The sequence below is a fragment of the Amycolatopsis sp. cg9 genome (genome assembly GCF_041346945.1).
GTDB lineage: Bacteria > Actinomycetota > Actinomycetes > Mycobacteriales > Pseudonocardiaceae > Amycolatopsis.
Genome location: NZ_CP166850.1, coordinates 9,074,803 through 9,190,145 on the forward strand (window position 1 = coordinate 9,074,803; position 115,343 = coordinate 9,190,145).

General features: G+C 71.1%; 103 protein-coding genes (2 of these 103 only partly in view). 48 read left to right on the forward strand and 55 right to left on the reverse strand.

All coding sequences use genetic code 11. From position 1 onward, the window contains the following. Positions 1 to 283, reverse strand: the 5' end (the start) of a protein-coding gene (locus tag AB5J73_RS41620) for a beta-ketoacyl synthase (RefSeq protein ID WP_370964507.1). The gene continues 983 nt to the left of window position 1, outside the view; 283 of the gene's 1,266 nt are visible here — the first part of the coding sequence; it begins with the start codon at positions 281 to 283; its stop codon lies off the left edge, out of view. Positions 284 to 404: 121 nt separating this feature from the next. Continuing rightward, positions 405 to 1,322: an MBL fold metallo-hydrolase gene (locus AB5J73_RS41625; RefSeq protein ID WP_370964509.1), complete on the reverse strand. Its 918-nt coding sequence runs from the start codon at positions 1,320 to 1,322 to the stop codon at positions 405 to 407. 137 nt (positions 1,323 to 1,459) lie between these two features. Here AB5J73_RS41625 and AB5J73_RS41630 point away from each other — a divergent pair, with 137 nt between their 5' ends. After that, positions 1,460 to 1,882, forward strand: coding sequence for a nuclear transport factor 2 family protein (locus AB5J73_RS41630; RefSeq protein ID WP_370964511.1), 423 nt, complete (start codon positions 1,460 to 1,462; stop codon positions 1,880 to 1,882). Between the two features lie 35 nt (positions 1,883 to 1,917). Here AB5J73_RS41630 and AB5J73_RS41635 read toward each other — a convergent pair whose 3' ends face one another. Together AB5J73_RS41635 and AB5J73_RS41640 are read right to left on the reverse strand one after the other, a co-directional pair. Beyond that, entirely contained in the window at positions 1,918 to 3,282 is a 1,365-nt protein-coding gene (locus AB5J73_RS41635) for an FAD-binding oxidoreductase (protein ID WP_370964513.1), read from the reverse strand. A 115-nt stretch (positions 3,283 to 3,397) separates the two neighbouring features. Beyond that, entirely contained in the window at positions 3,398 to 4,909 is a 1,512-nt protein-coding gene (locus tag AB5J73_RS41640; protein WP_370964515.1) for an MFS transporter, read from the reverse strand. Between the two features lie 241 nt (positions 4,910 to 5,150). Here AB5J73_RS41640 and AB5J73_RS41645 point away from each other — a divergent pair, with 241 nt between their 5' ends. Continuing rightward, on the forward strand, positions 5,151 to 6,293 hold the full coding sequence (locus tag AB5J73_RS41645; protein ID WP_370964517.1) for a nucleotide disphospho-sugar-binding domain-containing protein: 1,143 nt from the start codon (positions 5,151 to 5,153) through the stop codon (positions 6,291 to 6,293). Between the two features lie 16 nt (positions 6,294 to 6,309). Here the strand turns inward: AB5J73_RS41645 and AB5J73_RS41650 are convergent, their stop codons facing one another. Next, positions 6,310 to 7,170, reverse strand: coding sequence for a sugar phosphate isomerase/epimerase family protein (locus AB5J73_RS41650; RefSeq protein WP_370964519.1), 861 nt, complete (start codon positions 7,168 to 7,170; stop codon positions 6,310 to 6,312). Positions 7,171 to 7,233: 63 nt separating this feature from the next. On the opposite strand from AB5J73_RS41650, the gene AB5J73_RS41655 reads away from it, so the two are divergent. Next, a complete protein-coding gene (locus AB5J73_RS41655; protein WP_370964521.1) occupies positions 7,234 to 7,803 on the forward strand; it encodes a TetR/AcrR family transcriptional regulator in 570 nt (189 codons plus the stop codon). Here AB5J73_RS41655 and AB5J73_RS41660 read toward each other — a convergent pair. The 19 genes from AB5J73_RS41660 to AB5J73_RS41750 form a co-directional block, all read right to left on the reverse strand. Further along, positions 7,735 to 8,700, reverse strand: a complete 966-nt coding sequence (locus AB5J73_RS41660) for an NAD-dependent epimerase/dehydratase family protein (protein ID WP_370964523.1) — start codon at positions 8,698 to 8,700, stop codon at positions 7,735 to 7,737. The two genes, AB5J73_RS41655 and AB5J73_RS41660, sit on opposite strands and share 69 nt — an antisense overlap. A gap of 20 nt (positions 8,701 to 8,720) precedes the next feature. After that, positions 8,721 to 9,584 (reverse strand): glucose-1-phosphate thymidylyltransferase RfbA, encoded by an 864-nt coding sequence (gene rfbA / locus AB5J73_RS41665; RefSeq protein ID WP_370964525.1) that lies wholly within the window; start codon positions 9,582 to 9,584, stop codon positions 8,721 to 8,723. Positions 9,585 to 9,618: 34 nt separating this feature from the next. Further along, positions 9,619 to 9,939: a hypothetical protein gene (locus tag AB5J73_RS41670; RefSeq protein ID WP_370964527.1), complete on the reverse strand. Its 321-nt coding sequence runs from the start codon at positions 9,937 to 9,939 to the stop codon at positions 9,619 to 9,621. Positions 9,940 to 9,966: 27 nt separating this feature from the next. Then, positions 9,967 to 10,371 carry an alkyl sulfatase C-terminal domain-containing protein gene (locus tag AB5J73_RS41675; protein ID WP_370964529.1) on the reverse strand — a complete coding sequence of 135 codons (405 nt, stop codon included), beginning with the start codon at positions 10,369 to 10,371 and terminating at the stop codon, positions 9,967 to 9,969. Further along, the gene (locus AB5J73_RS41680; protein WP_370964531.1) at positions 10,368 to 11,615 is read right to left on the reverse strand and encodes a cytochrome P450; all 1,248 of its coding nucleotides are present in this window, start codon (positions 11,613 to 11,615) and stop codon (positions 10,368 to 10,370) included. Before AB5J73_RS41680 ends, AB5J73_RS41675 begins: the two co-directional genes overlap by 4 nt. Then, a complete protein-coding gene (locus AB5J73_RS41685) occupies positions 11,612 to 12,664 on the reverse strand; it encodes a methyltransferase (RefSeq protein ID WP_370964533.1) in 1,053 nt (350 codons plus the stop codon). The genes AB5J73_RS41680 and AB5J73_RS41685 overlap by 4 nt, the downstream gene beginning before the upstream one ends. Before the next feature lie 185 nt (positions 12,665 to 12,849). Further along, complete coding sequence (locus AB5J73_RS41690; RefSeq protein ID WP_370964536.1) at positions 12,850 to 14,100, reverse strand: cation:proton antiporter; 1,251 nt, start codon at positions 14,098 to 14,100, stop codon at positions 12,850 to 12,852. Between the two features lie 103 nt (positions 14,101 to 14,203). Next, entirely contained in the window at positions 14,204 to 15,721 is a 1,518-nt protein-coding gene (locus AB5J73_RS41695) for a tryptophan 7-halogenase (protein ID WP_370964538.1), read from the reverse strand. A gap of 23 nt (positions 15,722 to 15,744) precedes the next feature. Further along, positions 15,745 to 17,517 (reverse strand): non-ribosomal peptide synthetase, encoded by a 1,773-nt coding sequence (locus tag AB5J73_RS41700; protein WP_370964540.1) that lies wholly within the window; start codon positions 17,515 to 17,517, stop codon positions 15,745 to 15,747. A gap of 25 nt (positions 17,518 to 17,542) precedes the next feature. Further along, positions 17,543 to 18,403: an alpha/beta hydrolase gene (locus tag AB5J73_RS41705; RefSeq protein WP_370964542.1), complete on the reverse strand. Its 861-nt coding sequence runs from the start codon at positions 18,401 to 18,403 to the stop codon at positions 17,543 to 17,545. Position 18,404: 1 nt separating this feature from the next. Further along, positions 18,405 to 20,015 carry an amino acid adenylation domain-containing protein gene (locus tag AB5J73_RS41710; RefSeq protein ID WP_370964544.1) on the reverse strand — a complete coding sequence of 537 codons (1,611 nt, stop codon included), beginning with the start codon at positions 20,013 to 20,015 and terminating at the stop codon, positions 18,405 to 18,407. Continuing rightward, entirely contained in the window at positions 20,012 to 21,157 is a 1,146-nt protein-coding gene (locus AB5J73_RS41715; RefSeq protein ID WP_370964546.1) for an acyl-CoA dehydrogenase family protein, read from the reverse strand. The genes AB5J73_RS41710 and AB5J73_RS41715 overlap by 4 nt, the downstream gene beginning before the upstream one ends. A 1-nt stretch (position 21,158) precedes the next feature. Next, positions 21,159 to 22,502, reverse strand: a complete 1,344-nt coding sequence (locus tag AB5J73_RS41720; RefSeq protein ID WP_370964548.1) for a TrpB-like pyridoxal phosphate-dependent enzyme — start codon at positions 22,500 to 22,502, stop codon at positions 21,159 to 21,161. Between the two features lie 28 nt (positions 22,503 to 22,530). Then, entirely contained in the window at positions 22,531 to 22,824 is a 294-nt protein-coding gene (locus AB5J73_RS41725; RefSeq protein ID WP_370964550.1) for a phosphopantetheine-binding protein, read from the reverse strand. 18 nt (positions 22,825 to 22,842) lie between these two features. Next, the gene (locus AB5J73_RS41730) at positions 22,843 to 23,703 is read right to left on the reverse strand and encodes a thioesterase II family protein (RefSeq protein ID WP_370964551.1); all 861 of its coding nucleotides are present in this window, start codon (positions 23,701 to 23,703) and stop codon (positions 22,843 to 22,845) included. Continuing rightward, a complete protein-coding gene (locus AB5J73_RS41735; RefSeq protein WP_370964552.1) occupies positions 23,693 to 26,740 on the reverse strand; it encodes an AMP-binding protein in 3,048 nt (1,015 codons plus the stop codon). Before AB5J73_RS41735 ends, AB5J73_RS41730 begins: the two co-directional genes overlap by 11 nt. Beyond that, positions 26,737 to 27,882, reverse strand: a complete 1,146-nt coding sequence (locus AB5J73_RS41740; RefSeq protein WP_370964554.1) for an acyl-CoA dehydrogenase family protein — start codon at positions 27,880 to 27,882, stop codon at positions 26,737 to 26,739. Before AB5J73_RS41740 ends, AB5J73_RS41735 begins: the two co-directional genes overlap by 4 nt. Further along, the gene (locus AB5J73_RS41745; protein WP_370964556.1) at positions 27,879 to 29,402 is read right to left on the reverse strand and encodes an acyl-CoA dehydrogenase family protein; all 1,524 of its coding nucleotides are present in this window, start codon (positions 29,400 to 29,402) and stop codon (positions 27,879 to 27,881) included. The genes AB5J73_RS41740 and AB5J73_RS41745 overlap by 4 nt, the downstream gene beginning before the upstream one ends. Then, complete coding sequence (locus tag AB5J73_RS41750) at positions 29,399 to 30,814, reverse strand: amidase family protein (RefSeq protein WP_370964558.1); 1,416 nt, start codon at positions 30,812 to 30,814, stop codon at positions 29,399 to 29,401. Before AB5J73_RS41750 ends, AB5J73_RS41745 begins: the two co-directional genes overlap by 4 nt. Positions 30,815 to 31,154: 340 nt before the next feature. On the opposite strand from AB5J73_RS41750, the gene AB5J73_RS41755 reads away from it, so the two are divergent. The 10 genes from AB5J73_RS41755 (at position 31,155) to AB5J73_RS41800 (ending at position 41,676) form a co-directional block, all read left to right on the forward strand. Next, positions 31,155 to 34,241 carry an amino acid adenylation domain-containing protein gene (locus AB5J73_RS41755; RefSeq protein ID WP_370964560.1) on the forward strand — a complete coding sequence of 1,029 codons (3,087 nt, stop codon included), beginning with the start codon at positions 31,155 to 31,157 and terminating at the stop codon, positions 34,239 to 34,241. A 46-nt stretch (positions 34,242 to 34,287) separates the two neighbouring features. Next, positions 34,288 to 34,530 (forward strand): phosphopantetheine-binding protein, encoded by a 243-nt coding sequence (locus AB5J73_RS41760; protein ID WP_370964562.1) that lies wholly within the window; start codon positions 34,288 to 34,290, stop codon positions 34,528 to 34,530. Positions 34,531 to 34,646: 116 nt separating this feature from the next. Next, a complete protein-coding gene (locus AB5J73_RS41765) occupies positions 34,647 to 34,841 on the forward strand; it encodes an MbtH family protein (RefSeq protein ID WP_370964564.1) in 195 nt (64 codons plus the stop codon). After that, entirely contained in the window at positions 34,841 to 36,127 is a 1,287-nt protein-coding gene (locus AB5J73_RS41770) for an MFS transporter (protein WP_370964566.1), read from the forward strand. The genes AB5J73_RS41765 and AB5J73_RS41770 overlap by 1 nt, the downstream gene beginning before the upstream one ends. Before the next feature lie 2 nt (positions 36,128 to 36,129). Continuing rightward, positions 36,130 to 37,269 carry an aromatic ring-hydroxylating dioxygenase subunit alpha gene (locus AB5J73_RS41775; protein ID WP_370964568.1) on the forward strand — a complete coding sequence of 380 codons (1,140 nt, stop codon included), beginning with the start codon at positions 36,130 to 36,132 and terminating at the stop codon, positions 37,267 to 37,269. Further along, positions 37,266 to 38,744 (forward strand): amino acid adenylation domain-containing protein, encoded by a 1,479-nt coding sequence (locus AB5J73_RS41780; RefSeq protein WP_370964570.1) that lies wholly within the window; start codon positions 37,266 to 37,268, stop codon positions 38,742 to 38,744. The genes AB5J73_RS41775 and AB5J73_RS41780 overlap by 4 nt, the downstream gene beginning before the upstream one ends. Positions 38,745 to 38,795: 51 nt before the next feature. Then, positions 38,796 to 39,083 carry a phosphopantetheine-binding protein gene (locus tag AB5J73_RS41785; RefSeq protein WP_370964572.1) on the forward strand — a complete coding sequence of 96 codons (288 nt, stop codon included), beginning with the start codon at positions 38,796 to 38,798 and terminating at the stop codon, positions 39,081 to 39,083. A gap of 9 nt (positions 39,084 to 39,092) precedes the next feature. Beyond that, positions 39,093 to 40,202: an acyl-CoA dehydrogenase family protein gene (locus tag AB5J73_RS41790; protein WP_370964574.1), complete on the forward strand. Its 1,110-nt coding sequence runs from the start codon at positions 39,093 to 39,095 to the stop codon at positions 40,200 to 40,202. After that, complete coding sequence (locus AB5J73_RS41795; RefSeq protein ID WP_370964576.1) at positions 40,199 to 40,963, forward strand: acyl-CoA dehydrogenase family protein; 765 nt, start codon at positions 40,199 to 40,201, stop codon at positions 40,961 to 40,963. The genes AB5J73_RS41790 and AB5J73_RS41795 overlap by 4 nt, the downstream gene beginning before the upstream one ends. Positions 40,964 to 40,965: 2 nt before the next feature. Further along, positions 40,966 to 41,676, forward strand: a complete 711-nt coding sequence (locus tag AB5J73_RS41800; RefSeq protein ID WP_370964578.1) for a hypothetical protein — start codon at positions 40,966 to 40,968, stop codon at positions 41,674 to 41,676. Between the two features lie 18 nt (positions 41,677 to 41,694). On the opposite strand, the gene AB5J73_RS41805 is transcribed toward AB5J73_RS41800, so the two are convergent. The 3 genes from AB5J73_RS41805 to AB5J73_RS41815 form a co-directional block, all read right to left on the reverse strand. Further along, positions 41,695 to 44,373: a BTAD domain-containing putative transcriptional regulator gene (locus AB5J73_RS41805; protein WP_370964580.1), complete on the reverse strand. Its 2,679-nt coding sequence runs from the start codon at positions 44,371 to 44,373 to the stop codon at positions 41,695 to 41,697. 338 nt (positions 44,374 to 44,711) lie between these two features. Continuing rightward, positions 44,712 to 46,202 (reverse strand): condensation domain-containing protein, encoded by a 1,491-nt coding sequence (locus AB5J73_RS41810; RefSeq protein ID WP_370964582.1) that lies wholly within the window; start codon positions 46,200 to 46,202, stop codon positions 44,712 to 44,714. Positions 46,203 to 47,068: 866 nt separating this feature from the next. After that, complete coding sequence (locus tag AB5J73_RS41815; RefSeq protein ID WP_370964584.1) at positions 47,069 to 47,929, reverse strand: hypothetical protein; 861 nt, start codon at positions 47,927 to 47,929, stop codon at positions 47,069 to 47,071. 240 nt (positions 47,930 to 48,169) lie between these two features. On the opposite strand from AB5J73_RS41815, the gene AB5J73_RS41820 reads away from it, so the two are divergent. After that, positions 48,170 to 48,427: a hypothetical protein gene (locus tag AB5J73_RS41820; protein ID WP_370964586.1), complete on the forward strand. Its 258-nt coding sequence runs from the start codon at positions 48,170 to 48,172 to the stop codon at positions 48,425 to 48,427. 72 nt (positions 48,428 to 48,499) lie between these two features. On the opposite strand, the gene AB5J73_RS41825 is transcribed toward AB5J73_RS41820, so the two are convergent. Further along, a complete protein-coding gene (locus tag AB5J73_RS41825; protein ID WP_370964588.1) occupies positions 48,500 to 49,180 on the reverse strand; it encodes a TetR/AcrR family transcriptional regulator in 681 nt (226 codons plus the stop codon). A 59-nt stretch (positions 49,181 to 49,239) separates the two neighbouring features. Between AB5J73_RS41825 and AB5J73_RS41830 the strand changes: the two genes are divergently transcribed. Genes AB5J73_RS41830 through AB5J73_RS41850 form a run of 5 tightly spaced genes read left to right on the forward strand, consistent with a single transcriptional unit; the run spans position 49,240 to position 54,236 of the window. After that, positions 49,240 to 50,028 carry an alpha/beta fold hydrolase gene (locus AB5J73_RS41830; protein ID WP_370964590.1) on the forward strand — a complete coding sequence of 263 codons (789 nt, stop codon included), beginning with the start codon at positions 49,240 to 49,242 and terminating at the stop codon, positions 50,026 to 50,028. Next, a complete protein-coding gene (locus tag AB5J73_RS41835; protein ID WP_370964592.1) occupies positions 50,025 to 50,921 on the forward strand; it encodes an alpha/beta fold hydrolase in 897 nt (298 codons plus the stop codon). The genes AB5J73_RS41830 and AB5J73_RS41835 overlap by 4 nt, the downstream gene beginning before the upstream one ends. Further along, the gene (locus tag AB5J73_RS41840) at positions 50,918 to 52,399 is read left to right on the forward strand and encodes an FAD-dependent oxidoreductase (protein WP_370964594.1); all 1,482 of its coding nucleotides are present in this window, start codon (positions 50,918 to 50,920) and stop codon (positions 52,397 to 52,399) included. Before AB5J73_RS41835 ends, AB5J73_RS41840 begins: the two co-directional genes overlap by 4 nt. Next, positions 52,396 to 53,652, forward strand: a complete 1,257-nt coding sequence (locus tag AB5J73_RS41845) for an amidohydrolase family protein (RefSeq protein WP_370964596.1) — start codon at positions 52,396 to 52,398, stop codon at positions 53,650 to 53,652. The genes AB5J73_RS41840 and AB5J73_RS41845 overlap by 4 nt, the downstream gene beginning before the upstream one ends. Then, positions 53,649 to 54,236, forward strand: coding sequence for a TetR/AcrR family transcriptional regulator (locus tag AB5J73_RS41850; protein ID WP_370964598.1), 588 nt, complete (start codon positions 53,649 to 53,651; stop codon positions 54,234 to 54,236). The genes AB5J73_RS41845 and AB5J73_RS41850 overlap by 4 nt, the downstream gene beginning before the upstream one ends. A gap of 107 nt (positions 54,237 to 54,343) precedes the next feature. Here AB5J73_RS41850 and AB5J73_RS41855 read toward each other — a convergent pair whose 3' ends face one another. Both AB5J73_RS41855 and AB5J73_RS41860 read right to left on the reverse strand, forming a co-directional pair. Continuing rightward, positions 54,344 to 54,814 (reverse strand): cupin domain-containing protein, encoded by a 471-nt coding sequence (locus AB5J73_RS41855; RefSeq protein WP_370964600.1) that lies wholly within the window; start codon positions 54,812 to 54,814, stop codon positions 54,344 to 54,346. A gap of 66 nt (positions 54,815 to 54,880) precedes the next feature. Next, the gene (locus tag AB5J73_RS41860; protein ID WP_370964602.1) at positions 54,881 to 55,171 is read right to left on the reverse strand and encodes a muconolactone Delta-isomerase family protein; all 291 of its coding nucleotides are present in this window, start codon (positions 55,169 to 55,171) and stop codon (positions 54,881 to 54,883) included. A 133-nt stretch (positions 55,172 to 55,304) separates the two neighbouring features. Between AB5J73_RS41860 and AB5J73_RS41865 the strand changes: the two genes are divergently transcribed. From AB5J73_RS41865 to AB5J73_RS41940, 16 genes are all read left to right on the forward strand, one after another. Then, positions 55,305 to 55,919, forward strand: coding sequence for a TetR/AcrR family transcriptional regulator (locus AB5J73_RS41865; protein WP_370964604.1), 615 nt, complete (start codon positions 55,305 to 55,307; stop codon positions 55,917 to 55,919). A gap of 327 nt (positions 55,920 to 56,246) precedes the next feature. Beyond that, positions 56,247 to 56,954: an STAS domain-containing protein gene (locus AB5J73_RS41870; protein WP_370964606.1), complete on the forward strand. Its 708-nt coding sequence runs from the start codon at positions 56,247 to 56,249 to the stop codon at positions 56,952 to 56,954. A gap of 5 nt (positions 56,955 to 56,959) precedes the next feature. Next, positions 56,960 to 57,451 (forward strand): hypothetical protein, encoded by a 492-nt coding sequence (locus AB5J73_RS41875; protein WP_370964608.1) that lies wholly within the window; start codon positions 56,960 to 56,962, stop codon positions 57,449 to 57,451. Positions 57,452 to 57,564: 113 nt separating this feature from the next. Next, positions 57,565 to 58,605 carry a fatty acid desaturase gene (locus AB5J73_RS41880; protein WP_370964610.1) on the forward strand — a complete coding sequence of 347 codons (1,041 nt, stop codon included), beginning with the start codon at positions 57,565 to 57,567 and terminating at the stop codon, positions 58,603 to 58,605. A 58-nt stretch (positions 58,606 to 58,663) separates the two neighbouring features. Next, positions 58,664 to 58,789: a hypothetical protein gene (locus tag AB5J73_RS41885; protein WP_370964612.1), complete on the forward strand. Its 126-nt coding sequence runs from the start codon at positions 58,664 to 58,666 to the stop codon at positions 58,787 to 58,789. 166 nt (positions 58,790 to 58,955) lie between these two features. After that, positions 58,956 to 60,047 carry a transaldolase gene (gene tal / locus AB5J73_RS41890; protein ID WP_370964614.1) on the forward strand — a complete coding sequence of 364 codons (1,092 nt, stop codon included), beginning with the start codon at positions 58,956 to 58,958 and terminating at the stop codon, positions 60,045 to 60,047. 92 nt (positions 60,048 to 60,139) lie between these two features. Continuing rightward, a complete protein-coding gene (locus AB5J73_RS41895) occupies positions 60,140 to 60,619 on the forward strand; it encodes a DUF4383 domain-containing protein (protein ID WP_370964616.1) in 480 nt (159 codons plus the stop codon). Beyond that, positions 60,616 to 61,185: a hypothetical protein gene (locus AB5J73_RS41900; RefSeq protein ID WP_370964618.1), complete on the forward strand. Its 570-nt coding sequence runs from the start codon at positions 60,616 to 60,618 to the stop codon at positions 61,183 to 61,185. Before AB5J73_RS41895 ends, AB5J73_RS41900 begins: the two co-directional genes overlap by 4 nt. A gap of 89 nt (positions 61,186 to 61,274) precedes the next feature. Then, positions 61,275 to 61,742, forward strand: a complete 468-nt coding sequence (locus AB5J73_RS41905; protein WP_370964620.1) for an Asp23/Gls24 family envelope stress response protein — start codon at positions 61,275 to 61,277, stop codon at positions 61,740 to 61,742. Beyond that, positions 61,739 to 62,101: a hypothetical protein gene (locus AB5J73_RS41910; protein WP_370964622.1), complete on the forward strand. Its 363-nt coding sequence runs from the start codon at positions 61,739 to 61,741 to the stop codon at positions 62,099 to 62,101. The genes AB5J73_RS41905 and AB5J73_RS41910 overlap by 4 nt, the downstream gene beginning before the upstream one ends. Next, entirely contained in the window at positions 62,098 to 62,274 is a 177-nt protein-coding gene (locus tag AB5J73_RS41915; protein ID WP_370964624.1) for a hypothetical protein, read from the forward strand. Before AB5J73_RS41910 ends, AB5J73_RS41915 begins: the two co-directional genes overlap by 4 nt. A 6-nt stretch (positions 62,275 to 62,280) precedes the next feature. Next, positions 62,281 to 62,658 (forward strand): Asp23/Gls24 family envelope stress response protein, encoded by a 378-nt coding sequence (locus AB5J73_RS41920; protein ID WP_370964626.1) that lies wholly within the window; start codon positions 62,281 to 62,283, stop codon positions 62,656 to 62,658. Next, on the forward strand, positions 62,655 to 63,182 hold the full coding sequence (locus AB5J73_RS41925; RefSeq protein ID WP_370964628.1) for a DUF6286 domain-containing protein: 528 nt from the start codon (positions 62,655 to 62,657) through the stop codon (positions 63,180 to 63,182). The genes AB5J73_RS41920 and AB5J73_RS41925 overlap by 4 nt, the downstream gene beginning before the upstream one ends. After that, a complete protein-coding gene (locus AB5J73_RS41930; protein ID WP_370964630.1) occupies positions 63,179 to 63,745 on the forward strand; it encodes an alkaline shock response membrane anchor protein AmaP in 567 nt (188 codons plus the stop codon). The genes AB5J73_RS41925 and AB5J73_RS41930 overlap by 4 nt, the downstream gene beginning before the upstream one ends. 188 nt (positions 63,746 to 63,933) lie before the next feature. After that, positions 63,934 to 64,113 carry a hypothetical protein gene (locus AB5J73_RS41935; protein ID WP_370964632.1) on the forward strand — a complete coding sequence of 60 codons (180 nt, stop codon included), beginning with the start codon at positions 63,934 to 63,936 and terminating at the stop codon, positions 64,111 to 64,113. A 136-nt stretch (positions 64,114 to 64,249) separates the two neighbouring features. Continuing rightward, entirely contained in the window at positions 64,250 to 65,011 is a 762-nt protein-coding gene (locus tag AB5J73_RS41940) for a GAF domain-containing protein (protein ID WP_370964634.1), read from the forward strand. A gap of 153 nt (positions 65,012 to 65,164) precedes the next feature. On the opposite strand, the gene AB5J73_RS41945 is transcribed toward AB5J73_RS41940, so the two are convergent. Together AB5J73_RS41945 and AB5J73_RS41950 are read right to left on the reverse strand one after the other, a co-directional pair. Further along, positions 65,165 to 66,010, reverse strand: a complete 846-nt coding sequence (locus tag AB5J73_RS41945) for a hypothetical protein (protein WP_370964636.1) — start codon at positions 66,008 to 66,010, stop codon at positions 65,165 to 65,167. A gap of 137 nt (positions 66,011 to 66,147) precedes the next feature. Further along, positions 66,148 to 66,675 (reverse strand): DUF2269 family protein, encoded by a 528-nt coding sequence (locus AB5J73_RS41950; protein ID WP_370964638.1) that lies wholly within the window; start codon positions 66,673 to 66,675, stop codon positions 66,148 to 66,150. 316 nt (positions 66,676 to 66,991) lie between these two features. On the opposite strand from AB5J73_RS41950, the gene AB5J73_RS41955 reads away from it, so the two are divergent. Continuing rightward, on the forward strand, positions 66,992 to 68,251 hold the full coding sequence (locus tag AB5J73_RS41955) for an esterase/lipase family protein (RefSeq protein WP_370964640.1): 1,260 nt from the start codon (positions 66,992 to 66,994) through the stop codon (positions 68,249 to 68,251). Between the two features lie 11 nt (positions 68,252 to 68,262). After that, positions 68,263 to 69,318 carry an alpha/beta fold hydrolase gene (locus tag AB5J73_RS41960; RefSeq protein ID WP_370964642.1) on the forward strand — a complete coding sequence of 352 codons (1,056 nt, stop codon included), beginning with the start codon at positions 68,263 to 68,265 and terminating at the stop codon, positions 69,316 to 69,318. 67 nt (positions 69,319 to 69,385) lie between these two features. Here the strand turns inward: AB5J73_RS41960 and AB5J73_RS41965 are convergent, their stop codons facing one another. Next, positions 69,386 to 70,681 (reverse strand): GNAT family N-acetyltransferase, encoded by a 1,296-nt coding sequence (locus tag AB5J73_RS41965; protein ID WP_370964644.1) that lies wholly within the window; start codon positions 70,679 to 70,681, stop codon positions 69,386 to 69,388. A 191-nt stretch (positions 70,682 to 70,872) separates the two neighbouring features. After that, on the reverse strand, positions 70,873 to 71,580 hold the full coding sequence (locus AB5J73_RS41970) for an alpha/beta fold hydrolase (protein ID WP_370964646.1): 708 nt from the start codon (positions 71,578 to 71,580) through the stop codon (positions 70,873 to 70,875). A 97-nt stretch (positions 71,581 to 71,677) separates the two neighbouring features. Between AB5J73_RS41970 and AB5J73_RS41975 the strand changes: the two genes are divergently transcribed. The 3 genes from AB5J73_RS41975 (at position 71,678) to AB5J73_RS41985 (ending at position 76,949) form a co-directional block, all read left to right on the forward strand. Beyond that, positions 71,678 to 72,670 (forward strand): helix-turn-helix transcriptional regulator, encoded by a 993-nt coding sequence (locus tag AB5J73_RS41975; RefSeq protein WP_370964648.1) that lies wholly within the window; start codon positions 71,678 to 71,680, stop codon positions 72,668 to 72,670. A 48-nt stretch (positions 72,671 to 72,718) separates the two neighbouring features. Continuing rightward, a complete protein-coding gene (locus AB5J73_RS41980) occupies positions 72,719 to 73,906 on the forward strand; it encodes a hypothetical protein (RefSeq protein WP_370964650.1) in 1,188 nt (395 codons plus the stop codon). Between the two features lie 253 nt (positions 73,907 to 74,159). Beyond that, positions 74,160 to 76,949, forward strand: coding sequence for a LuxR C-terminal-related transcriptional regulator (locus AB5J73_RS41985; RefSeq protein ID WP_370964652.1), 2,790 nt, complete (start codon positions 74,160 to 74,162; stop codon positions 76,947 to 76,949). A 21-nt stretch (positions 76,950 to 76,970) separates the two neighbouring features. On the opposite strand, the gene AB5J73_RS41990 is transcribed toward AB5J73_RS41985, so the two are convergent. The 5 genes from AB5J73_RS41990 to AB5J73_RS42010 form a co-directional block, all read right to left on the reverse strand. Continuing rightward, on the reverse strand, positions 76,971 to 78,023 hold the full coding sequence (locus tag AB5J73_RS41990) for a hypothetical protein (RefSeq protein WP_370964654.1): 1,053 nt from the start codon (positions 78,021 to 78,023) through the stop codon (positions 76,971 to 76,973). Between the two features lie 250 nt (positions 78,024 to 78,273). Continuing rightward, on the reverse strand, positions 78,274 to 78,831 hold the full coding sequence (locus tag AB5J73_RS41995; protein ID WP_370964656.1) for a hypothetical protein: 558 nt from the start codon (positions 78,829 to 78,831) through the stop codon (positions 78,274 to 78,276). A gap of 562 nt (positions 78,832 to 79,393) precedes the next feature. Continuing rightward, positions 79,394 to 79,723, reverse strand: a complete 330-nt coding sequence (locus AB5J73_RS42000; protein ID WP_370964658.1) for a DUF3253 domain-containing protein — start codon at positions 79,721 to 79,723, stop codon at positions 79,394 to 79,396. Between the two features lie 61 nt (positions 79,724 to 79,784). Then, a complete protein-coding gene (locus tag AB5J73_RS42005) occupies positions 79,785 to 80,507 on the reverse strand; it encodes an anti-sigma factor domain-containing protein (RefSeq protein ID WP_370964660.1) in 723 nt (240 codons plus the stop codon). After that, positions 80,464 to 81,132 (reverse strand): RNA polymerase sigma factor, encoded by a 669-nt coding sequence (locus AB5J73_RS42010; RefSeq protein WP_370964662.1) that lies wholly within the window; start codon positions 81,130 to 81,132, stop codon positions 80,464 to 80,466. Before AB5J73_RS42010 ends, AB5J73_RS42005 begins: the two co-directional genes overlap by 44 nt. A 167-nt stretch (positions 81,133 to 81,299) precedes the next feature. On the opposite strand from AB5J73_RS42010, the gene AB5J73_RS42015 reads away from it, so the two are divergent. Together AB5J73_RS42015 and AB5J73_RS42020 are read left to right on the forward strand one after the other, a co-directional pair. Next, a complete protein-coding gene (locus AB5J73_RS42015; protein WP_370964664.1) occupies positions 81,300 to 82,130 on the forward strand; it encodes a DUF4397 domain-containing protein in 831 nt (276 codons plus the stop codon). Then, positions 82,127 to 82,795, forward strand: coding sequence for a class F sortase (locus tag AB5J73_RS42020; protein ID WP_370964666.1), 669 nt, complete (start codon positions 82,127 to 82,129; stop codon positions 82,793 to 82,795). The genes AB5J73_RS42015 and AB5J73_RS42020 overlap by 4 nt, the downstream gene beginning before the upstream one ends. Here AB5J73_RS42020 and AB5J73_RS42025 read toward each other — a convergent pair. The 5 genes from AB5J73_RS42025 to AB5J73_RS42045 all read right to left on the reverse strand — a co-directional run bounded on the left by AB5J73_RS42025 (position 82,756) and on the right by AB5J73_RS42045 (position 91,886). Beyond that, positions 82,756 to 83,283 (reverse strand): hypothetical protein, encoded by a 528-nt coding sequence (locus AB5J73_RS42025; protein WP_370964668.1) that lies wholly within the window; start codon positions 83,281 to 83,283, stop codon positions 82,756 to 82,758. The two genes, AB5J73_RS42020 and AB5J73_RS42025, sit on opposite strands and share 40 nt — an antisense overlap. Before the next feature lie 29 nt (positions 83,284 to 83,312). Beyond that, positions 83,313 to 84,785 (reverse strand): MFS transporter, encoded by a 1,473-nt coding sequence (locus AB5J73_RS42030; RefSeq protein WP_370964670.1) that lies wholly within the window; start codon positions 84,783 to 84,785, stop codon positions 83,313 to 83,315. Between the two features lie 114 nt (positions 84,786 to 84,899). Further along, complete coding sequence (locus AB5J73_RS42035; protein WP_370964672.1) at positions 84,900 to 85,376, reverse strand: MarR family winged helix-turn-helix transcriptional regulator; 477 nt, start codon at positions 85,374 to 85,376, stop codon at positions 84,900 to 84,902. Between the two features lie 88 nt (positions 85,377 to 85,464). After that, complete coding sequence (locus AB5J73_RS42040) at positions 85,465 to 86,256, reverse strand: hypothetical protein (RefSeq protein WP_370964674.1); 792 nt, start codon at positions 86,254 to 86,256, stop codon at positions 85,465 to 85,467. A gap of 215 nt (positions 86,257 to 86,471) precedes the next feature. Continuing rightward, positions 86,472 to 91,886 (reverse strand): DUF6531 domain-containing protein, encoded by a 5,415-nt coding sequence (locus AB5J73_RS42045; protein WP_370964676.1) that lies wholly within the window; start codon positions 91,884 to 91,886, stop codon positions 86,472 to 86,474. Positions 91,887 to 92,421: 535 nt separating this feature from the next. Here AB5J73_RS42045 and AB5J73_RS42050 point away from each other — a divergent pair. Further along, positions 92,422 to 93,240 carry a recombinase family protein gene (locus AB5J73_RS42050; RefSeq protein ID WP_370964678.1) on the forward strand — a complete coding sequence of 273 codons (819 nt, stop codon included), beginning with the start codon at positions 92,422 to 92,424 and terminating at the stop codon, positions 93,238 to 93,240. A 490-nt stretch (positions 93,241 to 93,730) separates the two neighbouring features. Here AB5J73_RS42050 and AB5J73_RS42055 read toward each other — a convergent pair whose 3' ends face one another. From AB5J73_RS42055 to AB5J73_RS42075, 5 genes are all read right to left on the reverse strand, one after another. Then, on the reverse strand, positions 93,731 to 94,780 hold the full coding sequence (locus AB5J73_RS42055; protein WP_370964680.1) for a Wadjet anti-phage system protein JetD domain-containing protein: 1,050 nt from the start codon (positions 94,778 to 94,780) through the stop codon (positions 93,731 to 93,733). Beyond that, positions 94,777 to 99,171, reverse strand: coding sequence for a hypothetical protein (locus tag AB5J73_RS42060; RefSeq protein WP_370964682.1), 4,395 nt, complete (start codon positions 99,169 to 99,171; stop codon positions 94,777 to 94,779). The genes AB5J73_RS42055 and AB5J73_RS42060 overlap by 4 nt, the downstream gene beginning before the upstream one ends. Continuing rightward, positions 99,168 to 99,908, reverse strand: a complete 741-nt coding sequence (locus tag AB5J73_RS42065) for a hypothetical protein (RefSeq protein WP_370964684.1) — start codon at positions 99,906 to 99,908, stop codon at positions 99,168 to 99,170. Before AB5J73_RS42065 ends, AB5J73_RS42060 begins: the two co-directional genes overlap by 4 nt. Then, complete coding sequence (locus tag AB5J73_RS42070) at positions 99,905 to 101,419, reverse strand: hypothetical protein (protein ID WP_370964686.1); 1,515 nt, start codon at positions 101,417 to 101,419, stop codon at positions 99,905 to 99,907. The genes AB5J73_RS42065 and AB5J73_RS42070 overlap by 4 nt, the downstream gene beginning before the upstream one ends. A 71-nt stretch (positions 101,420 to 101,490) precedes the next feature. Beyond that, on the reverse strand, positions 101,491 to 102,198 hold the full coding sequence (locus AB5J73_RS42075; protein WP_370964688.1) for a DUF2397 family protein: 708 nt from the start codon (positions 102,196 to 102,198) through the stop codon (positions 101,491 to 101,493). A gap of 522 nt (positions 102,199 to 102,720) precedes the next feature. Between AB5J73_RS42075 and AB5J73_RS42080 the strand changes: the two genes are divergently transcribed. From AB5J73_RS42080 to AB5J73_RS42090, 3 genes are all read left to right on the forward strand, one after another. After that, positions 102,721 to 103,161, forward strand: a complete 441-nt coding sequence (locus tag AB5J73_RS42080; protein WP_370964690.1) for a hypothetical protein — start codon at positions 102,721 to 102,723, stop codon at positions 103,159 to 103,161. After that, the gene (locus AB5J73_RS42085; protein ID WP_370964692.1) at positions 103,161 to 103,469 is read left to right on the forward strand and encodes a hypothetical protein; all 309 of its coding nucleotides are present in this window, start codon (positions 103,161 to 103,163) and stop codon (positions 103,467 to 103,469) included. Before AB5J73_RS42080 ends, AB5J73_RS42085 begins: the two co-directional genes overlap by 1 nt. A 542-nt stretch (positions 103,470 to 104,011) precedes the next feature. After that, complete coding sequence (locus AB5J73_RS42090; protein ID WP_370964694.1) at positions 104,012 to 104,437, forward strand: YkvA family protein; 426 nt, start codon at positions 104,012 to 104,014, stop codon at positions 104,435 to 104,437. Positions 104,438 to 104,764: 327 nt separating this feature from the next. Here AB5J73_RS42090 and AB5J73_RS42095 read toward each other — a convergent pair whose 3' ends face one another. The 5 genes from AB5J73_RS42095 to AB5J73_RS42115 form a co-directional block, all read right to left on the reverse strand. Next, positions 104,765 to 105,088: a hypothetical protein gene (locus tag AB5J73_RS42095; protein ID WP_370964696.1), complete on the reverse strand. Its 324-nt coding sequence runs from the start codon at positions 105,086 to 105,088 to the stop codon at positions 104,765 to 104,767. 61 nt (positions 105,089 to 105,149) lie between these two features. Next, positions 105,150 to 105,434 carry a hypothetical protein gene (locus tag AB5J73_RS42100; RefSeq protein ID WP_370964698.1) on the reverse strand — a complete coding sequence of 95 codons (285 nt, stop codon included), beginning with the start codon at positions 105,432 to 105,434 and terminating at the stop codon, positions 105,150 to 105,152. A 645-nt stretch (positions 105,435 to 106,079) separates the two neighbouring features. Next, positions 106,080 to 106,322, reverse strand: a complete 243-nt coding sequence (locus tag AB5J73_RS42105; RefSeq protein ID WP_370964700.1) for a hypothetical protein — start codon at positions 106,320 to 106,322, stop codon at positions 106,080 to 106,082. 286 nt (positions 106,323 to 106,608) lie between these two features. After that, positions 106,609 to 109,176 (reverse strand): tetratricopeptide repeat protein, encoded by a 2,568-nt coding sequence (locus tag AB5J73_RS42110; protein WP_370964702.1) that lies wholly within the window; start codon positions 109,174 to 109,176, stop codon positions 106,609 to 106,611. Positions 109,177 to 109,921: 745 nt separating this feature from the next. Beyond that, complete coding sequence (locus AB5J73_RS42115) at positions 109,922 to 110,083, reverse strand: hypothetical protein (protein WP_370964704.1); 162 nt, start codon at positions 110,081 to 110,083, stop codon at positions 109,922 to 109,924. A 378-nt stretch (positions 110,084 to 110,461) separates the two neighbouring features. Here AB5J73_RS42115 and AB5J73_RS42120 point away from each other — a divergent pair, with 378 nt between their 5' ends. Beyond that, positions 110,462 to 110,731 (forward strand): hypothetical protein, encoded by a 270-nt coding sequence (locus AB5J73_RS42120; protein ID WP_370964706.1) that lies wholly within the window; start codon positions 110,462 to 110,464, stop codon positions 110,729 to 110,731. A gap of 164 nt (positions 110,732 to 110,895) precedes the next feature. Beyond that, a complete protein-coding gene (locus tag AB5J73_RS42125) occupies positions 110,896 to 112,395 on the forward strand; it encodes a recombinase family protein (RefSeq protein ID WP_370964708.1) in 1,500 nt (499 codons plus the stop codon). 1,418 nt (positions 112,396 to 113,813) lie between these two features. Here the strand turns inward: AB5J73_RS42125 and AB5J73_RS42130 are convergent. Then, positions 113,814 to 115,343, reverse strand: the 3' portion of a protein-coding gene (locus AB5J73_RS42130) for a tetratricopeptide repeat protein (RefSeq protein ID WP_370964710.1). Its footprint extends 255 nt past the window's final position; 1,530 of the gene's 1,785 nt are visible here — the last part of the coding sequence; its start codon lies beyond the right edge, outside the window; it ends in the stop codon at positions 113,814 to 113,816.

Here is a 115,343-nt window from a genome sequence, read left to right on the forward strand (position 1 = left end):
AGGCCGCCGGCTCCAGCCCGCTGTCGGCGACCGCGTCCCGCGCGCACACCACCGCGAACTGCGTCGCGCGGTCCATCCGCCGGACCTCGCGCGGGGTCAGGCCCTCCGCCGCGGCGTCGAAGTCGACTTCGGCGGCGACCTGCGAACGGTACGGGGCGGGGTCGAAGAACGAGATGCGCCGGGTGGCGGTCCGGCCGTCCGAGAGCAGTTCCCAGAAAGCGTCGCGGCCCAGTGCCCCGGGTGCGCGGACGCCGACTCCTGTGATGACGACCCGGCGGTTCACGAGTCCGTACCGAATTCGTCGTTCATGTCCATCCCTTTCTCACGGGTCACCGCTCTTTCCTGCTGTTCGGAGAAATTAGGGCCGATTCCTCGATCGGCGCTCTACCCGGGCTGGACGCCGATCACGCGTGGCAGGCGGGGACACCGCCGTGCAGCGCGACCAGGTCGGCGAACATCCGATCGACCTCGGCGAACGCACCCTGGCCGCCGCCGCGCAATTCCGCGAAGGCCCGGTGCAGGTTCGGGGCCAGCCGTTCGCGGTCGAGCAGATCCCCGAACTCCCCGAGATCCGCGTCCCGGGCCGCCTCCAGGGGCGACCTGCCCGCGTCGGACGCCGTCCGCGCGAGGTCGACGAGCCAGGACAGGTACCGCTCGCCCTGGTCGAGCAGTTCCGGGCCGCCGACCGGCCCGTGGCCCGGCACGATGGTCGCGGCGTCGAACTCCCGCAGCCGCGCGAGCGCGGCGCGCAGGCCGGCCACCGAGCCGGTGAGCACGAACGGGGTCACCCCGGACATGACCAGGTCACCGGCGAACAGGACCCGCTCGTCCGGGAGCCACACCACGGTGTCGCAGCCGCTGTGCGCCGGCCCGAACGAATGCAGCTCGACGCGTTTTCCCCCGGCTCGCAGGGTCAGCGGCCCGGTGAACGTCAAGTGCGGCAGGACGAGTGCGAGTTCGCCCCACCCGACGTCCGGCCACAGGCCGGTCAGGTGCAGGCCCGCCTCCTCGGCCTCCTGGCGAGTGCGTTCGTGGCCGAGGACGAGGGCTTCGGGGAAGACGAAATTGCCGAACGTGTGGTCACCGTGCGAATGGGTGTTGACGACGGTGCCCGGCGGGCCGCCTGCCACCCGGACCACGGCGTGGCGCAGTGCCCGGGCGCGGGCTTCGGTGGCCGCGGTGTCGACGAGCACCGAGTGGTCGCCGGCGACGATCAGCCCGGCGTTGTTCAGGCACCAGCCGCCGTCCGGCTGCAGGTGGGCGTGGACGCCGTCGGCAACCTCGACGAGGCCCGAGGCGGCGGGGTCGGAAACAGCAGACATACCCGCACCGTCGCCGAGGCCGCTCGATCGCCGCTCGACCGGTCCTCACCGCGCGCCCGGGCCACCGGCGTTCGACCGCCGGTAGAGCGCGCGGTGGAACTCTCGGCGCGACACCCACGTGCGATCAGGGAGAAGCCATGATCACTGCCGCGACGCTCGACCCGGACACCTTGCACACCCGCGCGCAGCGGTTCTACGCCGCGCAGATGCAGCGGCTCGACGAGCGCGACATCGAGGGGTACGCCGGAACCTTCACCATCGACGCGGAGTTCTCGCACACCCCCGGCCGGCCGCCGTCGCGCACCCGCGCGGGCATCGTCGAGGACCTGCACGAGTTCCACCGGCGGTTCGCCGACGACCCGATGCAGCGCCGCCACTGGGTCGGCATGATCGACCTGGCGCTGGCCGAGGACGGCTCGATCGGCTCCACCGCCTACTGCCTGGTGGTGAAGGTCCGCCCCGGGCAGCCGCCGGAATTCGTCAGCACTGTCGTCCACGACGTGCTCGTCGAGATCAACGGGAAGCTGTTCACGCGCTCGCGCCACGTCTCCTACGACTGAGCCCGGGCCACGGCCACCCCGGCGCCGCCGCGGCCTCAGCGGATGTTGTGGTTGACCCGGAACAGGTTGTGCGGGTCCCAGCGACGCTTGAGTTCGCGCAGGCGCACCCAGCCCTCGGGAGCGTAGGCGCTCGCGACGGCGTCGGGGGCGACGTCCGACGTGCCGAGGAAGGTCGGGATCCGGCCGCCGGTGAGATCCGGTGCAAGCGTGGTCAGCAGCGTCCGGTGTTCGGCCGCGATGGCGTCGGCGTGCGCCGCCGACGCGGCGGGATTCGTGATGTACAAAGCGAAACCGGCATCCCGGTTGGCGATCGCGTTGGGCGTCGCGGGAGCCTTCGAGAAGTGTCCGCCGAGGTGACGCACTTCGATCAAGCCGGGCGACAGCACCACTCCGGGGCCGACGGCCCGCAGGATCCGGTCCGCTCCCCCGGCGTCGAGTTCGCCGAACAGCCCGCTCGCGGAAACGAACGCGCCCGGCCGGGTGGGGCCTGGGATGAGCGCGTTGATCCGCGCGACGGGGTGCGCGGTCACGGTGTCGTCGTCGGGTGACAGTGCGCGGAGCCCGGCGAGTTCACGCCGGCCCGAGGACGCCGATCCGACGTGGACGACGTTGACCACCAGCTCGCACCGGTCGTGGGGGTCCATCGGCGGCGGAAGCCGGCGGAACACGGCCACCGACGTCGTGGCGTCGGAGACGGTACGGGTCCAGGCGAGGAAGCCGTGGAACGCGCGCGCCGCCGAGCCGCCGCCGAAAGTCAGCGTGCCCGCGTACACCTCGGAGACCGGCATGAGGTCGAGGACCAGCGACGTCACGACCCCGAAGTTGCTCTTGCCGCCGCGCACGGCCCAGAAGAGCTCCGGCTCCTCGTGCGCCGTCAGGCGTCGCCGGCGGCCGTCCGGGGTGATCAGCTCGATCTCCCGGACGTTGTCGGCGGCGTACCCGTACTGACGGCCGAGGAACGAGACTCCGCCGCCGGTGATGTAGCCGGCGACCCCGACGTCGCCGGTCGAGCCGATCGGCGGGGCCAGCTGCCGGGGGGCCGTCGCCGCGACCACCCGGTCCCAGGTCGCCCCGCCGCCGACGCGCGCCGTCCGGCCGTCCGGATCGACCTCGACCTCGTCCAGGCGGCGGACGTCGACGAGCAGGCTGTCCCCCGGGGCGCTCAGGCCCATGCCGTGGCCCGTGGCCTGGACGGCGACCGGGATCCGCAAGTCACCCGCGACCCCGACCGCGCGGGCCACGTCCTCGGCCGACCCCGCCCGGACGATCGCCTGCGGACGGTGATCGGTGAGGGTGTTGAACGAGGCGCGGTCGTGGTCGTAGCCGGGCTCTCCGGGAGCGGTGACCGGGGATTCGAGGATGTCGCGCAGGCGCGTCACGAGGTTCGACGTCGGTTCCACGGCGTCTGGTTCTCCTTTGCGGGGAAGGGGAAACGCGGCCACGGCGTGCGTCCCCCGACCCGTGGGGGTGCGGGTCGGGGGACGCACGGCGGCCACGCCGGTGGCGGTCGGTCGGTCAGTGCCGGGCCATCTGCTGGGCTTCGTTGAGCGGGTGCCCGACGACGCGCGTGGTCACGAGCGCGGACACCAGGAAGCCGAGGAGCGCGAAGCCCGCTGCGATGTAGAACGCCAGCTGGAAACCGGCCAGCAGCGACTCGGGTGTGGCGACCGGGGCGGCCTGGTGGCTGTCGGCCCGGGCGAACGCCGCCGTCGAGAGGATGGCGAGCCCGAGCGCGCCGCCCACCTGGTTCGTGCTGGTGACCAGGCCGGACGCCAGCCCCAGCTCACCCTCGCCGCTCAGATCCTGCGTCGTCGCGGTCACGGAGCTGACCAGCAACGTTCCCAGCCCCACACCGGCCAGCAGCGCCGGGCCCAGCACGTCGACCCAGTAGCTGCCGTGGAGGCCGATCTGGGCCAGCCAGAGCAGGGCGACGACGAGGAGACCGAACCCGCCCATCAGCAGCGGCTTGAACCCGGCCTTCGTGACCAGCTGCGAGGACATCGCGGCGGAGAACATGACCGCGATCGCGAACGGCAGGAACGCGACCCCGTTCTGCAGCGCGCTGAAGCCGAGCACCTGCTGCAGGTACAGGGAAAGGAAGAAGAACGTGCCGAGCATCGTGCTGGCCAGCAGCAGCGCGCAGATCGCGCCGCCGGTCACGTTGCGCCGGGCGAACACCCCGAGCGGCACGAGCGGCGAGGGGTGGGTCCGTTCGATCAGCAGGAACACCACCAGCAGGACGACCCCCGCGGCCAGGGTCGAGAGCGTCACCGGCGCGGCCCAGCCGGCCTGGTCCGACTTGACGACGCCGAAGATCAGCAGCCCGAGCCCGGCCGTCACCGTGATCGCTCCCCAGGGATCGAGCGGGAGCCGCTCCGCCGTGCGGGCGGCGCTGACGCGGCGCAGCGTGAGAACGGCCACCAGGAGCAGGACCGGGACGTTGACGAGGAACACCCAGCGCCAGCTCAGGGTGCTGGTCAGCAGCCCGCCGAGCAGCACGCCGGTGGCGCCCGCGGCACCGGACAGGCCGCCCCACAAGCCGAACGCGCGGGCGCGGGCCGGGCCGGTGAAAGTCGCCGTGAGGATGGCCAGCGCCGAGGCCGACAGCATGGCCGCGCCCATCCCCTGGACGATCCGGGAGACGACGAGCATCGCCGGGCTCGCCGCGAGACCGCAGGTGAGCGAGGACAGGCCGAACACGACCAGCCCGGTCAGGAAGACCGTGCGCCGCACGAAGAAATCGGACGCGCGGCCGGCGAGCAGCAGCAGCCCGCCGAAGGTCAGCAGGTAGCCGTTGAGCACCCACTGCAGGCCGGTCCCGGAGAACCCCAGGTCGGTCTGGATCGACGGCAGCGCGATGTTGACGATCGTGTCGTCGAGGACGCACATGAACTGCGCCAGGCACAGCACCACCAACACCAGCACCCGGCCGCTCACCTGATCGCTGGGCCGAGCGGAGGTCGCGCTGGGGGCGGGTTCGCCCGCGAGGGCGACGGCGTCCGAGTCGGGTTTTTCGTTGCTGGTCATGACTCCCTCTGGATTCGGAGTGGGTTCCGATGTCACTGCGCTGGGCCGGCACCGCTCCGGCGACCCATGAGGAACCGTAGCTCCGGTTCCGGTTCAGCGTCAAGCCGGGTCCCCGGTGCACGCGGCACCCCACCGCCGATCGAGCGCCGGTAGAGCGGCCGCTGGCACGGTCGTCCCGACGAGCGGCGGGTGCTCCGCACCCCTCGGCAGCCGCACCACGTCGATGAAGGGCGGGTTTCCCGTGAGGACCTTGTTCGTCGCCGCCGGGTTCAGCCCGGCGTCGGTATTCGCGCTGGCCCCGCTGGCGACATCCCTGCGCAACGCCGGGCACGAAGTGATCATGGCCGCGTTCGACGAGCTGACCCCGACGATCACGGCCGTCGGGCTGCCCGCGGTCTCCTTCGAGACCGGCGAGACCACCATGAGCATCATGACGATGGACCGGCCGGGTGGTCCGATCCACTTCCCCACGGCTCCGGACGAGGAAGCCTGGTTCCTGGGGGCGTGGTTCGGCCGCCAAGCCGCCGTCGGTCTCCCCGGCCTGGCGGCGTTCTCGCGCCGGTGGCGTCCCGACGTCGTCGTCGGCGGCACGCTCGACTACACGACGGCCCTGCTCGCGGCCACCCTGGGCATCCCGCACGTCCGGCAGGCCTGGGACTGGCTGCCCCTCGACGAAGCCCACCCGTACGCGGACGCCGAGCTGGCCCCGGAACTCGCCGAGCTGGGCCTGGACCGGGTTCCCCCGCCGGACCTCCTGGTGGACATCTGCCCGCCCAGCCTGCGACTGTCCGAAAGCGACGGTGCCAGGACGATGCGCTGGGTCTCCGGCAACCGGCAGCGCAAGCTCGAACCCTGGATGTACACGAGGTCGTCGCGGCCTCGCGTCTGCGTCACCCTCGGCAGCCGGCGCGAAGCGGACAGCGGCGGCGGCGAATTCCTGGCCGACCTGGTGGGCCGCCTCGGCTCACTCGATGTCGACGTGGTCGTGGCCGCGACCGAATCCCTCGCCGCGGAACTACGCACCCGGCACCCCGGCGTCCACGCGGACTGGCTGCCCCTCGAATTCATCCTTCCCACCTGCGACGTCATCGTCCACCACAACGGCGGGCTGACGGCGATGAACGCGATGGACGCCGGAGTCCCGCAGGTCATCCTCGACCGGTTCGAGCTGCTCCGGAAGTCGACGGACCGGATCGAGCGGCACGGGTCGAGCCTGGTGCTCCCGGGCGAGGACAACTCGCCGGAGGCCATCGCCGGTGCGTGCGCGAAGATCCTGGCCGGCCCGGGGTTCGCCCGCCAGGCCCGCGCGCTGTCCGCCGAGATCCGCGCCCTGCCCGCCCCACCCGAGATCGTCGCGGACCTGGCGGAACTCGCCGCGTCCTGAACCGGCCGGGTCGCCCTCAGTGGTTCTCGGTGAGGGCGGCCGCCAGCGCCGAGTACGCCGCCCCGGCCGCCCGGGCCGGCGGAAGGCGGCGGTACCCGGCCTCGAGCACCTCGACTCCCCACCCCGCGTCGTAGCCGTTCCGGCGCAGGGTGCGGACGAACCCGGCGATGTCGAGTTCACCCGAACCGGGCAGGCCCCGGTGCTCGAAGCAGTCGGTGAAGAAGTCGGCGGCGGGCTCGGCCGTCCCGTCGGACAGTTCGACCGAGGCGATCCACTCCGGCGGGAAGTCCCGCACGGCGTCGGCGCCGAGGCCGGCGCGCGAGATCTGCCAGTTGTCGAGCACGACCCCGGCGGCGGGGTGGCCCGCGCGCCGGACCAGGTCGAGGGCCTGCGCCGGGGTCGCCACCGCGCACACCGAGATGGGCTCGATGCCGACGCGCGTCCCGGCGTCGGCGGCTTGGCCTGCCAGCTTCGCGAACTCGCCGACCAGGGGGCCGACGTCGGCGGCCGGCCCGATCGGCGGGATCACCTTGATCAGGTCGGCCCCCAGCGCGCCGGCCGCCTCCAGCAGGGTTCGCCGCCGGGCGTCCGAGGCCGCGCGCTGCTCGCCGGTCGACGCCCAGCCGCTCAGGGCGTCGAGTTCCAGGTAGCGGATGCCGTGGTCGTCGAGGAGCGCGCGGACCCCGGCGTCGCCGTGCCGGTCGCGCGCGATCACCAGATCGGGGACGTTGATGCCGAAACCGTCGAAGCCCGCCGCCGCCGCGGCCGCGACCCGGGCGCGGATGTCGTGGGGACTCGTGGCGGTGACATCGCCGGGCACCGTGGCGCCGGCCGTGGTCCAGCAAGTGGCCACCCGACGTGGGCCTTCGCGCGTCATGAGCTGTTCCCTTTCCTCCGGAGGTGCGGAACCGTGCTTCCGCTTGCGGTAGAGTGGAGACCGATGACCGAGACCTCACGCCCCCTGCGCGCCGATGCCCGCCGCAACCGCGAGCGCATCATGCGCAGCGCCCAGGAGCTGTTCGCGCGCCGCGGGCGGGAGGCGCAGATGGATGAAATCGCGGAGCACTGCGGTCTCGGTATAGGCACGCTCTACCGGCACTTCCCCAACAAGGAAGCGCTGCTCACCGCACTGGTCCGCGAACGCTTCGACGGGATGGCCGAACTCGCGCGCCAGGCCGAAAAGCGGTCCGATCCGCGCGAAGCGTTCGAGACGATCCTGCGGACGTACCTCGAGGCGGCCGAGGGCGACGCCACCTTCCAGCTCGCGCTCATGGGCTCCACCGACTTCGACTGGGACGCCATCGAGGAGGAGAAGCTCGTCTACGCCGAGATCGTCGCGCGGATCATCGAGCGCGCGTGCCGGGCCGGGGCGGTGCGGGCCGACTTCGGCCTCGAAGACTTCCGGGTGATCGTCCGCAGCGTCATGGCGACGATGTACTTCTCACCGGGCGGGGCCGCGGACTGGCGGCGGCACCTGGCCCTCGTCCTCGACGGCGTGTGGCCTCGCTAGGCAGTGCCGCCACGTGTCGGCGAGGCCGTCGGCGAGCGCGATCCGCGGCCGCCAGCCCAGCACTTCCGCGGCCCGGCGGACGTCCAGCCAGGAGTCCTGGCGGTCGAACGACCGCGCCGGCTCCCGTTCGCACGTGAGCGCGCGGCCGACGACAGCCTCGAACCGCCGGTGCAGTTCGTGCAGTGACGTGCCCGTTCCCGTACCGATGTTCAGCACGACCGGCCGCTTTTCCGCACGGAGCACGGAAGCGCGGCGCGCGACCGCGAGCAACGCGTCCGTGACGTCGGCGATGTGGACGTAGTCGCGCCGCGAATCCCCGTGCCCGATGATTCGCACCGGCTTTCCCGCGAGCACGGCTGCCATCCAGTGCCCGATCACCCCGTAGCCGGCGCTCGCGCCCTGCCCCGGACCGTAGAAGTTGGCCACTCGCAACACGACCGGCGAGACGCCGTCGGCCGCCGCGGCCACCACCTCTTCCTGCGCCAGCTTCGCCCGGCCGTAGGCCGTCGCCGGGTTCACGGCGGACAGCTCGTCGTGCGGTGGTTCCCGGGTCGCGTCGTACACCGTTCCGCCCGAGCTTTCGAGGGCGAAGACGGGGCGCCGCCCGCTCACCGACAACGCCGTGAGCAACGCGCGCAGTTCCGCCAGGACCTCGGCGCCCCGTCCGGGCTGCCGTTCCGCGACCGCCGGGCTGATCCGTTCCGGCACGAAGAACACCACGTCCGCCTCGAGGAGGTCCGGATCGGGAATCCCGTCGCGCAGCGCCGGACGTTCACCGGTGCAGGCGAGCGTGGGGATTCCGCCCCGCGACAGCGCGCGCACCAGGCAGGCGCCGATGAAACCGTCGGCACCGATCACCGCGGCCGTCTTTTCGTTCCCCTTGCCGGGCAACGGCATCGCCCCTCCTGTCGTCGAAACTAGGCGGCCACCGCCATGATGTAACGGCCGTACGAAGAATGGGAAAGCTCGTGACCGAGGCGGTAGCACGCCTCCCGGTCGATGAAGCCCATCCGCCAGGCGATCTCTTCGAGGCAGGCGATCCGGACGCCCTGGCGGTGTTCGAGGGTCTGCACGTACTGGCTGGCGTTGATCAGCGCGTCGTGCGTTCCGGTGTCGAGCCAGGCGAAACCCCGGCCGAGGGGAACCAGCCGGCACCGGCCGCGGTCGAGGTAGTGCCGGTTCACATCGGTGATTTCCAGCTCGCCGCGCCGCGAGGGCGTGAGCCGGGCCGCGATGTCGACGACTTCGTTGTCGTAGAAGTAGAGCCCGGTCACCGCGATGTTCGAACGCGGCTCCGCCGGCTTCTCCGTCAAGCCGACCGGGTTGCCCTCGGCGTCGACCTCGACCACGCCGTAGCGCTCCGGATCGCTGACCGGGTAACCGAACAGCACGCAGCCGTCGAGGCCGCGGACGGCGGCGCGGACCATCCGCCCGAACCCGGGGCCGTGGAAGACGTTGTCCCCCAGCACGAGCGCGACCGCGTCGTCCCCGATGTGCCCGGCGCCCAGGACGAAGGCGTCGGCGAGGCCGCGCGGCTCGTCCTGCGCGACGTAGCCGAACCGCACGCCGAGCGCCGAACCGTCGCCGAGGAGGCGGCGGAACGATTCGACGTACTGCGGCGCGGAGATGATCAGGATGTCGGTGATCCCCGCCAGCATGAGCACCGAGATCGGGTAGTAGATCATCGGTTTGTCGTACACCGGCAGCAGTTGTTTCGAGGTGCCGAGCGTGATCGGGTGCAGGCGGGTGCCGTGGCCGCCGGCCAGGACGATCCCCTTCACCGTTTCCCTCCCCGGCGGTGCCCGGACGCGGCGGTCACCGCGTCTCGTCTTCGCTGTTGACCCAGACCACCCGGTACGGGAACGCGCTCATCCAGTGCTCGATGTGCCGGGCCAGCGGCGGGTGCGCGGCGAGCTTCTCCAGCGCGGCGAGGTCGGCGCAGCGCACTTCGGCGATCGCGGAGGAGACGAAGACCGGCGCGTGGCTCTCGTCCCCGAGCGGGATGTGCTCGCGGCAGGCGAACGAGTCGGCGATGCCCGAACCGGTGATGATGTCGGCGAGTTCGCCGAAGAACCGTTCGCGGTCGGCTCCGGACATCGCGTCGGGGAAGGAAAAGACGAGGGTGTGGGTCAGCATCGGGTGTCTCCTCGCGTTCGGTCCGGGTCACCATCGCGTCCTCGCCCACAGCGCCGCCGCGGCGCGCGCGTAGTGGCCGGCTTGCAGCACCAGCATCAGTTCCAGCAGCTTCGCCTTGTCGCCCGTCACGGCGAAGCGGCCGGTGACCAGTGCGGTGGCGACGTGGAGCTCGCCGGTCTGGAACGCGACGAGGTCGGCGTAGGTGGCCGTGATCGTGAGGTCGGGGTCCGCCGTCCGGCCCCGTGCGGCCGCCACGATCGTGCCGCGGCGCACCACCCAGTGGTGGTCGATCACGCCCTCGGGGGTGTCCGTCGCGTGGAACTGCAGCCGGAAGTCGGCCCGCGCCGGGGGCGCCGGGGCGGCCGTGGTCAACCGGGTCAGCTCCGCCAGGTATTCGGCGGAAAGGTAGGGCACCGCCGTCTCGACGGTCATGCCGCCCGGCCTTTCCCCTCGCGGACGGCCATGGCTTCGACCTGCGGGAACGCGACGCGCGGCCGGTGGCGCAACGGCTCGGCCAGCTCCAGCCGCGGGAACCGGCGCAGTACCTCCGGGAACACGACCTCGGCCTGGAGCTTCGCGAGCCGCCACCCGGGGCAGGCGTGGATGCCGGCCCCGAAGGAGATCGGGCCGCTCTCCGCGCGGGTGACGTCGAAGCGGTCCGGGTCGGTGAAGTGCGCCGGGTCGCGGTTGGCCCCGGCGATCAGCACCATCAGGCGGGCCCCGGCGGGGATCGCGACTCCCCCGATCACCGTGGTCTCGTCGGTGGTGCGGGGAACCATGTGGGCCGGTGGGTCCATGCGCAGCACTTCGTCGATCGCCGGCCCCACGAGGGCCGGGTCACCCCGGACCAGGTCGGCCTGGTCCGGGTTCTCGATGAACAGCCGGATGCCGTTGGTGAGGAAGAACGTCGTCGTCTCGCTGCCCGCGGCGATGATCATGTGGCACATCTGCACGAGCTCCGCCCGGCTCAGCCGGGCGTCCTCGTCGTCGGTGTCGATCAGGGCGGAGAGCAGGTCGTCGCCGCGCGAACGGTGCTTCCGCGTGACCAGGTCGCCGTAGTAGTCGTCGAGGAAGTCCGCGGCCCGGTCCGCCGCCCGCAGCTCCGAGGCGGTCATCCCCAGCTCGAACACCCGCTGGAAGTCCCGGATCGGCTCGCGCAGCAGCGGAGCCTCCTCCTGGGGCACCCCGAGCAGGCCGGCGACGACGCTGAGCGGCAACGGGAAGCAGAAGTCGTTGCAGATGTCCCCGCCGCCGTCGCGGACGATCGGTTCCAGCAGCTCGCCGGCCCGCCGTTCGATGAAAGCCCGGTGCGCCAGCACCCGTTTCGACGTGAACGCCCGGTTGACGATGCGCCGGAGCCGGGTGTGCTCGGGCGGGTTAGCCCACAGCATGGTCGAGCCGAGCTTGACCAGCGCGGGGTGCCGCTCCCACTCGCCGGTGAACCGCCCGGCCATGAAGGTGTGCACGTCCTTGCCGACGCGCTTGGCGCGCAAGGCCGCGTTCGCGTCGTCGTACCGGGACACCACCCACGTCCCCAGGGTGCTGCGGTGCACGGGCGCGGCCTCGCGCAGGCGGCGGTAGCGCGCGTGCGGGTCGATCCGGCCCTCGGGGGTGAACAGCAGCTCGGCGAACGCCTCGTTGGCCGCGTGCTCGGCCGCGGGGCTCACCGTCGTCACGGGACGATCGCCTCGACCACGTGCAGGAGCGGGGGCACCGGGGTGACGCCTTCGAGCCGGAGGCCGGCGCGCTCGATGAGCGACGTCACGCCCTTGCGCGTGTGCCGGCGCCCGTTCGTGTTGAGCAGGAACAGCAAGTCGATCCCGGTGGCGTACCGGATCTCCGGGCTGTCGTCGACGAGGTTGGTGATCATCAGCACCCGGCTGCCGGACCGTCCGGCGCGCGCGGCGTTGCGCAGCGCGGTCACCGTCCACTCGTCGTCCCATTCGAGGATGCTCTTGAACTGGTAGACGTCCGCGTCCTTGACCGGGACGTCCTCCAGGCAGTCGCCCGCGAGCACCCGCGACCGCCCGGCGAGCGCGCCGCCGGGCCGCAGCCGCGGATCCGGCTCGGCCACCGCCGCGGGCAGGTCGACCAGGCTCCCGTGCAGGTGCGGGTTCGCTTCCAGGATGGTGGAGAGCGTGTAGCCGCGGCCGCCGCCGACGTCGACGAAGGTCCGCACGCCGCTCAGGTCGAACGTCTCGGCGATGGCCGCCGAGGTCAGGCGGCTGAGCTCGGTCTGGGACCGGTTGAAGATCTCCGTCGATTCCGGCCACTGTGCGTGCAGGTGCGAGAAGAAGCCGTCGCCGTGCTTCCCTTCGAAATCGCCGCGGCCGGCGCGGACGGCGTTTTCCAGATCCGGCCACAGGTCCCACACCCAGAGCTCGGTGACCCAGAGGACCCAGTACTTGAGCCGCTGCGGGTCGTCCTCACGCAGCAGGCGCGACATCGGCGTGTGCACGATCCCGTCCGCGGTCTCGTCGAAGACGCCGTAGGGACGCAGGACGCGCAGCAGGCGTTCCAGGATCGGGCCGCTGACGTCGAGGGACTTCGCGAGGTCGTCGATGGTGGTGGGGGCGTCCCCGAGGCCGTCGGGCAGCCCGACCCGGATGGCGGCCCGAAGCGCGGCCGGCGCGGCGGAGGCGAGGGAGACATCACGCAGCGTCGTGATCGCCGACGAGTCCGGCACCGCGCGGTCGCCCGGCGGAATGCTCCGGATGATGGTCATCTGGTCACCTCTCCTGTGACTGGCGAGATCTTCCGGTTCACCGTCGACGGCCGAACCGAGGTCAGCACCGATGCCTCGGGGTCCGGACCGTCGCCGATCGGGAATGATGGTCACCGAAGCGGTTAAAGCGGTGCTCAACCACGGCTATGACCCCTGTTCCAGCCTCCTGTCGGTCCGGTGACGGATCAGGTGGCGCGTGGCGACGGCTCGTCCGCCGGCAGGGGTGGGTCTGCGTAACTGGTGCCGGCGCGTGGGTTCGGATGGATGAGTCGAAGGATCACGCCGGTCATCGAGGTCGTGAGGAGAGCCATCATGACCATGATCGAGTAGGTTTGCCGGTCCAGCACCGCCAGTTGGAGGCCGACGACCAGGACGATGAGTTCCGTCAGGCCCCTGGTGTTGATCAGGGTCGCGAGGACGGTGGCCGGGCGGGTGGGTACGCCGACGGCTTTGGCCGCGGTGAAGGTGCCCGCGAACTTTCCGGCCACCGCGACCACCAGCACCAGTGCCAGCTCGACGTAGGAAGACACATCCATTGTGGACAGGTCGACCGAGAAGCCGGCCACGGCGAAGAAGATCGGCAGCAGGAAGTTCGAGGACGCTCGTTCCACGGCAGGCAGTACTCGCTCGCGCAGGAGCGGCAGGCCGGTGCGGGGCATCACCCAGCCGAAGAGGAACGCGCCGAAGATCGCGTGGAGGCCCATCCACGAAGTCGCGGCGGCTGAGCCGGCCACGCCCAGGCCGATCCCGGTCAGGACGCCCGCGGAAGCGACGGGGCCCGGCCGCGGCCGGCGTTCGGCGAAGCGGCGCAACAGCGGTCGCACGCCACCCACCATCAGGGCGACGTAGGGCACGACGAGGGCGATCCGCCACGCGGGCAACGCTTCCGTGCCGACCACGGCGGCGACGACGGCCAGAAGCACCCATGCGACCACGTCGATGACGGCCGCGACGGTCAGCGCCAGCACGCCCAACCGGGTGTGGACCATGCCGCGGTCGGTCAGGATGCGGGCGAGTACCGGGAAGGCGGTCACCGACAACGCGGTTCCCGTGAACAGGACGAAAGCCAGTGCGTTCCCCGTCGGGTGCGCCGGCAGCAACAGCAGCGCCAGCCCCACGCCCAGGGCGAACGGCAACGCCAGGGAACCGAAGGCCACCGCCGCGACGACCCGGCGTTGCTCCCGGAGCAGTGAACGATCCAGCTCCAGTCCGATGAAGAAGAGGAAGACGATGACGCCGACGTTCGCCAGCCACGACAACACCGGTCGGACGTCGGCGGGGAACAGTGCCGCGTTGAGGCTTTCGCCCATCAGCGTCGGACCCAGCACGATGCCGGCCAGGATCTCGCCGATCACCGCCGGCTGGCCGATCCGGGTCAGCAGGGCGCCCAGCAACCGTGCCACGGCGACGATGATGACGACGTCGACGATCAGCACTGGGCACGTCCCCTTTCGTCCGGACCGAGTCCAGGTCCCACGGCCGGGTGCCCGGCCGGGGCGGGCCGGCCGGGCACCTCCGGTCAGGTGGCGGGCAATCCGGTCAGGTGGCGGACCGGTGCGGAACCTCGGCGGCGAGGTGCGACCACGACATCCCGTCCGGTGAGACGATCAGGCCGTCCTCGAAGAGCGGGAGTTCGTTCTCCGCGTCCACGCCGTACATCGCCTGCGCCTGGATCTCGCTGCTCTCCCGCAGCGCCTGACCGGCCACAGCGGACTTGAGCAGCGGGAGCATGGCCCCCTCGTCCTCGGCGGCGGCCTTCTCCAGCGCGTCCGTGAACTCCGCTGAACCGTTCGCGATGCGCTGCGCGACCTCGGCGGTGCCGACCTCGACACCGCTTTGCACGATCCGCGCTTCCGTGCTCGCGACCCCGCCCACCAGTTCGACGAAGGACTCCAGCTCGGGGAGTTCGCTCGCGGTGACCTTCTTGGCGTTCCAGAAGTACGAGTCCTCCGAGTGGTGCATGTCGTAGAAGGAGATGAGGAACTCGTAGAACAGGCCGTACTCGCGCCGGTAGCGCCTCTCGAACTCGGTGAAGGCGGTCGTCTCGTCGATGCCGCCGGTCAGCACGCTGTTGATCGACCGCGCGGCGAGCAACGCGCTGTAGGTCGCGAGGTGCACGCCAGAAGAGAACACCGGATCCACGAAGCAGGCCGCGTCGCCGACGAGAACCATCCCCGGCCGCCAGAACTTCGTGGTGTGGTACGAGTAGTCCTTCCGCACCCGCAGCTTGCCGTACGGGCCCGAGGTGACGCGGGTGGCCGAGGACAGGAAGTCCGCGATGAGCGGACATTCCCGGATGAGGCCCATCAGGGCCTTCTCGGGATCGCCCTGCACCTTGGCGGCCAGCTCGCGGTTGACGACCGCGCCCACGCTGGTCAACGTCGGCGTCAGCGGGATGTACCAGAACCACCCGCTGTCGAACGCCGCGGAGAGGATGTTGCCGGAGTTCGGTTCGGGAAGGCGTTTGCCGTTCTCGAAATACCCGAACAGCGCCAGGTTCCGGAAGAACTCCGAGTACCGGCGTTCCCCCACGTGCGTGTGGAGACGGCTCCCGTTGCCCGACGCGTCCACGACGAACTTGGCGTTCACCCGGTGGGTGGCACCACCGTCGTCGACGTACTCGAGGCCGGACACCCGCTCCGCTTCGGAGAGCACGCGGGTGACCGTGCAGCCCTCCCGGACCGTCACGCCCTTCCGTTCGGCGTTCCGCACCAGGATCTGGTCGAACTTCATGCGCTCGACCTGGTAGGCGAAGGACGTCTGCCCGGCCATCTTCGACGAGATCGAGAAGGTGAACGTCCACGGCTGCGGGTTCGCGCCCCACCGGAACGTGCCACCGCGCTTCTTCGTGAACCCCGCCTCCTTCACCAGGTCCCAGGCGCCGGTGAGCCGGCAGACCCCGTGCACCGTCGACGGCAGCAGCGACTCGCCGATCTGGTACCGGGGAAGGTGCTCCTTCTCCAGGAGCAGGGTCCGATGTCCTTGCATGGCCACGAGGGTCGCCACGGTGGCGCCCCCCGGTCCGCCGCCCACCACGACGACGTCGAATTCTTCCATGGAGTCTCCCGGGTAGAAGGCTTTCATCGGTTGATGGCGCTGCCGGTGAGTGTCCGGTCGTCTGCTCCTTCCTCCAGGGCGGCCGCCACCGCGGCGACGGATCGGCGCTCGTACAGCAGGACGAGGGGGACGTCCCTGCCCAGTGCTCGCCTGGCGCCCGCGACCGCGCGCGTGGCGAGCAGCGAGTCACCGCCGAGCGCGAAGAAGTCGTCGTGGACACCCACCCGGGGGAGAGCGAGGACGTGCGCCCAGATCTCCGCCAGGACCCGTTCTGTCTTGCTGGCGGGCCGGGCGTCCGCGTCCGGGGCGATCCGGCCGGACAACGCGGACTTGTCGACCTTCCCGGTGACCGTGCGCGGAAGCCGGTCGACCAGTTCCAGGTGGCCGGGGATCATGTGCTCCGGCAGGTCCCGCCGCAAGTGCGCACGCAGCGCGTCGACGCTCGTGGAGCCGTCGTGCTCGACGAAGGCCGCCAGCACGGCGGAACCCCCGCTCCCCTCGCACAACACCACGGCCGGCTCCCCCACCGCCGGGTGGCGGGAGATGGTCGCCTCGACCTCCCCCAGCTCGATCCGGTAACCCCGCAGCTTCACCTGGTCGTCTCCCCTGCCGAGGAACTCCAGCGCGCCACCCGCCAGGACGCGGGCCTGGTCACCGGTCCGGTACATGCGCGCGCCCCGCAGCCCGGAGAAGGGATCCGGCACGAACGCCTCGGCGGTCAGCCGCGGCATGTTCGCGTAGCCGCGGGCCAACCCGGCGCCCCCGATGTGGAGCTCGCCCGCCGTCCCCTCCGGAACGGGGGCCATGGCCTCGTCGAGGACGTAGGCGTGGACGCCCCCGATCGGCGGGCCGATCGGGACGACGGCACCGTCGGCGGCGGTGGGGTCCCACGACGTCGCGAAGACCGTCGTCTCCGTCGGCCCGTAGTGGTTGACCAGTCGCGTGCCGGGGAGGGCCGCGAGGAACCGGTCACGCAGCCCCGGTGCCAGGCGCTCGCCACCGCTGACCACGATGCGCAGGCCGCGCATGCGGTCCGCGCCGCCGGGCTCGTCGAGGAACCGGCTCAGTGTCGAGGGACCGACGTTGATCACGGTGGCACCGGCGTCCGCGATGACGTTCAGCAGCGTGTCGGGGTCCGCGTGCGCGCCGTCCGGCGAGACGACCAGCCGGGCGCCGTTCAGCAGCGGGAACAGGATCTCCAGCGCGGCCGGGTCGAAGGAGATCGAATGGCTGCCGAGCTGGGCGTCGCCCGGCCCCATCCTGGTGTCCGGCAGGTACCAGTCGACCAGGTTGAGCAGCGCGCGGTGCGGCACGGCCACACCCTTCGGACGTCCGGTGGAGCCCGACGTGAAGATCACGTACAGGGTGTTCTCGCCCGCGACGCGCGGCGCCTCGACCGGCGAGCCGGGGGCGGCGGGCGGCAGCTCGTCGACGAGCAGCCGAGCACGTCCCGCACCGGCCCGGTGGGCGATGTCGGCCAGTGCGCGGGAGGTCACCACCGCACGCGCGTCCACCGCGGCCAGCATGTAGCGGAGGCGTTCGGCGGGGTTGGCCGGATCCATGGGCAGGTAGGCCGCGCCGGACTTGATGATCCCGAGCAGGGCCACCACCAGGTCGACACCGCGGTGCAGGCACAGGCCCACGACGCTCTCGACTCCGACGCCGTGCGCCAGCAGGTGGGCGCTCAGCTCGCTCGCCCGCCGGTCGAGTTCGGCGTAGGTGAGCGACTCCGGGCCACACTCGACGGCGACGGCGCCGGGGGTCCGCGCGACCTGTCGCGCCAGCCGGGCAGGCACGGTGTCGTCCGGGGTTCGCGCTGGGTCAGGTTCGAGGTCTCGCACTCTGGCTCCTCAGGTGGGCGTCGCGGGCACGGTCCGACGCGCCGGTCGCGCGGCGGAGACGCTCGAGCACGAACTCGAGCGACCGGCCGAGGGCGTGGTCGACGAATCCCAGGTCGTGGCCGCCGGGCCGTTCGTGGTACTCGAGGTCGATGCCCGCTGCTCGCAGGGCCGCGGCGACGTTCCGGTTCATCAGGACGATCCGCTGGTGGTCGTCCGTGCCGACGTCGGCGTAGACCGACAACCGCGCGTCGGACCGCCAGGACGTGAGCAGGCGGTAGGGGTTGTAGGTGTTCCTGGTCGGGCTCCCGGCCGGGCCCCACACGCGTTCGTGCACCTCGGTGGACGGCATCAGGAACGTCGAATCGTGGCGCAGTGCCGCATAGGGATCACCTCGGCGCAACGGGCCCTCGAAGGCGCCCGCGTGGCTGAGGACGACGGAGAAGAGCCGGGGATGTCGCAGCGCCTGCATCAGCGCGCCGGCCCCGCCCATCGAGAACCCCCCGACGGCCCAGCGGCCCGGCGCTGTCGGGAAGGAGTGCCGGATCAGCGGGACCAGCTCGCCGATCAGGTAGTCCTCGTAGCGGTGGCCGGCGTGGTCGTTGACGAACCAGCGCCGGCCGCTCTCCGGCATCACCACGAGCAGGCCCGTGCCGCGGAGGTGGTCGACCAGCCGGGTCTGCTCCGTCCAGGTGCGCCGGGACCCGCCGAAACCGTGCAGCAGCACCAGGACGGGGTGCCCTTCCGCACGAGTCACGGGAGGGACGAGGACGTCCACCTTCTTGTCGGTGCCCAGCACCGGGCTGGGCCGGCGGAGGGTGAGCAGCTCGTGCGGACCTGCCACGTCAGCTCCCATCGGGCAGCTCCGCGGCCAGCGCGGTCAACGTCCGCCGGTCGATCTTCCCGGTGGAGGTCTGCGCCAGTGCGGTCACCGGGACGAACTCCCCGGGCACCATGTAGCGCGGCAGGTAGCCGCCGCAGTGCCCCCGCAGCTCCGGCGCACCGGGGTCGGCGCCGGCCCTGGGCACGACGAACGCCGTGATCGTGGCCCCGGCCGGGCCCTGGTCCCGGACCACGCACGCCGCTTCGGCGACGTCCGGGTGGCGGCTGAGGATCGCCTCGACCTCGCCGAGTTCCACGCGGCACCCGTTGATCTTGACCATGCCGTCCCGCCGGGCCACGTAGCGCAGCCGACCCGCTTCGTCCCGCCGCACGAAGTCACCGGTCCGGTAGAAACGGAGCCCGCTTTCGTCCGGCGGGGTGAACCGCTGTTCGGTTCCCGCGGGTTCGTTCCAGTAACCGGCCATCACCGAGTCGCCGCCGACGCAGAGCTCGGCCGGCTCATCGTGCGCATCGCCGTCGATCATGGCGGTCGCGTACGGGCAGGGGCGGCCGATGGGCGGGGTTTCCGGCGCGTCAGGAGCGAGGTCCGCCGGTGTGACCCGGTGGTAGGTGCACACGTTCGTCTCGGTCGGCCCGTACAGGTTGTACAGGACGGCCGACTCCGGAAGCAGCGGCCGCAGGGCCCTGATCCCGGAGGTGGGGAAGACCTCGCCCGCGAACGCGACGACACGCAGCCTCGACGTCGCCAGCCGGCCATCGTCGACCTCCGCCATCCGGCGAAGCGCGGTCGGCACCGAGTACCACACGGAAACCCGTTGCCGGACAGCGAAACGGACGAGGGCCGCGCCCATGCCCTGCAGGGCTTCCGGGACGAGGGCGACACTGCCGCCCGCCGCGGCCGCCGCGAAGACGTCGAGGATCGACAGGTCGAAGTGCAGCGGAGCGTGGCTGGCCAGCACGTCGTCGGGCCCCAGACCGAACTCCGCGACCACCCAGTCCACGAACACCCGCGCGTTGCGGTGGGTGAGCATCACCCCTTTCGGGGTCCCGGTGGATCCCGAGGTGTACAGGATGTAGGCGAGATCGTCCGGGCCCGCTTCGGGCCAGCTGCCGGCGCGGCCGGCGCGGGCACCCCGGGTCAGGACCTCCTGCCACGCCACGGTTCTCAGCTCCGGCGGCATCCCGCCCGGTGCTTCGCCGACCAGGATCAGCAGGGGGCCACCGGCGGGCAGGCCGGCGAGTTCGCGCACGACCTCGCGCGCCCGGTCCGGTGTGGTCACCACGCAGGCAGGTGCCGTCCTGGCGATCACGTGGGCCGCTCGTCCGGCCGGCGCCGTCGGGTCGACCGGGACGTAGGCGCAGCCCGCGCGCAGGGCGCCGTGAATGCCCGCGACGGCCTCGATCGACTTGTTCAGCCAGACGACAACGCGATCGCCTGGCGACACACCGGCCTCGTGCAGCACGGCCCTCATCGCGCGGGTCATCCCGTCCAGTTCCCGGTAGGTCACCGAACGGGTCCGGTCGCTGACCGCGATCCGGTCGGGGTGCTCGCGGATCGCCGCCGCGAGGTACCCGGTGAGTCCGGCGCCGACGACCGTGCGTGCCCCCGTCATCGCAACCCCAGCTTCCCGGCGATGACGACGCGCTGGAGGTCGGACGTGCCGGACGACAGCGTGGTGCCCAGGGCGTCACGCAACCCGCGGTCGATGCCGGCGCCGACGGCGTACCCCTCGGCGCCGAACAGCTGCATCGCGTCCTGGAAGACGCGCACGGCCGACTCGGTCACGGTCAGCTTCGCGATCTCCGGGAAGATCGACGGCTCGCCGGTGCCCAGCTCCCCGGCCGCGCGGTACGCCGCGAGCCGGGCGAGCTCCAGGCGGACCGTCATGTCGACGATCCGGTTCGCCACCGACTGGAAGGAGGCGATGCGCGCGCCGAACTGGCGGCGGCTCGTCACGTGCGCGACGCACTCGTCGATCCTGCGGGCCATGGCGCCGAGCAGCGGAACGGGCAGCAACGTCCGCTCCCACGCCATGACGGTCCCGAAGATCCGGGAGCCCTGCTTCTCCGCGCCCAGCACACCGGCGCGCTCGACGGCACACCGGTCCAGGGTGAGCCGGCCCCACGGCGACGAACGCAGGCCGCTCTTGCCGACCTCGGGTTCGACGTGCAGACCGGGTGTGTCCCGGTCCACGAGGAACGCGGTCACGCCGGTGAAGCCGAGACGCGGGTTGATCGTCGCGTAGACGACGAACACGTCGGCGACGGGCGCGTTGGTCACGAAGCGCTTGTGACCACTGAGGACGTACGCGCCGTCCTTGGGTTCGGCGAGCGTCGCCATGGCCATGGAGTCCGAGCCCGCCCCGGACTCGGAGATGGCGTGGGCCCCGATCAGGGTCCCGTCCGCCAGGCCCGGCAGGTACCGGGCCCGTTGTTCCGCCGTGCCGTACCGCAGGAGCGGAAGCACCACCGCCCACAGGTGCGCACCGAGCGACGTGAGCAGGCCCAGGTCGGAGCATCCCCGCCCGAGTCCCTCGAGTGCGAGGGCGCACGTGAGCGGATCGTGCCCGAGCCCGCCGTCGGAGAGCGGGACGGGCAGACCCGTCGCACCCCCGCGAGCCAGCCGCTCCCAGTCGGCGCGGAAGACCTCGCCGCCGGGGGCGCCGGCCGGCTCGTCGCGCGGGCCGATGTCCGCCCCGAGCCGGACCATGTCGTCCCGCAGCGCGGACTGCTCGGGGCTCCACGTGAACTCCACGTCAGCGCTCACCCCCGGCCGGCACGAGATCGTCGAAGTCCGCGTCCTCCGGCAGGCTTCCGTCCAGGTACTGCTGGTACGCGCCGAGGTCAAGGAGACCGTGACCGCTCAGGTTGAAGAGGATCACGGTTTCCCGGCCGGTCCTGCGTGCCTGCGCGGCCCGGTCGACGACGCACCTGATCGCGTGCGCGGACTCCGGCGCGGGAACGATGTGCTCGGTGCGCGCGAAGGCCAGGCCCGCCTCGAAGACCTCGCGCTGGCCGTAGGCGACGGCGGACATCAGCTTCTGGTGGTACATCCAGCTGACGACCGGAGCGGCACCGTGGTACCTCAACCCACCGGCGTGGATCACGGGCGGCACGAACTCGTGCCCGAGCGAGTACATCTTGGACATCGGCATGCTGCCGCTGGCGTCGTGGTGGTCCCAGCCGTACCGGCCCCTGGTCAGTTTCGGGCACGCCTTGGGCTCCACCGCGACCAGTTCCGTGTCCCGGCGTTCGTCCAGGGACTCGCGGTAGAACGGGAACGCCAGCCCGGCGAAGTTGCTGCCCGCGCCGATCGCGGCGACCACGACGTCGGGGAACTCGCCGAGCCGCCGCATCTGGGCGATGGCCTCCTGGCCGATGACGGTCTGGTGCAGCAGCACGTGGTTCTCGGCGCTGCCCGAGGCGTAACGCCGCCCCGTTCCCTCCCAGGCGTACTGGATCCCCTCCGAGCCCGCGATGGACAGGCTTCCCGGGCTGTCCGGATCGTCGGCCAGGACGGCCCGGCCGGATCGCGTCAACGGGCTCGGGCTGGGCACGACGCGCGCGCCGAACATCTCCATGATGGCGCGGCGCTGGGGCTTCTGGTCGTAGCTGCAGCGGACCATGAAGACCGTGCAGCCGAGGCCGAACGCCCGGCACGCCATGGCCAGCGCCGTGCCCCACTGCCCCGCACCGGTCCCGGTCGCCAGCTCCTGGATCCCGGCCTTCTTGTAGTAGTAGGCCTGGGCGAGCGCCGAGTTCAGCTTGTGGCTGCCGGACGGGCTGACGCCCTCGTGCTTGTAGTAGATGCGTGCCGGCGTGTCGAGGTACTTCTCGAACTCACGAGCCCGGCGCAGCGGGGTGGGCCGCCAGCGCTCGTAGTGCGCGCGAACCTCGTCGGGAATCGGTACGTGGCGTTCCCGGCTGACCGACTGGCGGTACATCGTCAGCGGCAGCTGCGGTGAGAGCCGGACCGGGCCGTCGGCCGGCGGGCCGAGGTCCGACGGCGGGCGCCGTTCGAGCGGGTCGTAGTCCGGCAGATCCGCGAGGATGCTGTACCACGCGGCGGGGATCTCGACCCCCGTGTCCTTCCCGGTCATCGCGGGAACCTCCCTGTCGCCGCGGCGGTCACGCATCCCTGGCGACCATCTCGTCGTGCCGTGCCTGGCCGAGTTGCGCCGCGACGAGCGAGACGACGCTGCCCACGTCGGTCAGCTCCGCCGACATCACGGCCTCGTCGTCGAGCTCGCAGCCGAACTCGCTCTCCAACGCGGTGAGCAGGTGCAGCAGCCGCAACGAGTCGAGCTGGACCGTGGTGGAGTAGAGCAGCGTTCCGTCCGGCAGGTCGTCCGTGTCCACGCCGATGTCGAGAACGGTCGTCATCACCTGCTTGACGCGTTCCGATACGGAAAGTTCAGTCATGTGTCTCGCCCCTTGTGTTCAGACATTCCCTGAAGTGGTCAGGGCCAGCCGCGCGCCGATGACGCCCAGCACGTCGCTGCGCGGGTCGGTGAGGTAGAAGTGGTCTCCGGGCAGTACCCGGACGTCGAGCTCTGCGGTCGTCACCTCGGCCCACCGCGTGAGCGCGCCGGGCGCCACGACCGGATCCCGGTCGCCGCCGAGGGCCGTCACGGGGCAGTCGAGGACCCCGGCCGGGGCGGCGTCCAGCGCGGCGTCGTAGCCGGCGAGCAGGCTGAAGTCGGCCTGGATGACGGGCAGGACCATCCGCATGAGCTCGGGGTTGGCCATCGCCTCGGCCGGGATGCCGTTCATCTTCCCCAGCCGCGCCAGCAGGTCCGCGTCGTCGAGGCCGTGCAGGTCGTCGTAGCCCGCCCTGACGTTCGACGGGGACTGGCACGCAGAGACGAACAGGTGCACCGGCCCGATCCCGAACCTCCCGCGCACCGAACGGGCGAGCTCCCAGGCGACCAGCGCGCCCGCGCTGTGCCCGAACAACGCGAACCGCTCACCGGTCTCGATCGCGGGTTCGAGCGCCGTGGTCAGCTGGTCGACCAGCTCGTCGAGCGCGCTGATGGGCGGCTCCATGATCCGCGACTCCCTGCCCGGCAGCTGCGCGGCATGGATCTCCAGGCCGTCGGGCACCCCGGCGCGCCACGACGAGAAGGCCGAAGCCGACCCGCCCGCGTGCGGGAAGCAGAACAACCTGATCCGGCTCGGGCCCGCCCCGGAGGACACCGGCCGGAACCAGGTCCGGAACCCGGGCCATCGGTCCGCGACCGGCTTGCGCCCGTCCGGTGATCCGGTGTCGGGTAGCCGCGTGCGGCGGTCGTCATCCGTCATGTCGCCGCTCTCGTGCCAGGTCGTCCATCAGTTCGTGCAGGCACCGGGTCAGGTCCGCGAGGAACGCCTCGGTCCGGACCTCCGCGGTGGTGGCCTGCCTGCCGACGACCCGCCCGACGACGTCGTCGCCGCGCCGCATCAGGTCGAAGGTCAGCTCCGCGTCGGACCAGCCGTTGAACTCGACCGACCAGGTGGTCTCGCACCCCTCGAAGTCCAGGGGCGCGAGATCGTCCTCCCAGGAGAAGTTCACGTGGAACGGTTGCGCCGCCCACCGGACCTGGCCGGTCCGCGCGGCCGTCAGGACGGCCTGCGGGTCTGTCGCGCAATGTCGCTGCGCGTCGTGCACGGTGCGAACCGCCACCTCGAGGCAGCCCACGGCGTCCAGGTCCGCCGGCAACCGGAAGCGGACCGGCAGCACACTGACGAACTGGCCGACCGCCTCGTGGCTCACGTCGACGCCACGCCGGGTGAGGGCGACTCCGACGGTGACGTCGGACTGGTCCGTCACGCGGGCGAGCGTCCGGACGAACGCCGACAGCACGGCCGCCTGCACCGTCGCTCCGCGTGCGGCGGCGAGGCGCCGCAACCGGGAAGCGCTGATCCCGGCCAGTGCCACCGGCCGGCACCAGCCGGCCACGTCCGTGATTTCGCCCTCGGTTCGCTGACCCGGCAGGAGCGCCGGCGCGGGGGCCTGCCGGAACATCTCCGCCCAGAACGCCGCGTCCGGATTCCCGGCCGAGGACGCGGTGTCCCGGGCCGGGAACCGCGGCATCTCCCCGCCGGGCCGCACCGTCGCGGAGTAGGCCGCCGCGATCCACCGCAACAGCTCGTGCAGCGCGACGCCGTCCACGGCCACGTGGTGGAAGGCGAGCAGCAGCACCGACTCCCCGGGTTCCTCGGTGAACAGTTCGTAGGTCCACACGGGACGCCCGCCGGTACCCAGGGCCACGCGTCCCGCGTCCCGGACGGCCTGCTCGGCGGAGCCGGAGCGAACCGCGAGTGGCCGGTTCGACGGCGGCGCCTCGACAGCCACGACCGCGTCGCCGTCGAACTCGTACCAGGTGCGCAGCGCGGGATGGGTCTGCTCGGCGAGTCGCAGCGCCCGCTGGAGGGCGGTGGGCCGGACCGGACCCCGCACCCGCACGGCGACCACGAGGTTGTAGACGCCGACGTCGCCGATCAGGGTCTGGTGCAGCCACAGCAGCCGCGTCGCCGAGGACACCGCCTGCCGGACTTCCCCTGGCGCCGGGCCGGATGGCGCCGACGCGTCCCGCAGGCGCTCGATCTCCTGGGACAGCTCCCGCAGGTTCGACGCCGCGAGGACGTCCGGGACGGGGACCGCGACCCCGAGCGCGTCCTGCAGCGCCGTGCTGAGCTGCGCCGCCTTCAACGAGTGGCCGCCGAGATCCACGAAGTTGGCCTCGCCGGTCACCTCGCCGGTGCCCAGCACCTGCTGCCAGAGCCTGCCGACGGCCCGCTCCGTCTTGCTCATCGCGGCGGCGCCGGGCCCGGAGCCGCCGGCCACCGGGGCCGCGGCGTCCCACACCGGCTCGGGCAGCGCCCGGCGATCGACCTTCCCGGTCGCGCCGAGCGGCAGGGCGGGCTGGACGGCGATCACGCGGGGCACCATCCAGCCGGGCAGGCGGGCGCTGCTCTCCCGTCGGATCGTCGCGACGTCGAGACCGTCGCCGGCCAGGTGCGCGACCAGGGCGGGCGCGCCGGACGGGTCGTCACGCACGACGACCGCGGCCTCCCGCACGCCGGGGACGCCAAGCAACACCGCCTCCACCTCGGCGGGTTCCACGCGGTGGCCCCGGATCTTCACCTGGTGGTCGACGCGGCCGTGGAAGGTGAGTGCGCCGTCCGGGTGACGTCGCACCAGGTCGCCGCTCCGGTACCACCGGTCCCCGCCGTCGCGGGGGACGAAACGCGGCGCGGTACCCACTGGGTCGCCGAGGTATCCCCTGGCCACGACGGGACCGCCGATCAGCAGCTCCCCCAGCGTGCCGTCGGGCACCGCCCGCAGCGCCGCGTCCACCACCTCGCAGTCCACTCCGGACAGTGGCCGTCCGACGGACTCCGGCCGCGTGCCGGGGTCCGCGCGGGCGATGGTCGAGATGACGGCGGTCTCGGTGATCCCGTACACCACACGCACGTCGTAGGCGGACGCCAGCAGTCGCAGCGTGGCCGTGGGCACCGGCTCCCCGCCGGTCATGATCGTCGTGTCCGGCGGGAGCCCGCGCAGGTCGGCTTCGGAGACGCTCGCGAACAGGCTCGGCACGGTGTGCAGGACCGGCGCCTCGGCACCGGACAACGTCAGCGGCAGCGCGGAGCCGAGCAAGGCGTCGCGGCCCGGCACGAACAGCGTCCCACCGGTCGTCAGTGCCAGCCAGAGGTCCATCATGGCGACGTCGAACGACCAGGACGCCGCGAGCACGTGGGTGCGGGGTCGCGCGTCGAGGCCGAGGTGCGCCGCGATCCGGCCGGAAGTGTGGGCGAGCGCCTCGTGCGTCACCACGACGCCCTTGGGCCTGCCGGTGGTGCCGGAGGTGAAGCAGATGTAGGCGGCCTGCGCGGGGCCCGGCCGGGGCAGGTCGGCGGGGCCCGCGATCCCGGGGAAACCGCCGTCGAGGCTCTCGTGCCTGCCTGCCAGCCGCCGCGTGTCCCGGTCGGTGATCACCAGCCGCGGCCGGGCCAGGTCGACCAGCGTCCGCAGCCGGCTTTCCGGTTGGTTCAGGCCGATCGGGACCGCGCAGCCGCCCGCGAGCACGGCCGCCGCCAGCCAGGTGGCCTGCTCCACCCCCGACCCCAGCACGACCGCGAGCCGGTCTTCCGCGCGCAGGCCGCCCCTCAGCAGGTGCGCGGCCCGCCGCAGGGCGATTTCGCGGACCTCGGCGTGATCGCGGGTCATGTCGTTGTCCCGCAACGCGGTCCGGCCGCCCCGAGGCTCCGCCGCGTCCTGCCAGCGGTCCAGCACGGTCACGTCGGCCGTGGCAGCGGGCAGGTCCGCTTCGGTGGCGATGGTGTGTCTCGTCATAGATTGCCCTCCGGAACGGTCTCCCCCAGGAGGACCGAACCCGCCAGTGCCGTGATCGCCTCGCTGAACATGTGGTGCTGGCTGGCCGTGTGGGCGTCGCGGAGCAACTGCGCGAACCGCGAGCCGTCCACGGCGGCGCTGCCGCCCGCCGCGTGGTGGACGCGGTCGACCACGCGCAGGCAGTGCGACCGCACCGTGTTCATCGCGATGCGCAGTTGTGCCTGCTGTCGAGGCGTCGGCGCACCGGCCGTGCAGGCGTCTTCCAGCTCGTCCACGGACGTGTGGAGCAACGCGCGTGCGCTGTGCAGGTCTCCCCAGCACTCCGCGACCAGGCTCTGCACGTGGGGCAGCCGCGAAAGCGTGTCAGCGCCGAACGTGCCGCGTTTCTTCGGCGCGAGGTCGGTGAAGACGGCGAGCGCCTCGGCGGCGATCCCGACCAGGACGGCGGCGCAGGCCGCGAACGTCGCGCGGAACGGGACGCGGAAGACCGGATCGGGCCAGCCGGGTGTGCTGCTGAGGCTCGCGACGAGGCGGTGGCGGGGCACCGGCAGATCCGTGATGCCGAACGCGCCGCTTCCCGAGGCGCGCAAGCCCATGCCGTCCCACGGTTCCCGGTAGGAGAGGTCGGCGGTGGGCACGAGGGCGAACGCGGAACGCCGCACGCCGTCTTCGGCGATGACCGCGTGCACCGCGACCCAGTCGCAGGCGTTGACGGCACTGCCGAAGGTCCACCGTCCGGTGAGGGTGAACCCGCCGTCGACCGGGGTGAGGGTGCCGGTGGGGGCGAGCACACCCGCGACGCGGCTGTCCGGCCTCGCGTACACCTCGTCGACCAGCTCCGGCTCCGCCCGGCACAGCAGCCACGGCGCGGTGCCCATGATGAAGGTGCACCAGGCGGTCGCGGCGTCGACGGCCGCCACCTGTTCGACGGCCGTCACCAGCTCCCGCAGGCCGGCGCCCCGGCCACCGAGCGCCCGAGGCAGGCACAACGCGGTGAGTCCGCTGTCGGACAGCACGCGTGCCACCGCCACCGGGAAGTCACCGGTGACGTCGAGCCAGGCGGACAGTTTCCGCAGCTCGGTGCGGGCCGTGTCGAGGACCTCCCCGAGCGGCACGTCGGGTTCGAACCGCAGTGCGGTCACGGTGGTCCACCTCTTCCGGCACGGAACATGGCGGTGACCTTTCCCTCCACGATGGCGAGGTTGAGATCCGTGGTGCCCGCGGCGACGGTGGCGGCCCGCGCCGCGGCATGGTCTTCGAGAAGGGACCCGGCAGCGGCTTCGTTGTCCACAGTGGACAGTTGCGCCAACCTGGCCTCGGCGACGTCGACGGCGACCTCGCAGCAGGCCAGCTTGACCATGCCGCAGTCGACCAGCGACGGTGTGCCGGAACCCGCGACCGCCTGCCGCAGCAGGGCCCCGGCAGCGGCGGCCCGGTCCGCCAGGTCGCGCCGGTGGCCGGGAAGTTCGGCCAGCCACCGGCGCGCGTAAGCGAGCTGCTGGGCGGCGAGCATCAACCGCTCCCGGCCGAGCCCGTGCAGCAGGGCGCTCGCCCCGTCACCGGGATGAACGGCCCGGCCGGGCACCTCGTACGAGCGGATGTCGAGCCGCGCGATCCCACCGTCCTGCCAGGCCCGTCCGGCCAGCGGCAGCCGGGTGACGCCGGGACGAGCGGGATCCACCCAGACGAGCACGGTCCCCGCGACGTCCGTCCTCGCCGCGACCAGGAGGGCGTCGGCGTCGGCCCCACCGGTCACGTACGTCTTGGTCCCCTCCAGCACGAGGGTCGGCCCGTTGTGCCGGACGGAACTGGTGAGCCCGGCGAGGTCGCTGCCGGCGTGCGGTTCGGTGACCGCCAGCGCGGTGAGCACGGAGCCGTCCGCCGCCGAGGGCAGCAGTGCCGCGGCCGCGGGGGCCGCGCCGGCTCCGGCCAGGAACGTCGCCGTGATGTTCCGGTGCGCCAGCACCCGGCCGACGAGTCCGGGCGTCAGGTAGCGCGCCATGGCCTCGGCCACGGTCAGTTCGTCCCGCAGCGTCGTCGCGGTGACCGGGCGGATCCGCTCCAGTTCCGCGACCAGCCGCCGCGCCCTGGCAGCGGCGTCGCCGTCCGTCAGCGCCGGGAGCCGGGCGGCGAGCCGTTCGCACACGTCGTTGCGCGACACGGCCGGGCGCGGGCCGGCGGACGCCCGGCGGAGGCGGCGGGCGGCCAGCGCGTGCACGATGCCGGGTCGCGCGTCGAAGACCGCCGCCGCGCCGTGCACCTGTTCGCAGGCGCTGACGCAGTCACGGGCGGCGCACACCGCCGGGTCGACGCCGTACTCGGCCGGCGCCGCGAGCACGGCGTCCGCGGCGGCCAGGGCGACCGTCGCCCAGGCGAGTCGTTGCCGCAGCACGGGACTCTCGGTCAGGGGACCGCCGAACGAGCGGCGGCCGGCCAGCCACCCGGCGACGCTTTCGAGGTAGTCCCTGGCGGTGGCGACGGCGAGGAACGCCTCGTGCGCCGCACGTCCGGCCTCGGGCACCGCGCAGGGCCCGGCGGTCAGGTGGTCGTCGAGCGCGGCGAGCCGCTCCGCACCGGGCGCGAGCTTGGCCAGGCACAGCCGCGTGATCAGCGTTCCCGCGTCCGTCCCGACCGCCACCGCCGTACCGTTCCGCCCGCTCATGACCCGCCTCGCCGGGACGGCGCCGGGTCGGCGAGTGCCGCCGACAGGCGTTCCACCACGTCCAGCAACGCGGCCTCACGACCATGGCCGGCGAGCACCTGGAAGGCGGCGGCGGTGCCGGTCACGGGGTCGCGGACCGGCATGGTCGCGGCTGGCAGCCCGGCCACGCTGGCCAGCGCACACCACACGGACAGGGAGAAGGTGGGCACGTCGGCGCCGTCGATGACGACGTCGTCGACGAGGAGCGGGACCCGCCGGTTGCGCGGCGCCAGCGCGGCCAGCCCCATGACCGGTGTCAGCAGCGCGGTGTACCCGGCGAAGAACTGCTGCCAGCGCGCACGCAGCGCCGCTCGCGCACACCTGAGCCCGTGCCGGCGGCGGGGCGACAGGCCCGCGCACCACCAGGCGATCTCGATGGGTGTGGCGTCGGACGTCGGTTCGGGAAGGCCGTGCGCGCCCTCCAGGTCATCGTCGGCCGGGTTCTCGTCGGTGTAGAGCAACTGCTGGCACAAGAGCCAGTTCTCGGCCAGGTCGACGGGGAGGTCGACGTCGTCGATCCGGTGTCCCGCCGACCGGAGCCGCGCCACGGCCGCCCGCAGGGTTTCCCCGACTGCCGGGGACATCGGGGCCCCACGATCGGTGAGCACCACGGCGACCGGCCCGCTCGCTCCTCCGGCGGCGCCGGGTCCCAGCGCCCGCCACAGGAATCCGAGGTCCGCCGCGTGGCGGGTGATCAGTGACACGCAGAGCGTCCCGGGTGCCTCCGCGTCCGTGAGCGGACCGGGGACGTGCCCGAACGCCGAGATGGCGCCCAGCGTCGGCCGGAGGGCGTACACCCCGCAGAGCTGGGCCGGGATCCGCGCGGATCCGGCGTCGTCGCTGGCGATGTCGAACGTCGTGTGCCCGGCGGCGACCGCGGCCGCCGATCCGCCCGATGATCCGCCCGGGCTCAGCCCGGGGCCGGCGGGGTGCGTGGTCCGGCCGAACGCCGGGTGCCAGGTGTCGATGTCGGCCGCCCTGGGCGGTGCGTTGGTCCGCCCCACCACGATCGCGCCCGCCGTGCGCGCGGCGGCGACCACCGCCGCGTCCCGCGTGGCCGGGCGGCCGAACTCCGTCCCGGGAGCGACGTCCTGCTCGAGGTGCGGGTAGCCGAGGACCTCGAAGGTGCGTTTGACCGTGACGGGCAACCCGCACAGCGGTCCCGCGGCGGCCGCGTCCGTGCGCAGCAGGCGGTCCGCCTCCCGCGCCGCGCGCCGCGCGCCGCCGGCGTCCCGCTCCACCACGGCGTTGAGGTCACGCTCCGACTCGATGCGCGCCAGGCAGCCTTCGACGAGTTCGGCACTGCGGAGGTGACCCGATCGGAGCCGCGAGGCCAGCACGGCCAACGTCGCATCCTCCAGCGCGACGCTCACCTGGCACTCCCGGCAGGCAGCGCGAACCGCGACGCGCTGATCGAGCCATATCCGAAAAACTCAGGAAACAGCGTGCGAAAACCCATCCCCACCTCTTCCCATTCGGCAGCGAGACTGCCGTCGACGCAATTCAGACCCTACGCGTTCGGCCTTTCAGGGACCTTTCACGGCAACCGCACGACAACTACGCATCTTGAGCAGCGGATATGTCGCACGAAAGGTTCATGAAAGGGCCCGTCCGTAAGATCGGGAGAAGATGCCGGAAGGGGGCGTTGATGTCCATTGTTCGACGCGGATCGGAAACGGCCTGTTTCGACAATCGGGGCGACGGAGTTCGCCGGTGACGGCGGCACCGGACGATCCCGTGGTGCCGGCCTCCGCCGGGCAACGGCAGATCTGGCTGGCCGAACAGCTCCGCCTTCGCGACCTCGGGGTCGTCGGCGCCACCTATTCGACCGCCGAGGCGCTGACCGTCGACGCCGAGCTGCACCGGCCGTCCCTGAGCGCGGCCCTACGCCGGCTCGCGGAGCGCCACGAGATCCTGCGCACCACGGTGGAGATGCGCGACGGCGCGCTCGCGCAGCGGGTCCACCCCGGCCCGCCGGTGGACGTCGAATGGGCCGACCTGCGCGGGCGCGGTGATCACGCCGCCGAGTTCACCCGGCTGACGACCGCCTCGCTCGAACGGCCCTTCCCGCTCGACCGGCCGTCGCCGTGGCGGGCGTTGGTCGCCGAAGCGGACGGGGCCACCCACGTCGCGCTGATCCTGCACCACATCGCCGCCGACGGCTGGTCCGTCGCGCTCCTCCTCGACGACCTCGCCGCGTGCTACCTGGCCGCCCTCGGGGCCGGGCCGGAGCCGGCGCCGCCGGCCAGGACCTACCGCCGGTTCAGCGAGGAACAGCGGCTCGAGGCCGTCGAAGGCGAGCGTGACGCGTCGACCGCGTACTGGCGCGAGGCCATGCGGGACGCCCCGGCGACGTCGGCTCCGCCGTGGCTGGGTCCGCTGCCGCGCGAGGCGGTGACCGCCAGGGCCGCGCAGCACTTCCTGCCCCTTTCCCCGCAGCGGTACGAGTCCGTTCGCCGCGTGGCGGCGGGCAACCACGTCACGCCCTACGTCGTCTTCCTGTCCGCCTTCGTCCTGGCGCTGACGCGGTCGGTGCGGCGACGGGACGTGGTGACCGCGCTGCCGTCGGCGAACCGGGACGACGACGAGTACCACGACGTCGTCGGGCCGTTCGCGACGCTGCTGCCGGTCAGGGTGCGGTTGCCGGGGACCGTCTCACCGGGCGCCCTGGTGCGGCTGACGGCCGACACCGTCGCGGACGTGACCAAGCACCAGGGCCTCCCGCTCGAGGAGATCGTCTCGTGCGCTTTGGCGCACACCTCGGCACGCGTGGACATGCCGCTGTTCCAGACCGTCGCCCTTCCCCGGGACTGGCGGGAGCCGGAACGCACGTTCGCCGGTGTCCCGGCCCGCATGGTGTGGACGGCCGCACCGGCGCCCAAGTACCACTTCGCGGTGTCGTTCCCCACCAACGCGCGGGACAGCCGTTTCGTCGTCGAGTACGACGTCCACCGCTACGACCGGGCGATGGCCGAGGCTTTCGGCCGCGCGCTCGACAGCGCACTGGACGAGGTGCTCGGTGGGGAGGAGATCACCGTCCTGGGCGTGCCGCCCGCCGGCACCACCGACACGACCATCCACGACCAGGTCGCGGCACTGGCCCGGTTCGACCCCGACCATCCCGCCGTCGTCGCGGGGCGGGACTGGTGCTCGTACGGCGAACTGGACGCCCGCGCCCGCGCCGCGGCGGCCGGACTGGCTCGCCGGGGAGTGCGTGACGGGGATGTCGTCGGCATCAGGCTGGGCCGCGGCGTCGACTTCGTCGTCGCCGTGCTGGCCTGCCTGCACGCGGGAGCGGCGTACGTTGCCACCGATCCGTCCTGGCCGCTGCCGCGGATCCAGCAGGTGCTCACCGAGGCGGCGGTCGCGGCCACCATCGTGCCGGACGACCTCGTACCCGGTGACCTCGTGCCGGACGGTCCTCCCGTCGCGGGGTTGGCGGAGCTCGAAGACCACGGCACCGCGCACCCCGCCGACCTGCCCGCTGTCGGCGCCGGGGCACCGTGTTACGTCTGCTTCACGTCCGGGTCCACCGGCGTCCCCAAGGGAGCCGTCGTGACGCACCGCTCGGTGCTCCGGCTGACCGCCGCCGACCAGGACTTCGCCCTCGACTGGACCGATCGCATGGCACACCAGGCGAACCTGGCCTTCGACGCCACCACCTGGGAGCTGTGGGGTGCGCTGCTGGTCGGCGCCACGGTCGTGGTCGGTGTCGACGACCCCGCGCCCGCCGACTACGCGGCACTGATGTCCGACTGCACGACCGCCTTCCTGCCGACGGGCCTCTTCGCCGAGCTGGTGCGGCACTCCGCCTGCCAGGCCGCCATCGCCGGACTGCGCGTGGTCGGGGTGGGCGGCGGTGCGCTGCCCCCGGGAGCCACCGAGCCGATCCTGCGGGCGGGCCGCGGGCAGTTCAACTTCTACGGACCCGCCGAGTCCACGGCGACCGCGACCTCCGGTTCGTTGGCGGCCCGCACCCCGTGGAACACGGTCCCGATCGGGCATCCCGTCCACGGCACCAGGGCCTACCTCCTCGACGACGACCTGCGTCCGGTCGCCGACGGCGAGATCGGCGACCTCTACCTGGCCGGCGCCGGCCTCGCCCTCGGCTACCGGAACGACCCCCGGCAGACGGCGGAACGGTTCCTGCCCGACGTGGCGGCGCCCGGCGAGCGGATGTACGCGACCGGCGACCGGGCGCGCCGGCTCGGCGACGGTGGCCTGGACTACGTGGGCAGGGTCGACAACCAGGTGAAGATCCGAGGTTTCCGGGTCGAGCCCGGTGAGCTCGAGGCTGCGCTGCTGAGCCGGCCCGGTGTCCGCGAGGCCTACGCCGGGCTCGACGGCCAGGGCCGGCTGGCCGCCGCGCTGCGTGCCGACCCGGGCGTGGACCCGCTGCGGCTCATGGCGGAACTGCGCGCGACCCTGCCGGACTACCTGGTGCCGCACCGCATCACCCTGGCGGACCGGCTTCCGCTGACCCGCAACGGAAAGGTCGACGTCGCCGCCCTGCTGCGCACGACGGGGCAGAGCGCGGCGGGGACCTCGGCGGGAACCCCGGACGGCCTGCTCGGCGAGGTCATCGAGATCTGGGCCGCCGTGCTCGACGTACCCATCCGGCACGACACGGAGTTCTTCGCCGCGGGCGGCGACTCGCTGACGGCCCTGCGGCTGCTGTGGCTGTGCGGGGAACGGTTCGGCGTGGAGCCGCGGCCATCGGACCTGTACGCGCATTCGACACCGGCGGCGTTCACCGCGGTGCTCGCCGAGCGAATGGGGCACCGCGATGAACCGGCCTGACCCGGAGGACCCCCGCTCGCGAGAAGCGGGAGAAAGGTGGACGAGAGTGTCGGCGACCGAGGAGGCGATCGGCGAGATCTGGTGCGAGGTCCTCGGGATCCCCGAGGCGGGCCCGGAGGACAACTTCTTCGGGCTGGGGGGCAACTCGCTCAACGCCATGCAGGCGGTGGCCAGGATACGGCGCACCCTGGCGTGTCCTCGGTTGAAGCTGTCGGACGTGTTCCAGGCCGCCACGCTGCGCGAGCAGGCCCGGCGGGTGGAGGAGCTCTCCTCCCCGGCGCCGTCATGACGGCCTCCCTCGGTGCCGCACCGCGTGCTCACCCCCGGCTCGCCCCGTGACCTGACCCTCTTCGCCGAACCGGGCCGGACTCACCGAAGAGATCCCTGACCAGAAAGGCACCGCAGATGACCGAGAACGGCGAGCTCCGGTACGTGGTCGTCGTGAACGACGAAGAGCAGTACAGCATCTGGCCGGACGGGCGGCAGGTGCCCGCCGGCTGGCGAGTGGTCGGCGAGCCCGCCGGACGCGAGGACTGCCTGGACCGGATCGCGGAGCTGTGGACGGACATGCGTCCGGCGTCCGTGCGGCAGGCCCGTTGATGTCCGACGGCACCGGGGAGCGCCGGGAAGCCGGATCCGCCGTGTGGTGGCGCGAGATCCGGTACCCGTACTTCGTCGCGTCCCGGACGCTCTCCCTCACCGGCGACATGGCGGCCGTCGCCGCCATCACGGTGCACATCTACACGATCACCGGCTCCGGCGCCGCCGTCGCGGCGTACTTCGTGGTCCGCTTGCTGCCGAGGGTGCTCGCGCCGTTCGCGGGGGCGCTCGGCGACCGGGTCGAGCTCCGGCGCCTGCTCGTGCTCTGCGACGTCGTGTGCGCCGCCGTCTTCCTGGCGATCGCGGCCATCGGTCCGCCGTACGTCCTCCTCCTCTGCCTGGTGTTCGCGGCGGAGAGCGCGGCGACGATCAAGCTGCCCGCGACCCGGACCATGATCGGCAGGACCGTGCCGGCGGAGAAGCTGACCGCGGCCAACGGACTCGTCATGGCCATCACGTCGATGGGTTTCGCGGGTGGCGCCGCGCTGGGCGCGCTCGCCGCCGCGTCCTGGGACTACCGCTGGGCCCTGGCAGGCAACGCACTGGCCCTGGCCGTTTCCGCTGTGCTGCTGAGCAGGCTGCGCCGGGCCGAGCCCGAACCCCGTCCGGTGGGTCAGACCTTCTTCACCGAGACGAGAGCGGGCCTGGCCGCCATTCGCGCCAACCCGGTGCTGCCTCCCGTGGTCATCGGGCTCATCGCCGTCGCCTTCGCGGCCTCGATCGACCGGGTGGCCTTGGTCGTCATCATCGTGGAGCACCTCCACGCGCCGACGGTGTGGTACGGCATCGCACTCGGCGCGATCTCGGTCGGCGTACTCGCCGCGTCGCTGACCGCCACCCGGTGGCGCCGGATCGACCAGGGCTCGGACGCGTTCTTCCGCCTGGGGCTCTTCGCACAGGCGGCGGGTCACCTGACCATGGGCCTCGCGCCGGCGCCACCCGTACTGCTCGCGGGCGGGCTCGCCGCCGGGGTCGGCAACGGCCTGGAGAGCGTGTGCGGCACGACCCTGCTGCAGCGCCTGGTCGACAAGAGATCGCTCGGCGTGATCATGGGTGCCGTCCTGAGCTGGTCGTTCCTCGCCAGTGCCATCGGATCGCAGATCGGCGGCACCCTCGTCGACCTCGTCGGCGCCAGGTGGACCTTCGGCGCCGCGGCCGCGATCATGGCCGGCTGCACGGTCTACGCCTGGCTCCGCCGACCGTCGAAGATCGCCGGGGGCGGCACCGAGAACAGCACTGAGGCGCGGGTCTCGTCCCACTCCGGTACCCGAGACGAGAGGGAGTAGCGATGGCGGAACTCCGCCTGGGCGGGCGGACCCGGGACATAGCCTCGGCGCTGGCGCCCCACCCCGAGGCGAGCACCCTGCCGAGGGAGTTCTACCTGGACCCCGAGATCTACCGCCTGGAGACCGAGCACGCCATGCGGGCGCAGTGGCTTCCGCTGGCCCGCGTCGACCAGGTGCCCGAGCCTGGCGACTACCTGGCCACGGCGATCCTCGGCGAACAACTCGTGATCACCCGCGACCGCGACGGCGAGCTGCGGGTCCTGTCCAACGTCTGCAGGCACCGCGCCATGCCGGTCGCCGAGGGCAGCGGGAACTGCTCGGTCCTCCGCTGCCCGTACCACCTGTGGACCTATCGCCTCGACGGCTCGCTCAGCGGAGCGCCGCTGATGGCGGCGCGACCGGGTTTCGACCGGTCGGCGATCGTTCTGCCGCAGGTGCGCCACGAGGTCTGGCAGGGCTGGCTCATGGTCAACCTCGGCGGTGCCGCGCCCCCGCTCTCCCCGCAGGTCCCGACGCTGAGCGCGGAGCTGGCGGGCTGGGACTTCACCGATCTCCGCGTCGTCGCCAGCTCGTCGTACGACTGCCCGTGGGACTGGAAGCTGACGGTCGAGAACTTCGGCGAGTACTACCACCACTTCGGCCTGCACAAGGACAGCCTGGAGCCGTTCCTGCCCGCCAAACGCGGCCGGTGCCTGGACAACCGGGGCGAGCCCTGGAACTCGAGCGTCATCGACTGCAGCAGCGACTACCTGGAGCTGCAGGGCCGGGTGATGCCGGGGCTCGACGCGGACCTGGCCACGACCATGCAGATCTTCACCGTCTTCCCGTTCCTGTGCGCGGGCGCCCAAGGCAGTTCCGCGTTCTGGCTCCAGATCACCCCGCAGTCGCCGCGGCGCCACACCGTCACCTGGCACGTGCTGGTCCGCCCGGAGCAAGCCGCGTGGAGTGACGCGGAGGAGTTCGCCGCGATGAGCCTCTCCGCGATCGACGTGCTCCAGCAGGAGGACGCCCGCGCGTGCCGGGGCGTCCAGGCCGGGCTGGGCAGCACCACGGCCGCACCCGGCCGGTTCGCCGACCTGGAGCTGTCGTTGTGGCAGTTCCAGGTCTGGCTGCTGGGCCGGCTGGCTGAGGGGTCGCGGTGAGCCGGGCGGACGGCTCCCCCGCGGCGCGCACGCTGCACGGCCTGGTCGAGGCGGCGGCTGCCCGGTCCCCGGACGCCGTGGCGGTCACCGCCGGGGCGGAGTCGGTGACCTATCGGGATCTGGTGCGGCGCGCGCGGAGTCTCGCGGGCAGGCTGGTCCGGGCCGGCGCGGGCCCGGGTGTCCGGGTCGGCGTCGGCGCCGACCGCGACGTGGCGACGATCGTGTCGTTCCTCGGTGTCCTGTTCGCCGGGGCCGCGTACGTACCCGTCGGGGTGGATCTCCCCGACGGCAGGCGGCGGTACGTGGCCGAGCAGGCGGGCATCCGGCTGTGGACCGACGAGTCCACCGAGGACACTGCCGAGGCCGGGCCGCTACCCCAGGCCACCGCGGGCGACGCCGCCTACGTGATCTTCACGTCGGGTTCGACGAGCGACCCGAAGGGTGTGGTGGTGGCGCACGGCGCCGTCGTGGCGTCCACCTTGGCGCGGTACCGCGTGTACCCGTCCGACGCCATGACCTACCTGGTCTGTGCGCCGCCGACCGTCGACTCGTACGTGGCGGGCCTGTACTTCACGCTGTCCGCCGGCGGCCGGGTGGTGGTGCCGACCACCGAGGAGGTCCTCGACCCGGAACTGCTCGCCGAGCTCGTCGCCCGTGAAGACGTCAGCCACGTGGACGCGCTCCCGTCGCAGTACGCCGCACTGACGAGCTACCACGAGGACAAGCTCGACCACGTCCGTTGCGCGATTCTCGGTGGCGAGGTGCTCCCGTACGCCCAGGCGCGCGAGCACCTGGACGCGCTCCCGGAAGTGGCGCTCTTCAACGAGTACGGTCCGACCGAGGCGACCGTCTGGTGCACCGCGCACCGGTGCACCACGGCCGACCGCGGGCCCGATGTGCCGATCGGCCGGGCGGCTCCCGGCATGCGGGTCACCGTGCGGTCCTCGGCCACGGACGAGGCGCCCGCCGGCACCGCCGGGGAGATTCACGTCGCCGGGCCGTGGCTGGCGCAGGGCTACCTCGGTCAGCCGGGTCTGACCGCGGACCGGTTCCGCCCCGATCCCGGCCACCCCGGCGAACGGATGTACCGCACCGGGGATCTGGGTTTCCGCGACGAGAACGGGGATCTGCACTTCCTCGGCAGGGCCGACAGCGTCGTCAAGGTCCGGGGTTTCCGGATCGGTCTCACGGAAGTCGAGGCCGGCCTGCTCGAACACCCGTCGGTCGCGAAGGCCGCCGTGGTCACCCAGGACAGTGGAACCGGTGTGCGCCTGGTCGCCCTCGTGGTGCCGACCGCAGCCGGCTCGGCCGGCGCGCGGAACCTGGCGGAGTTCCTCGGCGCCCGGCTCCCCGCCTACATGATCCCCACGCGGTGGCGTCGCGTCGAGGCCCTGCCGACCATGCCGAACGGCAAGGTCGACCGGCCGTACCTGGCGTCGGCGGGCAGCACGCTCGGGACGGTCCTCCCGCCGTGACCGGCGCCGGCGTGCGGTTCCTCGCGACATCGACGAAAGGTGTGCTTTCCCATGACGAAGCCATCCCCGGCCCCCGCCGACATCCCGGCGCTCGTGGTGGAGATCGCCGGCGACCTGCTCGACGACGCCGATCTGTCGCCGGACGCGGACTTCTTCTCCGCGGGCGGCGACAGCATGCTCGCCATGCACCTGGTGAGCCGCCTCGCGCGGGCCACCGGACTGCGACTGCGGGTGCGCCTGCTCATCGCCAGCCCGGTGCTCGGCGACTTCGCCGCCGCGGTGGCACGACTGGCCGAAGAGTCCGACGGCGCGACCGTGCGCCTGCCGTCGGCCCGCTGAGCCGCGGCCATGCGCTTCACCCTCGACGACAGCCAGACCGCACTCGTCGCGGAGCTGGACCACCTCATCGACACCTTCGACGACGGCCTCGGACCGCTCGACCAGCTCGCCCGGCTCGGCGACCACCGGCTGCTCGCGGTGCACTACCCCGCCGGGCTCGGCGGACGCGACCGCACCCTCGCCGACCACGCGGCGATCTGCGAACGGATGGGAGAACGCGGCCTGCCGGACGTCGCGCACCTGATCACCGTGCAGGCGGTCGGGTGCACGATCCTGCACCACGGCACCGAACACCAACGCGCCACACTGCTGCCGCGGATCGCGGGCGGCCGCCTCCTCGCCAGCCTGCTGCTGTCCGAGAAGGACGCGGGCAGCGACCTGACCGGGATCGCGACCACCGCAGAACCGGACGGCGACGGCTGGCGGCTCACCGGGGTCAAGAGCTGGAGCCTGTTCACCGAGTGGTCGTCGATCGCGCTCTGCTCGGCGCGCACCCGCCCCCGCGAACACCGCTACGACGGGATCAGCCTCTTCCTGGTCGACCTCGCCGCCCCCGGGGTGACGATCAGCCCGGAGTTCCGCGCGAGCGGCACGCCCTACCGCACCGTGACCTTCGACGCCGTCCCGGTCCGCGGCGACGCGCTCGTCGGCCCGCCGCACCGAGGGTTTCCGCTCCTGCCGGCCGCGATCGGCTTCGAGCGGATGGGGTTCGACTACCTGACGAGGGCGGTCCGCTGGCTGGCTACCGTCGAGCGGGAAGTCCGGCGCCTGCCCGCCGATCCGCGGTCGGCCTTCGCGTCCCAGGTGGCGCGCCTGCGCTTCCAGGTGGCCAACGCGCGTGCGACGGCGTACCACGCCGTCGGCACCGCGGACGGCCTGGACATGGACGAGATCGCCGTCGCCTACGCCAAACTCACCTGCGGCCTGGCCGCGCAGGCCGTGGCCCGCTGGGCGGGCACGGAACTCCTGCCGGTGCTCCGCGACGAGGACGGGACCGCGGTCCCGGCGTTGCGCGCCGCGGTCGCCGAGGCGCCGGAGTTCACCGTCTCCGGCGGGGCACAGGATCTCCAGCTGGACCTGATAGCCAACGAGTTCCCCATCGGAGGGACCTTCCGGTGAACCTGGAGCCGACCACGGACCAGCGACTGCTCGTCGCGGCGCTGCGGCGCGCGGCCACTTCGGACGACGTCACCGCCTGGGACGTCCTCGCCGCCGCGGGCCTCACCACGCCCGCCATGCCGCGGTGGGGTCTCCTCGACTGGTGCCTGGTGCTGGAGGAACTCGGTGCGGCAGGTCACGACGTCGCGCTGCCCTTGGCCGTGCACGCGGCACTGGACGCGTTACCGGCCGAGGAGCGGACGCGCGAGGGGCTGCTCGCGTCGGTGGTCGAACGTTGCCGCTCCGACGCCGGTGACGCCACGGGCGTGGACACCGACCGCCTGCTCCTCCCCCGTGCGGCGTACGCGATCGGTGTCGGCCGCGCATGCCTGGAACTGGCGCAGACCCGGGCGGCCGACCGAACGATCTCCGGCCGCCGCCTGATCGAACTCCAGGGGCCGGCACACCGCCTGGCCCACGCGGCCGTGTTGCTGATCGGCGCGCGGATCGGCGTGTGGCGCGCCGCGACCGAGCACGACACCGCCACCCCGGTCGGGAGCTGGGCAGCCGCCTGCGCCGCGTCAAGCGTCGAGGCCGCGGTCACCGCCGCCCACGAGCTGGTCCAGGTCCACGGCGCGGCGGGCACCGGGGATCGACGCGTCGTCGCGCTGTACCGCGCGGCCTACGCGCTTCCCCGCACCTGCGGGAGTCCGCGGCTGATGTGGCGGCGCGCGGGACGGCAGTGGCTCGCCGGCAGCGTGTCGAACCACGGAACGAGCTGACCGTGTCCGACGGGCCCGTCGTACTGGCACTGGAGTTCTACGCGGTGCGGAAGACCGCCGACTTCGGTTTCCTCCGCGAGCCGGAACACGCGGACCGCCTGCTGCGGCTCGATCCGCTGGACGACCACGTGGCGGAAGGTCTTTCCGTGGACCGCCATTCCCGCCTCCTGCTCTCGCGATCGCACGTACCGCCCTCGCTCGTCCTCGCCTACTGCGGCACCGCCGCTCTCGCCGCACACACCGCGGCCCGGTGCGGCGCCGCCCTGGTGCTGGTGGATCCGGATGTCGTGGACGCGGAGATCATGCACCGCGACTTCCTGCAGCTGTGCGCGACGATGAACGTCGATCCGGCCACTGTGGACGGCACCGGCCGGCTCGCCCGGTGGGAGGCGGTGCTCACCGCCGCCCGCGACCGGGTCGCCACGGAGTACGGCGGCGACGAGGAGGCGTACGAGATGGTCGACGACCTGTTCGCCAGGTACCGGGCCTGGGCGTGGTTCCTCGAAGCCGCCCGGGATCCCGTCCCCGCCGACCCCGACGGCGAGATCACGGTGATCTCGGGACGACCACCGCGGAACCTCGGCGCACTGTTGGCCAGGCCGGCACGCGCCACCTTCCACCAGGCCGCCCCCGACGCGGACACGCTGAGCCTGCCCGACGTCCGGGACCTCGTGCGGCGGCTGTTCCACCAGGCCGCCGGAGCCGGCCGATAGGTCCGGCCGGCCGACGGGTCAGTGGCTCCGGGTGCGCACGTCGTGTGCGGCCTGCCACGCCGAGCGCGCGAGCCCCGGATGGCCCGCGGCGGCGAGCGTGTCGCCCAGATCGGCGAGCACGACGGCCTGCCCGCGCCGGCTGCCCAGCCCGCGGTGCAGGTGGATGGCCTTGCGGAAAGCACTCACCGCCTTGGGGACGTCGCCCAGTCCGGCGTGGGCGCGGCCGAGACAGTGCCGTGTCCACGACTCGACCTCGAGTTCGTCGCTCTGGTGGCAGATCGCCAGTGCCCGCTCGAACCACCCGGCGGCCTCCTGGTGCGCGCCGGCGACGAGGTGCGCGATGCCGAGGTTCTTCATGCCGATGGCCGTACCGCGCCGGTAGCCGAGGTTCTCGCACAGCCGGATCGCCCGCAACGCGTGGTCGCGGGCGATCGCGACGTCGCCTCGCTCGCCGTGCAGCAGGGCGAGGTTGCCCAGTGCCATGGCTTCGCCCCAGGGATCCGTCAGTTCCCGGAAGTGGTGCAGCGACTCGTGGAAACACGACGCCGCCGCGTCCGGTTGGGACAGGTCCAGGTGGACGAGGCCCATCGCGTCGAGCACGTGGGCCTCGCCCGCGAGTTCACCGGCCGTCCTGGCCGCGACCAGCGCCGACCGGTAGAACGCCACCCCCTCGTGCCCGGGGACGGTGTGGTCGAAGAACGTGGTCATGGCCATCGCGATGCGCCAGGCGTGTCCGGCGAACCCGGACCTGGCCGCCCAGCCGACGTAGGCACGCAGGCTGTCGCACTCCCGCTCGAACCACGCGTGCGCGTCCCGGGGCGAGGTGAACTCCGGCGGCGGGGTGCGCGGCTTGCGCGGGTCGAGGAAGTCGCGGCGCCGCCCGGGGACCAGCGCCTCGTCGGCGCTCACCGCGGCGTGCAGGTACCAGTCGAGCACCCGCTGGATCGCGGCCTCCCGGTCGCCCGGCAGCTCGTGTGCGGCCATGTCGCCCGCGTACAGGCGGATCAGGTCGGGGAGCTCGTAGCGGTGTGGCCGGCGCTGCTCGACCAGGTGGGCCGCCACCAGCCGGTCCAGCCACACCGTGGCCGGCTCGACCGGCACCCCGGCGAGCTCGGCCGCGGCCCGCACGTCGATGGTGCCCGCGGGGTGCAGACCGAGCCGGCGCAACATCGTCGCGACGTGCGGGGTCAACGCGCGGTAGGACCAGGACAGCGCGGTCCGTATGCCGTCCGGTGACTCCTCGCCGGTGTGCAGCCGGTCGAGCCTGCTTTCCTCGGCCCTGAGCGGCACCACGATCTCCGCCAGCGAGCCGGCCCGCTGCGCCAGCTCGGCGGCGATCGCGAGGGCCAGCGGCAACCGGCCGCACAGCTCGACGAGTTCGGCGGCGGCCGCCCGTTCCGAGCCCGTCAACTCGATGCCGAACGTGGCACCGAGCATCTCGACCGCCTTCCGCCGGGGCAACGGGCGCAGCGTGACGCGGTGCGCTCCGTCCCGGACGGACAGACCACGCAACTGGTCGCGGCTGGTCACGACCACCACGGCCGACCCGCCCGGCAGCAACGGCCGGACGTGCTCGGTGTCCCGGGCGTTGTCGAGCACGACGAGTGCCTCGGACCCGGACATCCGGCTGCGGAACAACGCGGACCGCGCGTCCAGATCGGCCGGGATCAGCGCGCTGTCCACGCCGAGGGCGCGCAGCAACGTCTCCGCGGCGGCCGACGGGCTCAGTGGCTCACCCGGCCCGTACCCGCGCAGGTCGAGGTAGAGCTGCGTGTCCGGGTACCGATCGGCGATGCGGTGCGCCCAGTGCACGGCCAGGGTGGTCTTGCCGACGCCGGGCGCACCGGTGACCGAGACGATGAGCGGCGCCGGGGTGCGACCGGCACCGGCGAGCAGCGTGTCGAGCGTGGTCAGCTCGTCGTCCCGCCCGGTGAAGGTCGGTATGTCGTGCGGGAGCTGGTGCAGGGCCGGCGCGACGGTGTCGGCGCTGCCGTCGAGCAGGATCTGTTGCTGCAGGGCGACGAGTTGCTCGCCGGGCTCGATGCCCAGCTCGTCGCGCAGGATCGCCCGGATGCGCTGGTAGGCGTCCAGCGCCTCGGCCCGGCGGCCCGCCCGGTGCATGGCGGTGATGAGGCACCGCCAGAGCTGCTCGCGGGTGGGGTGCGAGTTGACCAGCTCCTGCAGTTCACCGATGAGCTGTTCGGTGAACTCGAGGTCGAGTTCCAGCTCGACCCGGCGCAGCGTCGCCGCGAACCACTCCTCGCTGAGTCCGGGCGCCACTTCCCGGTCCAGCCAGGTGGAGTGCAGATCGGCGAAGGGCGTGCCGCGCCACAATGCGAGGGCCGCGCGCAGCAACCGCAGCTCCTCGTCCACCGAGGCGGTCTCCTTCGCGCGCGCCACCAGGTCCCGGAAGCGGCGCAGGTCGATCGCCTCGGGGGCGATGGACAGCTGGTAGCCGATGCCCGGCTGCGTGTGGATCAGGCCTGGTTCGAGCAGCTGGCGCAGCCGCGTGACGTACGTGTGCAGCGACCGGCGCGGCCACTCCGGCGCCCGTTCCGGCCACAGCTGCTCGACCAGGGTGTCCGTGGTCACCGTCTGGTTCACGGCCAGGACGAGGGAGGTCAGCAGGACCCGCAACCGCGATCCCCGGACCGGCACGACGTTCCCGCCCGCACGCAGCTCCCAGGGACCGAGCAACCTCACCTCGTACCGAACGGGCGACAGTGTGTCGAGGGCGGTCATGGGTTGGGGAACTCGAGACAGGCGAACACGGGTGTCCTCCCGGTCGTGCACCAGACGCGCGAGCACATAGCCATCCCCCCGACGAGCATCGAAACCCGGCCTGCGAACACGCACCCGTGCCGTCTCCCCATTCCCATTCGATGACGATGTCCAGGCGCAAATCGAACAACGCGTGAATTCGGATCCTGCGACACCAACGCCGACATCGAAAGCCCGGTTTATGCCCGGCGAACCGCGTCACCCGAATGTCGTAGGCAGAAGGGATCGGCTCGCCCACCGCGCGAGCGCGGACTTCAGCGCGGTGAGTCGTCGATGACGAAGTCGTCCGGCACGACCGCTCCGGAAAACCAGGGCTGGCGTCGTGCCAGCACTGCGCGCAACCCGGTAGGCGTGACCGGTTCCCGGGTCGTGACGGTCGCCAGCACCCTGCGGTCGTGGAATTCCAGCCGGCACGCGAGGATTCCCGGCACGGACGTGACCAGCCGCGTGGTGCTGTCCGCGTCGACAGCGACGCCGGTGTGGTGTCCGCCGCGAAGCGTTGCCGTGGCGGGAAACGGCTCGATGGGCAACTCGCCGATCGGGGTGTCCGGGTCGGAGCTCAGGGCTTCCAAGATCGTGAGGCAGGCCGCCGACAGGTCGCGGGCGCCGCGTTGGCGGCTCACCGGGCGGCGGGCGGCGACCCGCACCACGGCGCCGGGGAGGTGCGAAACGGTCACCGCGAGGTCCGCTTTGGCCGACGGCGGATCGATGCGCACGTCGTTGACCTCGACCCGGCGCGGCTCCGGCGCGGCCGGTGTCGCTCCTCGTCCCGCGGGCACGTAGTTCAGTTCGAACGCGGGCTGGAACACCGCGCCGGCACCGGAGTTGAGCCAGTCCAGCAACGCGTTGGCGTCGTAGGTGCCGCGATCCAGGGTGGCGAACGAAGTACGGGCCACGCGCTCGACCCTGGCGCGCACCGTGTCGTCCGCCTCGCCGTCGATCGGCAGGTACACCGCCTGTGCCAACTGGGTGACCGCCCCGAGGTCGGCCGGCGTGAAACGGTTCGCGTAGGTCGACCGGAAGACCTGTCCGTGCCGGCCGCAAAGTCTGCTCACGAGCGCACTGACCACCCCGCCCCACACGGCATGCGCGGTGACGCCGAGCGCACGACAGGTGGTGGCGACGAGTGCGTCCAGCTCCGGCGTCAGCGGCTCCTGTGCGATCTCCACCTTCTCGTACTCGTCCCGCTCGACCCCGGAGTACGTGCACGCTCTCGGTGCGCCCCCGAGCAACTCCCGCCAGTACGCGGTGTTCTCCCGCACGCGTGGCGCCTCCGGGCCGTCGGCATAGTCGCTTGCCTGACGTGGTTGCGGCGCCACCGGCTCACCGGCGAGCAGGCTGGTCAGGTCGCGGGCGAGTGCCTGCACGCCGAAGGCATCGGTGAACACGTGTGACACCGTGAGTGTGACCGTGTCGACCTTTCCCTCGCGCAGCAGGAGAAAAGCCCGGCAGGCGCGCTCATCCGGCGCGACCGGCACCGGTCCGCCTGGCGTCTCCGTCCCGCACTCGACGTCGATCTCCTCGGTGGTGAGCACTACCTGCTCGGCTCCGGCGAGCCGGCTGCGCAACGCCTCGTGCCGGCCCACCAACGCGCGGACAGCCGCCGCCGCTTCGGCGGGAGGTGTCGGCCGGGGTGGACGGACGACCACCGGGATCGTCTTGTCCACCAGATCGTCCGCGGCCCAGTTCCGCAGATTGCGAAGCTGGGCGACGTTGAGCGCGAAACGTTTCTCGACAGCTGTCATGAATTCGACGTCACCTCCGATGACACGGGTCGGGATCGCGAAGTATCGATACGGACGCGGCGCGGGAGGACGTGACGGTGTGCCCAACAGGCTCGGTCGAATTCGTCACCGCGCTGTCCGCCGGGGTACGACGGGCCGGCGCCGATCGGGGTGCCGATCGTGCGCGGGCCGGACGAGATGCGCCCGTCGTTCACCGGCAAACCCGACCGCGTGCACCTGGGCAAGGTGGCGGCCGGTGAGGTGTGGTGCGGCCATCGCAGACTCCCCCTCCTGCGCAGGTCACGGATCGCGGGAGCCGCCAGCAGGGCTGTCGCGCTCACGACGGTCGGCACGCCGGACCCGGGCAGTGCGTCATGCACTCCGAAGAGGGCGGTGGCCGGGCCCGCGAGGACCTGGCCGACCGGCACCATCGCGAGCGAGCCCGCGACCTCGTAGGCGTACACACGGTTGAGAACTTCGCCGGGCACCTGGACCTGCACGCTAGTCGACCACATCACCAGCCAGAACGCCAGTGCCGCGCCCGCCACCGCGAATCCGGCCACCACGGCCGCCCAGCGCCGGGTCGATCACGCCGTAGGTGGTGGCGCCGCACGCGGAACTCCCGCCGGCCCTCGGCCAGGTTCACGCCGGACCGCCCGCAGCCGCACGGACCTGAACCGTGCCGACCGTGATGCCGAAGGCGGAGTACCGCGATGACTTCCACGCGAGATCGGCTGAGCGTCGATCGGACACCGACGTGGGGTGAGTACCTGCCCACGGTCATCGACGCCGGCGACATCGAAAGCATAAAAAACTTCGCCGCCGCCTCAACCCGCTCCCCTGCCGCTGCCACCGGCACGGCCGGCAGGCCGCGAACACGTCACCCCTTAATCGATGTGCAGCCTGAAGGCGTGGGTGACGTCGTTCGGACAGGCGAAGATGTTCAAGGCGCCCTGCCGCCCGAACTCCCACCCGACGGGGTCCAGCTCACCTTGCTCACAGGAGCACAGCTCGTCCTTGTGCTCGTACGTGTGCAACGACAGCAGGAGACGAAGACCGGCGCCGCAGTCCTGGCAGTCGAGTTTCCACGGACTGCTCTGCCACCAGAAGGCCCAGCCGCCGGCCTTGCTGCCGTGGATGACCGGAGGCCAGTCCTCGTGGTCGTCGTCGACGAACCCGCCCGGCTGCACGAAGGACAGCGTCAGCTTGATCTCGTCCGGGAGCTCGTCGAGCGCCGGGTATTCGACGACCTGGCAAGGATTGAGCACGCACGGGCGGGGGACGAATTCACCGCCGACGCTCGCCGGTTGCGGCGGTTGCCCGGCGAGGTCGGTCACCTCGGCGGACGCGCGCCAGACCAGGTGAGCCGCCGGGCCGTAGTAGTAGCCCGGACTGCTGCCCTCGTGCTCGTTGGGGCACAGCAACACCTGCAGCAGGTCGGTGCCCTCGGGAAAGGGCAGGGCGGGGAAGTCGCGGCGGAAGAGCTGGGCCGCCCCGACCAGCGCGACCGGCCCGTCGACCTCGTGCTCGGCTGTCCAGTCCTCCTGTGGTCTTCCAGTGGACGTGGGCATCCGTCCGTCACAGTGCGGCCACGGCTCGTCGGCGGGCCACCACAACGGACCGCCGATGTGGCTGTCGCGAGCGGTGGGCGCGCCGGGCGTCGGGTGCAGGCGCGTGGCGGTACGAGCGAGTTCGGCGATGCCGGGGATCTCGCGGCCGTTGTCGGTAGGAGCTGCGGTGGAAGTCACGGTCCCGGACCCTACCGGCGACCACCGACAATCCGGGGGCCTTTCGGAGGGGACCGACGCCGATCGATGGAGTGCCAGTTCACGAGAGCCGCCCAAGGGCCGGCCGACTCACGACGTCGCCAGTTCAAAACGCTGCCGTCGTGGCCCATCGCACTGACACGGAGGTCAGCTCGTGGTTCTCGGGTACGCATCCGGACCGCACCTCGGCGACGACTCCGGTGTCCCCTGTGGAGGTCATGCGTGCGAAAGCCTTCCCGGGCGCAGCGCCAGCAGGTCGTCCACGAGGGTGCGGGCGCCGGCGCGGCCATCGCCCAAGGCGTACCCGTTCGCGGCGGGGACCAGCGCGCGATGGTCCTCCAGCTCGGCGGCAGCTCGACGGTGACCTCCACCGCGTTCGCCGCCGCGCAGCACTGCGATCTGTGGAACAGCATCAGCTACCGGTGGCTCGACATCAACGCCGAGCAGCTCGCCCAGCAGGTCGGCGTCGTGCGCCAGTGACCAGGGCACCGGCCGCCACCGAGCCGCGGCGGCCGGTGCCGTGCGCCGCCCGTGGCGGGAGCGGCGCCGGGGTTACGGCCGACTCCTGTGCAGCCGGCGCAGCCCGTCGACGATCAGTTCCAGGCCGAAGGCGAACTCGTCCTCCAGCGGCACCGGCAGCGAGTCCGCGACCGCGAGCGTGGCCGGGAACTCGGCGGGCGACAGGCCGTGGAAATGGGTCGACGCTCGCTCCCGGTCGGCGTCGTTCCCGGACCCGGCCAGCTGGATGGCGAAGCCCAAGACGTAGCGCGCCAGCGTGGCGTAGGCGCGCGCCGCCAGGTTCGGCGGGAGCCCGCCGTCGAGCAGGACGGCCAGGCAGCGTTCTCGCAGCACCATCGCGTTCGGCCCGGTCGGCGTCTGCTCGATCAGCAGGGGCGCGACCTTCCGGTGCTTGCCCAGTGCGTCGAACATCGCCTGGGCGATCGCCCGGCAGGCCCGGTCCCAGCTCAGCTCCGCCAGGGTCCGCGGGTCGAGCTCGACCTCGGCGAAGACGCGGTCGACGACGTGGGTGATCAAGGTCGCCCGGTTGGCGAAGTGGCGGTAGAGCGTGGCCGTGCCGGATTCGAGCCGCTGCGCGAGGGTCCGCATGGACAGGGCCTCGGCGCCGTCGTCGTCGACGAGCTGCAGCGCGGTCGCGAGGATCCGGTCCAGCGGGACGGCGGGGCGGCCGCGGGACCGGCGAGCGGACGCGGCGGGCGAGGACGAACTGGTCACACCCGTCAGTATGACCGCCGGTTGACACCCTCTGCAATAACGGCAACACTGTTGCCATTATGCAGAGCACTCGGTTCGTCACAGTGGACGACCTGCGCATCCACTACGTTCGCGCAGGTCAAGGCCCGACGGTGGTCCTGCTGCACGGCAGCGGGTCGTCGTTGGAGGGCTTCGAACGGGTAGCGACGCTGCTGTCGGCGTCCTACGACGTGATCCGCCCGGACCTGCCCGGGTTCGGGCGGACGGGACCGCGGCCCGACCGCGACTACCGCGTCCGCACGTACGCGGGAACGATCGCCCGCTTCATGACCGCGCTGCAGGTGCCGCACTTCGCCTTGGCCGGGAATTCGCTGGGCGGCAACATCGCGTGGAACCTGGCCCTCGACGCCCCGGAGCGGGTCGAGGCGCTGGTGCTGGTCAACGCGACCGGCTATCCCGAGAAGTCCCTCCCGGCCGGGCTGCGGCTGGCCCGGAACCCGTTGCTGCGCCCCCTGCTGCGGCGCTGGCTCCCGCGCCGCGCGACCGAACGCGGGCTGCGGGAAGCCGTCGGGGCGCACTCGGTGATCGTCGACGACGCCATGGTCGACCGGGTGCACGCGTTGACGAGCCGTCCGGGGAACCGGTCGGCGTTCGTCGACTTCGCCACCACCGACCAGCCCGACCGCAGCACCGAAATCCCGAGGATCGCGGTCCCGGCGCTGGTCCTGCGCAGCGCCGGCCTCGATGGGCAGCACTTCGCCCGCGACATCCCGGGCGCCGTCGAGCGCGTCCACGCCGACGGCGGGCACCTGCTGCCCGAAGAGGACCCGGACTGGGTGGCCGCGGCGATCACGGAGTTCCTGCGATGAAGTACTTCGTCGTCTCCGATGAGGACCGCCGGCTCGACACGGCCACGCGCCGGACCCCGCGCGGCAGCTTCGTCGCGCTGTCCGACGGGGTGACGCACTACGAGCTGAGCGGTCCCGAGAGCGGTGGACTCGCCGTGCTGGTCGGCGGCCTCACGATTCCGCTGTCCTATTGGGACGCCCTCGCCGCCCGGCTGCACGCCCGCGGCCTGCGCACCCTGGCCTACAGCGCCTACGGCCGCGGCTATTCCGACCGCGTCGAGGGCCGCTACGACGAAGCACTGTTCGTCCGCCAGCTCGCCGAGCTGACCTCGGCCCTGGACCTCACACCGCCACGGCACGTCGTCGGCACCTCGATGGGTGCCCTGGTCGCGATGGCCTACGCGAACCTGCACCCCGAATCGGTCACCACGCTCACCGTCGTCGGACCGGCCGGGCTCGGCGAACGTCCTCGACAGCAGCGGTTGCTGCGCAACGACGTGCTCGCCGGATTCGTCGCCCGGCGCTTCGGCCGCAAGCTGCTGGAGAGCCACCTCGGGCACAACGTCCGCGACCCCGCCCTTTCCGCCCAGCTGGTCGCGATGGTGCGGGACGCCTACCGCTACGAAGGCTCCCTCTTCGCGTTCTTCCAGACCCTGCAGCACTTTCCGCTGTACGAACGGCAGGACCTGTTCCGCAGCACCGGCAAGCTGGGGCTCCCGGTCCTGCTGGTGTGGGGCGACGACGACCGGGTCACCCCGATCAGCCACCTCGACACCGTGCACGAGCTGCTGCGCCCGCGGCAGACGCACGTCATCACCGAATGCGGCCACATGGCCCCCTACGAACGGCCGGACGACGTCGGCGACCTGCTCGCGTCGTTCACCGTTCCCCACCCCGAACGGCTCGAACCATGAACGAAACCCTCGACGTCCTGATCGCCGGCGCCGGCCCGGCCGGCACCACCCTCGCGATCGACCTGGCCCGCCGCGGCCTCGCGGTCCGGATCGTCGACAAGGCCCCGCACTCCTTCGAAGGTTCCCGCGCCAAGGGCATCCAGCCGCGGACCCTGGAGGTGTTCGACGACCTCGGTGTGCTCGACGACGTCCTCGCCGGCAGCAGCGACTACCCCCGCCTCGGCATCCACCTGGGACCGGTCACCGTCCCCTGGCGGATGTTCCGCAACCGCGACCGCACCGCCGAAGTTCCGCACCCGAACACCCGGCTGATGCCGCAGTACCGCACCGACTCCGTGCTGCACGACCGCCTCGAGCGGCTCGGCGGAAAGGTCGAATACGGCCGGGAGCTCCTCGGGTTCGCCCAGGACGGCACGTCGGTCACCGCCACGGTGACCGGCGACAGTGGCACCGAACGGATCACCGCCCGCTACCTCGTCGGCGCGGACGGGGGTTCGAGCGCCGTCCGCAAGCACCTCGGCGTGGGCTTCCTCGGCGAGACCCGCGAGGGAGATCGGATGCTCATCGTCGACGCCGTCACCACCGGCCTGCCCGATCACCGCTGGCACGTCTGGCCGGGCGCGCAGGGCCGGTTCGTGGGCGCCTGCCCGCTGCCGCACACCGACCTGTTCCAGTGGATGATCCGCCTCTCCCCCGGCGAAGAGCCGCCCGACGGCGAAGACGCGATCACCCGGCGGATCCGGGCCCACACCCGCAACCGGCACCTCGCCGTGCGCGACATCCGCTGGCGGTCGGTGTTCCGCCCCAACATCCGCCTGGCCGAGGCCTACGGCCGCGGGCGGGTGTTCCTCGCCGGCGACGCCGCGCACGTGCACACCCCGGCCGGCGCGCAGGGCCTCAACACCGGCATCCAGGACGCCTACAACCTCGGCTGGAAACTCGCCCAGGTCCTCGCCGGTGCCGACCCGCGGCTGCTCGACAGCTACGAAGCCGAACGCCTCCCGATCGCTGCCGGGGTACTCGGCCTGTCCACGAAGAAGTACGAAGGCATCGCGAAGCTCGACCCGGCCGGCCTGCGCCGCGGCAAGGACGAACAGCAGCTGGCCCTGACCTACCACGGCGGCCCGCTCGCGCCCGGCGGCACCGACCGCACGGCGACGCTGCAAGTCGGCGATCGCGCGCCGGACAACGAACTGTCCGGCTCGCGTCTGTTCGACGCCTACCGGGGCCCGCACTTCACCCTGGTCGCCTGTGGCTCGGAGGCCGCCGCGGCGAGCGACGAACTCGGCTGGCCCGCCGCCGGAGCGCCGCTGCGGCGAATCACCGTCGACGCCCGGCACTTCCGCCGGAGCTACGGCATCGAAGGCGACACCCTGCTGCTCGTCCGGCCCGACGGCTACCTCGGGCACATCGCGACCCGTGACTTCCTCGGCTCGACCCGCGCCGCCGCCCGCGCCATGACGCCGGTGGCCGGATGAGCCGCGTGCTCCTGCGCGGCGCGCAGGTCATCACCATGGCACCGCACCGGCCCGACGCCGAACGCGCCGACGTCCTGATCGACGGCGACACCATCGCCGCGGTCGGCGAAGGCCTCGACGGGGCCGGCGCGGAGATCGTCGACGTCCCCGACCGGATCATCCTGCCCGGCCTGGTCAACGCCCACCTCCACACCTGGCAGACCGCGTTGCGGGGCACCGGCGTCGACTGGACGCTCGCGGACTACCTCGGCCGCGTGCACGGTTCCGCAGCCCCGCGCTACCGCCCGGAGGACATGCGGATCGGCACGCTCGCCGGTGCGCTGAGCCAGCTCGACCGCGGCACCACGACCGTGGGCGACTGGTGCCACAACACGCTGACCCCGGACCACACCGACGCGGCGCTCGACGGCCTGGCGGCGTCCGGCATCCGCGGGGTCTTCCTGTACGGCACGCCGTACTCCGCGGCCTACCCGCTGAGCGAGGTCGACCGGCTGCGCGGCGGCCCGCTGATCGGCATCGGCATGGCGGTCCGCGGCCCGCAACTGTCCACTCCGGACGCCGCGGTCGCCGACTTCCGGGCCGCCGCCGAACGCGGGCTCGTGGTGTCGATGCACCAGAGCGGCGGAGAGCCGGGGCCCGGGTGGGAGGCGGTGCGGTCGGCGGGCATGCTGAGCCCGGCGACCAACGTCGTGCACGGCGCCGGGCTCACCGAAGGGTGGCTCAAGACGCTGGTCGACGCCGGCGCGAGCGTGACGTGCACGCCCGAGAACGAGCTCGGCCAAGGCCACGGCTCGCCCGTCACCCCGCACCTGCTCCGGCTGGGTGCGGCGCCGTCGCTGGGCACGGACACCGACGCCGTCACCCCCGCCGACGTGCTCTCCGCCGCCCGGATCGCGCTGGCCTGCGGACGGCACCACGACCACCGCGAGGCGGCGGGCCCGTTCTCGCTCCAGGCCACGGTCACCGCCAAGCAGGCGCTGGCCTGGGCCACGGTCGAGGGCGCGCGAGCACTCGGCCTCGCCGACCGCGTCGGCCGGCTCGAGCCGGGCCTGCAGGCCGACCTGGTCGTCCTCGACATCGCCGGGCCGAACCCGATCGCGGCCGCGTTGTACGCGGACGACGTCGAGGCGGTCATGGTCGCCGGGCGGTGGCGCAAACGCGACCACGTCCTCCTCGGCGTGGACCACGACGCCGTGCGAACGCACCTGCGGGAATCCGCGTCCCACCTCCTCCCCCACCTCGCGGGCCGATGAGCAGGCGAACCGAACTCGCGAGCCGCACCCGCGCGGACCTGCTGGCCGCGGCGAGACGGCTGTTCGCCGAACGCGGCTACCTCGACACCAAGGTCGCCGACATCGCCACCGCGGCCGGCCGTGCGGTGGGCTCCTTCTACACCCACTTCAGCGACAAGGACGAGATCCTCGCGGTTTTGCGCCGCGAACTCGACGAAGCAGCGCTCCCCGGCCCGGCGGGCGACGACGAGATCCGCGAGCACATCACGGCCTGCTCGACGGCGATGCGCTCCCACCGCCCCGCGGTCACCGCCCTGCTGCAGTCGGCGATCGCCGCCGCCCCGGCGTCGGGACGGTTGTGGCGCGAACTGACCAGCCGGACGGCCCCGCTGCGAAGGCAGTTGGAGAACCGGCGAGACCGCGGCGAGCCGCTGCCCGGCGACCCCGAGCTGGTGGCGGCGGCCGTGGGCGTCCTGCTCGCCGGTCTCCAGCACGCGCTGCCCACCGACGACGGCCGCATCGCCGACACCGTCGCGAACCTCGTGCTCCACGGCTTGGCCGGGCCGCGCCCCTTCGTCAGTGCGGAGAACCGACCTTCTCGGTGACCGCGCCCGCGAGCTGCCGGGCCGCGTCCGCGCCGGCGATCACCCCCGGGCGCGCGGACTTCGGCCGCACCCGTGGCGACGACGAGGACGCTCGCCTGTCCGATTGTTCAGTGGGCCCACTTCCCGGCCCAGGCCGTGTCGGCGCTCGCCGACCAGAAGTTGTCCATCAACTGCGCCGCGGAGCGCGGATCGAAGCCGAGGTCGGGCGGCGGCAGTTCACGCCGCTCCGCGGGCGTGCCCAACCCCATGATCACCTGCTCGAACCCGCCCGGTGTGTAGCCGTTGAACACGTGCGCGGCGCTCCGGGTGGTGAAGCTGTGCACCGTTCCACGCGGAATCCACACCGAGTCACCCGCCGTCGCTCGCATCGGCGGCTCGTCCCCGACCCGGAATTCGATGGAGCCTTCGAGCACGTTGAACCACTCGTCGATGGGGTGCACGTGCGGCGGCGGCCCACCGTCCGCCGGCATCCACTGCTCCATCACCGAGAACGCTCCCCCGGTCTGCTCCGAGTCGGCCAGCACGACCCAGAGGACACCGAACGCCCAGTACGCCGGCGCAGTGTCCCTCCCGGTCATGAACGGCACGCCATGCGGAGAGACAGCGACGGCCGTGTTGTTCTCTTCCCTCATGATCGCGTCCTTTCAGCGGGCATCCGGGGGTGCGAGCGGGTAGACGTCGGCGTCGAAGAACCGGGCGAAGGGCAACGTGGCCAGGACCTCCGCCACTTGCTCCTGATCGGCGGCGACGATCTCGACGAACGTCGCCCGCCGCGCCGGGGAAACGTAGTGGGCGCCGATCCTTCCCTGTGCGCGCAACACCTCCAGCTGCTTGTGCTCGTCCTCTCTCAGCGCGGCGAATTCCACGAGGTCGGTGTCGTCCCGGAGGGTTCCGACCACCATGAACGTCTGGGCCGCGGCGGGGTTCGGAGGCATGTCTCTCCTTTCGAGGGCGCGTCGATCGCCCTGATGTCTCGGCGTGACATCACCGTAGCACTGATGTCTCGCCGCGACATCACTTTTCGGCGATGATGTCACGGCGGGTCATCGCCCCGGGTATCCTGGCGGCATGCCCAGGTGGGAAGAAGGCAGCGAGGAGCGGATGAAACAGTCCGCCATGGAGCTGTTCGAGGAACAAGGCTTCGAGGCCACCACCGCGGTCCAGATCGCCGAGCGCGCCCGCGTCACCACTCGGACCTTCTTCCGCTACTTCCCCGACAAGGAAGAAATCCTCTTCGCCGACGCGGACCTGCTCAACGCGGCGCTCGTCCAGGAACTCCGGCAGACGCCCGACCTCGAACCCCCCCTTCGGGCCGTCGTCCGGACCTTGGCCGGGTACGACTGGGAAAACCTCGGATCACGAGACCTCCTGCGCCGGCGAAGCCGGCTGATCGCGTCGAACTCCGGGTTGCTGGAACGCGATCTGATCAAGCAACACCAGATGGCCGAAGGGTTCCGCCAAGCACTCCGCGAGCGTGGCGTCGACCCCGACGTCGCGGAGCTGGCGGCCAGTGCGGGCAGCCAGATCTTCCGCACGGCCTACCGCAAGTGGCTGGAAAGCACCGACAACACCGACCTGACGACCATCACCGACACCGTGACGTCCCTTCTCACCGACATCTTGCCCGCGGCCCGGTCGCCCCGAGGACGCCGCCGGGCGCCGGCCGCTCCGCCTGCGAAGTAGGCCACCGAACCGGCGTGGACGCCTTCACCCCCGGCGGCCCCATCCTGGTTCCCGATCTGGCCACCGACCGCGCGCGGCGGCCGTGTTCCCCTTCCCGCTGCAGGTCGGGGTCGTGCGGCTGGGCTCACTCGACCTCCACCGCGAACACCCTCGCACCCCGCCACACCCGGCCCGTCCCACCGGCCGGAGCGCCGGCGCGGTCGCCTGAGCGCCTGCGAAGCGTTACGCTGAGATCACCGCGCCGGGAGGGCCCAGACCACGCGCTCGCGACGATCACCGTTCGACAGCCGGCCCTGATCCGCGGAGGTCGGTGTGCAGGAGCTGATCGTGGACCACTCCGAGTTTCGCGACGACGCCAGACCGCGCCTCGCTCACAGTTCCCGGCCGCCGCTGCGGCTCACTTCGACCCGCCACCGGGACACCGTCGTGCTCACCGTGGCAGGCGAGATCGACCTCTCCACGACCTCCACCTTCTGTGGCGCGCTGGCCGGCGTCATCGCCCAGCGACCCGCTCTGCTCGTCGTGGACCTCAGCCCGACGACGTTCCTCGCCTGCGCCGGCCTGACGATCCTGGCCGCGGCGCACCACCTGGTCGGTGCCCGAACCCACTTCGCCGTGGTTGCCGGCTCGCGCGCGTCCTGGCGGCCACTGCACCTCACCGGCCTGGACCGGCAGCTGCGCGTGCACCCCTGCCTCGGCGACGTGACGATTCCCGCCTCGCCTCTGGTGCTGCGGACGGTGGTCGCCGACGCCGCGATCCAGGTCACCGCCACCGGTGGGAGCCGGCCCGGCGATGCCGCGGCCATGACGGCGGAACTTCGGCAAGCGTGCGAGCTGTGCTCCGGCGTGGTCCTGTTCGACGTGTCGGCGTGCACCCTGTCCGATGCCGCTGTCGTCGGGAGCGTGCGAGCGGCGACCGCCCGCGGTGGAAAGCACCGCTGTGGCATCCAGGTGCTGACCGAAACCGGGAGCCTGCGGACAGCCCTGGACGCCGCGGGTATCGCACACCGCGCTTCGGCCGGGCCGAGCTGGTGATCACCGTGCGGGAACGGCTGCCCGCCGAGCCGTCGTGGCTCCGCAGCCCCGAGGTCGGCGACGCCGAACGCGTCCTCGAGATGGTGTACTTCGTCGCCCGGCGCACCGGCCGGTCCCGCGCCGCCGCGGCGCGCCTGTGCGTCCGGCTGGTGCCGAAGCTGGCCGCTTCGGCCGCGGCGGCCCCGTCGTCGCCGGCGCTGCGGCTGGCGGCGGCGCGGCAGGGCCGAGTCACCGTGGCGGCCACGCTGCGCAGCCTCGATCGCCGCCGCGATCCGGCGGTGTTCGACAACGCGCTGGCCGAAGCGGTTGCCCGCGACGAGCTCGCGCTCCTTCCGCCCCGCCAGCGGTTCACCGTCTGGTCCGTAGCGGTGCGGCACCGGCCGATCTCCGCCGTCGCCGCCGAAACCGGGTGGACCCACAGCCAGGTCGTGCGCCTGCTCAACGCCGGGCTGTCTACCATCACCAGGTGGGGCACGCACTCGATCCCGTTCGCCTGACCGCACCGGTCCGATCTGGTTTGGCGCGGGCCCCGACCGGGAATCCGGGTCCGGTAGTGAGTGGCCGCCCCAGTCCCCGGCGCCCGCAGGACTTGGGAAGGACTCACATCACCGTGTCAACTGTGAGCGACGACGCCGCCCTCCGGGCCGCGTCACGCAACGACTTCGGCGCGCTCGGCCGCCTCGTACGAGGGCAAGGGCTGCTGGACCGACGTTTCGGTTACTACGCCTGGAAGATCAGCCTGACCTTGCTCGTCTTCGCCGGTGGCTGCGTGGCGTTCGCCCTGCTGGGCGACTCGTGGTGGCAACTGGTCACCGCGGCGTTCTTCGCCGTGGTGTTCGCCCAGATCGCGTTCCTCGGCCACGACGCCGGCCACAACCAGATCTTCCGCAGCGGCCGGGCCAACGACCGCGTCGGCTACGCCCTCGGCGGGATCGTCGGCATGAGCTACGGCTGGTGGATGGGCAAGCACACCCGCCACCACGCCGGCCCCAACCACGAAGACGACGACCCCGACATCGACATCCCCCTGCTCGCCTTCACCCGCGGGCAGACCGGCGACAAGCGCGGGTTCGTGCGCTGGACCTCGAAGCACCAGGCGTTCCTGTTCTTCCCGCTGCTGCTGCTGGAAGGGCTGAGCCTGCACTGGGCCGGTATCCAGGCCGTGCGGGACAACGAGGTCAAGCACCGCCGGCTCGAAGCGATCCTGCTGGCCGCCCACATCGGGATCTACCTCGGCGCGGTGTTCGTCGTGCTGTCCCCGCCGGTGGCGCTGGCGTTCATCGCCGTGCACCAAGGGCTGTGGGGTGTCTACATGGGATGCTCGTTCGCCCCGGGCCACAAGGGCATGCCCACCTACACCGACAAGACGAAGCTCGACTTCCTGCGCAAGCAGGTGCTCACCAGCCGCAACGTCCGCGGCGGCCCGTGGGTCGACTTCACCCTCGGCGGGCTCAACTACCAGATCGAGCACCACCTGTTCCCCAGCATGCCGCGGGTCAACCTGCGCCGCGCCCAGCCGCTGGTCCGGAAGTTCTGCGACGACCACGGGATCGACTACGCCCAGTGCGGGCTGTTCAAGACCTACTACTACGTCCTGCGGCACCTGCACGAGGTCAGCGCCCCGCTGCGCCAGGCCGCTCGAGCACGCTGACCGCGCACGGCAGGGTGGAGCCAACCGGCTGCACCCCGGCCCTCCTGAAGGAGCCCAGATGACCGCACCCGATCCGCAGCACCCACAATATCCCGACTCGGCCGAGAGCCAAGAAGAAACCCGGGGCGAGCAGGGCACGTCGTCCGGCGACGCGCACGACGACACCGACCCCGAGTCCGGCTGAAGCGCCGTCCCCTGACCCGCGGACCGGTTCGGCCACCTCCTCCGGTCCGCGGTTTGCCCCCGCAGCCCACGGGAACCCGAGACCACGACCAGCGCATTGCCCCGCCCCGGACCTCCGGCGGTGTTCTCGCCACGCGAGCCCCGACACCACCAGCCACGGAGGCCCGATGACCGGCACCCGGCACACCGACCCGCTCGCCGCGCTCACCGCCGCGGGGGTTTCGGTCTGGCTCGACGACCTGTCCCGCGAACTGCTCGCCGGCGGGGAACTCGACAAACTGATCGCCGACAAGCACGTCGTCGGCATCACCACCAACCCGACGATCTTCGCCTCCGCGCTGGCCGACGGCGAACGCTACGCACCGCAACTGCGCGAGCTCGCCGCCTCCGGAGCGGACGTCGACGATGCCGTCTTCGCCATCACCACGGCCGACGTCCGCGAAGCGTGCCAGGTGCTGCGCCACGTCCACGACGAGACCGGCGGCGTCGACGGCCGGGTCTCCATCGAGGTCGACCCCCGGCTGGCCGAAGACACCGCCGCCACGATCAGCGAGGCGCTCAAGATCCCGGCGACTCCGGAAGGCCTGCCCGCGATCACGTCCGCGATCGGGGCCGGCCTGAGCGTCAACGTCACCCTGATCTTCTCTCTGGAGCGCTACCGCGACGTCGTCGACGCCTACCTCACCGGCCTGGAGACGGCCGGGCTCGCCGGGCTCGACCTGTCCGCGATCCACTCGGTGGCGTCCTTCTTCGTGTCCCGGGTGGACACCGAGGTCGACGCCCGCCTCGACGCCATCGGCACTCCCCCGGCGCTGGCGGCTCGCGGCCGGGCGGCGGTCGCCAACGCCCGGCTCGCCCACCAGGTCCACGAGCAGACCCTCGACACCGAGCGCTGGCGCCGGCTGGCCGGCAGCGGCGCCCGCCCGCAGCGGCCGCTGTGGGCGTCCACCGGGGTCAAGAACCCGGCCTACCCGGACACGATGTACGTGTCCGAGCTGGTCGCCCCGGGAACGGTCAACACCATGCCCGGCAGCACGCTGGCCGCGTTCGCCGACCACGGCTCGGTGCCCGGGGATTCGATGATCGGCACCTACTCCGCGGCTCGCGCCCACTTCGAGGCGCTGGCGGAGCTGGGCATCGACTACGAGGACGTCACGAGCACCCTCGAACGCGACGGCCTGGGCAAGTTCGCCGCCAGCTGGGACGAGCTCGGCCACACCGTCTCGGCCGAGCTGCACGCGGCCGACGGCCACAGGTGAGGCCGGCGAACCGTCGCCACGACCTCGCCCGGCAAACCGCCGGCGGCCCCCTCGCGGGTGACCGCGCAGCCCGGCACGGAACGGAAGACGACATGCCCACTCCCACCCGCACCGACCGGCCGTCCGCCGAGCGAAGGTGGCAACGCGCACCGGTGCGGCTCGTCGCCTTGGTGCTCGGCGGGATCTACCTCGTCCTCGGGGTCGCCGGGTTCTTCGTCCCCGGCAACGCCGGATCGACGTCCGCCGGCCCCTTCGGCACCCACGCGACGCAGTACACCCTGCTGATCTTCAGCGTCAGCCCGCTCCTGAACTTCTTGCACACCTTCGTCGGTGTGCTGGGTGTCGTGGCCGCTCGCAAGGTCAGCAGCACCGCGCTCTACGCACTCGCCCTCGCGGTCGGGTTCGCCGGGTTGAGCGCGTACAGCGTCCTCGTGCTGTCCTTCGGCACCGGTGACCGCTTGAACCTCAACTGGGCCGACGTGGTCCTGCACCTGATCACCACGGCCGTCGCCGCGGTGCTGGCGTACCTGGCGTTCCAGGCCCGGCAGCGCCCCAACGGAAGGAAATCATGACCTCGACCACCACTTTCGTCCGAGCCATGCACGACGTCGGCCTGGCCGCCTGGTTCGGCGGTTCGCTCGCCGGAGCGGTCGCCGTCAACGGCGCGGCCGCCGACCTCCCCGACGCCGAGATGCGCCTGAAAGCCGCCACGGCCGGCTGGGCGCGCTGGACACCGGTGAACGCCGTCGCCATCGGCGCCCACCTCGTGGGCGGCGCGGCTCTGCTGCGAGCGAACCGCGGCCGGGTCGCCGGACAGCGCGGAGTGGCCGCCCAGACCGCGGCCAAGCTCACCCTGACCGGAGCCGCTCTGCTCGTCACCGCCTACAGCCGGGCGCTGGGCAAGAAACTCGAGAACGCCGAAGGCACGGCGGTCGAAGGCGGCACCACGCCCGCGGCGTCCACCCCGCCGGAAATCGCGCACACCCAGCGGCAGCTCGACACCTGCCAGTGGCTGATCCCGGCCTTGACCGGTGGCGTTTCGGTGCTCACGGCGCTGGCCGGTGAGCAGCAGCGCCCCGGCCGGCAGCTGGCCGGGGCGATCGCCAAGCCGGCGCGCCTGCTCCGCGCCGCGGCGTGACGAACCCGCGGCCGGCGGGTCTTGACGACCGAGGACACACCACGCCACCCCGATCTGTCCGCCCCGGACAGGACCACCCAGGAGAAATCATGACGACCCCCGCCATCACGACCCCCGCACGCCCCGTCGAGATCGAGCAGGTCACCGCCGGCAAACTGGTCTCCACGCAGGGCACCACCACCATCGCCGACACCGTCGTGGCGAAGGTCGCCGGCCTGGCCACCCGCGAGGTCTCCGGCGTGTACGCCCTCGGCGGCGGCGCGGCGCGCGCGTTCGGCGCGATCCGCGAGCGCATCGCCGGCGCGTCCGCCTCGGTCTCGCAAGGCGTCTCCGTCGAAGTCGGCGACAGCCAGGCCGCCGTGGACCTGCAGATCCTCGTCGAGTACGGCGTGTCCATCGCCGACCTCTCCCGCTCGATCCGCGCCAACGTCATCTCGGCCATCGAGGCGACCACCGGGCTGGACGTCGTCGAAGTGAACATCAACGTCTCCGACGTGCACATCCCCGGGCAGGACGAGGACGCGGACGCCCCGCTCGACACCGGTCGCGTCCAGTGACCGCGGGCGTCGAGATCGACGCCGACCGCATCGCCGCCGCCGTGACGGCCCTCCCGCACGTGGCAGGGCTCCACAGTGGACGGTTCGGCGAGATCGCCACGCTGCTCCCGGGCCGGCGCATCCCCGGTGTCCGGGCCCGGCCCGACGAGATCACCATCGGCGTCACCGGCCGCTACCCGGCCTCCGCCGCCGAGATCGGGGCCGCGGTCCGGGCCGCCGTCGGTCCGGTCGACCGCCCGGTGCACGTCCGGATCGGAGACATGGCACCCCCGGCCGCGATCGTCGTGACCGTCGAAGCCCCGGGCACCCGTTCCCCGCTCCCCCTCGGCGGGCCGTTCACCGCAAGGAGAAACCCATGACCCACACCCAGCTGGGCCTGCTCGCCGGCCTCGCGCTCGGGTTCGCCGCCGCGTTCGGCGGCCTCGGCGCCTTCCTGGTCGTGCTGGTCCTCGGCGCGCTGGGCCTGCTGGCCGGCCGCGTGCTCGACGGCAAGCTCGACCTGTCCCAGCTCAGCGGCCGTGACCGGGGCTGATCCGCGATGACGACCACCTTGCCGGAACCGGAAGAGCGCGGACGGCTCACCACCTCCGACACCACCGTCGAGCGGATAGCGGCGCACGCCGTGACCGAGGTCGAAGGCGTCGGGGGCACCGCGAGCCGCGTGCTCGGCGTCACCGTCGGCGGTGAAGACCCGGACAAGGGAGCCGCGGTCACCGCGAAAGTCAGCGGTGACACGGCCACCCTCGACGTCCGGCTTTCCGTCGCTTACCCCGCCTCGGTCGGCGAGACCACCGGTGCGGCCCGCCGGCACCTGCTGCGCCGGGTCGGCGAGTCCACCGGGCTCACCGTGTCCCGGGTGGACATCGCCGTCACCGCACTGCATTCCGGGAGCGCCGGCACGAGGAGGGTGCGGTGAAACGCCGGACCCGCCGCAGCGCTCCCGCGATCCTGACCGCGGTCGTCCTGCTCGCCGCCTGCGTGGTGGTCGCCGTCGTGGCCGTCCAGATGATCGTCGCCACGACGCCCTGGTTCAGCTACCGGTCCGTCGCCCGCACGCTGCACGACACCCGGTGGCACGACCCGGTCACCGCCGTCGCGGGCGGCGTATCGGCGTCGCTGGGCGTGATCCTGCTGCTGGCCGCACTGCTGCCGGGCAAGCTCACCGTGCTCCCGCTGGCGGGCGAACCGGATTCCGGCGCTTCGCGGCGCAGCTACCGCTCGACCCTGCGCACGGCAGCGTCCACAGTGGACGGTGTGTCGCGCGCGAGGGTGCGGCTCGGGCGGCGCGGTGTCTCCGCCGAGGTGACCACGGGGCGCTCGAGCACCGACGGGCTCGCCGACGCCGTCCGCCGGGCACTCGAACGGCGGCTCGACCAGCTCACCCCGCTCCCCCGACCTGGTGTCGAGGTCAGCGTCCACCCCGCCAGGAACACGTCATGACCGCCCGTCCCGCCGGCCTCAACCGGGCCCTGCTGGCACTCGTCGGAACGCTACTGCTCGCCGCCGGCACCTTCGCCGTATCGGCTCACCTCGGTACGCTCCCGGCGCCCGAACCGGGCGCCGCGCTCGTGCCCGGCACCGCGAACCCGCCGACCTGGGCCCTGTACGTCGTCGCCGCGACCGCTGTCGTCCTGGGCGTGTCGCTGGTGCACTGGCTCCTCGCGCAGCTGGTCCGCAAACCCAAGACCCACTTGTGGCACTGGGAATCGGCTGCGGAACCCGGGCGCACCGAGCTGGCGGCGAGCACCGCGGCCCAGCCGTTCGTGGCCGAGGTCAGGACCTACCCCGGCGTCCACGCCGCCCACGCCACTCTCGCCGGAACGCACGCCGCCCCGGCCATGGCACTGGTGGTCACCGCCGACCACGACGGCGACCTCACGACGATCCGCCACCGGCTCGGCACCGACGGGCTCCCGAGGTTGCGTCAGGCTCTCGACCTCGACGTCCTGCCGGTGACCGTCGAGTTCCGGTTCTCCGCGAAGAACGGCCCCCGTACGCACTGAGCCGGGTCGGCCGCCACTACCCCGTCCCGGTGAACGAAAGCGCCGGGCACCGGCGTCGGTTGATCGCACCGACGCCGGTGAGCTACCTTGGCGCTGCGCGGTTGCGCGTGAACCATCCTTCAACGCTTCGGCCTGGCCCAGTCCCCGCCGCCGCCCAGCGTCCGTCTCGACGCCGGCCAGGAGGCTCAGTGCCGAATCGAGTGCTCATCAGCCGTGACACCGAACCGATCCCGTGCGAGGCGTGCGGTCTCCGAACGCTGTACGTCGCCCGCTTGGTGACGAGCGACGGCGCGACGATCGGCCGGACGATGGTGTGCACCTCGTGCCGCCGCCACCGCGCCGAGGCCGCGGCCACCGCGTCCCGGTAGCCCGGGTGGGTTCGCCCGAGCCGGTGGAATCTTCGGGGCGGCCGCAGAACCCGAGTCGCCGCTCCGGACCCCAGCGGCCCCGCCGCCGTCGGCACATCACCCGCATGACCGCTGCCCGAACTTCAGGAGCTCGCCCATGGCAGGGAACACCGAAACCCGCAGTCGGATCGCGCGCGACCGGGAGCGCCTGGTGTCACGGACGTTCGTCCGGCTCGCCGACACCCTCGTCGCCGACTTCGACGTCTCCGAGTTCCTCTCCGTGCTCACCGAGCAGTGCGTCGACCTGCTCGGGGTGTCCGCGGCCAGCGTCATCCTGCTCGACCCCGACGGCGGTCTGCGGGTGGCCGCGACCTCGTCCGGGCGCGCCGAGCTACTGGAACTCTTCGCGGTGGAAACCGACGACGGGCCGTGCATCGACTGCGTCCGCGGCGGGACCCCGGTCTTCTGCGCCGACCTGAGCACCGAGACGCGCCACTGGCCCAGGTTCACCGCCGCCGCCCGCGAATGCGGATTCCGTGCGGTGCACGCCATCCCGATGCGGTTGCGGGAGCAGGTCATCGGGGTCTTGACGTTCCTCGGCGTCCATCCCGGCGACCCGGACCAGGACGACATGGAGCTGGGGCAAGCCTTGGCCGACGTGGCGACCATCGGAATCCTGCAGCACCGGTCCATCGAGCGACGCGACGAGGTCGCCGGCCAGCTGCAGACCGCGCTCACCAGCCGCATCGTCATCGAGCAGGCGAAAGGAGTGCTCGCCCAGCGCGGCGGGCTCTCGATGGACGACGCGTTCAAGCACCTGCGCGCCTACGCCCGCGCCCGCCACCTGCGCCTGACCGATCTGGCCACCGCGATCACCGACGGCACCATCGACCTGGCTGCGATCCTCGCCCGGGCGTAGCCCTCGACCGCCAACCGGGCCGGTGAGAGGTCCGCGGAGATCCGTGATCGGCGAGGCTCGCCGCGACGGAGTTCAGCGCCGGCGACAGACACACCCGTGTCCTCGTCCGTGCCGAGGGCGCCTGGCGGCTGGTTTCCGCGCAGCGCACCGAGATCAGGTGCTAAGTGGGTACTCGCGGCCCGCGGGGTGCAGCAGTGACCAGGCGATGTCGTCGATCCCGTGCGCGTGCTTGCGGTCCGGTAGCGATTCCCAGGCGCTGTCCTCGCTGTTGCCCTTGATCGACGCGGCGAGTTCCTGGTCGGCCAGGCCGGCGAAGCCATGCACGGCGACCCGGCGGGCGGGGGTGTCGGTGTCGACAGCCCGCAGGTACGCCGAGCCGAGCGCAGTGCGCGGGTCCGGACCCCGGTAGCCACGCCGGCGTTTCCCGAGGTACCAGGTCAGCACGGGGAACACGACCCATCCGGCGAGCGCGAGCTCCAGCGAGGTCCGGTACGCGCTGGTCCCGAAGTCACCCGCGGCCATCATCACGTACGTCACCAGTGCCAACGGCGCCAGGACGGCGACCGCACGCCCGAGCGGTTCCCACTGGCGCCGCATCGGGCGCACCAGCAGCCGGCGGTCGGCCAGGTGCCCGTACGCACCACCGAAGTCCAGCCCGCGCAGACCGGTCTGACGACGAACCTCGGCGATCCCCGCCCCACCGGCCTCCTTGACCACGTCGAGCACGGACGCGCCGGTGAGGTCCAGGTCCCCGGTGCCGGTCGCGGTCAGCGCCCCGCCGCGTGCGGTGACGATGCCGCGGTCGACCAGCTCCATGACGGTCGCGTCGACCAGCCGCCCCGGCCCACCGCCGAGCACACCGAGCAGCCGTGGTTCCGGATCCAGGTCGACCGTCGCCAGCCGCTCCGGCCGGATCCGGGCGTCGGCGATGAGCGCCGCGAGCGGCCAGGCGATACCCAGCAAGGCGGCAACTCCGTAGAGGATGCACAGGACGAGCATGGGCGCTCCCAGGTGCCACTTCGGTTCGGCGGGCGGGTCCGCACCTGTCGCGAGCAGTTGCCGGCCTCAGGCGACGTCGTGCCACGCATTGTGCTTCAAGCCTATCCGCCGGTTCGAGTCCATGGCGCCAAGCAGGTTCAGACTTCGGACAACCGTGGCCGCCGCGCCCTGGTCGGCAGCCGGGACCACGGGGTGCGTCCCCACGGTTTGGCGACCGACAGCCAAGTCATGGCGAGGAAGGCGACGATGTTGAGCGCCGCGCCGTAGGCGAGCGGCCCCGCCGTCGGGCTCTCCACCCCCGCGGCGGCCGCGGCGATACCCTGCTCGACCCACGCCCCGAGCCCGAAGGTGCTGTAGAGGATCACCGCGACGGTCAGCACCAGTTTCACCAGCACCCACCAAAACCGGGTCAACCCCCATTTCGTCAGCGCCCCGAGCACGATCCCGCCGACCAGGGTGGTGAACGCCGCCGGGATGACGACGAAATCGTCGATGCGCTCGATCATCCGATAGGCGACCTCGCGGACGCCGGGGTCCCCGGTGTACCCGGCGGTCATCGCGAGCACGACGTTGGCCGCGCCCGCCCCCATCCAGCCGACGGACACCGCGACGTGCACGAAGACCATGACTTGCCGGAACCGCTTCCCGGCTGTCCAACGCCCCATTTCCCCATCGTCACCGATGGCAGCGGGGCGCGCAGCGCAATCGCGATGCAAGTTCGATCCACCACGGGAGGAGGTGTTGTGCCCCGACGAGCCGCCCCTGACCGGCCCGCTGTCGTTGCGGGTGCAGCGCTCGGTGCCGGGATCCCACTCTTCGGCGTGGCCGAAGCCGGCCAGGATGAATCCGCGGCCGCCCCCTCCCCCGATGTGGCGCCCACGACCATGTCCGAGGCGCGCGAGGCGTGGCCGGCACACATTGCCCCGGCTCGCCCGGTGGCCGATAGTTGCGGAGTTCTCCCGGTGTCGTGAGGAGCCCGTCGTGCGCCTGCTCAGCCTCGTGGCCGCTGCCGCCATCGTCGTCGGTGCGGAGGTCGCCGCGCCGGCACCGCCGGTTGCCGCGGCCGCTCCCGCCTACCTGACGAACGAGGCGACGTTCAGCACCGTCGCCAACGGGTGGGCCAAGGTGGAGCGGTACCGCGACACCACGCCGGGATTCGCCGACGAGCAGTATCCGCCGGACGGACGGGGCAACCAGGACGGGCAGCGGCTGACCTTCTTCGGCGGGGTGGCGCAGCCGTCCTCGTCGCGGTTCCTGCTGTATTCCGCACCCGGCTGGTCGACCGGTGCGAAGGCCACGCCGGTGCTGCTGGTCCACGGCGCCAACGACAACCCCGACCGGGCGTGGGCCAACCCGAACGAGTCCGGCGGCTTCGGGTGCGGTTCGGCGACGTGCCCGTCGACCGGCCTGATGCAGTACCTCAGCTCGCGCGGGTACCGGGTGTTCGCCATCGGTTTCGCGCACAAGCAGGGCGAGAACCGCCAGCAGGCACAGCAGGTCGGTGACGCGATCGCGCTGATCAAGTCACGGCTGGGGGTGGGCCAGGTCGATCTGGTCGGCTGGAGCAAGGGCGAGCTGTCCACCCGGATGTACGTGTCCTCGGTGAAGCCCCCGTGGGGACGGGCCTACGCCGGGGACGTGCGCAAGCTGATCACCCTCGGCGGGCCGAACGGTGGCTACGACTACCCGTTCGCGCACGGCTACGCGCACGACCTGTCGATCTGGCCGGAGTGCGGCGTCAACATCAACGCGCCGAGCCCGCACACCAGGATGACCTGCTACGGCGCGTACACCTACCACCCGGAACTGTCGATCACACCCACCGCCGGCTGGGACACCTACCCCGGGCAGCGGCAGATGCTCGCCCGCTTCGACAGCACGTTCGGCGTGGACGGCTCGCAGCAGGACTGGTACACGACCTACTACGGCGGCCAGGGTTTCTACACCGACGGGACGGGCATCCAGGCCGCGATCGACGCCGGGTCGATGATCTCCGCCATCCAGTCCGCCGGCACCCCGGCAAGCGTCTCGGTGTACCTGCTGGCCGGCGGCTCGCCCACCATCGTCGGCGTGTTCAACGAAAACCGCGGCCCGAGCGACGGCATCGTGTTCGTGGCCAGCGCGTTGAACAGCACGGGCATCGGCCACCTCGCCGCGACGGCGCTGGTCGGCTCGGTGAACCACTTGCAGCTGGGCTGGGCGTCGGCGTCGATGTCCCAGGTGACGAGCTGGCTGGCGTGAAAGGGACGACAGTGACCGAACTCCTCGACGGGATCACTTCGGCGAAGGTGCCGACCGATCGGCTGACCGCGCACGTGCTGGAGGTGGCCGGCCGGGAGCACGGCGAACCGGTCGTGTTCGTCCACGGCAACGTCTCGTCCTCGGCCTTCTGGCAGGAGACGATGCTCGACCTGCCGCGGCGGTACCGCCCGATCGCGGTGGACCTGCGCGGGTTCGGCGGTACCGACCCGTTGCCGGTGGACGCGACGCGGGGTGTGCGCGACTACGCCGACGATGTGGTCGCCGCGCTGGCCGCGCTGGGCATCGGCGCCGCGCACCTGGTCGGCTGGAGCATGGGCGGCGGCGTGGTGCTGCAGCTGCTGCGCGAGCACACCGCGCTCGCGCGCACCGTGACACTGGTCAACCCGGTCTCGCCCTACGGCTTCGGCGGCACCAAGGGCGCGGACGGCGAGCTGGTCGACGCGACGGGCACCGGCTCGGGCGGCGGTGGCGCCAACCCGGAGTTCGTCGCCCGGCTCAAGGACGGCGACACCTCGGACGAGTCGCCGTTCTCCCCGCGACAGGTGCTGCTGGCCTTCTACGTCAAACCGCCGTTCCACCCCGCCCGCCTCGACGACCTCGTGGAGTCGATGCTCACCACCCGGGTCGGCGACGACCACTACCCCGGCGACTGCACCACGACCGACGCGTGGCCGGGCGTCGCGCCGGGCACCCGCGGCGTGCTCAACACCATGGCGCCCGGCCACTTCCGCCTCGACGACCTCGACGCGATCGAGCGCAAGCCCCCGATCCTCTGGGTGCGGGGAGCCGACGACCGGATCGTGTCCGACACCTCCATGTTCGACCTCGCCCACCTCGGCCGGCTCGGCGCGGTGCCCGGCTGGCCGGGCGAGGCCACCCATCCCGCGCAGCCGATGGTCACCCAGACCAGAGCGGTCCTCGACCGGTACGCCGCCGCGGGCGGTGACTACCGCGAGGTGGTCATCGCCGACACCGGGCACAGCCCGCACATCGAGAAACCGAAGGAGTTCTCGGCGGCACTGCTCGAGGTGCTGACCAAGGGCTGATCCCCTCTCCCCGGGCTCCCGGAGCGCGGACCGCTGCCACGACGCCCGGCCGGTCAAGCTCGCGCACTCACGACCGGTCGACGGGTTCGTCTCCCGGCTGGGCCGCGATCGCCGCGCGGCCGGGCAGGTACAGGCTGAGGTACGCGAGGTCGGGCGCCACCCGATCGGACTGGGCGCCGGCGCGCCGCATCGCACGGATCATCGGCGTGTTGGCCTCCTGGGCGATCGCGACGACCGCCGTGCTCCCTTCGGCGCGTGCCAGCGTCACCAGCCGGTCGAGCAATGCGGTTCCGACGCGCTTGCCCTGCCATGCGTCCTCGACCAGCAGGCCGAGCTGCGCGCACCGGCCGCTCCGCACCAGCGTCGCCATCGCGATCACGGTGCCGTCCGGGGACTCGGCGACCAGGACGCGCGTCGCCTTGTGCCGCAACAGGGACTCCAGCTCCGGCAGGCCACCGCCACGGTAACGACGAGCACGGGCCTCGGCACTGCAGCGGACGTGCATCGCATCGATCGCCGCGACGTCGGAGATCGTCGCCCGGCGGATGACCACCTCCGCACCGGACGTCGAAGCCACCGGTGCCGGACTCCGCACGAGCCGGCTGTGGAGCTCGAGCGCGGCCCTGGCCCGGGCGAACTCCGCGGGGGTGAACGGCAGCAGTGGCCGCGTCACCACCACCTGACGGCCATCGGCGTCCACCAGCCGCACCGACGTCCCGTCGAAACCCTCACCGAACCTCTTGCGGCCCGCGGGGAGCTTCGACTCGACTTCGCAGTCACCCAGCACCGCACGCAGCAGCGCGGTCAGATCGGCTTCCGGCGTGGCGGCGATCGTCAAGATCCGGGTCGGCAGGTCGACGAACTCGTGCACGTCCGCCGGCACGACCTGCACCTCCCGGCCACCACCCAGTTCGGCGACCGCGGCGATGTCCGCCGCGGTCGCCCCGTCCGGAGCGCGGACCAGGAACTCGTCCACCACACCGTCGGGCACGGTGAGCACCTGCAGCGCCACGATGTCGAACCGGTGCGCCGCCAACGCGGCCGTCACGCCCGCGAGGCTCCCCGGCACGTCCCGCACCGTGGCCCGAACCCGCCACGCCATCCCGGTCTGCGGCGGCCGCGCGGCCACGGCGCGGCGCACGGGTGCCCGGTGCGTCCACCACCGCCGCCAGGCCGCGGTGAGGATCAGCAGCCCGCCCAAGGCGAACAACACGACCGGCCCGACCCGGTTGTGCGACAACGTGCTGACGAACAGATCGGCGACACCGGTCGCGATGAAGAGAGCGGCCAGTTCGATCAGTTCACGGCTCATCGAGGTCTTGGCGCGCTTCGCGGATTTCGGCGGTCCCTCGGTTTCGGTCATGCGGCCAGGATCGGTGCCGTCCGTTGCCCCGGCGTCGTCGTGCTGTCACGATCCAGTTAACGGACACGCCCAGCCCGATGGCAGCTGCGCCCGAGCGGGCGGAACCGGCCGCTGTCTTGTCCACAATGGCCGGTCGAGCTGACCGCGTTCGACGTCAGGTGCGTCTCCAGCGGGGGGGGCGCCGGGGACGTTCAGCCCACCGAAGATTCCGGTCGGACCGGATCGGCTGCCGCAGCGAGCAGCCGGGCGAGTTCGGCCGGCCGGGTGTGCATGGGCCAGTGTCCGGAGTCGAGGTCGACGAAGTCGAGGTGCTCGACCCGCGCGAGTTCGGCCACGTCGCCGGCGTTGATCCACTCCTTGGCCTGTGCGGGAGTGAACTCGGGGCACACCACGACGACGGGCACGGCGAAGCGTCGCTCGTCGGTCAGCCGCACGATGCCGGTGGCCACGCCCTCGGGAACCGGGATCGCTGCGGCGGCGAAGGCGCGCCTGGCCTCCTCGTCCAGGTCGGCCGAGTCCAGCCCGGCGAACGGGTCCCAGCCGGGGAAAGGCATGACGCCGTCCCGCAGCTCGAAGAAGTCGGCATAGGGCTTCCCGTCGCCGGCCGGGAAGCCACCGACGAGGACCACCTTGGAGATCTTTTCCGGACGCGCGTCCGCGGCCATCCAGGCCAGGGTGGCCGCAGCCGAGTGCCCGACCACCACGGGCTTGCCGGAGGCTGCGTCCACGGCGGCGAGCACGGCCGCCACCTGGTCCTCGAGCGTGGCGGAGGTGGATCCGCCGCCCTGGCCGGGCAGGGTCAGCGGCACGGGGCGATGGCCGTGCGACCGGAGCGCGGTCGCGACGTCGTCCCAGGTGGATCCGTGGAGCCACAGTCCGGCGATGAGCAGGATGTCCATGATCAGGTCTCTTTCTCCCGTGCGGTCGGGTGTCACGCTAGAGCCGATTCCGGACAATCCGCTTCCGGTTCACGGTCTGATCGACTAGCTTGCCCGGGTGCCGAGCGAACTCAGTCCCACCGCCCGGGCGCTGCGCACCCTGGAGATCCTCCAAGCGCGCCCCGGCACGACGGCCGGCCAGCTCGCCGAGAAACTGGGAGTCACGGAGCGAGCCGCCCGCCGCTACGTCGGGATCCTCCGCGAGGCCGGCATCCAGGTCGAATCGGCCCGCGGGCCACACGGCGGGTACCGGCTCCGGCGGGGAACACGGCTGCCGCCGATCGTGTTCACCCAGGCCGAAGCGCTGGGACTGGTCATGGCGGTGCTCGACGGCCAGCCGGCCGCCACCGAAGCCGACGACCCGGTCGGCGCGGCCCTCGGCAAGGTCATCCAAGCGCTGCCCGAGAACGCCGGCCGGCAGGCGGCCGCCCTGCGCGAGCACGCCTCAGCCGCACCCGACCGGCGCTCGGCCCACCCGGATCCGGCCACCACCAGCGCACTCGTCGCCGCCGTCGCCGCCCGGCGACGCGTGCTGATCACCTACCGGAGCGAGACCGGCAAAACGTGGGACGCCGAAGTGGACCCCTGGGCGGTCGTGGTCCGCCACGGGCGGTGGTACCTGCTGTGCCATTCCCATCGCGCGAACGCGGTCCGCACCTACCGGGTCGACCGGGTCCGCGCGGTCGGGCCGACCACGCACGAGTTCGAGCCGCCGGACGACCTCGACCCGGTCGCGGCGCTGGAGGAGAACCTGGGCACCGGCTGGGAGTTCCCCACCCGCGTCGTGTTCGACGCCCCGCCCGCCGAGGTGGCGCCCTGGATCCCGCCTCCCATGGGACGGCTTCGACCGTGGGGCGACGGGTGCCTGCTCGTGGGCAGCACCAGCAATCCGGCGATGTACGCGCAGGAATGGCTGGCTGCCGTGCCGTTCCCCTTCCACGTCCAGGGCGGAGACGAGTTGCGCGCCGCCGTCGCGGAGGTCGCGACCCGGTTCACCGCGGCACTGGCGCCGCAGGAACGGCTTTCCCGCCCGGCAGCGCCGGCGGGGTAACCCGGGCCGACCGGGGCCCGGCCGGCGCCGCCAGGAATCATCTCCTCCATGCCGACTGCCTCACCTCGGGCCCGGGTCCAGCGGACCGAACGCTGGTTCCTCCGGCGCGGGACCCCGACGATGATCGCCGGGTACGGCTTCACCGAGCACATCCTTCCCCGGATGCTGCCCGCACTCGCCTTCGTCATGCTCGCCAGCCTCGCCTGGCTCGTCCCGCTCAAGACCGCAGGCTCCGGCCGGTGGGTCCTGCTCGGTGTCGTCGTCGCGGTGACCATCGCGGCCTGGGTGACGATCTCGCTGTTCGTCCGGCGCCTCCCTCGCTTCTCCCCCGCCGCGACCGTCGCCATCCTGGCCACCTACGCCGCGATGCCGATCGCCGTCCCGCTGCTGCAGCTCGCGTTCGACGGCGCCATCACCCTCCCCGGCGCCCGCGCGCTCGGCGTGCTCGCGTTCCTCGTGTTCTTCGCCGCCGTCTTCGCGGCCACCTACGTCGCCACCACCTACGGCTTCGGCACCCTCGTCCGCCAAGGCATCAAACAGGCGGTCACCGACCTCCGCAACAGCGTGCAGGTCCTCGGCCGCGCCCTGCCGGTCCTGCTCTTCGTCACCCTGTTCCTCTTCTTCACCGGCGAGCTGTGGCAGCTGATGAACCAGCTCGCCTGGTGGCGCCTCACCCTGGTCGTCGCCCTCTTCGGCGCGGTCACCGTCCTCGCCGCGGCCGCCCGCCTCCGCGAGGAGACCGGTCGTGTCGAACAGGACTTCAGCCCGCCCATGCTGACCGCCGCCTGCGCCGGCACCCCGCTCGCCGCCGTCACCCTCGACGCCCCCGTCCGCGCGGTCAGCCTCAACGGACGCCAGAAGCGCAACCTGCTGCTGATGCTCGCCACCCGCCAGCTCGTCCAAGCCGCGGTCATCGGCCTCGCCCTGTTCGCCTTCTTCGTCCTCCTCGGCGTGATCATCGTGACCCCCGCCGCGGCCGAACAGTGGATCGGCTCGGCACCGGCGATCTCACCGCTGCTGCCCGGCGTCCCGGTCGCCCTGCTGCGCAACGCCACCCTGCTCGCCGGGTTCGGCAGCATGTACTTCGCGGTCACCTCGATGAGCGACACCGAGCACCGCAAGCAGTTCTTCGCCCCGATCATCGACGAGATCGAACGCACCCTGGCGGTGCGCGCCGTCTACCTCACGCTCCACACGAACACCGCGACGTCCAGCTCCGCCACAGACCTCCGGTGACACGAACGACCCCGGTGCCGCAGTCGCTTGGTCTGCTCGACGTTGGTCAATCCAGCCCCACCGTGGTGGCCGACCCTGCTGATCGTGTGTGGTCACGGGGCACGTCGGCGCCATGCCGGTCGAGGCTCCCCGTCGGACTTCGCATCCCCCGCTACGTCGTTAGTGTGATGCCGGGTATCCCGGAACACCGCCGGCGTACCTGTGCTCTCGGTGCGGGGAACGCCGGCGCTGGGGGGCGGCCGTGGAGGGTGCGGTGTTGGAGCGCGACGTCGAAATCGGGGTCCTGGACTCGTCGTTGCGGGCGCTGGTGGCCGGCCGCAGTGGGGTCGTCGCCGTGGAGGCGGCCGCCGGGCTCGGCAAGACGTCGTTGCTTCGGCACCTGCGAGAGGCAGCGCGGGCGGCGGGCTGCGTTGTGCTGTCCGCGCGGGGCGCCGAGCTCGAGCGGGACTTCACCTTCGGTGCCGTCCGGCAACTGTTCGAACCGGTGGTGGCCGCAGCCGGCGGCACGGAGCTGTTCACCGGCGCGGCCGGGCCGGCCGAGCGGCTCTTCACCCCGTCCCTCGACACGGCTGACGCGCCCCACTCGCTGTACCCGCTCCTGAGCGGGTTGCACTGGCTGCTGGTCAACATCACCGCGACCGCACCCGCCGTCGTCCTCGTCGACGACGCCCAGTGGCTGGACCTGCCGTCGTCCCGGTTCCTCGGGTTCCTGACGCAGCGGTTGGACAGCGTCGCGGTCCTGGTCGTCATCGCGCGCCGGACCGGCGAAGGGGAGCCCGGTCCGATCGACCACGTTCTGGCCGCCGGCGACGTGCGCGTGCTGGAACCGAAGGGCCTCAGCGAGGCCGCCGTCGGTCAGCTCGCCCGGGAGGTGCTCGGCCGGGACGTGGCGGCCGAGCTGCGGGCCGCGTGCCACGCCATCACCACCGGCAACCCGTTGCTGGTGCGCGAGTTGCTGCGGTTCCTGGGTTCCAGCGACCGCCGGCCGGACGCGACGGCGGCGGCCTCCGTCACGGCCGCCGGTCCCGACGCGTTGCGCCGGCACCTGGTCGCACGCCTGCGCCGCCAGCCCGCGGAGGTGCGGGCGGTGGTGTCCGCGGTGGCCGTGCTCGGTGACGGCACGGACCTGCAGTGGGTGGCCAGGCAGGCCGGCCTGCCGGTGCTCACGACGGCCGCGGCGGCCGAACGCCTGGTCGGCCACGGCATCTTCGAGCACGACAACCCGCCTGCCTTCGTCCACGCCGTCGTCCGGGACGTGATGCTGTCGCAGCTGCCGCTCGTCGAACGCAGCGCACAGCACCAGCGGGCGGCCGGGGTCATGACGGAGGCCGGTCGTCCGGCCGAAGGCATCGCCTCCCATCTGCTGAAAACCATCCCCGACAGCGACCCGGCCCGGGTGACCGCCCTCGTGGCGGCGGCGAACGAAGCCAAGGCACAGGGCTCGCCGGACAACGCGGCCGTGTACCTGCGACGGGCCCTGCGCGAACCCCCACCGCCGGAGCTGCGGTCGGAGGTGAACCGGCTGCTGGGCAACTGCGAGGTCCACCGGCTGGCTCCCGCCGAAGCCGAGGAGCACCTGCGGACGGCGTTGTCCCTGGCGGACACCCCTGGCCAGCGGGTCATGTGCGCCTACAGCCTGGCTCGGCTGCGCAACGCGTGCGGGGCGACGGACGAAGCGATCGAGCTGCTGGCCACGGCCGTCGGTGACCTGCCGCCCGGGGTGCCTGCCGAGGTGGGCGCGGAACTGGAAGCCGAGCTGGTCGGCGTGGCCCGGGCCGACATCGGGTCCCGATCCCGGTTGCTCGAGCACCTCGCGTCGTTCCGCCGCCGACCGGGGCGGTCGCTCGCCGTCGAAAAAGCCCACCTGTCACTGGAATCGATCCTGGCCGGCCCGCCGGCGGCCGAAGCACCCGCGCTGGCCCGGCAGGCACTGGCCGGTGGCCGCCTGAGCCCGGACCGGACCGCGATCTGGGCGGCGGTGCAGACCCTCGTCGTCGCCGACCTGCTCGACGAGGCCGAACGGCACCTCGACCGGGCCCTCGGCACCGCGCTCCGGCGCGGCCTGTTGTTCCCGCTCGCCCTCACCCGGGGTTTTCTCGCCCGCGTCGCGTTCCTGCGCGGTGACCTCGGGCCGGCCGCCGACCACGTGGCCCGGGGAAGCGCGGGCCTGCCGTCGCCCAACTTCGCGGCACCGGTGCTCGACGCGGTCACCACGCACCTGCTGATCGAGGCGGGCCGGCCGGACGACGCCGACCGGGTGATCCACGAGAGCGTGCTCCCGGACGGGGCCGAGCCGCGCACGGTCCTGGACCTGTGGCTGCTGGACGCCCGCACCCGGCTGCGCGCCGAGCAGGACAACCCGCGGGCGGTGCTGGCCGACGCCCTGACCTGTGCGCGGTGTTACCGGCGGTGGGGCGCGCCGGAGCTGCTGGACGTGCCGTGGCGGCTGCGCGCGGGCGAGGCGTACCGCCGGCTCGGCGACCACGAACGGGCCGGGGCGCTGGTCGCCGAGCAGCTGCGCATCGCCCGGTCGTTCGGTGTCGCCCGGCACATCGGCACCGCCCTGCGCGGAGCCGCCACCCTCGCCACGGACCTCGCCGACGCCCGCCGGCTGCTGACCGAGTCGGTCGAACTGCTGGAGCAGAGCCAGGCCCGGCTGGAACTGGCGAAGGCCCTGACCCAGCTGGGGACCCTGCTGGTCCACGGCTCCGACCAGTCCGGCGGGCGGACCGCGCTGGCCCGGGCCGCCGAGCTGGCCTCGGCGTGCCACGCGGCGGCTCTGTCCGACCGGATCGGCCGGGTCACGGGCGGCCGGGGCACCCCGCGCCGGGGAGGTGACCACGGGTTCACCCCGGCGGAACGGGAAGTCGCCGACCTCGCCACGAGCGGCCTGACCAACCGGCAGATCGCCGATCGGCTCCACCTCAGCGCGAAGACCGTCGAGGCGCACCTCAGCCGCGCGTACCGCAAGGCGGGCGTGCGCTCCCGGACCCAGCTCGCGGCGCGCCTGGCCGGCGCGGGACGCCCACCCGGTTCCGGGTGAACGTCCGCGCGCCGGGGGCCGTCACGGGGCGAAGGACGACTGCTGTCCGGTCTGCGTGCACTTCACCGTGTACTTGAACGGCAGCGTCGTGTCGTCGTAGGTGCCGGTCACGACGTAGGAGTTGCCCACGACCGGCCGCGGCTTGGTGAAGACACCGCACCGCAGTCCCTTGAGGGTGGGGCCGTCGAGGGTGACGTCCCCGATGCCGTTGCCGCCGAGCATCGAGTCCCCGTGGGGGTCCACGACGTTGACGCCGTGGGCGGTCCGGGTGACGGGCAGCGTCCCGTCCAGCACCGGGTGGGGCGCGTTCAGGATGTGCGAGCCCCGTGAACCGCGGAGGAAAGTGGTTTTCGGCACCGGCGCGTGGTGGATCTTGTTCGCGATGTCGAGGCCCAGGTAGTCCTGGACCGCGGGCCGGGCGTACTTGACGTAGCTGTCGTAGTCCATCGTCAGCGTGAGGCCGCCGGCGCTGACGTCGAACTCCTCGTACGTGGACGAAACGAACAGGCTCCGCCAGTCGTCGATGACGTGCGTCATCGAGTAGAAGCAGACCGCGAACTGGATCTGGTTGTCCTCGGTCCGCACGTTCGGGCCGATGCTCATGCCGGTGTCCTTGGTGCTCTTGGCGACGTGACTCCACCAGAAGTTCATGAAGTCGGAGACCTTCGGATCCGAGGCGTTGCCGAGCAGGTCGTTCAGCGTCGACCATTCCGCGGCGGCGGCGGGGCCCAGGTAGAGGCTCATGATCGAGCCCATGATGGCCGAGAGGTTGATCGAGCCGCTGTGCGTCGAGTTGGTGACCTGGATGTCCTTGGCCCCGACGATCTCCACGAAGTCGGCGTACTTCGCGATCGCCGAAACCAGCGCGTCGAACCAGCCCTGGTTCTTGTAGAGCCCCGGGTCGCCGATGTTCAGGCCGTTCTGCTGCGCGAGTCCCTTGGCGGCCGTCTGCACGAACAGGTGGGCCTCACTCGCCGCGGTCACCCAGTCTTCGGGCAGGTCCGAGGAGTCGAACGTCAGGCTGTCGTCGACCGAGGTCAACGTCGCCGGAGTCGCACTCTGCAATGTGAACAATTGATTTCCCTTCGGAATTCTTCGCGTTGCCGACATGCACGACGTTATGGCCGTGCACCTCCGGAACACATCAGGGAAACCCCTGCGGCGGCAATCGGAGGGAAACCCCTGCAACGGTGCGATTCAGGAGATATCGGAACGCTGCCCGAAACCGAGCGGGAGTCCGGGTTGGACGGTCGAGCGGCCCGGCGGTGCGGTCAGCTCCGCCGGGCCGCGCGTCGGCCGTCGCGATCCTTCGCCTGCGGAGAACTTACTTGCGGATCATCGGATTGCCGTAGCCGATGACCAGGCCCTGGGCGAACGCGGTGACGCCGAAGGTCTTGTTCAGCAACGCCGCCGCCGGTGCGGTGAGGGCCAGGGTGACACCGGCGGGGGTGGCCGCGCCGATGGTGAACAGGTCGGCACGCGTCCCGAAATCGATCTTCCCGCTGAGCACTCCGCGGTTGAGGTCGATGGTGTAGCCGGTCAGGTAGAGGCACTTGCCGCCCCCGCGCAGCAGCAGGCCGCCCACGTGCTCGATCGTCCCGTCGTTCGGGTTGCCGACGATGGTGAAGCCGAAGACGGTCTTACCGCCGGGGTGGCTGACCCTGGCGAAGACCGGCGACACCTTGACGCCCAGCGACGTGAGCGCTTTCGCGGCGGCCGCGTCCAGCGTCAGATCGGTCCGGCCCTTGCCGAAGTGGTGCCAGCTGTGGTGCGAGACGGTGTGGGACGCGGTAGCCGGCTGAGCCGCCTGAGCCGGTGCCGCGGCGACCCCGGCCATGGCGGCCGCGGCGACGATGGACAACCCGAGCACGCGAAAGCGCATGATGACTCCGTTCTCGTTGCTTCCTGGACACGAGGAATACGCGAGGAGCCGGCCCCGCGGATGCAGCAACCTCCGCCGCGACAGCTCCCCGACGTCGCACCAGGCGACGGCAAGCCTCGACCAGCTCCGGTGGCCGCACGCCGGTGACGTCCGTGGCGAGGATTCCCGCGATGCCGGCCCACGACCGGGCTCCGATGCTGATCCGGCAGTGGTGCGCGGTGCCGGTGCACTGCCACGCCGCCGGGTTGTCGCCGCGGTCGTGCCTCGTCATGACGAAGTGCGCGACGTCGCCGCCGGGCAGCTCACGGACCGCGAACGCGGCGGGCGCCGGCACGGGCGCCGGAGCCGCCATCCGCGACGCCGCCGGCCTGGTCCGGCACCTGGACGACGTCTCGGACGGCACCGCCACGCTCCGCGTACCGGTCAGCCGGTTCGAGGCGGACATGCGCGCCCGCGGCAGCGAAGTCCTCACCGCGGCCATGAAGCCGGTGCGGTGGATCCAGACCACCGCCACCCCGCTCGGCGCGGCGGCCACCCCCGGTTCCGGCCGCGCTGCGACGGCTCAGGTGCTACCGCTCCGGATCCTGATCGGTCCCCGCCATTCCCCGCCGGGGTCGAGAACCCGGTCGCCCTGGGTGATGCGCACCCGCCCGTCCCGGGCGAGTTCCCTGGCCAGCTCACGCGCCCGCGGAAGCAGGGGGCGCCAGTCGTCGGCCACCGCCCGGGCCGCATCGGACGGGCAGGTACTGCTGCCGGCGCCTCGGCCTGCCGCCAGCGCCAAGATGGCGGCCCGCAGCCGGTCAGGCGAGGCCGTCAGCGCAACCCGGGCGTGTTCCGCGCCGGGGCCGCCACCGTCGCGGATGCGCTCCAGCTCCTGCCGCGGTCCGGTCACACCTCCAGGATCGCACCACCGCCGGCGGACCACGAGTCGACGTCGTCCGCCGGCCGCCGGGTCAGGTGCGGAGTTTCCCCTGCAGCATGCTGACCCCGTGTTCCTGCTGCCCGAGCTCCTGCGCGGAAACGTCGACCACCGGGTAGCTGCTCAGGGCCAGGTTGGGGGGCACGGAGACCTCGGCTTCGGTGCCGGCGGTCACCCCGAGGGGGATCATCGTCTTCCCGCCGTCGTACAACCAGATTTCGTACAACCCGGCCGGCGCCGGCATGCCGGACAACTGGACCTTCAGCCGCAGGGCCCCCGAGCCGGAGTCGACGATCCGGACGCGACCGGTCGCGCCCGCCGGGGCGGACACCTGGGGATCCAGCTGCGCCTCCGCGACGACCCGATCTTCCCCACCACCGGTGTTCACGATGATCAGGGTGCCGGCCACGCCGACCGCCGCGGCAGCGGCCGCCACGACCGCGTAGCGCGAGAACCGGCGGCCACTCGCCCGCTCGCCGCCGGGGCGCCGAAGCTCCCGCACCCGCTCACCGTCGTCGTCGGACGGCGGGCCGCTCACCTGACCGGTCTCGGCGGCGATCCGCTCCCAGACGGCTTCGGACACCGGCGGCAGCGACGTTTCCGCGCTCGCTTCACGACCCAGCCCCGCGACGGCACGCAGCGACTCGACCTCTTCGCGGCAGTGGGCGCAGCTGTCGAGGTGGGCGGTGTCCGCCGCGTCGGGGCGTTGCTCGTCAAGAGCGAGCAGCACGAGCCGATCGGGGTCCGGGTGCGGCATCGTTCACCTCCTCCGGTGCGCGGTCGAGCTGAGAGCGCAGGTTCTGCATCCCGCGGCGGAGGTGGCTCTTCACCGTGCCCAGCGGCAGCCCGGTTCGCTCGGCTATCTGAGTGTGGGTGAGGTCAGCGTAGAAGGCCAGCTGGAGGACTTCCCGCTGCGGGTCGGGCAGCCGGCTCAGCCCGTCGACGACGACCAGCCGGTCGAGCACGCGCTCCGGCGATTCGGCCACGCCCTCCTCCGCCGGTGCGGCGGCGGCGATCGCGTCGGCGTCCCGCTGCCGGCGACCACGCGCCCGCAGCAGATCGACGACGCGGCGCCGCGTGATCCCCAGCAGCCAAGCCGGCAACCCCGCCTTGTCCGGGTCGTAGGTGTGCCGGCCGCTCCACGCGGAGACGAACGTCGCCTGCACGACGTCGTCGACGTCGGCGGGATCGCGCAAGCTGGCTCTGGCCAGCCGTTGCACCGCGGGTCCGTGGCGATCGAACACCGCACGCAACGCCTCCGGCTCGCCCGCGGCGAACCGGCGGGCGAGATCGTCGGCTGCGCCGTTCGCCGCGCCATCTTCGGACACGGACGACACCCTAGCCGCAGGCGGCGGCGCGGCGACACCTTCGATCATCAGCATCGTCGGTTCCTCGGTCGGTCGGCACGGGGAGCGCCGGTCGAGAAAGGTACGTCCGCGCGACGACGTGCAGATGCGCGAGCGGGAAAAGGTTCACGTCGCCGCATCCGGCCGGGCGGTTCCGGGCGAATCGTCAAGCACCTGGAACGTCGGCCCCGAAGGAGCAGTTGATGAAATCCCCTCTGCGTTCACTCGCCCTACTGGCCTCGACCGGGCTCCTGGCCACGCTTTCGGTCGCGCTGCCCGGGATCGCGGCGGCGGCCGGCGAGTCGATGGTGTCGGTGGTGCACGGCATTCCCGGCCAGCCGGTCGACGTCTACGTCAACGGGAAGAAGACACTCGACAACTTCCAGCCGGCCGCCGTCGCCGGACCGCTGAGCCTGGCCGCCGGCACCTACGACGTCGCGCTGACCAAACCGGGCGAGGCGGCCACCAGCGCGATCCTGGAGAACAAGAGCCTCGCGGTACCGGGTGGCAAGAACCTCAGCCTGGTCGCACACCTCGACACCGGGGGCAAGCCCGCGCTGACCGCGTTCGTCAACGACACCGCGAAGATCGCCGCGGGCAAGGCGCGGCTGGTGGTCCGGCACACCGCCGCCGCCCCGGCGGTGGACGTCCGGGCCGGGGGCAAGCCCGCGTTCCCCGGTCTGACCAACCCGAAGGAAGCCATGGCCGACCTGCCCGCGGGAACGGTCAGCGCCGACGTGACGCTCGCCGGAACCGGCACCGTCGTGCTCGGTCCGAAGGATCTGGACCTCGCGGCGGGCACCTCGACCATCGTGTACGCCATCGGCTCCGCCGACGCCAAGACGCTCGCGCTCACCGCGCAGACCATCAAGGACCTGGGCGGCGCGCCCTCCTCGATGCCCACCGGCACCGGCGGCCTGGCCGCCGACGACACCGCCACCTGGTGGCCGGCGCTGTCGGTGAGCGGCGTCGTGCTGGTGCTCCTCGGCATCGTCCTGCTGTTCCGGCGTCGCGCGGAGAACCAGCCGCGGTGAACCGGGACCGACGCGGCGGTGCGTCCCGGCAGTTCGCCGGGACGCACCGTCCCGCAGCCATTGCGCTCATCACCGCCGGGGTACTGGCGATCGTGACCGGAACCCTGCTGGCCAACGGGATGGAGCCGTCCGGCGGCCCGGCACCGATCGTCACACGGCTGGAGCAACCGGCTGCGCCCCCACTCACCGGATCCGCGCGACCGGCCCCGGATGAACCGCCGGTCCGGCCGGTGCGCCTGAGCATCCCCCGGATCGGCGTCACGGCGAAGGTCACGCCCGCGGGGGTCGACCAAGCCGGCGCTTTTTCGGTCCCGCCGAGCGTCGACACCGTCGGCTGGTACCGGTTCGGGCCGGCCCTGGACAGCCCGGCCGGCTCGCTCGTGATCGGCGGTCACGTCGACAGCGCCTCCGCCGGCCCCGGCGCGTTCTTCCGGCTGCGCGAACTCGATCCGGGTTCGACGCTGTCGCTGACCGGCGAGGACGGGGCGACCCGTTCCTACGTGGTCGTCGCCCGCGAACAGATACCCAAGGACGAGATCGACCTGCAGCCGTACTTCGCCACCACCGGAAGTCCCCGCATCACCCTGTTCACGTGCGGCGGTTCCTTCGACCGCGTGGCCAGGAGCTACCGGGACAACATCGTCGTCACCGCCGTACCGACGTGACGCAGCCCCAGCCGGATGGAGGTCACCGCCGACAGCCCGATGTCCGCCGTCAACGCGCGTAGGTGGGGAGCTCGATCGCGTCCGCGGGCGGGAGAAGTCCGGCGAATCACCCATCGCGTCGAGCACGCGCGGTGTTTCCCAGCCGGCGCCGGCGTAGGTGCGGCGCAGGAAGTCTTGCTGTGCGGGCAATTGCCGGCGGTCGAGCCCGGGACGCGGGTCCAGGAAGGACAGGCTGGCGCGGGTGGTGCCCTGGTGGTCGGGGCGGAGGAGGACCACGCGGCGGCCGGGGGGGCGTTGTACCAGCGGGCCCGGCGTTCGTCGGAGGTGGTGCGGGGAATGGTGAAGTAGGCGGTGTAAAGGCCGAACGAGCGGGTGCGGGCGAGGTCGGCGAAGACGTAGTCGATGTCGTCTCGGGTGTGCTGGTGAAGCAGGTCGGCGAGGGCGGGGCCGGCGATGCCGGCGCCGGAGATCAGGATGTTGCGGGACAAGGAAATTCTCTTCACGGAGCAGTGCGGGGTCAGCGGAAGCCGTCGGCGGCGAGGGAGGACGGCGCGGCCCTCACCGGCGTGGCGTCGGTGTCGTCGGGGCGGGCGCGCCGGGGGAACAGCGGTGAGATGAGCAGGAACAGCGCGATGACGATCGCCTGGACGACGAGGGCGTCGCGGAAGCTGTCGGTGGCCTGGCCGGTGAGGGCGCCGGCGAAGAACACGGTGCTGAACACCGCGACACCGACCGACCCCCCGATCGATTGGACCGCGGACAGCACACCGGAGGCGGAGCCGACTTCGTCGTCGTCGACGGCGCCGAGCACGGTGTTGAACACCGCGGCGATCACGATGCCCGCGCCGATGCCCGCGACGGTGCCGCCGGGCACGATCTGCCAGATCGTGAAACCGGTGGTGTCGGCCAGGGCGAACCACAACCACGCGACACCGGCGAGCTGGACGGCGGCCCCGGCCTGCAACACCCTACGGCCGAGCTTGGCGGCGAGCAGCCCGCCGCTGATGCCGCCGCCGACGGCGGTCCCCAGCGCGACCGGGAGGTTGCCGAGCCCGGCCTGCCCGGCGGTGAACCCCTGACCGAGCTGCAGGAAGAACGTCAGCACCAGCTGGGTGCCGATGAGCCCGCCGAAGAACAGCGCGACCGCGACCAGTCCGACGGTGAACGCGGACTTGCCGAACAGGCTCGGGGTGACCAGCGGCGCACGATCCCGGCGCACAGCGGAACGCTGCCACAGCGCGAATCCCGCGTAACCGATCGCCGCGGCCGACAACGACAGCCACGTCCACAGCGGCCACCCCGAGGACTGCCCCTCGTTGAGCGGGAGAACGAGCAACGCCGAGGCCGCGGCGACGAGCACCGCGCCGACCACGTCCACTCGCAGCGTCCTGGTTGCGCTGCCGCGGGGCACCAGCCGCCAGGCCGTCGCCAGCGCGGCGAGCCCGACGGGGACGTTGACCAGGAACACCAGCCGCCAGCCGAGGCCGAACAGGTCCCAGTCGACCAGCGCGCCGCCCAGCACCGGGCCGAGCACGCCGCCGAGGCCGAGCACCGGGCCGAAGACGGCGAGGGCCTTCGTGAGCTCCCGGGGAGTGAGGTTGTCGCGCAGGATGCCCAGCCCCTGGGGCAGCATCATCGCCCCGGCCACGCCCTGGACCAGCCGGAAGGCGATCAGCACGCCGATGCTCGGCGCGATCGCGCACAGCAGCGACGCGAGGGTGAAGGCCACGAGCCCGAACAGGAACATGGGCCGCCGGCCGAAGCGGTCACCGAGCCGTCCACCCAGCACCAGGCCCGCGCCGAGAGTCAAGGCGTAGCCGCCGATGACCCACTGCAACCCGACCGGGCTCGCGCCCAGGGACCGCTCCAGCGCCGGTCCCGCCACGTTGACGATCGTCGAGTCGAGCAGATCCATCAGCTCGACGACGAGCACGGTGGCCAGCAGCCACCACACCGCCCGCGGCGATGTCTTGTTCTCCGGTGCGGACATGGTTCTCTCCAGATTCTGGTGCCGGTGCTCGTTTTCCGGGCGCGTTCGAGCACCGGGCCGGCATTCGCGCAGAACGAACGCGCCCGGGCAGTCAGGTGGCGGTTGGCGGGCCCGTCAGCCCTGGGTGAAGGAATCCGCCGTGTCGGTGTAGATCTGCACGACACCGGTCAAGAACGCCTGGACGACGTCCCGGTCGCCGGGGCTCAGTGCCTCGACGAGGCCTTCCACGCCGTGCAGCAGCGGGTGCAGGTGGCCGAAGACCTGGTTCATCGACTCGGCGACCGGCTCGACCAGCACTTTGCGGCGATCGGTCGCGTGCGGGCGGCGGACGACGTGCCCGGCCTTCTCGAGCCGGTCCACGATGTGCGTGCTCGCCGCGGTGGAGACCCGCAGCCTGTCCGCGAGTTCCTTGGCGGTCAGCGGGCCGTCGGTGGTGAGGTGCTCCATCGCGGCCAGGTCCGTGGCGTTGATCCCCAGTGCGCCGCTCAAGCACTGCTCGATGACCCGCGTCAAGACGCCCACCTCTTGCAGGCGCTCCATCACCGCGTTGCCCACGCCTGGTGACTCGGCCCGCCACGTGAAGGAAGCCATGCGAGAAGACTAACACCTTAAGTCACTAACTAAGTTAGCAACTTAAGGTGATAGATGACACCCGCGTCGAGAACCCGTTCCCGTGGGACTACGCCGGGTTCTCCGCGACGGCGAGGTAGTCCGTGTAGATCTGCGGCGAACCCGAGAACGAGGCCAGCTGCTTCCACTCCTCGTACATCTGCTTGGTGTCGCGGTGGGCGGCCGCGAACTGCGCGGCCTCGCCGGTGGCGATGTCGGGCTCGGGGTAGAACACGTCCAGCGCGTCCAGGCTCGCGATCTCCATCATCATCACGTACTGGTCGAGGCGGTTGCCCCGCTCGCCCTTGAGCACGTGGAACCGCCAGTCCGGGTAGTCGTCGATCCGGTGGTGGTTCTCGGCGATGAAGCGGTCGAACACCTCCTCGGTCACACCGGCGCGCAGCGCCAGGTTGTGGATCCCGACGACCCGGGCGACGGGCTCCTCCCCCGGGCGGTCGCGGTAGCGGGGGCCGGGCGTGACCGTGCTCCGCGGATTGTCGGCCAGCAGCCGGTAGTCGGTGAACAACGTCGGCAGCTCACCGAACGTGCCCAGCCGCCGCCACCGCGCCAGCACCGCCTCCGCCTCCGGGTGCCGCGCCCAGAACTCCCGGGCCGGCTCGGTCTGCTCACCCCGGGCCGTGACGTAGCGGTCGCGCTGCTCGGCGCTCTCGATCTCGTACAACATCAGGTACTGCCCGGTCCGCTCTCCGCGCAACCCGCGCAGCAGAGTCCACCGCCACCCCGGGTACACGGGCAGGTGAACGCCTTCACCACGCACGAAGGTCTCGAACTCCTCCGGCGTGACACCAGCCTCCGTGTCGATGGCGATGTACTGGAAAGTGAACACCGACGAGCGTCCCATTGCGTCCAATCTCGAGCCGGGAAGAGGAACGCGCGTCCGCCAAGCACGACCCCCGTATTACATCCTGCCCGCTCCGAAGCAACGGCGCCCGCGAACCCTCCCCCGCCGGACGCGATCCGACGAGCCCCAAGTCTGTGAAGATCAACTTCTCCCTCCCGGGGGGCCGAAGACCAGCGGGCCCTACCGGCCTGGCTCGCGTAACCGCCGCGCGCCGGTCAGCCGTCCACCTCCATGGCGTCCGGGTCGGCGGCCCAGCCCGGTCCGCGGCCGGCGCGCTGCTGGCCGGCCATCTGCTGCATGCGTTCCTGCTGCGCCTGGATCCGGTCCCGCACCGCCTGGTCCGACATGTCGACGTCCTTGACGTCGTCGTCCCAGTACTTCTGCTTGTCCGCGTCGGTCGGCTGCCCGAGGCGGTGGCCCATCTCCTTGTCGTGGATGAACATCGGCATGTCCTCTTTGGACACGTTGGCGCCGTCCCGCACGACGTCGCGCGCCGTGTGCATCTCGATGACGTCGTCGTGCGAGACCGGCGGGGTGTGGGTGGTGCCGCCCGGCACACCGACACCGCCGGTGCCGTCGCTGTACTCGACCGACTTGCCCTCCATCTTGTCCACCATGTGGTGGTAGGAGTCGTCGGCGACCTTGCCCTGGACCGTGCCCGCGGTCGGCCGGAAGCTGTCCCGCTCGGGAGCGGGCTCCATCTTGTGCGTCTGTTTCGGCTCGTTCGGTGTCTCGATGTCGTTCTTGTAATCCGGGTTGGGCTCCCAGGCGTGGACCTTCTTGGGCTCGTCCGGGGTCATGTCCTTGCTGACGAAGTCGGGGTTGTCCACCATCGTGGGCTTCGTGTGCTGGTGGGCGTAGGTGAGCTGGTTGAGCTGGACGCCGTCGCTCGGCCGGCCTTCCCGCAACGTGTTGCCGAGGGATTCGCGGTAGGTGTCGGCGTTGAACCCCGAGCCGTCCTTCTCGCCGCGCACGCCGGTGCCGATGTTGTCGCGGTGCGCCTGCGCCGACTCCTGGTAAGCGGGAGCGTCGTCTTCCATGCGCCTGGCGTCCTTGATGTTGGCGGCTTCGTCCGCGGTTTTCGGCCCGCGGTCGCCGGCCTTGACGCCGTCACGGATCTGGGTTTCGTGGGCGTTCGCCCGCTGGAACTCGTCGCCGCCGATGGCCTTGTACCCGATCGGGTGCTCGGACTCGTGCGTCTTGCCGCTGACGAGCTTGTTCGGGTCCTTCCAGGTCGAGTCGTTCTTGATCTCGTTCTGGTACTTCTCCCAGGTGCGCGCCTGCTCGTGTTTCGTCGTGCCGTACGAGCCGTCGGACTTCGCGGGGTTGCCGTCCGGCTTGGTCTTCACCTTGGGCGGCTTCTTGCTCGGCCCCGCGCCACCGCTACCGACCAACTGCTGCTTCGCCTTGCTCACCTTGGACTTCGAGGAACCGGAGGCGGCCGCCTGCTGCTTCTTCTTCGCCGCGCACGGGGTGACGGTCGGGGCGAGGCCGAGCGGGTCGGCCAGCGCGGTCGGGTTGTGGACGTAGGCCTGCGAGTCCGGGCCGGGGTCGAGGCCCAGCGGGTCGTGGGACAGGTAACGGCCGACCTCGGGATCGTAGAAGCGGTTGAGGTTGTAGTGCAGCCCGGTTTCGGCGTCGTGGTACTGGCCGGGGAACCGCAACGGCGTGGTGGTGCGGCCCGGTCCGTCGAGGACCTTGCCCCAGAGCGTGGCCTGGCGGTGCCAGGCGACCTCACCGGATTCCTCCAGCAGCTCGCTCGGCGTGCCGGCGAGGTCGGTGACGATCGTGTGGAACCGCTCGCCCGGCGCGCCGAGGACGCGTTCGGTCTGGGTGAGGGCGCGGCCGGTGCCCGGTTCCCACTCCCACACGGTGGCGACCTGGGGCTGACCGGGTCCGGTGCGCACCTGTTCGGCGAGCGTGTCCCCGTCCCAGGCGAACTGGACCTGCTCGGCCACCCGGCCGTCCGGCGTGAGGCGCTGTTTGGCGACACGCCGGCCCAGTGCGTCGTAGCGATAGCGCCAGTGCTCGCCCCGGGGCGTGAGCACCGAGGTCAGGCGGCTCTCGGCGTTCCACCGGAACTGCCACTGCGGACCCGCCGGCCCGGCACCGCGCAGGGTGGTGCGGCCTTCGGGGTCGTGGGCGTAGCGGACCGCCCCCGCGGCGGTGAGCAGGGTGCCGCGGTACTCGCGTGGCCCGGCCGTCGGCGCTCCCGGAGTCTGCGCCCGGGCGATGACACCGGTCTGGTGGTAGGCGTAGTTCTCCTGCCAGCCGCGGCCCGCGACAGCCTGGACGCGGCCCGAGCGGTCCACCTCGAAGGTGCGGGTACCGGTGATCGCGTCGGCCACCGAAGCCAGGTAACCGTCGGCGAGGTAACCGTACTCGCGGTGCTGGGTCGTGCGGTCGCCCGCGACGACCGTCTGGGCCACCAGCCGGTCGCCCGGAGCCCAGCTCTGGCGCAGTTCCGCGGCACCGAAGCGGCGGACCCGCTCGCGGCCGGCGAGGTCGTGCTCGAAGCGCAGCGAGCGGTTCCCGACGTGCAGCGCGGCGAGCGTGCCGGCCGGTCCGTACTCGAAGCGCGACATCGCGCCCGACGGCGTGTGGCGCGCGCGGCGCCGGCCGAGCTCGTCGTACTCCGAGCGCACCACGCGCCCGTCCACCGTCTCGGCGACCACGCGGCCCAGCGCGTCGTAGGCGAAGGTGACCTCGGCGTCGGCGTTGCGCGCGGAGACCATGCGGCCGGCCTCGTCGTAGCCGAAGGTCGCGACGTCTTCGCCGGTGACGCGGCAGACCACCTGGCCCATCACGTCGCGCTCCAGCGTTGTGGTCTCCCCCGCACCGTTCGTACGGCCGATCAGCTGCCCGGCGGCGTCGTAGCGGTAGCGCAGGGTGCGGCCGTTGAAATCGGTCTCGCCGATGAGGTTCCCGGCGGGGTCGTAGCGGTAGTGCCAGACCAGGCCTTGCTCGTTGGTCACCGACACCAGGCGCAGCTCGGTGTCGTAGGCGTAGGCGAGCCGCGCGCCGTCCGGGCCGGTTTCGGCCACCGGCAGGTCGAACTGCGCGTACTCGGTGCGGGTGGTGTTGCCGCGCGCGTCGGTGCTCTCGTCGGTGTTCCCGACGGCGGAGTCCTTCCACCGCCACGTCGCGCCGTCCGGCTCGATCCGTTCGGCGAGCTGGTCGCCCGCCGCCCACGCGAACCGGGTGACGGCGCCCAGCTCGTCGGTCACCGACGTGGTGCGGCCGAGCAGGTCGTAGGTGTAGCGGGTGACGGCGCCGTCCTCGTCCTCGACGGTCAGTGCCCGGCCCGCCGCGTCGGACCGGATCCGGGTGGTGCCACCGAGCGCGTCGGTGACCACGGCGACGTTGCCGCGTTCGTCGTAGGCATAGGAGGTCCGCGCACCGAGCGGGTCGACGACACCGGTGACCTTGCCGCGCGCGTCGTACTCGTAGCGCCACGTGGCACCGTCGGGGCCGATCGCGGTGACCGGGCGGCCCTGCTCGTTGTACTCGGTCAGCGACCGCGTGCCGTCCGGCGCGGTGATCGCGACGACCCGGCCGGCCCGGTCCCGCTGGTACCGGACCTGGCGGCCCAGCGGATCGGTCCGGGTGAGCAGCCTGCCGTGCTCGTCGTAGGCGAGGCTGGTGGTGTGGCCCAGCGCGTCGGTCTCGGCGATCACGCTGAGCCGGTCGTCGAGGTGGAAGCGCCGCACCGCGCCGAGCGAGTCGGTGACGCTCGTGACGAGGTTCTCGCGGTCGTAGTCGATCGTGCAGTCGAGGTAGCCGTCGGTGCCGCGGGCCCGCACGACCCGGCCGGCGGCGTCGAAGCCGTAGCTGTACCAGCGGCCGTTGACGTCTTCCCAGCGCACGATCCGGCCGTCGGCGTCGTAGGTGAACCGGGTGGGTGTGCCGGCGGCGTCGACGACCTCGGCCAGCCGGCCGCGCGCGTCGTAGGAGTAGCTCGCGACGAGCGTGCCGTCGGCAGCCCGCAGCGCGGTGATCCGGCCGCCCGCGCTGTCGAACAGCACCCGGTCGCCGGAGGAGTGGACCAGCTCCGCCGGCACCCCGTTCGCACCGGGCACCACGTCGATGCGGTTGCCGTCGCCGTCGAAGACCGTCCTCAGCGGGAACACGCCGTCGGCGGACTCCTCGAAGAACAGCGTGTGCTGCTGCTGCGGATCCTCGACCAGGTAGCCGCCCTCGACACGGCGTAGCGGCCGTGCCGGGCCCGCCACCGGCAGCACCGGGGCGCTCACCGGGACGGGGTAGCTCTGGAGGCTTCCGTCGGCGAGCGCGACGTGCACACCGTCGTCCTCGACCTCGAGCCGCTGGTCCACGGTGGAGCTCCACGACGGGCCGAACCAGCGGCCCGCGCGGTAGGACGAGATGTGCGTGCGCGACACCTCCAGCGGCAACGCCCCGGGGATCTCCAGGTCCGTCTGCGTCAGCAGCATCCACCCGGTCGCCACGTCGATCGGGTCGCCGCACACCGACCGGTCCGGCGGCGGGGTGCCGTTCTCGTGCGGGTTCGCGTTGCTGTCCTTGATGCTCTTGCCGCCGCCGGAGCCGCCGGAACCACCCGAGCTCGAGGTGACTGTCTTGTCGTCCCCCGGCCCCTTCGGGGTCTGCGCCGGAGGCGGTTCGGGGTCGGCCTTGGGCGGTGCCTCGTCGGTCTTCGGCGGTGGCGGGTTGCTGTGACCGCCGGTGGAGCCGCCGTCGCCGGCGCCGGAGGCGTGGGTGGTGTCGTCGCCGCCCTTGGCCGCCGGTGGTGGCGTGTGGTCCTTGGGGGTGCCTCCGCCGTCGCCGCCGGGGGTCTTCACCGGTGGCGCCTTCGGGGTTCCGTTGATGTCGCCGGCCTTGGGCGGCGGCGCGGTCTTGCCGACCTTGATGTTCTTGAGCGCCTTGCCCGCGTCCTCGAAGAGCGTTCCTGCCCTCTTCAGCAGCGGCACCAGGGCCTTCAGCGCCTTGACGAGCTTGGTGACCAGGTCGGTGATCTTCGAGGCGGTTTTCGCGACGGCGGCGACAACCTGGGGGACGACCCAGGTGAGGCCGATGCCGAGGGTGAAGATGACCTGCAGCGCCCAGCTGATCAGGTGGCCGACGAGTTCGGAGATGATGTCGCGCACCAGCGTGCGGACCGCGGCCACGACCTCGCCGGCGGTCTTGACGCCGCTGGAGGCACCTTCGCAGCCCTTCTGCGCCGCTTGCAGGGTGGTGGACACGTCCTGTCCGCGCTGCCGGTAGGCGTCCGAGGCCGGTCCGGACCACGACTGCAGATCGGCCTTGATGGCGTCGGTCAGGTCCGAGGAGACGCTGCCGAGCTCTTTGGCGACGTTGGCCCAGGTCTCGGACTGCGCCTGGATCTCGTCGGCGTTGCCGGTGAGCGCGTTGAGGGCGTCCTTGAGCGGCCCGACGTGCTCCATCAACCAGCTGACACCGGCGGCGAGGATCGCGCCGAACGGGTCCATGGCCATCGACAGGGCATCGAGCGCCGTGCCGACCGCGCCCATCGCCACCGAGGCCCAGTCGCCGCTCTCGATGGCGGCCGAGAGATCGTTGGCGGATTCCAGGAGCGAGATGCCGGAGTAGGCCTTCGTCGAGTCCTGGGTCTGCGCGATCAACGGGTTGCTCACACCAGCACGCTAGCAGCGGCGGGAGCACAGCGATCTTGACCGCCGCGCTCCCGCCGCGCCCGGCAACCCGGCTCCGGACAAGTCGGGCAGCTGCTCACCGACCACCGGGTCCGGCGAGACGGTGCACGACCTCGGTGACCGGTTCGGCATCGAACGACGAACGGTCAGCCGCATCCTCCACCGGCACCGCGTCGTTCATGTGCTGATCACGTCAGCCTCGTCGTATAGATCGTTATACGACCTGCGAGCACCGATCCCCCGCGCCGAACGGGCGAACGAACTCGCCCACGTCGCCATAAGGCGCCAGCCTCGCCATTGGTCCAACGTGCATCCGCATCAACCACACCCGGCCAGCATCCACAAATGTCCAGGTCAACGGCCTGCGATTCGCCTTCTACGGCCGCACCTCGACCACCCGCCATCAAGACCGCGTGTCATCCCAGGGCTGGCAACGCGACATGGCCGACGAGTTGGTGGCGGGCCACGGCCAGGTCATCGCCGCCTACTTCGACGCCGGCACCTCACGCCGCATCCCGTGACGGCAACGACCCAAGCTGCCCAGCTCATGACCGCGGCCTCAACCCCGGAGTCCGCGATCGACGCGATCGTGGTCGGCGAATACGAACGCGCCTTCACCGGCACCCAGTTCGCCACCCTCTACACCTGGTGCACCCGGCACAGCCTCCAGCTGTGGCCGCCCGAAACCGGAGGCCCCGTCGATCTCGCCAACCGCGACCATCGTGCGCTAAGGGCGCTGCTCGCGACCCGGTCACAGCACGAGATCCTGCGCGCCCGGCACCGGGTGCTGGCGGCGATGCACAACCAAGCCACCCAGCAAGGCCGCTACCTCGGCGGCCGACCACCCCACGGCTACCAGCTCGTCGACGCCGGCCCGCACCCCAACCCCACCGACGCCCGCTGGGGCCGACGGCTGCAACACCTAACTCCCGATCCTCGAACCGCGCCGTACGTAGCCTGGATGTTCCGGCAACGACTCGCCGGGCACGGCGTCGCCAGCATCGCCCGACACCTCAACGAACGCGGTATCCCTTGCCCGTCCAGCGCCGACCCGGACCGTAACCGGCATCGAACCCGCGGGGCCTGGACCCTGCGCACCGTCGCGGTCATCCTGGCGAACCCGCGCTGCACCGGACGACAGACCTGGAACCGCCGCGCCAGCGGCGCCGAAGGCCCAGCAGCAACCCCAGCGCTGTCTACGCGGACTGCCCAGCGGACTGCCCATCCGGCGCTCGTCACCGAGCAGAACTTCGCCGCCGCGCAGCAGATCCGAGCGGCGCGGCCGACCGGCGACGGCCAGACCCGCCGGTTCGCTCTCGCCGGCCTGATCCACTGAGTGTCCGCGACCCGCGTCTGGACTCGCGCTGGAACCATGGGCGTCCGACCTACCGGTGCCGCCACGGCCACACCAGCACCCAGTGCGCAAGCCAGCCGCGGCGGAAGACGCTCTACATCCGCGCAGACCATCTCGTCGACGAGATCAGCATCCGACTCGGAGATGACGGCAACGCCAGCCACGCAATGCTGGATTCCGATCGGACACGACGCAGACGCGTGGCAGCGGCACCTGCGCGACTCAGGAAGGATCATTGTCTGCGACAGCGCCGGTTGACGGCTGCAGGAGATCGATTCAGGCTGAGCTAGGATCCGCCCTAGTTTCAAGATCGCGTTTCGCGATCTGTGGGGTAATACTGTGTCCGAGGGGGGACTTGAACCCCCACACGTGGGATATCTCCCGTGTTTAGGGAGATCATGCGCTCAGTGTAGCGCAGAGTCACCAGTCCCGATCGCCCACGACAGCGGTCCTGGCCAAGGCCCAATTTCGCTCAGGCGGCATCCAGCGCGGGAAGACGAGCCATCAGCAGCTCGTACCCCACGGCCTCCTGCGGGATCCGCGTACCGGCCAACAGCACGTCCTGGGCTTGCCCGGCCAAGGGTCCCAACCAGCCCGCTACCTGCGCGGCGACGTGCTCGGCCACCGGCTCAGCAGGACGTCGGCAGGACGTCGCGAACAGGAGGTCGTAAAGCGAATACGCGGGCTCGACCACCGGAAGCCCTGCACGCTGGGAGTTGAGACTCGCGGTGGCCGGGATCTGCAAACCGTTGAGATCGACGTCGCCGAAATAGACGATCCGATCCGGCGGCGGAGACAAGAGCGGGACGGACAAGACCGCCGACGGAAACTGGCTACCGGTCCCGTAACCCACGTACCGAGCCGGGCCGCCGGCGGCAGCGCTGAGCCGCGTGGCTTCGAGCAGCGACGTGTAGGTGTGGTGGTTCTCCGCGATCAGCAGCGCGGTACCGCGCGGGTCCGGAGCCCCCGCCACCCACTGCGAGACGAAGGGAATAGGCACCTCGTGGCAGCGCAAGAGGTCCATCGTCAACGCGCCCGAGGTGAACAAGCGCGTCGACTTCAGGCGATCCAGCCGCTTCTCGTCGCCGAACAGCTCCAGCGAACGTTCGCGGACCGGCACGCTCGGACGCGACGCACCTTTGTCGCGCAGGAAAACTGCGGCGATCTCAAGGACCCCGATCTCGTCGTCGCGGGCGGCGATGCGCCCCGCGGCCTCGAGCGCCGCCGGCCAGACTCGAACGTCCCGCGGCGCACGACCAGGGCGCCGGCGGGGTGGGAGACGTACCCATTTCGGCAGCGGAGGCTCCTCCCGCGTGTCGAAATGCTGACGCGACACGGGGAACGCCACCTGACCGGCCGCTACCAGCTCGTCCAGTGCCTGGCGGATTTCGCTTCGGGCGGTCTGCGTCGTGGCCAGGCTTCGGTCGAAGGCGACTGCGGCCGCGTAGAGGTCAACCAACTCCACTCGCTGCACCGGTGACGCCGCGACGTGCTCGGCGAGACGCTCGGCCAACGCGTTCACGAGTCGTCCTCGCGCAGGACTCGGGCGCTGGTGATGCCGTCGTCATCCGCGGTGTTTTGCTGGTCTAACACCACGTAGCGCCGGTTGCGAAGCGAGCCGGGCGCGTTGCGCATGCGCAGCACATTGGGGAACTGGCCCACTGCACCGAGATCCTCCACGCCGGTCGTGTACACGAGCTGGACACCGTGCGCCGCCGCGACGTCCCGTTGCAAACGCAGCAGGGCGACGTGGCTGGCCGTGCCGAGCGGGTTATCGAGCACCAGGGTCCCGCCGATGGCCGCCCGTCCGCGTCCACGGTTGACTGCCCGCAGCCGTGCGAGTGTGCAGTAGAGCGCGACACATACGGTCAGCTTTTCACCACCGGAGAACTTGCCGAGGTGTGTGACGTCGACCGGTTCGACCGCGAGATCGCTGTTGGGCTTGAGCACCTTGACCGTGAACCCACGCGGCGCGACCGCTTCGTGCACGCACTTCTTGAGGACCACGAGCCCCTCCGGTTTCGTCTTCTTGTCCGCGACGATCCGGTCGACAACCGCGTCGATTCGGGCATGAAGGTCCTCGTCCCCGGCCGGACGCAGGAAGCTGATCCGCAGGAAGTGCTCGTTCGCCCACCGCCCCAGCGTGCCGGGCAGTTTCGAGTGCCGATGCGCGGACTCGAGGTTCGCGAGCACGTCCTTCACGAGGCCCGCGATCTCCCCGACCACGAGCCGCTGGTCACGTCCGATTTCGGCGAGCTGACCGTCGATCGTCTGGTACCGCACCCGCATTTCCTGCGCGCGGGCTTCGGCGCGGTCCGCGAGCACCTCCGCGTCGTCCCCGGTGAGGCGGTCGCGGATCGCGCCGGGCACCTCGGCGAACCGAGCCTCCGCGGCGATCCTGCGGACCTCCGCGACCGACCTGGTGACACGGCCGGCAGTCTCTTCGGCCTCCTTATTGGCGACGCTGAGCCGGCTGAGCAGCGACTCGAGATCGGCTTCCGCGTCTTCGCCTGCGTAGGGCAGGACATCTTCGGGCATCTCGACCGGAGCGGCGGCGTCGGCGAGCCTCTTGGCTTGCTGAGCGAACACCTGGGCCACGGTGTTAGCCTCGGAAGCGAGTCCGCGCGCGTCGTCGGCCTCACGGTTGAGCTGGGTCACCTCGCCGCTCATTTCGGTCGCCCGGGTGGCCTCCGTCGCCGCCCGTTCGCGGGCCTCCGCCTCGGTCGCGGGCTCGTCGTCCAACGGCGCGTGCCGTGGTCGATCGCGCGGAGTCCGCTGCTTGACCTCGGCCGACGCCTGGGTGAGCTCGGACTTCGCCTCGCTCAGCTTCCGCTGTGCCTCACCGGCCGCCTCCCTGGAACGTTTTCGCGCGGCCGCTCGCCGTTCCGCGTCCTGTCCATCGCCGGTCGCGAGCAGCACCTGCGCGAGCGCCTGGGCGGTCTCCGGGTATTCGGCCAGCGCACGGTCGGCCCGTTTGCCCCGATCGAGGTGCCCGGTGAGGCGTTCGGCCAGCACCGACTGGGAAGCGACTGTCCTCCACTGCGAGTCCAGCTCAGCGAACCGCCTGCTCAGCCACGACAACGGATCGCCGTCGCCGGTCACGACGGCCTCCCGATCGGCGGCGAGCAGGGCGATATCGGCGGATTCCCCTTCGTATCGCCGCCAGTTCTCCTGATGCCGTGCGGCTCGCGAACGAGCAGCCCGCTCGGTCTCTTGCAGTGCCGACACCCGGTTCGCAGCCTCGTCAGCGATGCCGGTGCAGACCTCCACCTCCTTCTCGAGCTGCGCTATTGCCAGCTCGATCCCCGGCCGTTCGGCGGTCCGCTTCGCCAGCGCACTCAGCCGTTCGACCCGCTGCGCCAGCACGTTCAGCTCGTCACTCAAGTCGGCTTCGTTGGCCGCGTCCTCGGCTTCCTGCTCGTCCAGCTCCTCGATCTGCGCTCGTAAGTCCTGATCGGCGTCGTTCATGCCCGAGATTGCCTCGTCGCACTCTTCGACAGCCTTCTCCAGTGCAACGAGATGCCCCGCCGGGCAGTCTTCGAGAAGCGACTCCAGGGTCGCCAGCAGTGCCCTGTCCGCGTTCGCCTGCTCCTGCAGCTCGGCGATCCGCCGGTCCTGGTCACGCCTGCGCTCTTCACGGTCCGCTCGCGCGTGTTCCGCTGCATCGCGGTCATAGAGCGCGGGTTCGCTGGGGAACACCAGGTGGGTCGGCGGCGCCGCGGCCACCGCCCGTTCGAACTGCGTAGCGGTGGAGACCGCGACATGCGCGACGGTGTGCCACGGCTTCGACGCCAGGGCACGGCGAGCGTCCTCCGCATCGCCGTCGGCGACGACCACACCGGCAGCGAGCTCCGCGACGCCGGGATTCTCCAGCACTGACGCGCGCTCGGACTCGGTGACCAGGTCGCGGAGGATCTGCCAGCCCGGCCTCGCCGGTACCTCGGCCGCCACGAGCACCTCCGCGGCCCGTTCGGCGTCACGCGTGGTGGGCAGGAAGTCGTCGGCTTGGAGCCCGTCCAGCGCGCGGTTGTCGTCGGCGGCGTCCACCCGGGTGGCCACGACGGCCGACTCGGTGGCCGATGCTTCCCGGGTCAGCGCCGCCCGCAGGTCCGCGGCCTCGGCCCACAGGTCGAGCCGGGCTCCGGCGGCCAGCTGGGTCAGCTCGGCGAGCCGGGCGTCCGTCGCGAGTGCGTCGGCCCTGGCCACGAGATTGCGCCGGTCGCCATCGAGGCGGTCGCGTTCTGCGGTCTTGGCTGCGCGATCGGTCGCCAGCTTCCGGCTCTGCTTTTCCAGCTCGGCACGAACCGGAGGCCGAGCCTCACGGCGTTTCCGCACCTGGCCTCGCAGGTCCTCTTTCTCGCGGCGATTCTGCTTCGTAGCGGCCAGAACGATCGCGGGATCGGCCTGATCGTCCGGGAGGTCGCCCAGGACCACGGCGGCAGCCACCTCGCCGTGGATCTCGATCAGCCGGCCGCGAGCGTTCTCGGCCCGTGTGTCCGCCGCGGTGGCGAGCTTCCGATTCTGCCGTTCTCGAACGCCTTGCGTCTCCGCTTCCGCTCGCGCATCCGCCGCTGCCGACGAGGCCGTCTCTTCGGCTTCGTGCTCCTCCTCGGAGAGCTGCGCGTAGCGGGCCTTGAGCGTCGCGGCCGCGTCGTCGCGGGCTTCCCTCAGCGGAGCGGTTTCCCGGTCCTCTACTGCGATCTGCTGCCGTACGTCTTCCGCGTGAAGCTGTGCTTCGACCCGTTCGGCAAGGTAACCGACCGCCTGCCAAGCCAGGTCCTCGTCGTCGGCTTCGTCGGCAGCGGTTTTCGCGACCTCCCAAGTGGCCTTCGCGGTCGTTCGCCGGTGGATCGCCGCGACCCGGTTCAGCTCGCTCGCGACGTCGTTGACCCGGCTACGCTCCCGATCCAGCGCTTTCGCGGTGTCGCCCAGCCGTTTCTCTTCGCACTCCCACCACTGCCGGTCGGCCTCCTTTGCCGAAGCCGCGGTACGAAAAGCTCCGGCCAGCCGTGCGGCGGACGAGCGTGCCCCCTCGGCCCCCGCGGCCGCCGCCTTCGCCAGCCCGTTCCGTTCGGCGAGCCGCTCCAGCCTCCCTTCCAGCTCCCCGCAGAACTCCCGGTCGACGAGCAGGCCGGGCTTGCGCGCGAGCACGTCGACGACCTTCCGCAGGTTGTTCGCGACGAGGTCGGGCTGTGTGCTGTCGACCGTCAGATCGATCAGGAAGTCGATGAACTTGTCCGTGGTCGCGAATTCGAAGAGCCCGGCGACGCCGCCCTCGGAATGGTTCATCTGCTTCTGGTAGGCGAACACCGCCGGGTCGAGGTTCCGCGCGGTCAGCGCGTCCGTCCACTCGCCGCGCTGGCGTGTGATCACGAATCTGAACTGCTGGGGATGGGCGGCCGCGATCTCCTTGAGCACGTTCACGAACTCGGCCATCGTCCGGGTCCGTCCGGATTCGTCGCGCACCGGCAGGCCGGGCAAGTCCAGCACGCCCGGGACGGCGAAGAAGCTGTAGTACCAGCCCTTGAGCTTTTCACGGTCGCGATCCGGGTCGGCGGGCTTTCGCCGTTCGTCCCATTCGTAGACGGCACCGGTGATCAGCCGGGCCGGGTCGCCGGCCTCGCTGCCGGGCTGGGCCACCCATTCCGCGACCGTATGGCTGGTGTCACCGGAGGACACGTAGTCCTCGAGGTGGCGCTTGACCGTCTTGCCCATGAAGTCTTTGCGCAGCGGGAGCAACAGTGCGAAGAAAAGTGACAGCAGGCTCGACTTCCCGCCGCCGTTGCGCAGCCAGAGGATCGAGTCGACTGGTGCTCGCTCGCCCGCCGTCGAGACGTCCAGTGTCAGATCCGTGAAGCGGGCGGCACGATCTCCGACGTTTGCGAGGCGGAAGGACGAAAGCTGGTAGGTCACGTCCCCTCCACCGGAGTGTGGTCGCCTCGGCGCCTCGCGGCCAACAGCTCGTAGGTCGCGTTGCCGGCGACCTCGCCGGCCTGGATGCGGAAGCGTTCGAGGAGCTGGAAGGTCTCGGGGCCGCGGTTCGGAGCCAGGCGCGCCAGGCCTTGGTCGACCATCCAGTTCAGGACGTTCGCGACCCAGTAGGTGGAGGACGCGGCCGAGCGACGTCCCTGTCCCTTCCCCCGGTCCGCCTTGTAGCCGGGAGACAGTCGGTCATACGTCCGCCATGCTTCTTCGAACGACACATCTTCCAGCATTTGGGGTTCCGGTGCGCGCTTGAGCCGATCGCACGCGTCGCGGACGAACCGTTCGATCTCGTCGACCGACACCCACCGGACGCGGTCGTCGTCGAAGTCGGCCGGGGCCGGGAACACGTAGGCCGCGATGGCCGCGCTGATCAGCCCGACCAGCAGCCGGTGGGCCACCGTGCTCACGTTGGGCAGATCCGTGAGCCGGTACGCGAACACCGATTCCCGGCGCGCGCCCAGCACCAGTCCTAGCTCGCCGGCGGCCAGCACCTGCAGGTCCAGCCCGTCGAGGACACTGGTCACCGCGTTGTGGAACTCCGCGTCCTCGCGGTAGCGCCCGAGCAGAGTCCGGTAGTCGGAATCGGCGCCGGGCCGCTGCTTCGGGCGGAGCGCGCAGCCGATGAGTACGCCGACGTCCGAAAGGTCTTGCTGGCCGAGCGTCATGACACCTCCTGAACGGAGGTCGCGGCCCAGCGGGCAAGTGTTTCTTCGTCTTCGGCCACGATCAGGTCGTCTCCCGACCAGCCGGGCACGTCGATCAGGGTGCCGTCGGCATCGACCACCGCGGCCGGGCCGAGGATGCGGGCGGCGGCGTCGACCGCCGTGGAGAAATCTTCCACCGTCTCCGGAGCGTAGGTCCAGAGCGCCGCGAGCACGACGAGCCGCTCGGCGGCACCGCGATCGAGCTTGCCGGGCAGGTCGGCCGCGCGGACAGCGAGCAGCAACGCCGACAGTCTGGCGGGCAACGGGACGGAGTCGACCACGGCTGCCGCGGCCGCCAGGATCTCGGGCGAGACCGCGGGCGGGTCCGGGTCGCTGAGTTCTTCGTCGGGCGGCGGTTCGTCGATCCGGGGCTCTCGGCGCGGCGCGAGCAGGTCGTCGACCAGGTCGGCGAACCGCACGATCCGGGGCACCCGCGGTCCCGCGGCGAACACGGCGAACGCCTCGGCCGGTTCCGCCGCGTCCTCGGCGGCCATGGTCAGCAGCGGCAGGAACACGCCGTCGCCGATGTCCGGGTTCCGTAGCCCGCCGATCGGCCGGAAGGACTGGCGAAGCTGTTCATCGAGAAAGATCGTCCGCGCGCCGACCAGCCTGCCGTGCAGTTCGGTGTGCCGGCGACGGCATTCTTCGAGCAGACCCGCGATCCGGGCGGCCGCCGTGGTGATGGCGGGATCCGCCTCCGCCGTGTCGAGCGCGCTCCGGACGTGGTCGAGCAGCCTGCCCTCCGCGCCGAGCCGCTCCTCGAGATGCATCCGGTTGCGCTCGAACTGCGCCGGGACGTCCCGGGCCCAGCGATCGAGGACCGTACGGATGTCGCGCACGGTGTCGGTCAGGAGCGTCCGCAGTTCGTCGCTGTAGCGCACCGACAGCAGCCGCGACCGCTCCGCGGCCTTCTCCGCCTGGCCGAACGCGCCTCGCTTGAGCTGCCGATCGAGCATGAGCTCGACTGCGGCCTGCTCGTCCTCGACGTCAAATTCCAAACCCCCGACCAGCGCGTTGATCGCGTCCGCGGACGCCCGGAGCACGTTCACGCCCCGCTGCTGGTCTTCGTGCTCGCTCAACAGCCGGAACTCCACAGCAATCGCCCGGTGGTGCACGGATCCGTGAGGTTCGAGCGAGAAGTCCGAGACCTGGTAGGCGAACGGGGCCTCGCGTTCCCGGCGGTTCAGCAGCGCATCGATGACGTACCGTGCGACCGCTTCGTGTACCTCGGAGGGCTGCTCGGGACATGCGCTCGCCGCCAGCCTCGCCAGGCCGCTGACAGCCTCGTCGTAGGTCACTTCCTCATCGAAACCCTGCCGGGAGATCACCGTGTCGATGGCGGCGAGCGCAAGGGTGACGACGTCGTAGTCGTGGGTGCCCCAGGACTGCCGGCTCGCATTGTCAGCCGCGTCCGCGACCGGCCGGGCTCGCAGGAGTGCCCGCACCCGCCCGCCAAAGGCCTCGTCGAACACGGCGCGGCCCACGGTCCGCGGAGCACTCATCTTGTGCCACCCCCTCGGTGCGTGGATGCCCGGAAGATCGGCTACGAGCGCGTCACCGTTACGCCGCCGGCACCTATCAGCCGACGTCGAGTCGCGAAGTCGCAAGCTCGATGCCCGCGGCGTTCCCTACCGGCCGAGAACGCATTCCGCAACGCCTCGTCGTGCTCAAGGGTTCGTTCTCGACGTTGTCTGCTGATCTCCTCTCGCGCAGCGGTGTCATCGCGAGCTGACGGAGGCCGCCCACGTCCCCCGGACCGACCGGTCGCCCGTAGCAGGTCCGGCACGACTACGGTGGGCCCGTCCCGCCACGCCGGAACGCGGGGAAGGTCGTCATCGTCTGCCTCGTCGTAAAGCTCGCGCCACGAGTGGTCGCCCACCGCGGCCGAAAAGACTGCCGGGCCCAACCGGGGGTCGAGACAGGCACGAGCCAACACCAGGGTTCGAGCGCGCCCGGCCGCGGTCGACGAGGACGCGCGCAAGCGACGCAGGTTGGCGTGCATGCCGGGCGCCGCGCCCGTTGTCGGATCACACCAAACTAGAAGGCCGTCCCAATCGCCTCGGCGACCACCTCGGGATGCCGTCGGTGCTCCTCGCTCAATCAATGTCTGGGCCTCGGACTCCGTAACGGCGGTCTCCTCGAGCGATTCGAACCTTGGCTGCAGTGAGACCAACGCACGGTGCGCTCGTGCCGAACCGGTCTCGAGTTCGGCGGCCACGTGCGTCGCGTACGACGGTCGGTCGCTTGCCACGCGGGGAGTCGCGGCGCCTTCTCGTGCTGTTACGAATCAGCTCCACCTTGGTGGCCATCCAGTACGCGACTCGGAGTTCAAAGGCGCCTTGACCTGGAGCTTTGACACGAAGTTGCCTGCTACGGTCCGGCGCGAACCGTCGGGAAGACGTCAGGTGAATGCATGGCAGACGCCGCTCATCAGCGCCTTCTCGGCCTGCCGAAGAGGTAGCCCGAGGCGACCGCCAGACCGGATTTTCGACCTGCTGGCTGAGCCCGAGGCGGGCGAGCGATTCGTCCGGCGATGCGACGGCTCGTCGTCGGCACCGTGCTCGTCATCGCCGCCACGGGCGCCGTGTTGATCCCGCCGAGAGCAGCCCTGCCGACACCTGGTCAGGCGAGAGCAAGCGCTCAAAGCGTCGACGAACAGATCGTATCTGCTCGCCAGTAACAGTACTCGAGTGTCGGGCGACTTCGAACGTGACTACAACAACACGAAGGTGAATATTGTGGACAATTCGGACGCGTACCCCGAGGGGGCAACTTGACGCAGTGGAAACTCAAGCCCTGGCAGTTGGTTACACTATGGATCTTTGGGGTAGTCTTCGCATCCTTGATTCCACTTCTTGCAATCTATTTTCGCAGCCGCTTTAACGGCGACCACTTAACCTTTGACCGACTGCTGGGCCATGGCGACCTGTTGCTCATAAGTGCTATCGTCACAATTGCCGCGATTCTCGAGCCAATGCGAGCTTTGGATAAAGTAAAGGAGAATCGACAGGCTTTTTCGTGCGCAATGGCCGTGATCGGCGGGATGCTGCTAATCTCTTGCGAGGCGCTTTGGTATGCCTGCATATCGGGCGACACACTTATAGACAAACACGTCGATCCGGATATGTTTACAGTCTACGGATCACTGTTCGTGTTCGCTTTTTCTGCCGTCTGCGGTGCTATATGCGTATCGATTGCAGCAGGAGGCAAGTAATGGGCGATTTGGCCGATATCGTTGTTATCACACTAGGAAGCAGTGGTGCAGTTTCGACCCTTACCGCACTGGTCAGCGCATGGCTTCGTTATCGACGAAAAGCGGACGACACGATTACGGTCAGCGGACCACACGGGATGGTGCATATCAGCGCTTCAACTCTATCATCCGCAGATGTAGACGAAGTGAGAGCGATCCTGAATTCCGTACTTCCGGAGCCGCATGAACTCGATTCGCGATCAGATCGACAAGACCAATCGTCCGCGCCTCCTGTTGTCGATTCGGACATGGGAACCGACAAGACGTAGAAGCCGTTGCAATGGTCACTAGCCGACCTTCGACAGGTCGCCGCATCCCATCACGGCAGGGCCGCTGGCAACGAACCTCGTGACGAGGGCTGACTGGTGATCAGCGTGTGCACCGCTGGCGCACCCGATTCGCTGCGCGTGCAGGTCTGGCGCAAACTCCGCTCCCTGGGCGCCCTGTATTTGCAGCAATCGCTGTGCCTGCTGCCCTCGCGGACTGAGGTACTGCGGGAGATCCGCCGCCCGCGAGGTGGAGTACGCGGAAGTGCTCGAGCGGCTGCCCGAACTGCGCCGCGAACTCGCCGACGAGCGGGCCCGTGGCAACGCCACCTACGCCGAAGTCGAGGAATCCGTAGCCGACCTGCAGCGGTTCCGCAGCCGGATGGCCGAGATCGCCGTCGCGACTACTTCTCCGCCCCCGGCGGGCAAGATGCTCGCGACGCCGTCGAGCAGGCCGCTGCCGAACTCGCCGCGTCGAAGTGGTCGCTCTCCACGCCGAAGCTCCCGGCCGGACAACACCCCCGGCTGCGCGCGGCGGAGCAGCAGTGACCGGCTCGTTCTGGTGGGACCTGCTGGTCGGCGTGGCCGCGACGATGCTGGTGGCATGGCTGGTTCTGGTCGTGGCGTTGGTTGTCGTCGTCCGCCCGCGCGGCGGACTGCTGCGCGAGGCGCTGCGGCTGCTGCCCGACGTGCTGCGGCTCATCCGGCGCCTGGCCGCGGACAAGACTCTCCCCTGTGGCGTCCGGGTCCGGCTCGCTCTCCTGCTGGCCTACCTCGCGCTGCCGATCAACCCCGTACCCGACTTCATCCCCGTGCTCGGCTACGCCGACGACGCCATCGTCGTCACCGCCGTCCTGCGCGGTGTCGTCCGCCGCGCCGGGCTCGCCGCCGTGCGCGCCCACTGGCCCGGCAACGACGACGGCTTCGAGGCGCTGGCCCGCCTGACCGGGATCCGGACCATGTCCAGCTGATTGCGCTCCACGTCTTTGCGGGCGGCGGGCCAAGCTTCGGCGGGGCGGCCTGCGGCTGCGTGCCCTGCGCCGCGGGGGGCTGCGTACCCGCGGGCGTGCCGTTCTGCTACTGGCCGTCGCCGGGCTGCGTGCCGGCGGGGTCGGTGGTGGCGGTTGAAGTGCCGGCCTGGCCGCCGTCGGCGGGGCCGTTCGTGGGGGAAGGGTGCGTCATGCCGATGAGGGTCGGGCGGCCGTGTCACCACATAGGACGGCCCCACCCGGTGAGTGCCGGGCGAGGCCATCGATCGGTGGGCTGTGATCAGGAGGGCAGGCGGAGCACGCCGGCGGTCATGCCCGTGGCGCTGTCCAGTTCAGGTAGACGCTGCCGTCGGCCTGCCTGTACTCCGGCCCGAACGGGCCCGCGACGAACGTCTTGCCTGCCGGAACCGTGATGACGCGGCCAGTCACGGTGAGGCCGTCGGGCGCGGCGGCCGGGCTGACGGGGATCATGCACGTGTGGCTGCCGGAGTCGGCGTTCTTGATGACGACGACCTCGCGGCCGTTGGTCGGGAAGCTTTTGCCGTTCGGGGATGCCGCGGCGTCGACGGCGCCGAGCACCAGTTCGGCACCGGCGCGGGTGAGCGCCTGCGGGGTGAGTGCGGTACGGGCCATGACGGGTGTGTCCTCCTAGGACGGTGGGGTTGCTACTCCCGGCGAGGATCCCGCCGCGCTGTCACTCGGTTAGCGCGGCCCGAACGACACAGTCCTTGGCCTCCAGCAACTTCCGCAGGCCAGCAGTCTTCTCCGGGCCGCCGGGGACGTTGTCGGCGATGTGCTCGACCAGCTCACCGAACAGCCGGGAATGCTCCCGGAGCGCGGGCGGCAGGTGCGTGAAGCGGAAGTGCTCGAGCATGGCCTCGGTGGCGGGATGGCGCGGCGGACAGCCTTCGGTGAGTTCGACATCTAACGACCGTGCAGCCGGGCTGTCACCAATTAGCAGCTTGAGTTGGCGCGACACGTCGTCCAGGGTCGTGGAGAACTGCGCCTACGTGCTCAGATACACTCATGACAATGTACCTCAGAGCCGGAACTCGCAACAACGTTCTCCGACTTGAGATTGATCTTGGCGCGTCACCAACCTGGAGCGAATTCCAGGAGGGCGTAGCAGGCTTGAGCTCGATAATTTCATATTGCACGCGATATGCAGTGTCGGTGTTCCTGCTGAGCACGCCGATCGAACTCCCCGCGCGCCCCTGACCGCCGGCGACATTGCCCAGGCCGCCAACGTTGTTTCTTTCGGTACGCCTGCGAAACCGGCGACCGCGAACGCGTTGGCCGGGGAGTCGGCCTCGCCTGGCGAGAGGCTAGCTAGGCCGCCCGCGCCAACCTCAAGCCGAGTGTCCGCGGCGAGAACGGCGGAAATCCGACGCGCCCTACCTGCTTTACGAGGCACGAGCCAGGATTCGGGTACCGCACGGGGCCGACAGCAGGCGCAGGCGGTGGAGGATGCGGTTGGCCGTTTCCACGGGCGGGGCGGGCCGGAGGAGGTCACGGTCTGCGCGGCGTCCGTCCTCCAGCTTAGCTCGATCGGATGCAGTTGCAGCACGGCCAGGCGGCCGCGGGCCGTGAAGCTGCAGAGGCGAAGACCACTCCCCCTCCCCCATCAACACCACGGATCGCCTGTTTCGTCGCCTATCGAACCGGTCGCCTCGCCAACCTCGGTGATCAGTTCGACGATCGCCGCCGCGACCTGATCCGGTACATCGTGATTCATGTGATGACCGGTGCCGTCCAGCACCAGGTCACGAAATCGCGTCGACTTGGCGGCCAAAGATCGCTGCAGATCGAGCCACACAGGGTAGACCGGGCACCAGCCGTTGCCATCGCCGACAATCAGCACAATCATTGGCAGGTCACCTAGGTGTCGTGCCCAGGCCGGAGTGACGCGAGAGGCGACCGCCAACCCCAGCAGTTCTCCCACCACGGCCCGACCGTGCGCCGTCGTCAGAGCCCGCCCGGACAAGATCGAGATGGCGCGTGACGCGAGACCCTACAACGGCGCCGGAGCGGGCTCGGCGGAGGAAAAGCAAGGAGACCTGTTCGTCGAACTCAACGCTGGGCCCTTGCCACTACTGGCGAATTGAGTGCCGCGACGACGAGAGAGGCCGCTCACGAGACGCTTGCGCCGATTTTCACGACGTCGATCGCCCGGACAATTGGTATCGCCAGTAGGCGAGATGTTTGCGCGTCGTCATGGTTTCGGGATGGTGCGGGCCTAGCACCCGCAGAACATCGGTGAGCAACTGCTCGAGCATGGCCGCTGCGCCGCCCGGATCACCTGCCCGACCCCGGCAGAAGGCAAGGTTGCTGCGGGTGATCAGGGTGTCGCGATGGTCTGGGCCGAGCACCCGGGCGCGGTCAGTGAGCAACTGCTCGAACGCGGCCGCTGCGCCGGCCGGATCACCTGCCTCACTCCGCCACTCGGCGAGGTTGCTACGTGTGATCAGGGTGTCATGATGGTCGGGACCTAGCACTCGCAGAACATCGGCGAGCAACTGCTCGAACATGGTCGCGGCGCCGGTCGTGTCGCCCGACTTACCTCGCCAGTCGGCGAGGTGGCCACGGGTGGTCAGGGTGTCGGGATGGTCTGGGCCCAGTGCCCGGATACGGTCGGTGAGCAACTGCTCGAACGCGGCCATCGCACCGCTCGGACCGCCCGCTTCACCCCGCCAGTAGGCGAGGTTGCCGCGATTGGTCAGGGTGTCGCGGTGGTCGGGACCTAACACCCGCAGTTGGTCGATAAGCAACTGCTCGGCCGCGGCCGCGGCGCCAGCTGGATCACCTGCCTCATTCCGCCAGTAGGCGAGGTTGCCACGGGCGGCCAAAGTGCGGGGATGGTCGGGACCCAGCACCCGGAGTACGTCGTTGAGCACCTGCTCAGATGCGGCCGCGGCGCCAGCCGCATCTCCCGACTTACCTCGCCAGTCGGCGAGGTGGCCGCGAGCGGTCAGGCTCTGGGGATGGTCGGGGCCCAATACCCGCACCCGATCGGTGAGCAACTGCTCAAACGCGGCCATCGCACCAGCCGGATCACCTGCATGGCCCCGCCAAAGGGCGAGGTTGCTGCGGACCGTCAGGGTGCGGGGATGGTCCGAGCCCAGCACCCGCATCGTATCGGTAAGCAACTCTTCAAACGCGGCTACCGCGCCAGCCGGATCACCCACCTCACCCCGCCGGATGGCAAGATTACCGCGGGCGGCCAAGGTGTCGGGATGGTCCGGACCCAGCATCGTTATGGCGGTGGTGTGCAGCTGGCGAAAGTAGTCCCTGGCCTCGGCGGCCAGTCCCCTGTCGCCGAGGCTGTTTCCCGCGAGAAACAGCACTAAGTGCTTATCGTGCTCCCACAGATGCTGGCCGGCCGCTTCAGCCATGGCATCGGTGTTCCCGCGCAGCACCTGCTCCAGCGCAATGTCGGGTTCCGGGTTCGGCCAAATGTGCCAGAGAGCGTCCGCCGCCGCGTGCACCGCCGTTTTGAGCCTTGGTGCGGGCAGAGCATCTCGGGTAGCACGCTGCACCAACGCGTGCACCCGCACCATCCGAATGTCCGATCTCGGGTCCAGAGTGATCAGATTCAGCCGGTGTAGGCACCCCAGCCCGTCCCAAGCCTGCTCCGCGTCCACCTCACATTCAGTCCGGCCCGCGAGCAGGCCGGTGACCGATGGAGCTGTGAACAGCGCGACGGGGATGCCATTGGGGTCCAGGATGCTGGCCACCTCGAGCAAGGCACCAGCGATCCCCGCCGGTTCCAGCTGGTTGGCCTGCTCCACCGACAACGACCAGGTCGTGGCCACGGTCGCGCGGTGCTCATCGGGCAGCCCGTCCGGCTCGGGCAGCAATGAGGCAAGGCTCCGCCGCCGACTGAACCAGCGGGTGCGGTAGTCGGCGCAGGACAGGCCACGGTCCAGCATGTACGCGGCGGCTTGCGCCAGTGCCAACGGCAGACACCCCAGCACTACCGCCAGCTCGGCGACGCCCTCGGTCAGTCGCGGCTGGTCGGCCAGTGCGGTCCGCAGGTACGCCACAGCCTCTTCTGGAGTGAAGACGTCGACCTCGACCAGGCGGCGGCCGTGTCCGCGCAGCGCGGCGTCTCGGCGCCGGGTCGTCACCACCACCCGACCGCCGGGAGCCGCCGGTGGCCAGAGTCCCCGCAGATCGGCCGGATTCTGCACGTCATCGAGAACAATTAGCCATCGAGCGGACGCGACGGCCAGCCATTCCAGCAGCCGCCGCGCACAGTTCTCCAGGTCAGTGTCATCAAGGCCGATCAGATCGGCAGCCACGCGGGCGTATGTGGACACAATCGCCTCCCGCGACCCCGCCGTCACCCACACCCAGACATCAACCTCGCCGGCGGCCCAGACCTGCTGGGAGTAGTGCAGCGCGACCTGTGTCTTGCCGACCCCGCCCAGCCCTGAAACCACGCCAGTGTGCATCCGAGGCTGAACAGTCAGAACCGCGGCGTTCCCGTCGCCCTCTAACGCTTCCACCAGCATGCGGGTCGTCCTCGCACGTTCCTGGAACGCTGCCGCCTGCTGCGGAGCGACGCCCGCACGGTACGGCAGCGACACCGCAGGCTTGGGCTGCTGGTGAACGTGCACGTCGCCGTTGACGACGCCCGTTTGAATCAAAGTCCCGGACACGCCGCCGACCACCTGGTTTACCGTGCCGTTGTCGGGCGACACCTCGTTGCGGTGACTCACCGGACCAGTATTTCTCACCGCGCCTAGCGCGTAGGAGCTGGCACGCTGATCCGAACGGCGGAATATCGACCGCGCCCCGCCTTACCTGCGCTTGGCAGGACGTTGCTCACCGCGACACGCCGCATTCTCAGCATTCCGTTCCCTGACCTTGCTGCTTTGAAGAACCATCAAGCCGCAGGCCCAGCAGCTCATCGCGTCGGCGGCAAGCGCGCCGCCTGGCGCCGCGATCGTCGCCGACCTTTCCTGCGTCACGCAGCTCAGCCTCGAAGCCACAGCCGCTCTGTTGACTTTGGCACGCCTCTGCCAGGTAGAAGGCCGCACCCTACGGATCACCGTCTCGGTCTCCGCCCGCCGCAAACTCGCCCCTAGGCCTCGAGACCGTCCTCCCCCTGCAATCACCATCGTGAGCAGCTTGTGATGTCGGATCCCCGTCGTCCAGCCGACCTCACCACCCGAACGTGTGACGGCCTCGGATAGAGGCGATCGGCTCTGGCCACGTCGGTAACCAGAGAGCAGACTGTCGGCAAGTCATCAGGCAGAGGGCCTTCGGTCCGCGTTCCGGTGGCCCAGGTCCGTGGCCCGGTTCAAACCAGAGCCCACCGCGGATCGCCCCAGCCGTCGGTCCCGATGGCCCTTGTGCGCTCCACATAGGTCGCTCCCGCAAGCACGAGTCCATCGCGGCGGCGGGACGCATACCCCTGGCGGATCCGTCAGCCCACCCGACTCGGTTCTGAGCAAAGCGCTGTCAGAAGCGGATGCTTCCCTGCACCATGCTGGTGCCGTGTTCCTGCTGTCCCAACTGCTGGGCCGAGACATCGACCACGGGGAAGGCCTGCAGGGGGAGGGTCGGTGGGATGGCGACATCGGCCTCGGTACCGGCCGTGACTCCCAGCGGGGAACGCGTCACGCTCTGTGGCATCCGTCGACATCCGCATCCAGCGCGTAACAGTGCCCGAAAGCCGCTTCCGGTCACGAAAAGAACTCAGCCGACGATGTTCACGATCATTTCCGCTGGTGACCACAGTGAGCGACTGACTCACTATCGTTACCTAGGGTAATAAATTGAAACTTCAAGTTCACTCGTTCGGAGCAAGTGGAGACGTGACACGTCGCCCCGAGCTGCATTACGACATGAGCGCGCACTGTCACTGGCCGGCGGCGAGCCCGCGAGACGACGACCTACCCCCACCTCCGGAGCTGCGGACAACGGAAACTGCACGTCCAGCCCGACCTGAGCCTATGGGTCAACGGCCGCTGCCGGTTCGTCGGCGAACTCAAATACCGCATGGACACCGGCACCGGAGACGCCCAGCACCTCTACCAAACCCTCGCCTACGCAACCGCCACCGGACTGCCCGACGCAACACTCATCTACGCCGACGGCCCACCGACCGGCAGCATCCACAACCTGCCCCGCGCCGGCACCAGAATCCACGTGCGACACCTCGACCTTGCCGCGAGCACCGACGAGATCCTCGGACAGATCAGGCGCCTTGCCCAGCACATCAAGCACGACGTCGCGCATCCCGCCAACCCGGGACGCTCCGGCCCCTGATCTAGCTTCCCCCTGCCGGCTGCAATCGGTAGCGAGTTGAACTCAGCGCTGATATTGACAGAAAAACGTGGCGGCTCGACCGCTTACCGCCTCGAACGAGGTACCTCCCTGGCCAGCAGATCTAGCATCACCGACCCTGATGATTGTGGCGGGGAAAGTCATAGTTGCTCGAGTTCGGAGGCGACGTCGTGGACGCCCCGGCTGATCCCTGGGCTGAGCTCGACGCCCTATGGGGGAGTGCCCCCGCCTCAGCCGCCGAGACGAACGCGCAATCGTTCGCCTTCTACGGCAGGTGCTCGACCGAGGACCAACAAGACCCAGCCACATCTCGTAGCTGGCAGTTGCGCAACGCGTGCCGGTTCGTGGAGCCGCTCGGCGGCCAGGTCGTCGAGGAGTACTTCGACATCGGCCAGTCCCGCTCGGTTCCCTGGCATCGCCGACCGGAGGCCGGTCGCCTCCTCGACGGGCTCAGGGCCACGACGCGCCGGTGGACGGCGGTCGTCGTCGGCGAAGGCACCCGGTGCTGGTTCGGCAACCAATTCTCCCTCACTGCACCACGCATGGCCGCCTACAACGTCCAGCTGTGGGTTCCCGAGCTCGGCGGCTGCTATCAGCCCCGCAACCCCTCCCACACCATGCTGATGAGCCTCCTCGGCGGCATCAGCGAATCCGAACGCCAACACGTCCAAGCCCGCGTCCGCGCCTCCATGGACGCCCAAGTCATCAGCGAAGGGCGCCACGAAGGCGGACGAGCCCCGTACGGCTACGTCGTCGTCGACGGCGGACCCCACCCCCACCCGCGCAAAGCCGCCGACGGCCTCCAACTCCGCATCCTCCACATCGACGACGAAGCAGCCGACATCGTCCGCCGCATCTTCGCCGACTACCTCCGCGGCCTCGGCGACCACGCCATCGCCACCGGACTCGACCACGACCACATCCCCTGCCCCTCCGCACGCCACCCCGAACAAAACCCGCACCGCCGCGGCGACGGCTGGCTCGCAAGCACCATCCGCTCGATCCTCGAAAACCCCCGATACACCGGCTACGCGGTCTTCGGTCGCTGGACCAAAACAGAAGTCCTCCTCGACCCTGATGACGTATCAGCCGGCCACGCCGTCCGCTTCCGGCGAGCACCACCCGACCGAGTGGTCCGCTCCCGCATGCCGGCACATGCACCGATCATCACAGTCCAGCAGTTCACCCAGGTGCAGCTCCTCCGGCGGGCAAAGACCCTCACAGGCCGAAGCAAAGCTGACCGCCACGGGCGCCGTACACGCCACACGTACCTGTTTCAAGGACTCATCCGATGCGCCGCCTGCGATCGAAAGATGGTCAGCTCAACAACAGGCCCGCACCGCTACTACCGCTGCATACGGCGCGGGTCGACCAATCCACCGACGCATCCTTACTCGATCTCGGTCAGAGAAGATCACGTGCACCGAGCAGTCAAAACATGGCTCGAAGACCTCGACGCCTCCGAGGCGGCGGTTAAATCGACCCTTGCCCCTCTCGTTGAGACGCCCTCACTCAGCGATGAGCCAGCAAGAACTTACCGCGCCTTGCAGCTTCTAATTGCTTACGACCATCGCACCGCGACCTTGACGATGACCTTGCAACCGCCTGGCTTGGGCCCTCGGCTGCACAATCGCATGCGACTATGAGCTGAGCTCTCGCGCTGATGGCAGCCGGCACAGTGCAGTCAGCCGCGGCTAGCACGCAGCGCCGGGCCAGATCACGGACCTCGAGCAGCGTCAGCGGGGTGCGCCGCCAGGTCCACCCCGGGCAATGGAGCTTCGCGGCGTCGGCGGTGACGGTCGGGCTGAACCTATGCCAGAGCACAGCGACCTGACTTGCTGGACGTCACAGCAGAGACCTCGACAACCACCAACGTCGAGCCGCCAGCCCGGCCAGGCTCTCCGCCGGCGGCACTGCCTGCTCGCGCGTCGTCGTCGCCGCGGTCGCCGAGCCTGTCGTCCCACTGCTGGAAACAGCCGGGCACGAAGGGTCGCTGCGGCTCTACCGCGACACTCACGGCCATCCTCATGTCCGGGATCAGCGCGGTGAACGGGTTCCCCTGCGGAGCCGGGCGAGGTCGGGCAACGCGATCAGCTCCAGCTGCCCCGGCGAAGGCGTGCGGCGGGCCGCGCCCTCGAGGCAGCGACCGCAGGTGATCTCTTCATCGGTGACCTGCAGCCGGTCCTGGAAGTCCCAGCCGCCGATCGCGGCTCCGCGGGCAGGCAGCCACTGGTCGTTGACCTCGTGAACGGTGCACGGCCCCGAGCACCGGGGTGCGCGGCGGCCCAGACCGCCGGCTCCGCAACGCCGGCGGGGCGGGCGTGGCGGGTGCGGCGCCGGAACACGCCCAGCCCGCCCCCGGGCCGCGCGATCGGGGACAGCTCAGGCAACAAGCTCGGCTCCGGGGCGGCGTCCATGACCTCCACGGCGACAGCAACTCCCGGTGATATTCCGGCGCCATACGGTGACAATGCCGCCGCAACGGCCGAAGAAGAAAGAGCTCATGCCACGCACGATCCGGCCGCGGTGTCACCGGCGGCCGATGTCGGCGACACCCCGACGCAAAGCCGGCAGGACGTCGCAACCGAAGTCGGTGGCAAGGCCCGTCTTCCCCACGGGCCTCGCCACCACAAACAGCCTAGCGCATACTCGAACTCGCGTTCGACAACGTCACCGGTCTCACGCTCGAGCCGCCGCTGCGCCCGAATCTCGAGCAGCTGCGCTACCGCTGCCCGGCCGGGCACGACCTGAGCGTGGCCGGCGCGGTCACCGGCGCCTGCCACGCCCTCGGCGTGCTGCAACGCACCTGTCTGGCCTGCGAGGCCCTGCGCGCGTCCCGGACGAGCTGGGCGTTGGTCGACGTCCACTGCCAGGCGCAGGTCCCCGCTGCAGAGCACGACGGGACCCGCCTCGAAGTTGTCGTCGCGCCAGCGGTCCCGGCCGGTCTCGGCGTCCTGCAGCTGCGCCGCGGCGCGACGCTGTTCGCGGCGGCCGGACTGCTGCCGTGCGGGACCTGCCGCCGGGCCGTGCTCGCCGACCTGACTGTGCCCGACCCGCACGCCCTTCAGTCACAAGGTCCACTTCCAATCGGCTCGTGGCGTTTATTTAACAGTCCACCTAGATTTGCCATCGCACTTGGATGACCAGCCTTCGACGCCTCACGATACCAGCGCTCCGACTCCGTCAACTGGCCCCGCTTCTGCAATAGCGTCCCAAGATTGTTCATTGCGTCCACATTTCCAATCGCGGCAGCACGGCGGAACCACCCCTCCGCCTCGACCTGCTCGCCACACTTTTGCAACAACGCACCCAGGTTCAGCATGGCGCCTGCAAGAGTAGCATTTGCCGCCTTTTGATACCAGAAGTCAGCCCCAGTCGAATCGCCGCAACTCTGCAGCAAAAAGCCGAGGTTTTTCATCGCCACCGGATGACCAATCTCGGCCGCTTGACGGTACCAAAGATCCGCCTCGGCTATTTTTCCTCGATTCTGCAATAACACACCCAAGAAGTTCATTGCACTTGGATGACCAGCCCTGGCCGCCTGGCCATACCAGCGCTCCGCCTCGGTGAATTTTTGTTGCTTCTGCAGTAGCGCTCCAAGGTTAGACATCGCCCCACTGAGCCCGGCCTCAGCAGCTTGGAGGTACCAATGTTCCGCCTCGATCGAGCCGCCTCGCTTCTGCAACAATGCAGCCAAGTTATTCATTGCCTCGACGTTGCCAATTTCGACGGCTTGACGGTACCAGCACTCGGCCTCAGTCAACTCAAGCTTATTCTGCAAAAGTAGACCAAGGTTGTTCATTGCGTCACAGTTCCCTGCTTCAGCAGCTTTGCGCCAAGCAAGTTCGGCGACCTCAGGGAGGTCGTGGAGTACTAAAGCTTGGTACCCAATAGAAGTTAGCTCACTAACCGCCGCTACATCGACTGCAATTTTCCATGCAGCAATTGGGACAGACCTACCGGCAGCCGCGAGCTGCTCAAGCGCCAAATCGTAAACACGGAAAGCGGCGCCACCAACGGGTTCCAGCAACGAAACGGTCGGGTTGATTTCACGAGTCGCCCATTCGAGGGCAGCGCTGTACTTTTTCTCGTCGTCGAGCTCAGATCGCCGTCGACCAGACAACCGCAACGCCGCAAGCCTCCGGAGCAGCGCCCTGGGGACCGGTCGGGTGATACCCATGAGCGACCAATCCGCGGCACCTACAACCAGGGCATAGCCGAGAGGACTTGCGTTCTTACCCACAGCAAGCTGGTCAAGGACATGCTGAGCAGCACCCACATACTCGCCGATTCCGATTCGAATGATTCGTCCGCGAATATCTTCATCGGGTATCGCGCGCCGCAGATCTTCTTCGGTGGGTCGATCTAGATCGCGGTCAAGTAGAACCAGATTGAAGAGCCGCAGGACGTCCCACTCGGGCGGTCGCAACTGGTCCGTGGGCTGGAATCGATCCCACTCATGTGCCCGCAAAGTCGCCACAACCCAGTTCGACTCACAGAACCGTTGAACGAGGCCCGCGGTGACACAGCCACCGACGAGAAACCTCTCGAGGTCGTCAAGCCAGATGACATGTTGTCGTGGAATGATTTCAGC

Excerpts from the sequence above, each read along its gene's own strand:
- AB5J73_RS41625 (WP_370964509.1), bottom strand. The coding sequence starts at position 1,322 with ATGTCTGCTGTTTCCGACCCCGCCGCCTCGGGCCTCGTCGAGGTTGCC.
- AB5J73_RS41630 (WP_370964511.1), top strand. The coding sequence starts at position 1,460 with ATGATCACTGCCGCGACGCTCGACCCGGACACCTTGCACACCCGCGCG.
- AB5J73_RS41640 (WP_370964515.1), bottom strand. The coding sequence starts at position 4,909 with ATGACCAGCAACGAAAAACCCGACTCGGACGCCGTCGCCCTCGCGGGC.
- AB5J73_RS41650 (WP_370964519.1), bottom strand. The coding sequence starts at position 7,170 with ATGACGCGCGAAGGCCCACGTCGGGTGGCCACTTGCTGGACCACGGCC.
- AB5J73_RS41655 (WP_370964521.1), top strand. The coding sequence starts at position 7,234 with ATGACCGAGACCTCACGCCCCCTGCGCGCCGATGCCCGCCGCAACCGC.
- AB5J73_RS41660 (WP_370964523.1), bottom strand. The coding sequence starts at position 8,700 with ATGCCGTTGCCCGGCAAGGGGAACGAAAAGACGGCCGCGGTGATCGGT.
- AB5J73_RS41670 (WP_370964527.1), bottom strand. The coding sequence starts at position 9,939 with ATGCTGACCCACACCCTCGTCTTTTCCTTCCCCGACGCGATGTCCGGA.
- AB5J73_RS41675 (WP_370964529.1), bottom strand. The coding sequence starts at position 10,371 with ATGACCGTCGAGACGGCGGTGCCCTACCTTTCCGCCGAATACCTGGCG.
- AB5J73_RS41685 (WP_370964533.1), bottom strand. The coding sequence starts at position 12,664 with ATGACCATCATCCGGAGCATTCCGCCGGGCGACCGCGCGGTGCCGGAC.
- AB5J73_RS41695 (WP_370964538.1), bottom strand. The coding sequence starts at position 15,721 with ATGGAAGAATTCGACGTCGTCGTGGTGGGCGGCGGACCGGGGGGCGCC.
- AB5J73_RS41710 (WP_370964544.1), bottom strand. The coding sequence starts at position 20,015 with ATGACGGGGGCACGCACGGTCGTCGGCGCCGGACTCACCGGGTACCTC.
- AB5J73_RS41720 (WP_370964548.1), bottom strand. The coding sequence starts at position 22,502 with ATGACCGGGAAGGACACGGGGGTCGAGATCCCCGCCGCGTGGTACAGC.
- AB5J73_RS41725 (WP_370964550.1), bottom strand. The coding sequence starts at position 22,824 with ATGACTGAACTTTCCGTATCGGAACGCGTCAAGCAGGTGATGACGACC.
- AB5J73_RS41730 (WP_370964551.1), bottom strand. The coding sequence starts at position 23,703 with ATGACGGATGACGACCGCCGCACGCGGCTACCCGACACCGGATCACCG.
- AB5J73_RS41735 (WP_370964552.1), bottom strand. The coding sequence starts at position 26,740 with ATGACGAGACACACCATCGCCACCGAAGCGGACCTGCCCGCTGCCACG.
- AB5J73_RS41745 (WP_370964556.1), bottom strand. The coding sequence starts at position 29,402 with ATGAGCGGGCGGAACGGTACGGCGGTGGCGGTCGGGACGGACGCGGGA.
- AB5J73_RS41765 (WP_370964564.1), top strand. The coding sequence starts at position 34,647 with ATGACCGAGAACGGCGAGCTCCGGTACGTGGTCGTCGTGAACGACGAA.
- AB5J73_RS41770 (WP_370964566.1), top strand. The coding sequence starts at position 34,841 with ATGTCCGACGGCACCGGGGAGCGCCGGGAAGCCGGATCCGCCGTGTGG.
- AB5J73_RS41775 (WP_370964568.1), top strand. The coding sequence starts at position 36,130 with ATGGCGGAACTCCGCCTGGGCGGGCGGACCCGGGACATAGCCTCGGCG.
- AB5J73_RS41785 (WP_370964572.1), top strand. The coding sequence starts at position 38,796 with ATGACGAAGCCATCCCCGGCCCCCGCCGACATCCCGGCGCTCGTGGTG.
- AB5J73_RS41790 (WP_370964574.1), top strand. The coding sequence starts at position 39,093 with ATGCGCTTCACCCTCGACGACAGCCAGACCGCACTCGTCGCGGAGCTG.
- AB5J73_RS41810 (WP_370964582.1), bottom strand. The coding sequence starts at position 46,202 with ATGACAGCTGTCGAGAAACGTTTCGCGCTCAACGTCGCCCAGCTTCGC.
- AB5J73_RS41830 (WP_370964590.1), top strand. The coding sequence starts at position 49,240 with ATGCAGAGCACTCGGTTCGTCACAGTGGACGACCTGCGCATCCACTAC.
- AB5J73_RS41835 (WP_370964592.1), top strand. The coding sequence starts at position 50,025 with ATGAAGTACTTCGTCGTCTCCGATGAGGACCGCCGGCTCGACACGGCC.
- AB5J73_RS41840 (WP_370964594.1), top strand. The coding sequence starts at position 50,918 with ATGAACGAAACCCTCGACGTCCTGATCGCCGGCGCCGGCCCGGCCGGC.
- AB5J73_RS41845 (WP_370964596.1), top strand. The coding sequence starts at position 52,396 with ATGAGCCGCGTGCTCCTGCGCGGCGCGCAGGTCATCACCATGGCACCG.
- AB5J73_RS41850 (WP_370964598.1), top strand. The coding sequence starts at position 53,649 with ATGAGCAGGCGAACCGAACTCGCGAGCCGCACCCGCGCGGACCTGCTG.
- AB5J73_RS41855 (WP_370964600.1), bottom strand. The coding sequence starts at position 54,814 with ATGACCGGGAGGGACACTGCGCCGGCGTACTGGGCGTTCGGTGTCCTC.
- AB5J73_RS41860 (WP_370964602.1), bottom strand. The coding sequence starts at position 55,171 with ATGCCTCCGAACCCCGCCGCGGCCCAGACGTTCATGGTGGTCGGAACC.
- AB5J73_RS41865 (WP_370964604.1), top strand. The coding sequence starts at position 55,305 with ATGCCCAGGTGGGAAGAAGGCAGCGAGGAGCGGATGAAACAGTCCGCC.
- AB5J73_RS41885 (WP_370964612.1), top strand. The coding sequence starts at position 58,664 with ATGACCGCACCCGATCCGCAGCACCCACAATATCCCGACTCGGCCGAG.
- tal (WP_370964614.1), top strand. The coding sequence starts at position 58,956 with ATGACCGGCACCCGGCACACCGACCCGCTCGCCGCGCTCACCGCCGCG.
- AB5J73_RS41895 (WP_370964616.1), top strand. The coding sequence starts at position 60,140 with ATGCCCACTCCCACCCGCACCGACCGGCCGTCCGCCGAGCGAAGGTGG.
- AB5J73_RS41900 (WP_370964618.1), top strand. The coding sequence starts at position 60,616 with ATGACCTCGACCACCACTTTCGTCCGAGCCATGCACGACGTCGGCCTG.
- AB5J73_RS41905 (WP_370964620.1), top strand. The coding sequence starts at position 61,275 with ATGACGACCCCCGCCATCACGACCCCCGCACGCCCCGTCGAGATCGAG.
- AB5J73_RS41915 (WP_370964624.1), top strand. The coding sequence starts at position 62,098 with ATGACCCACACCCAGCTGGGCCTGCTCGCCGGCCTCGCGCTCGGGTTC.
- AB5J73_RS41920 (WP_370964626.1), top strand. The coding sequence starts at position 62,281 with ATGACGACCACCTTGCCGGAACCGGAAGAGCGCGGACGGCTCACCACC.
- AB5J73_RS41930 (WP_370964630.1), top strand. The coding sequence starts at position 63,179 with ATGACCGCCCGTCCCGCCGGCCTCAACCGGGCCCTGCTGGCACTCGTC.
- AB5J73_RS41940 (WP_370964634.1), top strand. The coding sequence starts at position 64,250 with ATGGCAGGGAACACCGAAACCCGCAGTCGGATCGCGCGCGACCGGGAG.
- AB5J73_RS41945 (WP_370964636.1), bottom strand. The coding sequence starts at position 66,010 with ATGCTCGTCCTGTGCATCCTCTACGGAGTTGCCGCCTTGCTGGGTATC.
- AB5J73_RS41950 (WP_370964638.1), bottom strand. The coding sequence starts at position 66,675 with ATGGGGCGTTGGACAGCCGGGAAGCGGTTCCGGCAAGTCATGGTCTTC.
- AB5J73_RS41965 (WP_370964644.1), bottom strand. The coding sequence starts at position 70,681 with ATGACCGAAACCGAGGGACCGCCGAAATCCGCGAAGCGCGCCAAGACC.
- AB5J73_RS41970 (WP_370964646.1), bottom strand. The coding sequence starts at position 71,580 with ATGGACATCCTGCTCATCGCCGGACTGTGGCTCCACGGATCCACCTGG.
- AB5J73_RS41980 (WP_370964650.1), top strand. The coding sequence starts at position 72,719 with ATGCCGACTGCCTCACCTCGGGCCCGGGTCCAGCGGACCGAACGCTGG.
- AB5J73_RS41995 (WP_370964656.1), bottom strand. The coding sequence starts at position 78,831 with ATGCGCTTTCGCGTGCTCGGGTTGTCCATCGTCGCCGCGGCCGCCATG.
- AB5J73_RS42005 (WP_370964660.1), bottom strand. The coding sequence starts at position 80,507 with ATGCCGCACCCGGACCCCGATCGGCTCGTGCTGCTCGCTCTTGACGAG.
- AB5J73_RS42010 (WP_370964662.1), bottom strand. The coding sequence starts at position 81,132 with ATGCTGATGATCGAAGGTGTCGCCGCGCCGCCGCCTGCGGCTAGGGTG.
- AB5J73_RS42015 (WP_370964664.1), top strand. The coding sequence starts at position 81,300 with ATGAAATCCCCTCTGCGTTCACTCGCCCTACTGGCCTCGACCGGGCTC.
- AB5J73_RS42030 (WP_370964670.1), bottom strand. The coding sequence starts at position 84,785 with ATGTCCGCACCGGAGAACAAGACATCGCCGCGGGCGGTGTGGTGGCTG.
- AB5J73_RS42035 (WP_370964672.1), bottom strand. The coding sequence starts at position 85,376 with ATGGCTTCCTTCACGTGGCGGGCCGAGTCACCAGGCGTGGGCAACGCG.
- AB5J73_RS42040 (WP_370964674.1), bottom strand. The coding sequence starts at position 86,256 with ATGGGACGCTCGTCGGTGTTCACTTTCCAGTACATCGCCATCGACACG.
- AB5J73_RS42065 (WP_370964684.1), bottom strand. The coding sequence starts at position 99,908 with ATGACGCTCGGCCAGCAAGACCTTTCGGACGTCGGCGTACTCATCGGC.
- AB5J73_RS42085 (WP_370964692.1), top strand. The coding sequence starts at position 103,161 with ATGGGCGATTTGGCCGATATCGTTGTTATCACACTAGGAAGCAGTGGT.
- AB5J73_RS42095 (WP_370964696.1), bottom strand. The coding sequence starts at position 105,088 with ATGGCCCGTACCGCACTCACCCCGCAGGCGCTCACCCGCGCCGGTGCC.
- AB5J73_RS42105 (WP_370964700.1), bottom strand. The coding sequence starts at position 106,322 with ATGATTGTGCTGATTGTCGGCGATGGCAACGGCTGGTGCCCGGTCTAC.
- AB5J73_RS42120 (WP_370964706.1), top strand. The coding sequence starts at position 110,462 with ATGGACACCGGCACCGGAGACGCCCAGCACCTCTACCAAACCCTCGCC.